Annotated in this window: 87 protein-coding genes, 1 tRNA gene and 1 pseudogene (2 of these 89 cut by a window edge); 31 read left to right on the plus strand and 58 right to left on the minus strand. The window is 53.7% G+C overall.

Features of this window, described 5'->3' with window-relative positions; translation table 11 throughout:
* The 5 genes from ACJJH9_RS18155 to ACJJH9_RS18175 form a co-directional block, all read right to left on the minus strand.
* A protein-coding gene (locus ACJJH9_RS18155) for a DUF6515 family protein (protein ID WP_444887887.1) crosses the window boundary here: on the minus strand, positions 1 to 522 show its 5' portion. 114 nt of this gene lie to the left of the window's left edge; the window shows 522 of its 636 coding nt (coding positions 1-522); its start codon is at positions 520 to 522; the stop codon falls past the left edge of the window.
* 92 nt (positions 523 to 614) lie between these two features.
* On the minus strand, positions 615 to 1,742 hold the full coding sequence (locus ACJJH9_RS18160) for an efflux RND transporter periplasmic adaptor subunit (RefSeq protein WP_444883605.1): 1,128 nt from the start codon (positions 1,740 to 1,742) through the stop codon (positions 615 to 617).
* Positions 1,739 to 4,834 carry an efflux RND transporter permease subunit gene (locus ACJJH9_RS18165; protein WP_444923596.1) on the minus strand — a complete coding sequence of 1,032 codons (3,096 nt, stop codon included), beginning with the start codon at positions 4,832 to 4,834 and terminating at the stop codon, positions 1,739 to 1,741. Before ACJJH9_RS18165 ends, ACJJH9_RS18160 begins: the two co-directional genes overlap by 4 nt.
* Positions 4,835 to 5,212: 378 nt before the next feature.
* Complete coding sequence (locus tag ACJJH9_RS18170) at positions 5,213 to 6,028, minus strand: LytR/AlgR family response regulator transcription factor (RefSeq protein ID WP_252084319.1); 816 nt, start codon at positions 6,026 to 6,028, stop codon at positions 5,213 to 5,215.
* A gap of 4 nt (positions 6,029 to 6,032) precedes the next feature.
* On the minus strand, positions 6,033 to 7,121 hold the full coding sequence (locus tag ACJJH9_RS18175) for a sensor histidine kinase (RefSeq protein ID WP_444887884.1): 1,089 nt from the start codon (positions 7,119 to 7,121) through the stop codon (positions 6,033 to 6,035).
* 120 nt (positions 7,122 to 7,241) lie between these two features.
* Here ACJJH9_RS18175 and ACJJH9_RS18180 point away from each other — a divergent pair, with 120 nt between their 5' ends.
* A complete protein-coding gene (locus tag ACJJH9_RS18180) occupies positions 7,242 to 7,703 on the plus strand; it encodes an EVE domain-containing protein (RefSeq protein ID WP_444923597.1) in 462 nt (153 codons plus the stop codon).
* A 61-nt stretch (positions 7,704 to 7,764) separates the two neighbouring features.
* On the opposite strand, the gene creD is transcribed toward ACJJH9_RS18180, so the two are convergent.
* The 7 genes from creD to bioD all read right to left on the minus strand — a co-directional run bounded on the left by creD (position 7,765) and on the right by bioD (position 15,008).
* A complete protein-coding gene (gene creD, locus ACJJH9_RS18185) occupies positions 7,765 to 9,138 on the minus strand; it encodes a cell envelope integrity protein CreD (RefSeq protein ID WP_444923598.1) in 1,374 nt (457 codons plus the stop codon).
* A 124-nt stretch (positions 9,139 to 9,262) separates the two neighbouring features.
* Positions 9,263 to 10,687: a two-component system sensor histidine kinase CreC gene (gene creC / locus ACJJH9_RS18190; RefSeq protein WP_444899200.1), complete on the minus strand. Its 1,425-nt coding sequence runs from the start codon at positions 10,685 to 10,687 to the stop codon at positions 9,263 to 9,265.
* 1 nt (position 10,688) lies between these two features.
* Positions 10,689 to 11,375, minus strand: coding sequence for a two-component system response regulator CreB (gene creB / locus ACJJH9_RS18195; RefSeq protein ID WP_444923599.1), 687 nt, complete (start codon positions 11,373 to 11,375; stop codon positions 10,689 to 10,691).
* Between the two features lie 59 nt (positions 11,376 to 11,434).
* Positions 11,435 to 12,103 carry a nitroreductase family protein gene (locus ACJJH9_RS18200; RefSeq protein ID WP_444923600.1) on the minus strand — a complete coding sequence of 223 codons (669 nt, stop codon included), beginning with the start codon at positions 12,101 to 12,103 and terminating at the stop codon, positions 11,435 to 11,437.
* Positions 12,104 to 12,113: 10 nt separating this feature from the next.
* The gene (locus tag ACJJH9_RS18205) at positions 12,114 to 12,305 is read right to left on the minus strand and encodes a DUF3094 family protein (RefSeq protein ID WP_252084312.1); all 192 of its coding nucleotides are present in this window, start codon (positions 12,303 to 12,305) and stop codon (positions 12,114 to 12,116) included.
* A 111-nt stretch (positions 12,306 to 12,416) separates the two neighbouring features.
* Complete coding sequence (locus ACJJH9_RS18210) at positions 12,417 to 14,198, minus strand: acyl-CoA dehydrogenase C-terminal domain-containing protein (RefSeq protein WP_444923601.1); 1,782 nt, start codon at positions 14,196 to 14,198, stop codon at positions 12,417 to 12,419.
* 117 nt (positions 14,199 to 14,315) lie between these two features.
* A complete protein-coding gene (bioD, locus tag ACJJH9_RS18215) occupies positions 14,316 to 15,008 on the minus strand; it encodes a dethiobiotin synthase (protein WP_444923602.1) in 693 nt (230 codons plus the stop codon).
* A gap of 228 nt (positions 15,009 to 15,236) precedes the next feature.
* Here bioD and ACJJH9_RS18220 point away from each other — a divergent pair, with 228 nt between their 5' ends.
* Positions 15,237 to 15,725 (plus strand): L,D-transpeptidase family protein, encoded by a 489-nt coding sequence (locus ACJJH9_RS18220; RefSeq protein ID WP_444923603.1) that lies wholly within the window; start codon positions 15,237 to 15,239, stop codon positions 15,723 to 15,725.
* On the opposite strand, the gene bioC is transcribed toward ACJJH9_RS18220, so the two are convergent.
* The 3 genes from bioC to bioB are packed head-to-tail and all read right to left on the minus strand — an operon-like array spanning position 15,716 to position 19,499.
* Positions 15,716 to 17,263 carry a malonyl-ACP O-methyltransferase BioC gene (gene bioC / locus ACJJH9_RS18225; RefSeq protein ID WP_444923604.1) on the minus strand — a complete coding sequence of 516 codons (1,548 nt, stop codon included), beginning with the start codon at positions 17,261 to 17,263 and terminating at the stop codon, positions 15,716 to 15,718. The two genes, ACJJH9_RS18220 and bioC, sit on opposite strands and share 10 nt — an antisense overlap.
* A complete protein-coding gene (gene bioF / locus ACJJH9_RS18230; RefSeq protein ID WP_444923605.1) occupies positions 17,260 to 18,453 on the minus strand; it encodes an 8-amino-7-oxononanoate synthase in 1,194 nt (397 codons plus the stop codon). Before bioF ends, bioC begins: the two co-directional genes overlap by 4 nt.
* Positions 18,450 to 19,499: a biotin synthase BioB gene (gene bioB, locus ACJJH9_RS18235; RefSeq protein ID WP_444888898.1), complete on the minus strand. Its 1,050-nt coding sequence runs from the start codon at positions 19,497 to 19,499 to the stop codon at positions 18,450 to 18,452. The genes bioF and bioB overlap by 4 nt, the downstream gene beginning before the upstream one ends.
* Before the next feature lie 164 nt (positions 19,500 to 19,663).
* On the opposite strand from bioB, the gene ACJJH9_RS18240 reads away from it, so the two are divergent.
* Positions 19,664 to 20,353, plus strand: a complete 690-nt coding sequence (locus tag ACJJH9_RS18240; protein WP_444923606.1) for a ComF family protein — start codon at positions 19,664 to 19,666, stop codon at positions 20,351 to 20,353.
* 166 nt (positions 20,354 to 20,519) lie between these two features.
* Entirely contained in the window at positions 20,520 to 21,665 is a 1,146-nt protein-coding gene (locus tag ACJJH9_RS18245) for a beta-ketoacyl-ACP synthase III (protein ID WP_444891486.1), read from the plus strand.
* A 60-nt stretch (positions 21,666 to 21,725) separates the two neighbouring features.
* Here the strand turns inward: ACJJH9_RS18245 and ACJJH9_RS18250 are convergent, their stop codons facing one another.
* Positions 21,726 to 22,277, minus strand: a complete 552-nt coding sequence (locus ACJJH9_RS18250; protein ID WP_444887871.1) for a PadR family transcriptional regulator — start codon at positions 22,275 to 22,277, stop codon at positions 21,726 to 21,728.
* 242 nt (positions 22,278 to 22,519) lie between these two features.
* On the opposite strand from ACJJH9_RS18250, the gene alaE reads away from it, so the two are divergent.
* The 6 genes from alaE to ACJJH9_RS18280 all read left to right on the plus strand — a co-directional run bounded on the left by alaE (position 22,520) and on the right by ACJJH9_RS18280 (position 30,668).
* Positions 22,520 to 23,014, plus strand: coding sequence for an L-alanine exporter AlaE (gene alaE / locus ACJJH9_RS18255; protein WP_444923607.1), 495 nt, complete (start codon positions 22,520 to 22,522; stop codon positions 23,012 to 23,014).
* Between the two features lie 39 nt (positions 23,015 to 23,053).
* Positions 23,054 to 23,755, plus strand: coding sequence for an aspartate/glutamate racemase family protein (locus ACJJH9_RS18260; protein WP_252084303.1), 702 nt, complete (start codon positions 23,054 to 23,056; stop codon positions 23,753 to 23,755).
* Between the two features lie 385 nt (positions 23,756 to 24,140).
* On the plus strand, positions 24,141 to 25,514 hold the full coding sequence (locus ACJJH9_RS18265) for an ATP-binding response regulator (RefSeq protein ID WP_444923608.1): 1,374 nt from the start codon (positions 24,141 to 24,143) through the stop codon (positions 25,512 to 25,514).
* Between the two features lie 128 nt (positions 25,515 to 25,642).
* Positions 25,643 to 26,005, plus strand: coding sequence for a DUF4870 family protein (locus ACJJH9_RS18270; RefSeq protein WP_252084301.1), 363 nt, complete (start codon positions 25,643 to 25,645; stop codon positions 26,003 to 26,005).
* 395 nt (positions 26,006 to 26,400) lie between these two features.
* Positions 26,401 to 29,064, plus strand: a complete 2,664-nt coding sequence (gene ppc, locus ACJJH9_RS18275; protein ID WP_444923609.1) for a phosphoenolpyruvate carboxylase — start codon at positions 26,401 to 26,403, stop codon at positions 29,062 to 29,064.
* Positions 29,065 to 29,459: 395 nt separating this feature from the next.
* Complete coding sequence (locus tag ACJJH9_RS18280) at positions 29,460 to 30,668, plus strand: nitroreductase family protein (protein ID WP_444923610.1); 1,209 nt, start codon at positions 29,460 to 29,462, stop codon at positions 30,666 to 30,668.
* A 152-nt stretch (positions 30,669 to 30,820) separates the two neighbouring features.
* Here ACJJH9_RS18280 and ACJJH9_RS18285 read toward each other — a convergent pair whose 3' ends face one another.
* Positions 30,821 to 32,068: a DUF945 family protein gene (locus tag ACJJH9_RS18285; RefSeq protein ID WP_444923611.1), complete on the minus strand. Its 1,248-nt coding sequence runs from the start codon at positions 32,066 to 32,068 to the stop codon at positions 30,821 to 30,823.
* Between the two features lie 964 nt (positions 32,069 to 33,032).
* Here ACJJH9_RS18285 and ACJJH9_RS18290 point away from each other — a divergent pair.
* Complete coding sequence (locus ACJJH9_RS18290) at positions 33,033 to 34,094, plus strand: hypothetical protein (protein ID WP_444923612.1); 1,062 nt, start codon at positions 33,033 to 33,035, stop codon at positions 34,092 to 34,094.
* Between the two features lie 693 nt (positions 34,095 to 34,787).
* A pseudogene (locus ACJJH9_RS18295) lies at positions 34,788 to 35,357 on the plus strand (DUF1287 domain-containing protein).
* Between the two features lie 27 nt (positions 35,358 to 35,384).
* On the opposite strand, the gene ACJJH9_RS18300 reads toward ACJJH9_RS18295, so the two are convergent.
* From ACJJH9_RS18300 to ACJJH9_RS18310, 3 genes are all read right to left on the minus strand, one after another.
* Positions 35,385 to 36,239 (minus strand): AraC family transcriptional regulator, encoded by an 855-nt coding sequence (locus tag ACJJH9_RS18300; protein WP_444923613.1) that lies wholly within the window; start codon positions 36,237 to 36,239, stop codon positions 35,385 to 35,387.
* A gap of 80 nt (positions 36,240 to 36,319) precedes the next feature.
* Positions 36,320 to 36,622: a DUF1330 domain-containing protein gene (locus ACJJH9_RS18305; protein ID WP_444887862.1), complete on the minus strand. Its 303-nt coding sequence runs from the start codon at positions 36,620 to 36,622 to the stop codon at positions 36,320 to 36,322.
* 58 nt (positions 36,623 to 36,680) lie between these two features.
* Positions 36,681 to 37,112: a DUF4345 domain-containing protein gene (locus ACJJH9_RS18310; RefSeq protein WP_444923614.1), complete on the minus strand. Its 432-nt coding sequence runs from the start codon at positions 37,110 to 37,112 to the stop codon at positions 36,681 to 36,683.
* Positions 37,113 to 37,321: 209 nt separating this feature from the next.
* On the opposite strand from ACJJH9_RS18310, the gene ACJJH9_RS18315 reads away from it, so the two are divergent.
* The 3 genes from ACJJH9_RS18315 (at position 37,322) to ACJJH9_RS18325 (ending at position 41,074) form a co-directional block, all read left to right on the plus strand.
* Complete coding sequence (locus tag ACJJH9_RS18315) at positions 37,322 to 38,236, plus strand: SDR family NAD(P)-dependent oxidoreductase (protein WP_444923615.1); 915 nt, start codon at positions 37,322 to 37,324, stop codon at positions 38,234 to 38,236.
* A gap of 117 nt (positions 38,237 to 38,353) precedes the next feature.
* Positions 38,354 to 40,264, plus strand: a complete 1,911-nt coding sequence (locus tag ACJJH9_RS18320; protein ID WP_444923616.1) for a multicopper oxidase family protein — start codon at positions 38,354 to 38,356, stop codon at positions 40,262 to 40,264.
* A 441-nt stretch (positions 40,265 to 40,705) separates the two neighbouring features.
* Positions 40,706 to 41,074: a hypothetical protein gene (locus ACJJH9_RS18325; RefSeq protein WP_444923617.1), complete on the plus strand. Its 369-nt coding sequence runs from the start codon at positions 40,706 to 40,708 to the stop codon at positions 41,072 to 41,074.
* A 50-nt stretch (positions 41,075 to 41,124) separates the two neighbouring features.
* Here ACJJH9_RS18325 and ACJJH9_RS18330 read toward each other — a convergent pair whose 3' ends face one another.
* From ACJJH9_RS18330 to ACJJH9_RS18360, 7 genes are all read right to left on the minus strand, one after another.
* Positions 41,125 to 42,024 (minus strand): hydroxymethylglutaryl-CoA lyase, encoded by a 900-nt coding sequence (locus tag ACJJH9_RS18330; RefSeq protein WP_444923618.1) that lies wholly within the window; start codon positions 42,022 to 42,024, stop codon positions 41,125 to 41,127.
* A complete protein-coding gene (locus ACJJH9_RS18335) occupies positions 42,024 to 44,024 on the minus strand; it encodes an acetyl/propionyl/methylcrotonyl-CoA carboxylase subunit alpha (RefSeq protein WP_444923619.1) in 2,001 nt (666 codons plus the stop codon). The genes ACJJH9_RS18330 and ACJJH9_RS18335 overlap by 1 nt, the downstream gene beginning before the upstream one ends.
* Positions 44,025 to 44,029: 5 nt before the next feature.
* Positions 44,030 to 44,827 carry an enoyl-CoA hydratase/isomerase family protein gene (locus ACJJH9_RS18340; RefSeq protein WP_444923620.1) on the minus strand — a complete coding sequence of 266 codons (798 nt, stop codon included), beginning with the start codon at positions 44,825 to 44,827 and terminating at the stop codon, positions 44,030 to 44,032.
* Between the two features lie 72 nt (positions 44,828 to 44,899).
* Positions 44,900 to 46,507: a carboxyl transferase domain-containing protein gene (locus ACJJH9_RS18345; RefSeq protein WP_444918863.1), complete on the minus strand. Its 1,608-nt coding sequence runs from the start codon at positions 46,505 to 46,507 to the stop codon at positions 44,900 to 44,902.
* A 118-nt stretch (positions 46,508 to 46,625) separates the two neighbouring features.
* Positions 46,626 to 47,795 (minus strand): isovaleryl-CoA dehydrogenase, encoded by a 1,170-nt coding sequence (locus ACJJH9_RS18350; protein WP_444923621.1) that lies wholly within the window; start codon positions 47,793 to 47,795, stop codon positions 46,626 to 46,628.
* Positions 47,796 to 47,929: 134 nt separating this feature from the next.
* Positions 47,930 to 48,346, minus strand: coding sequence for a MerR family transcriptional regulator (locus ACJJH9_RS18355; protein ID WP_444887854.1), 417 nt, complete (start codon positions 48,344 to 48,346; stop codon positions 47,930 to 47,932).
* A gap of 128 nt (positions 48,347 to 48,474) precedes the next feature.
* A complete protein-coding gene (locus ACJJH9_RS18360; protein WP_444923622.1) occupies positions 48,475 to 49,557 on the minus strand; it encodes a hypothetical protein in 1,083 nt (360 codons plus the stop codon).
* 238 nt (positions 49,558 to 49,795) lie between these two features.
* On the opposite strand from ACJJH9_RS18360, the gene serB reads away from it, so the two are divergent.
* A complete protein-coding gene (gene serB, locus ACJJH9_RS18365; protein ID WP_444923623.1) occupies positions 49,796 to 50,950 on the plus strand; it encodes a phosphoserine phosphatase SerB in 1,155 nt (384 codons plus the stop codon).
* Between the two features lie 125 nt (positions 50,951 to 51,075).
* On the opposite strand, the gene ACJJH9_RS18370 is transcribed toward serB, so the two are convergent.
* The 3 genes from ACJJH9_RS18370 to ACJJH9_RS18380 form a co-directional block, all read right to left on the minus strand.
* Positions 51,076 to 51,315, minus strand: a complete 240-nt coding sequence (locus tag ACJJH9_RS18370) for a hypothetical protein (protein ID WP_444883572.1) — start codon at positions 51,313 to 51,315, stop codon at positions 51,076 to 51,078.
* Between the two features lie 144 nt (positions 51,316 to 51,459).
* Positions 51,460 to 53,403 (minus strand): M1 family metallopeptidase, encoded by a 1,944-nt coding sequence (locus ACJJH9_RS18375; protein WP_444923624.1) that lies wholly within the window; start codon positions 53,401 to 53,403, stop codon positions 51,460 to 51,462.
* 17 nt (positions 53,404 to 53,420) lie between these two features.
* Positions 53,421 to 53,570: a hypothetical protein gene (locus tag ACJJH9_RS18380; protein WP_444883570.1), complete on the minus strand. Its 150-nt coding sequence runs from the start codon at positions 53,568 to 53,570 to the stop codon at positions 53,421 to 53,423.
* A gap of 143 nt (positions 53,571 to 53,713) precedes the next feature.
* Here ACJJH9_RS18380 and ACJJH9_RS18385 point away from each other — a divergent pair, with 143 nt between their 5' ends.
* Positions 53,714 to 55,375 carry an alkaline phosphatase D family protein gene (locus tag ACJJH9_RS18385; RefSeq protein WP_444923625.1) on the plus strand — a complete coding sequence of 554 codons (1,662 nt, stop codon included), beginning with the start codon at positions 53,714 to 53,716 and terminating at the stop codon, positions 55,373 to 55,375.
* A 65-nt stretch (positions 55,376 to 55,440) separates the two neighbouring features.
* Here the strand turns inward: ACJJH9_RS18385 and ACJJH9_RS18390 are convergent, their stop codons facing one another.
* Both ACJJH9_RS18390 and epmB read right to left on the minus strand, forming a co-directional pair.
* A complete protein-coding gene (locus ACJJH9_RS18390; protein WP_444923626.1) occupies positions 55,441 to 57,528 on the minus strand; it encodes an EAL domain-containing protein in 2,088 nt (695 codons plus the stop codon).
* A gap of 311 nt (positions 57,529 to 57,839) precedes the next feature.
* Positions 57,840 to 58,892, minus strand: coding sequence for an EF-P beta-lysylation protein EpmB (epmB, locus tag ACJJH9_RS18395; protein WP_444923627.1), 1,053 nt, complete (start codon positions 58,890 to 58,892; stop codon positions 57,840 to 57,842).
* 692 nt (positions 58,893 to 59,584) lie between these two features.
* On the opposite strand from epmB, the gene ACJJH9_RS18400 reads away from it, so the two are divergent.
* The 4 genes from ACJJH9_RS18400 to epmA all read left to right on the plus strand — a co-directional run bounded on the left by ACJJH9_RS18400 (position 59,585) and on the right by epmA (position 63,174).
* On the plus strand, positions 59,585 to 60,295 hold the full coding sequence (locus ACJJH9_RS18400; RefSeq protein ID WP_444923628.1) for an iron-containing redox enzyme family protein: 711 nt from the start codon (positions 59,585 to 59,587) through the stop codon (positions 60,293 to 60,295).
* 173 nt (positions 60,296 to 60,468) lie between these two features.
* Positions 60,469 to 61,263 (plus strand): aldolase, encoded by a 795-nt coding sequence (locus ACJJH9_RS18405; RefSeq protein WP_444923629.1) that lies wholly within the window; start codon positions 60,469 to 60,471, stop codon positions 61,261 to 61,263.
* 332 nt (positions 61,264 to 61,595) lie between these two features.
* Positions 61,596 to 62,168 carry an elongation factor P gene (efp, locus tag ACJJH9_RS18410; RefSeq protein ID WP_252084272.1) on the plus strand — a complete coding sequence of 191 codons (573 nt, stop codon included), beginning with the start codon at positions 61,596 to 61,598 and terminating at the stop codon, positions 62,166 to 62,168.
* Between the two features lie 52 nt (positions 62,169 to 62,220).
* Positions 62,221 to 63,174: an EF-P lysine aminoacylase EpmA gene (epmA, locus tag ACJJH9_RS18415; RefSeq protein ID WP_444923630.1), complete on the plus strand. Its 954-nt coding sequence runs from the start codon at positions 62,221 to 62,223 to the stop codon at positions 63,172 to 63,174.
* Between the two features lie 41 nt (positions 63,175 to 63,215).
* Here the strand turns inward: epmA and ACJJH9_RS18420 are convergent, their stop codons facing one another.
* The 11 genes from ACJJH9_RS18420 to ACJJH9_RS18470 form a co-directional block, all read right to left on the minus strand.
* Positions 63,216 to 64,010, minus strand: a complete 795-nt coding sequence (locus ACJJH9_RS18420) for a GNAT family N-acetyltransferase (protein WP_444923631.1) — start codon at positions 64,008 to 64,010, stop codon at positions 63,216 to 63,218.
* A 73-nt stretch (positions 64,011 to 64,083) separates the two neighbouring features.
* On the minus strand, positions 64,084 to 64,911 hold the full coding sequence (cysE, locus tag ACJJH9_RS18425) for a serine O-acetyltransferase (RefSeq protein WP_444887845.1): 828 nt from the start codon (positions 64,909 to 64,911) through the stop codon (positions 64,084 to 64,086).
* A gap of 1 nt (position 64,912) precedes the next feature.
* Positions 64,913 to 65,899, minus strand: coding sequence for an SrkA family protein kinase (locus ACJJH9_RS18430; protein ID WP_444887844.1), 987 nt, complete (start codon positions 65,897 to 65,899; stop codon positions 64,913 to 64,915).
* A gap of 160 nt (positions 65,900 to 66,059) precedes the next feature.
* Positions 66,060 to 66,542, minus strand: coding sequence for an ankyrin repeat domain-containing protein (locus ACJJH9_RS18435; protein ID WP_444883560.1), 483 nt, complete (start codon positions 66,540 to 66,542; stop codon positions 66,060 to 66,062).
* Between the two features lie 55 nt (positions 66,543 to 66,597).
* Positions 66,598 to 68,097 carry a catalase gene (locus ACJJH9_RS18440; RefSeq protein WP_444923632.1) on the minus strand — a complete coding sequence of 500 codons (1,500 nt, stop codon included), beginning with the start codon at positions 68,095 to 68,097 and terminating at the stop codon, positions 66,598 to 66,600.
* A gap of 134 nt (positions 68,098 to 68,231) precedes the next feature.
* Positions 68,232 to 68,630: a DUF6632 domain-containing protein gene (locus tag ACJJH9_RS18445; RefSeq protein WP_444903686.1), complete on the minus strand. Its 399-nt coding sequence runs from the start codon at positions 68,628 to 68,630 to the stop codon at positions 68,232 to 68,234.
* Between the two features lie 39 nt (positions 68,631 to 68,669).
* On the minus strand, positions 68,670 to 69,047 hold the full coding sequence (locus tag ACJJH9_RS18450) for a VOC family protein (RefSeq protein ID WP_444887842.1): 378 nt from the start codon (positions 69,045 to 69,047) through the stop codon (positions 68,670 to 68,672).
* 193 nt (positions 69,048 to 69,240) lie between these two features.
* A complete protein-coding gene (locus ACJJH9_RS18455; RefSeq protein WP_252084263.1) occupies positions 69,241 to 69,657 on the minus strand; it encodes a RipA family octameric membrane protein in 417 nt (138 codons plus the stop codon).
* Positions 69,658 to 69,800: 143 nt separating this feature from the next.
* Entirely contained in the window at positions 69,801 to 71,738 is a 1,938-nt protein-coding gene (gene acs, locus ACJJH9_RS18460) for an acetate--CoA ligase (protein ID WP_444905281.1), read from the minus strand.
* Between the two features lie 260 nt (positions 71,739 to 71,998).
* Positions 71,999 to 72,364, minus strand: a complete 366-nt coding sequence (locus tag ACJJH9_RS18465) for a cupin domain-containing protein (protein WP_252084261.1) — start codon at positions 72,362 to 72,364, stop codon at positions 71,999 to 72,001.
* 45 nt (positions 72,365 to 72,409) lie between these two features.
* On the minus strand, positions 72,410 to 72,904 hold the full coding sequence (locus ACJJH9_RS18470) for a 2-thiouracil desulfurase family protein (protein WP_444903684.1): 495 nt from the start codon (positions 72,902 to 72,904) through the stop codon (positions 72,410 to 72,412).
* A 173-nt stretch (positions 72,905 to 73,077) separates the two neighbouring features.
* Here ACJJH9_RS18470 and ACJJH9_RS18475 point away from each other — a divergent pair, with 173 nt between their 5' ends.
* On the plus strand, positions 73,078 to 73,995 hold the full coding sequence (locus ACJJH9_RS18475) for a polysaccharide deacetylase family protein (protein ID WP_444903683.1): 918 nt from the start codon (positions 73,078 to 73,080) through the stop codon (positions 73,993 to 73,995).
* 44 nt (positions 73,996 to 74,039) lie between these two features.
* On the opposite strand, the gene panD is transcribed toward ACJJH9_RS18475, so the two are convergent.
* Entirely contained in the window at positions 74,040 to 74,426 is a 387-nt protein-coding gene (panD, locus tag ACJJH9_RS18480; RefSeq protein ID WP_444903682.1) for an aspartate 1-decarboxylase, read from the minus strand.
* Between the two features lie 13 nt (positions 74,427 to 74,439).
* A complete protein-coding gene (panC, locus tag ACJJH9_RS18485; RefSeq protein ID WP_444905280.1) occupies positions 74,440 to 75,288 on the minus strand; it encodes a pantoate--beta-alanine ligase in 849 nt (282 codons plus the stop codon).
* Between the two features lie 305 nt (positions 75,289 to 75,593).
* Between panC and ACJJH9_RS18490 the strand changes: the two genes are divergently transcribed.
* From ACJJH9_RS18490 to ACJJH9_RS18515, 6 genes are all read left to right on the plus strand, one after another.
* Positions 75,594 to 76,280, plus strand: coding sequence for a DUF6515 family protein (locus ACJJH9_RS18490; RefSeq protein ID WP_252084258.1), 687 nt, complete (start codon positions 75,594 to 75,596; stop codon positions 76,278 to 76,280).
* A gap of 232 nt (positions 76,281 to 76,512) precedes the next feature.
* Positions 76,513 to 78,435, plus strand: coding sequence for a biosynthetic arginine decarboxylase (speA, locus tag ACJJH9_RS18495; RefSeq protein ID WP_444885946.1), 1,923 nt, complete (start codon positions 76,513 to 76,515; stop codon positions 78,433 to 78,435).
* A 70-nt stretch (positions 78,436 to 78,505) separates the two neighbouring features.
* Positions 78,506 to 79,699, plus strand: a complete 1,194-nt coding sequence (locus ACJJH9_RS18500; protein ID WP_444883553.1) for a saccharopine dehydrogenase family protein — start codon at positions 78,506 to 78,508, stop codon at positions 79,697 to 79,699.
* Between the two features lie 72 nt (positions 79,700 to 79,771).
* Positions 79,772 to 80,965, plus strand: coding sequence for a carboxynorspermidine decarboxylase (gene nspC / locus ACJJH9_RS18505; protein ID WP_444899240.1), 1,194 nt, complete (start codon positions 79,772 to 79,774; stop codon positions 80,963 to 80,965).
* Between the two features lie 62 nt (positions 80,966 to 81,027).
* Positions 81,028 to 81,900 (plus strand): agmatinase, encoded by an 873-nt coding sequence (gene speB / locus ACJJH9_RS18510; RefSeq protein WP_444923633.1) that lies wholly within the window; start codon positions 81,028 to 81,030, stop codon positions 81,898 to 81,900.
* Positions 81,901 to 82,009: 109 nt separating this feature from the next.
* Positions 82,010 to 82,714 carry a DUF6515 family protein gene (locus ACJJH9_RS18515; RefSeq protein WP_444903680.1) on the plus strand — a complete coding sequence of 235 codons (705 nt, stop codon included), beginning with the start codon at positions 82,010 to 82,012 and terminating at the stop codon, positions 82,712 to 82,714.
* Here the strand turns inward: ACJJH9_RS18515 and ACJJH9_RS18520 are convergent.
* The 6 genes from ACJJH9_RS18520 to rpsF all read right to left on the minus strand — a co-directional run bounded on the left by ACJJH9_RS18520 (position 82,704) and on the right by rpsF (position 87,472).
* Positions 82,704 to 83,795 (minus strand): winged helix-turn-helix domain-containing protein, encoded by a 1,092-nt coding sequence (locus ACJJH9_RS18520; RefSeq protein ID WP_444923634.1) that lies wholly within the window; start codon positions 83,793 to 83,795, stop codon positions 82,704 to 82,706. The two genes, ACJJH9_RS18515 and ACJJH9_RS18520, sit on opposite strands and share 11 nt — an antisense overlap.
* A 69-nt stretch (positions 83,796 to 83,864) precedes the next feature.
* A complete protein-coding gene (gene dnaB / locus ACJJH9_RS18525; protein WP_252084252.1) occupies positions 83,865 to 85,307 on the minus strand; it encodes a replicative DNA helicase in 1,443 nt (480 codons plus the stop codon).
* 108 nt (positions 85,308 to 85,415) lie between these two features.
* Entirely contained in the window at positions 85,416 to 85,862 is a 447-nt protein-coding gene (gene rplI, locus ACJJH9_RS18530) for a 50S ribosomal protein L9 (RefSeq protein ID WP_152450807.1), read from the minus strand.
* A gap of 37 nt (positions 85,863 to 85,899) precedes the next feature.
* The gene (locus ACJJH9_RS18535) at positions 85,900 to 86,742 is read right to left on the minus strand and encodes a hypothetical protein (RefSeq protein WP_444903678.1); all 843 of its coding nucleotides are present in this window, start codon (positions 86,740 to 86,742) and stop codon (positions 85,900 to 85,902) included.
* 43 nt (positions 86,743 to 86,785) lie between these two features.
* Positions 86,786 to 87,016, minus strand: coding sequence for a 30S ribosomal protein S18 (gene rpsR / locus ACJJH9_RS18540; RefSeq protein WP_108731487.1), 231 nt, complete (start codon positions 87,014 to 87,016; stop codon positions 86,786 to 86,788).
* Positions 87,017 to 87,028: 12 nt separating this feature from the next.
* Positions 87,029 to 87,472: a 30S ribosomal protein S6 gene (rpsF, locus tag ACJJH9_RS18545; RefSeq protein WP_252084250.1), complete on the minus strand. Its 444-nt coding sequence runs from the start codon at positions 87,470 to 87,472 to the stop codon at positions 87,029 to 87,031.
* Positions 87,473 to 87,810: 338 nt separating this feature from the next.
* Here rpsF and ACJJH9_RS18550 point away from each other — a divergent pair, with 338 nt between their 5' ends.
* Both ACJJH9_RS18550 and ACJJH9_RS18555 read left to right on the plus strand, forming a co-directional pair.
* Positions 87,811 to 88,641 (plus strand): alpha/beta fold hydrolase, encoded by an 831-nt coding sequence (locus tag ACJJH9_RS18550; RefSeq protein ID WP_444903677.1) that lies wholly within the window; start codon positions 87,811 to 87,813, stop codon positions 88,639 to 88,641.
* A 230-nt stretch (positions 88,642 to 88,871) separates the two neighbouring features.
* The gene (locus tag ACJJH9_RS18555) at positions 88,872 to 89,678 is read left to right on the plus strand and encodes an isocitrate lyase/PEP mutase family protein (protein ID WP_444923635.1); all 807 of its coding nucleotides are present in this window, start codon (positions 88,872 to 88,874) and stop codon (positions 89,676 to 89,678) included.
* A gap of 114 nt (positions 89,679 to 89,792) precedes the next feature.
* Here the strand turns inward: ACJJH9_RS18555 and ACJJH9_RS18560 are convergent, their stop codons facing one another.
* From ACJJH9_RS18560 to rnr, 6 genes are all read right to left on the minus strand, one after another.
* On the minus strand, positions 89,793 to 91,103 hold the full coding sequence (locus ACJJH9_RS18560) for a tetratricopeptide repeat protein (protein ID WP_444923636.1): 1,311 nt from the start codon (positions 91,101 to 91,103) through the stop codon (positions 89,793 to 89,795).
* Positions 91,104 to 91,154: 51 nt separating this feature from the next.
* Entirely contained in the window at positions 91,155 to 91,700 is a 546-nt protein-coding gene (locus ACJJH9_RS18565) for a hypothetical protein (protein WP_444883543.1), read from the minus strand.
* A gap of 60 nt (positions 91,701 to 91,760) precedes the next feature.
* Positions 91,761 to 92,333: a hypothetical protein gene (locus tag ACJJH9_RS18570; RefSeq protein ID WP_444903674.1), complete on the minus strand. Its 573-nt coding sequence runs from the start codon at positions 92,331 to 92,333 to the stop codon at positions 91,761 to 91,763.
* Positions 92,334 to 92,351: 18 nt separating this feature from the next.
* Positions 92,352 to 92,906 (minus strand): RNA polymerase sigma factor, encoded by a 555-nt coding sequence (locus ACJJH9_RS18575; protein WP_444923637.1) that lies wholly within the window; start codon positions 92,904 to 92,906, stop codon positions 92,352 to 92,354.
* 227 nt (positions 92,907 to 93,133) lie between these two features.
* Complete coding sequence (gene rlmB, locus ACJJH9_RS18580; protein WP_444923638.1) at positions 93,134 to 93,889, minus strand: 23S rRNA (guanosine(2251)-2'-O)-methyltransferase RlmB; 756 nt, start codon at positions 93,887 to 93,889, stop codon at positions 93,134 to 93,136.
* Between the two features lie 12 nt (positions 93,890 to 93,901).
* On the minus strand, positions 93,902 to 96,631 hold the full coding sequence (gene rnr / locus ACJJH9_RS18585) for a ribonuclease R (RefSeq protein ID WP_444923639.1): 2,730 nt from the start codon (positions 96,629 to 96,631) through the stop codon (positions 93,902 to 93,904).
* A 242-nt stretch (positions 96,632 to 96,873) separates the two neighbouring features.
* On the opposite strand from rnr, the gene ACJJH9_RS18590 reads away from it, so the two are divergent.
* A tRNA-Leu gene (locus ACJJH9_RS18590) sits at positions 96,874 to 96,960 on the plus strand.
* Between the two features lie 156 nt (positions 96,961 to 97,116).
* Here ACJJH9_RS18590 and ACJJH9_RS18595 read toward each other — a convergent pair.
* A protein-coding gene (locus tag ACJJH9_RS18595) for a filamentous hemagglutinin N-terminal domain-containing protein (RefSeq protein WP_444923640.1) crosses the window boundary here: on the minus strand, positions 97,117 to 115,343 show its 3' portion. It continues 5,716 nt past the right edge of the window; the window shows 18,227 of its 23,943 coding nt (coding positions 5,717-23,943); the start codon falls outside the window, past its right edge; the stop codon is at positions 97,117 to 97,119.

A 115,343-nucleotide genomic window follows, 5' to 3' on the forward strand; every position in this document is an offset into this window, starting at 1 on the left:
TGCTCTGGCCTTGCAAAACACTTCCCTACGGCCGAGATTTCTGTCAGGGCGGCGGACATTTCTCGAATGACGTAGCTGGCTGACATTGCGGGAGGATTCGTATTTAGGAGGATAGGCTCGGGTAGATTCGTAATTGGGCGGATAGGCACGCGGGTAAATTCTTACTTCGGGTGCTAGGGGATTGCGATTGTAATTGCGCCAATTGGCCGGAGGGGTAACCACCACAAATTGGTTGTCTTTAGGGTCAAACTCGAAGAAAGTGCCATTCCCCGCTCGCCGGTAATCCTTGCCACCGAGGTAAAAGGATGTGCCTGTTGGCACTTCCGGCACTCTAGCCCCGAGTGGTGGCTCCACACGGGTGTAACCATCCGGTCCCTGCCGGTAGAAATATCCATCTGCATAGAAATAAATTTCATTGTTGGCTTCGATAAGGCGCGCCCCGTCCAGAAGGGGCACCACCTGCGTCTCCGCGAGAGGTGCTGAGGCAATCGTCAGTAACAGCAGCGCAAGCAGGAAACGCATAAGACACCTCGACGAGCAAGTAAATGTCGCAGAAGTGTATTGTCATGGAACTCTGTTCCCCAATTTAATTAAAAGAGACTGGTGTCAATAATTCAGTCAGCCACCGCCAGAACACTGCTGTCATCTTTATCGCGCACCACCTCTGATAATATCTTCACCTCCTGCCCCGGCTGCAGGCGCTCGGCACCGCGCACGATAACCCGGTCGCCATCAGCGAGTTCACCGTAAACGGCTATCCACTCTCCATCACCGCTGCCAACACGAACCGACAAACGCTCCGCTTTATCCTCTTTATCCACACGGTAAACAAAGGTTTCGCCATTGCGTAACACCAAGGCGTCACGCGGAACTGCCATGGTGTCGCGGGCCTCAGACAGGGGGACTGCCACCTGTACCGGCATGCCCACTACCCAGTCCCACTGCTGTGAAGCCTTGCCGGGCAGCTGCACCATCAGCTTAACTCTGCGAGAGTTTTCGCTGGCCACAGGTACATACTGGCGCACATGACCGCTGATAATCCGTGCTTTGGCGCGCTCACTCTCGGAGAGGGACAAGGCATCGCTTCGCACCGAAATACTGTCGCCGGCACCAATCAGGGGCAGAGCAGCCAACGGAATATCTGCCTCCACCTCCAGCTGGGACATATCCAGCGCGCGCAACAGCTCGGAGCCGGTGCGGACATATTCCCCCGCCTGCAACTCGCGACTCACCACCAGGGTATCGAAGGGGGCGTCAATGTTGGTCTTACCAAGTTCATAGGCGCGCCTGTCCCGCTCAATCTGTGCGGCTAACAGATCCTGGGCCATCGCCTCGCGCTCGGCCTGCTGTTCCTCCAGCGCTGCACGGGAGGTGCTGTTGGTTTCCGCCAGTTTACTCAGTCGATGCAGCTGCGCGTCCAGGTAGGTGAGACGCGCCTTCAGCTGGGCAATACGACTTTCACTATTGCGCAACTGCAGGCGCCAATGGGTTCCATCCAACTGCGCCAGGCGCTCACCTTTTTTTACCAAGCTACCGGGCTCAGCAACAAACTCCAACACGCCATCCAGTTCAGAGGAAATACGTATATCGCGACGGCTCACCACCTCCCCGGCGGACCACTGGCTAGCTGCCATCTGGCGGGTCTCAGCCCGATCCACAGTGACCGCCACGGCGCCACTCTGGGCCAAAACCTGTCCCACAGAGGTGAGGGACAGGACAACTCCGGCAAGTAACTTTTTCATTGGGAACTCCTCAGGGCCAGTCTTTGACGCAAGCCGGTAAATTGCGGCACAGGCAGGCGACCGGTCTGTAACAGCGCCGGTAATAAAATCAAGGTAAACAGAGTACTGACCGCCATTCCACCGACAATCACGGCAGCCAGACCGCGGTAGATCACACTTCCTTCGCCCGGAGCTACCAACAGGGGCAACATGCCGAATACGCTGGTCAAGGTACTCATAAAGATCGGCCGCAGGCGCAGGCGCAACGCCTGCTCCACCGCCTCTACCCGACTGGCGCCCGCGCCTTCCGCTGAGCGGGTCTGGTGTACTAACAAGATGGCGTTATTCACTACCAACCCCAGCAGAATAACGAAACCTATCATGGTGAGAAGATCGAGGGGCTGGAAGCTGATCAGATTCAGCAACTGCAGTGCCAAGACCCCGCCGACAGTAGCCAGCGGTACGGTTAACAGCACCAGCCCAGCATCGCGCAGTGAGCGAAACAAAGCGCTCATCAGCAGGAACAGAATCAACAGCGCCAACAGGAAGTTCTGTGAAAGAGATACCAGAGCTTTATCCAAATCACTAGCGTTCCCTCCCACCAGAATACTGCCATCCTCGGGCAGAGCCTCGCGAATTTTCGGCAGCACCTCTTCCTCAAGCTGGGCACGTACTTCCTCTAGAGAGATGTCATCCGGTGGCACAATATTCAGGGTAATAGTGCGACGGCCATCTACTCTACGCAGATTGCCCGGGCCCACGGTGCGCTCCACACTCGCCAACTGGCTCAGCGATACCACCTCTCCACGGGGAGTGACCAACGGCGTATTCTGCAACTGTTCCGGTGTACTCCAAGGCTTGGCCTTGAAAATCATATCCAGGCGTTTTTCCCCGTCGAAGTATTCGCCCACATAGAGACCATTGCCGAGGGTGCGAATCAGCCCCCCCATATCCTGGCGGTTCCAACCCTGCTCCAGCATGGCGCGGTCGTTAGGGCGCACCGTCAGCTCTGGTTCAGACAGAGACAGACCCGGGTTAGTCTGCACTGGGGTGCCAGGCATCACCTCTTCCACCACTTCAACACCGCGGGCAGCCGCGCGCATTAATCCATCAGCATCGCGGGATTGCAGGTGCAGGGCGATATTGCGATCTCCACCAAAGCGGCTAAACAGGTTGCCCCTTGCGGCGAAGCCTTGAAAGTCGGGAATATCTACCAGGATCTCCTCACGCAACAGCGTCTCCATCTCCTTGGCCTGATCCATATCCTTAACACGCACGCCCATATTGCCGCCGCTGGGCCAGGTAATGATGTAGTAGTTTTTGAGAGCCGGCTCGCGCTCACCACTCATAAAGGGTGCCATGCGCCGGTCAAGTTCGTTGACGATATCCTTTTCGATAGTTTTGGTATTTGTAGCCGCGGGGAAATTCATCCATACATCCACCGCATCCCTTTTTACCGGCGGTAAATAATCGAGATTGGGTAATAGGAAATAAGTTGCGGCAATAGGCACCAGCAGAAAGCCACCGATCACCTGCCAGCGACGCGCACGGGTACCGGTCAGTGCCATAACCCGAGTGGCGATTTTCTCCCACACATGAGCCAGGCGATCCTCACTGGAAATCGAGGGCAGCCACAGTTTTGCCGCCAGTGGCACTATGGCAATAGCCGCCAACAGGGAAAATACCACTGCCACTGCAATCGTCAGAGCCAGATCACCAAAGACCTGTCCCTCGACACTGTTGAGGAAAAATACCGGCAGGAAGATCGCTACGGTAGTGGCAGTACTCGCCAGCAATGCACCCCAAACCTGACCGGCGCCCTGTTCCGAGGCCTCCTCTGGATTGCTGCCTTTTTCCCGCAGACGCACAATATTCTCCAACACCACAATTGCCGCATCGAGCACCATACCGGTAGCGAAAGCAAGGCCAGCAAGGGAAATCACATTGACACTGCGCCCAGCGGCGGACATGACAACGAAGGTGGATAAAAGGGAAATGGGAATAGCGGCTGCCACAATCAAAGTAGCGCGCATACGCCGCATAAACCACCAGAGCACCCCCACCGCCAGCAATATGCCCAAAATCATATTACCGCCAAGTAAATTGAGGGCGCGGTAAACGAATACCGAGGCATCGAAGGACTGCACCAGTACCAGCTGTTCGTTTTTCAGCTTGGTCTCATTCAGTTCCTCAACCTTCTGTTTTACCAGCTCCAGAGTGGCAAGCATATTGGCATCGTTTGCGCGGTTGATGCGCATAGAGACAGCCGGATTGCCATTTTGTGTAGCCACTCCGCGGGGCTCAGAGGGCCCTACACGCACCTCGGCAATATCACCGAGGCGCACCGGCTGGCCATCGCGCCACTCTAGCACCAGCTCGGATAAATCCGTCGGCTTGTACTCACCGACAAAACGCAGTGTGTAACGGCGACGCCCGACATCGGTAAAACCACCAGAAACATCTCTTGCCGAGGCCAACTGACGGCTGATCGCCGGCAACTGAATACCTAAATCGGCCGCTTTCCAAGGGTCGAAAATAACCTGCAGTTCCTCTTGCGCGGCACGACCGGATTGGGCCTCCACACTTGCCACACCCGGCACAGACTCCAGCTCCGGCCGCAAAACATCCTCAATCAGGCCGGTAAAGTCGTCGAGGTGGTTGGGATTTTCAGGCAGCTTCTGCAAAAAGAAATAAGTAAGTGCATTGGTACCACCGCCCCAACCACCTAGCATTACCCGCGGCGGTTCCGCATCTCGCGGCAGAGGCGGCAAGCTGCTCATACGGCTGATCACATCGATCAGCACCTTGTCCATGTCGGTGCCCATACTGAATTCGAGATTTACCCAAGCACCGCCACGGCCAGCATTGACCTCCATGGTTTCCAGGCCGGTGAGGCCCTGCAGAACCGATTCAATCGGCTCAACAATTTCTGCCTCCACCTCTTTCGGTGCGGCAGCACGCCAGCCCGCCTGGATAACAATACGCGGGCTTTCGATATCGGGGAAAAGCTGTACTGGTAAGCGGCTGGCAAGAAAAGCCCCCAGCAAGACGGCGAACACCACTACCACGCCGGCGGCAGCAGGATTTTTCAGTGCGGCTTTTGTCAGTGCCATTCCATAGGCCCTTAATTATATATTTACGGTTAGTGTGGCAGTGACCCAGACAAGTCCTGATCTATTTCACTGTCTCTGAAAAAACACTGGTGCAGAGATCGTAAACCTGCAGTTAGTATGTCGGTTCGCACCCGGTTTATTTTCTTGGAAAAAATACCATTTTTCTGGGAGTCATAGGCATTATTCCAGACACTCTAGCTCTGGGCCAATAACCGCACTTCCTGTGCCGTGCGATATGCCCGCGGCTGGAGAACAGCGGGCTAGGGAAAGGAAGATTAATGCAATAGGAGTTGCAAACAAGGCCGTTGCGACAAAGTGTCGGGAATATTCGATCAGGTTACTGAGTGAATTTTTATTTCCACTAGGCGCAAAAATACCTCAAAGAAAATGCTGCACTTTACTCTTATAGCTGCGGCTCATTTTCAGGCACTCGCCACTGTCCAACACCAGGTGATATTCACCATTAATATGCGCGCGAATTTCCCGTACACGGCTTAAATTTACGATAGTGGAGCGGTGAATACGCTGGAATAATTTTGGATCCAGCTGTTGCTCCAATTCCTTCATGGTAATGCGCATCACATGGGTTTCGCCCTGGGCGTGTACACACATATAGTCCCCGGCAGCGTCAATCCAATCGATTTCCCGTGCCGGTACAAGGGTGATCTTACCAGAGTCCTTCACGGCGATTTTGTCCGGGTAGGCGCTGCCGGCAAACTGGCCGCTGACCAGTTTCTGCTCCAGTGCCTCCGGAGATTCCTTGGTCAAATCCGCAACCGCCTCCAACAGCTGCTCGCGCTGTATAGCGATATCTGCCGTGGCCATTTTTTCCCGTGCGCGAGTCAGAGCCAGTTGCAGCCGCTCCTCTTCGATAGGTTTCAATACGTAATCTACCGCGTTGACCTCGAAGGCCTCCACCGCATACTGATCATAAGCCGTTACGAACACCACCTGGGGCAGTTTTTCCAGGGGTATTTGCTGCACCAGCTGCAGACCATTGACGCCTGGCATCTGAATATCCACAAACGCCACATCCGGGTTTAGCTGCAGAATAATTTCCAGAGCCTCGCGGCCGTTGCCGCACTCAGCGACTACATCGACACCGGACATATGCTCCAGGCGCAGGCGCAGGCCGCGACGTGCCAGGGGTTCATCATCGACAATTACTGCGGTCAGGTTTTCAACTGCACTCATCTCGTTATTCCTGTTCATAGGGAATGCGGATATTCACCGACAGCCCACCCTGTGGACGGTTGTGGAAACGCACTCTCTGATCATCGCCATACAGAGCACGCAAGCGCTCACAGGTATTGCGAATACCAACACCGTAACCTTTGCCTATCAGGCGCAACTCCTCTTCCGGCATACCCGGACCATTGTCGCTCACTTCGAGCAGTAACTCCCCTGCGAACACTCGCGCCTTGATATTGATCTCGCCACCGCTCTCCAGTTGAGAGATACCGTATTTAATTGCATTTTCCACCAGAGGTTGCAGTAGTAGGCTGGGCACCAATGCCTGGGGCGAATCGCCCTGCAGATCCAGCCGTACTCCAAGGCGATCGGCAAAGCGTACTTTCTCGATATCCAAATACAACATCAGGGCCTCCACTTCCTTGGCCAGGGTAACCTTTTGCATGGGATCATTATCGAGGGAATGACGCAAAAACTGAGACAAGCGTGTGACCATATTGTTGGCGGTGCGCCCATCGTTATCCAAGATCAGAGTGGAGATAGCGTTTAGCGTATTGAAGAGAAAGTGGGGATTCAGCTGGTAGCGCAGCATCTTTAACTGGGCCTGATGCGCCATGGATTCCGCACGTAGAGCCTTGGCCCGCTGGGTCTGTGAAGACCGATAATACTTGATGCCGTAATACAGTGCCGCCCAGGTGGTGAGAATCAGGAAGGAATAGGAAAACCAGTACATGGCCAGCACGGCCGGATGCTCATCGCTGTCCTTACCGTACAACCACAGGGAACCGCCAAACTTGATTGCCGCCCACACAGCGGCTGCACCAATCACAAGCAGTTGTGAACCAAAGAATCGAGTCGCCGGAGGCTTGTTCCAGAGGCGCTGAAAGCCGAAACGCATGGCTTCACTGAGAAATATCCCCGCGACAGTAGCTACAGCGATATAACCCGAGTGGATCCAGTGGTCCTTCACCCAGAAAAAGCTCCCGACAAAAGTCAGCAGTGTGTAGCCGGCCCAACCACTGATTTGCAGGGCCCAGTACTGGGACCTGTGGCTCGACAGGCGCTCTGAAAGCCACTGAAATGCTTTGTTTCCCATAATCTCCCGCTAGAGGCGTAAAAAAATAACGCCGATTTGACACTTTTGTATGGCTTCATACTAAATGGCGCCGATCGCCGGCGAAACACCAACCGGCGCAGCACAGGGACAAACTGCCGCATGACACACTGGTTATTCAAATCCGAACCCGATGAGTACAGCCTGCAAAACCTCGCCGCCGAAGCCAATGGCAGCGGTCGCTGGGATGGTATTCGAAATTACCAGGCGCGCAACTTCTTGCGCGATCAGGTCGCCGTGGGCGATGGGGTGCTGTTCTATCACAGCGCCTGCAAGCTGCCGGCGGTGGTGGGCACCGCCGAGGTAGTGCGCGCCGCCTATGCGGACCCGGCGCAATTCGACCCCGAGAGCAAGTACTTCGACCCCAAGGCCAGCGCCGATAGTCCGCGCTGGTTCTGTGTGGACCTGGCATGGCGCAGCGAATTCAAACGCCCGATACCCCTGGCAGAAATCAAGAAGGATCCACAGCTGGCGGAAATGGTACTGGTCAGGCAGGGGCGCTTGTCGATACAGCCGGTGCGCCAGGAAGAGTGGGATTACATCGTGAAATTGGGCGGGCAATAAAACCGGAAGCGAAAACTAGAACGGGGCGGTTACATACCACCCCGAAGTGATTTATCCCAGCTTACGATTGTTCGTCTCCACCGGGCTCGCCGCCCCTCTGGGTAGGGCTGCGCCCGACGTTGTACCAGTCCAGTTGACGAGTCAGTACCATAGTGCAGCCAAGCACCCCGAACACTAACAGCGAGCCCATCAACAGAGCGTAGTCCTCAGCGCTGAGCAAACCATACAAGAGTGCATATAGGGCGGCCAACAACCCGGCGAAACCCAGACCGCGCTGCCAACTGCGCAACACCGCGCTGGCATAAAAACCAATTAGGCCCACACAGGCTGCAGCGGAAATTATGTAGGCTTTGACGAAAGCGATATGCTCCGCCAGAGACAACAGCAGCAGGTAAAACAACGCCAATGCCAAGCCCACCAAGGCATACTGCACCGGATGCACTGCCAGGCGCTTGAGTATTTCAAATAGGAAGAAGGTGGCAAAGGTCAGGGTGATAAACAGCAATGCATATTTGATCGCGCGATCTGTTTTTAGGTACTGATCCACCGGATCGAGGAAGCTCACACCAAAGCGGCTGTTAATCAAGTTATTACAATGATCACTGCCCATACAGCGCTGCAGTATCTCCTCCAAGTTGGTGGCGAAAAAGCTGGTCTGCCATTCCGCAGTAAAGCCTTGATCATTTAAATCTCTACTACTCGGCAGGAAGTTGCCAAAGAAGCTCGGATGCGGCCAATCGGCCCTCATCATGACACGACTGTCACGACCCACCGGTACCAGGCTGAAGTGCTCGGTACCCTGTAGTTTGAGATCGAAGGAAAACGCCAGGGTTTGGCCGCCTTCCGAGTCCAACATTGGCAGCATAGCGTGCACACCATCACCGAGAATCGGTGCACGACTGCCCGGGGCAAATTCCAATGTCTGGTTGTTCAAGCGCAATTTCAGATCGTTGCGGATACCGCGAATATCGTTGATACCTACCGATAAGTAAGGCGTGCTAAAGCGGTACTGATCCAAATTCGCTCCCAAGCCCAGTTTCTCCGGCACTCGGAACAAGCCACTGACCTTGCTATCGCTGTGGTACAGAAGCGCCTCATAGATACCCCGAGCACGCCGCTCAGTTGTCAGGTCGGCATCGAAGACAAAGCGCTCGGGAAGGAAATACAAGTGGCCGCGCTCTTCCCGCTGCTCCTTGTGCCTCTCACCGGTTTTTTCATTGGTTATCCACTTCCAGTATTTCTTGACGTAGGGCACCACTAAAATAGGGCCGATAATTTGCTGGTTAAAGCTGGAACTGCGGGCAATATCCTTTAACACATCACTCTGGTAACGCTTTCGCTCACTGATCAGGCCATCGATCATGGTCAGTGGAATAAGAAGCAACAAAATCAAAACAGCAATAGCGCCCAATTTAAAAGCCAGGGCTCGGTTCATGGTTCAGACCTCGGTATCCAATTTCGATAACCTCAGTCTGATCTGCGAGTATGGATTGCCGATGGAGGCAATATGGAGAGTCTGGGGAGATTGTGTGGGGGCCAGTGGAAAGTAACCTTACCCATCAGGCTGCGGGCAAATTCAGACTGACCTCAACGCCACCAGGCACATTGCGGATCGACAGAGTACCGCCGTGTAACTCCGCCACCTCCTCAACAAAATTGAGTCCCAGTCCAGTACTCTTACGCCCGCCCCCAGGGCGCGGCAGCGAATAGAAGCGCTCAGTAAGGCGCCCTAGGGCATATTCCGGGATTGCCTCGCCCCGATTGAACAAGCACACCTTGACCCATTCTCCACAGCATTCGGCTTTGACGCGAATCAGGCCGCCATCCGGGGTAAAATCCAGCGCGTTGTCCAGTAGGTTGGCCAGGGCCTGCCGCAGCAGAAAGCGCTCACCGTACAGCTGCAGTGCCGGTGCCAGCTCTTGCTCCACATGCAGTTGGGCGGCACTGATACGAACTCGCTGAGCCTCGATTAGCTCCTCAACGAGCGGCGCCAGCGGTATCGCCACTCGCTCCTCCAGCCCCTGACGCTGCTCCACCTGGGCCAGATGCAGCAGCCGTTCGCTTAACTGCTGCAATCGCTCGGCCTCCCGCTGGATGTTGCCCACAAAACGCTGGTGCTGTTCGGTCGGCATATCACTATCGAGCAGTTCGGCGGCACCGCGAATGGCCGCCAATGGGCTCTTCAGTTCATGAGTCAGGGTGTGTACATAGCGCTCCACATAGTCCCTGCCCTCTAGTTCACTGCGCATCTGCTCTACCGCCACAGCCAACTGCCCCAACTCTCCACTGGGTAACTGCGGCGGTTTTACCCTGTGGCCCGCACTGGCAGCCTGGGCATAATCGGTTAGTTTCCCCAGAGCACGACTGAGCCACCAGGACAGAAGGGCGCCTACCAACAAGCCGAGCACAACCAGCCCCGCACCCTGCCAGATCAAACGATGCTGCGAACGCTCGATATAGGGCTGCAAGGTTTGATTGGGCTTGGCTACCGAAACCACGCCGATAATCTGTTCGCCATCGCGGATTGGCGCCGCCACATACATGACGGAAGAATCTGGATTATTGGGGTCTTCGCGGGTGGATCGGGCACCGTAATCGCCACGCAAGGTCAGATAAACATCGTTCCAACGGGAGTAGTCCCGCCCCACCGCGAGGCCACTGGAGTCAAGTAATACTGTACCGTTGGCATCGGTGACATAGATGCGGTGATTGACCTGGCTCTTGGTATACCCCCAGATACTCGCCTCCGGGCGGCGACGACCATAGGCTTTAAGCACTTCGGGTAAATGACTTTGAGCCAAGTTACCGGCGATCACCGGGTCGCGCAGGATTTCCGCCAATAGATTAGCGGTATCCACCAGGGTTTCCTCAGTGGACTGGCGCACGCCGGGGCGAATCTCATCCATCACCGTGCCCAATACAAACCAACCGGCCAGCCCTACAAACAGGAAATAGACGGCAAAAATGCGTATCCCGAGCGGCATATTATTGCTCCGGGCAACAACTATATCCGAGGCCGCGATGGGTTTGGATTGGCTTGGAGTCTGGCGCTATCTCGCGAATTTTTGCCCGCAGCCCTTTGATATGGCTGTCGACATTGCGCTCATACCCCACTTCCAAAGCCACCCCCAAAGCATCGAGCAATTGTGCACGGGAAAACACCCTTCCGGGCTGGGCCAGCAGGGTTTCCAATAGGCGGTACTCGTGGCGGGTCAGGGGCAATAACTGTTCGTGGAAGAGGATTTGGTAACTCGCCGAATCGATACGGAAAGGGCCTTTAGCCTCAGATAGCTTTACTCTCTCTGGGCGTGGCGCCACCCTTTTGAGGATGGCCTTGACCCGCGCTGCCACCTCGCGCGGGCTGAAAGGTTTCACTACATAATCATCAGCGCCAATTTCAAGCCCTACAACCCTGTCTATTTCCCCGTTGCGCGCAGTGAGAAAAATCACCGGCACTTCGGAGAAGCGTCGCAATTGTTTACAGGCTTCGAAGCCACTGATATCCGGCAGTCCCACATCCAGAATCACCAAGTCGAAAGACTCACTCTTCAGCAGTGCTAATGCCTCGCCGGCAAGCGCCAGCCAGTGAGTGGTAAAACCCTCGGCCTGCAGCGCATAAATCAGGGTATCGGCTATTGCGCCTTCGTCCTCGACGATCAATATTCTTGGCATGGAACCCTAAGCTCAAATTCCACCAGTGTATCTATTTTTGCCGCGCGGAAAGCGGTAACTCAAATAAAATCAGTAATTTCATCCAAGGGTTTTCTGCCGATAGCTGGCACCTGAGCACCTTCAGCGGGCAACCCAGCCACCAGAATCATATAGGGTTTTTCCTGTATAGGGCGACCAAGAATTTCATTGAGAAATTTCATTGGACTGGGGGTGTGCGTCAGGGTCGCCACACCGGCATTATGCAGGGCAGCAATCAATATGCCTGTGGCGATACCTACCGATTCTGCGGTGTAATAGTTTTTTAATCGCTCACCATTTTCCGCACTGGAAAACTTCTTCAGAAAAATTGCAATCAGGTAGGGCGCCGTTTCAAGAAAAGGCTTGTGCGCATCTGTGCCCAGGGGTTCCAATGCGTTGAGCCATTCCTCTGAGGCACGGCGCTGGTAAAACTCGCGCTCTTCCTCTTCCGCGGCCAGGCGAATACGTCGTTTAACCTCGGCATTTTCAACGACGACAAAATGCCACGGCTGCATATTGGCCCCGCTGGGAGCGCTACCGGCGGCACGCACGGCGTCTTCGATAACCTCGCGGGGCACAGGTTTAACTGAGAATTCCCTCACCGAGCGGCGCCGGCGCATCAAACGGAAAAAGTCCCCTGCGCGACGGCGCATCTCGTCATCGTCAAGGCAAGTAAAATCCAATGGCTGAAAGTTTTTATCGGGCTCCATAGCAAGCCCCTCACACCACGCCTTTGGTCTGCGCGATCAACACGCTGATCAACGACAGCAGGGTCAGCACCACCAGGAGCATGACGAACAACAACCAGGGGCGGAAGGGCTTGCGCTCCACTTGGTTGACCGCGCTTTGCAGATACTGATCGACCCGGGCCTGATCTTCCTCGGAGAGTCTCTTCTGGGAGATATTGGTCATTGGCTGTTTCGCTCTTTATTGTTTTCTCCCGAGTGTAGGAGAAAGCGAAAAGCGACTCCATAAAAAAAGCCCCGCAAGGCGAGGCTTTTTTAGAATCTACCGAGAGGGCTGTTAGAACAGTTCCTCTTCCAGATCCATCAGGGTGGCGCTACCGGCATTGACGCTGCTGGCGAGTGCCTGGGTGCGCGGCAGTAAGCGCGCAAAATAGAAGCGTGCAGTTTTCACTTGGCCCTTGTAGAAGCTGTCCGCCTCCTGCTTGTCCAGCGCTACTGCAACCACCTTGGCCCACATAAAGGCGTAAGCCACATAGCCAAACAGGTGCAGGTATTCCACCGAAGCCGCACCCGGCGCGTGGGGGTCTTCCTTGGTGGCTGCGATCATCTTCTCGGTGGCCTCGCGCAGGCGCTGCAACTCGACTGCCAGCGGCTGTACAAACTCCGCCATCGCCTCGCGATCAACCTGGCTTTCGATAAACTTCTGTACGTCCGCGGCAAATAGCTCGAACAGGGCGCCACCGCTGGCGACGGTTTTGCGGCCCACCAGGTCCAGTGCCTGAATACCGTTGGTGCCCTCGTAAATCTGAGTGATACGCACATCGCGCACCAGCTGCTCCTGGCCCCACTCGCGGATATAGCCGTGGCCGCCGAAGACCTGCTGGCCGATTACGGTGCAGTCGAGGCCCATATCGGTGGTGAAGGCTTTGGCCACAGGAGTCAGCAACGCTACCAGCGCCTCGGCGTTTTTCTTCTCTTCACCTTCGCCGAACTTGGAAATATCCAGCCACTGTGCCACGTAGGTGGATAGGGCGCGACCGCCGCCGACCAACGCTTTCTGGGTAAGCAGCATACGGCGCACATCGGGGTGCACGATAATCGGGTCAGCCGCTTTTTCCGGCTGCTGGGCACCAGCGGGAGAGCGGCTCTGGATACGATCACGGGCGTATTCCAGGGCGTTCTGGTAGGAGCGATCAGAAGCGCCTAGGCCCTGGATACCCACACCCAGGCGCTCGTAGTTCATCATGGTAAACATAGCGGCGAGGCCCTTGTTCTCCTCACCCACCAGCCAACCCTGAGCACCGTCGAAATTCATCGCACAAGTAGCGGAGGCTTTAATGCCCATCTTGTGTTCAATGGAACCACAATTAACGTTATTGTTCTCGCCGATGCTGCCGTCTTCGTTCACCTTGTACTTCGGCACCAGGAACAGGGAAATGCCTTTAGGGCCCTTGGGTGCGTCCGGCAACTTGGCCAGTACCAGGTGAATTATATTTTCGGACAAGTCCTGGTCACCGCCGGTGATAAAGATCTTGCTGCCGCTAATGCTGTAACTGCCGTCTTCGCGGGGCTCGGCCTTGGTGCGGATAATACCCAGGTCGGTGCCGGCGTGGGGCTCGGTCAGGTCCATGGCCCCGGCCCAGGTGCCCTCGTACATCTTGGGCAGGAATTTCTGTTTCAGCGCTTCACTGGCATGAGCATCGATCGCCAGACAGGCACCGTTGGTCAGTACCGGGTAGAGAGCGAAGGAGATATTGGAGGCGTTAATCATTTCCTCGACCTGAGCGCCCAGCATCTTCGGCATACCCATACCGCCGTACTCTGGGTTGCCCAACAGCGCGCCCCAGCCACCCTCACAGAAAGTGGCGTAGGCTTCTTTGAAGCCCGCAGGGGTAGTCACAACACCATCGTTCCAATCACAGCCCTCTTCGTCACCGCTGCGGTTAATCGGATCCAGGGTGTTGGAAGCCAACTTGGCCATCTCTTCGAGAATCGCATCTGCGGTCTCGCGATCCACAGCTCCGGCCAACCCGGGCAGTTCCGCCCAGAGTTTTTCCGCAGCAAATACTTCGTGCAGCAGGAAGTTCATCTCCCGCAGTGGCGCCTTGTAGTCGGCCATGCTCCCGGTCCTCATTCAGGTGTTTCAAACGCTTGTTTGAATCTAGGGCCGAAGGCGTACAAAGTCAACCGATTTGGGCCCTCTCGGGCCCGACTGAGAATGCTTTGATGAGGTGCTTTAGCTGGGTATCAGCGGGCGGATATCCAGGTGTTGCGCCGCTTCTCGGTAATCCCGCGTCTCGCTGTGGGGCAGCACACCGAGCAACGGGGCCGGCAGCAGGGCCTCAAGGGTGGCCAGGTTTTCCTCGGCCCGCGCCATGCCCGGACGGACGAAGTTGGCCACCCAACCTGCCAGAGGCAGCCCATCATGGCGAATCGCCTCAGCGGTCAGCAGTGCGTGGTTGATACAGCCGAGCTGCATACCCACCACCAGAATCACCGGGGTATTCAACTCCCGCGGCAGTTGCGAAAGAAAGGCTCTGGGACCCAGGGGTGTGCGCCAGCCGCCAGCCCCCTCGATTAACACCAGATCAGCGCCGGCACACATCACACCGCGGCAGACTCCAGCCATGCGCGATACGTTGAGCTGCTTACCCGCCTCTATGGCGGCGATATGGGGGGCGATTGCCGGTTCCAGTGCAAAAGGGTTCACCTGCTGGTAAGGCAGCTGCAGAGTCATGGCCTCCTGTAACAGCAAGGCATCCTCATTGCGCAGCCCATATTCAGTTTGCTCACAACCGGAGGCCACCGGTTTTACCGCTGCGGTTTGCAATCCCACATTCACGGCCGCTGTGAGTAGGGCCGCACTGACAAAGGTCTTGCCCACTTCGGTATCGGTACCGGCTACAAAATAACTTCTGCCCAAGACCAAGGCCTCCCCTATTCAAAAAGTTCAAATTTTTTCTTGTGGTGACTTTTCACGCCAGCCACTTGATGATAATTTAGTCGTGTAGCGCAGATTTTGAACAAATCAAGCCAAGCACTGATAACAAAGGCACGGGGCCGCGCTCACAAAATAATTCCCTCAAAAGGGGAAACTGCTCTGCAGGGACGCGGGAAATCTCGAAATAACTGAAAACATTCAAGCAGCTTAGAGACCATGCGATACCTGACTCTTGCCCTGTTGCTGGCGATGCCTCTGCTCGCCTCAGCAAAAGTAACTCCTGTCGATCATGTTGTTGTGTACAAGTCGAAGAAGCTGATGCAGCTGATTCGCGACGGCCGGGTAGTGAAAAGCTACACCGTCTCCTTCGGCGATAATCCCAGAGGACACAAGGTCCGCGAGGGAGATGAACGCACCCCCGAAGGGCGCTATACCCTCGACTGGAAAAACCCTAAAAGTCGCTTCTACCGCTCCATTCATGTGTCCTATCCAAATAAACAGGACCGTGCGCGGGCAGCCAAAATGGGGGTCAGCCCTGGCGGCGATATCATGATCCACGGCATCAAGCCCGAGTGGTCCTATATGGAGAGACACCTGCGCCGCAATAACTGGACCGATGGCTGTATCGCGGTGGCCTCCAACCGGGAAATGGACGAGATCTGGGCACTGGTGAAAACCCCGATCCCCATCGATATCTACCCCTGATCGAGTCCACAGGCCAGCTTCATATAGATGACCTCGTAGCTTACCGGCAGCCCTCTGGGCTGCCTGAGGCCTTCATAGGCTTCGGCCAGTTTCTGTAACCTGGCGCGCCCAGTCATCCCCCGCTTAGCGGCACGATTAATATTGTGTGCTCCCACACCTTTTAATTCCTTCATCAGCTGGCGCAGGCTATCGAAATACAACAGGCGCTGCTCATCGAGCACCTCACCATTCAGTTGCGACTGCACCGCCGCTTCACGCCACTTTGCCAGGGGAAGGAAACGATTGACGTGTATATCGCCATCCACCTGGGCCCAGCTATTACGCAACTCTGCCAGCGTGCCCGGCCCCAGTGTCGCCACCAGGCAGAATCCCTCTGGAGAGAGGACCCGACGCAACTCGGTAAACAGCTGTGGCAAGCGATAGCACCACTGCAGCGCCATACTGGAAAACACCAGATCCACGCTGTCATCTGCTAGGGGCAGCTGTTCCGCATCCGCAACAATATAATCATCAGCCTGGGGGCGCTCTATGCGGGCGTAGCGCAACATATCTTCCGCCAGATCCAAGGCGATAATCCGTGCCTCGGGAAAATGTTGGCGCAGCAATTCACTACCAAAGCCAGTGCCGCTACCAAGGTCAACAATCGTGCGTGGCGTCCAGTGACGATCTGCCATTTTCATCAACTGCCGGCACACCGCCCTCTGTATATGGGCGCAGTCGTCATAACTGGCGGCGGCGCGACCAAAAGAACGCGCCACTGCAGATTTATCGAAGGGCTCGGAAGTACCGCTATCAGAGGGAGACAGGCTCTCGACAAAATGCCGCAATCGCTCTGCCACTTGACGCGGCTGAGATAAATGCGGTTTATGACCACACCCCTCAATCACCTCTACCGCTGCACCACAGCCCTGGATCTCCTCTACGGCAGCTTGGGGCACCAGGGCATCCCGCTTGCCAAACAGGTGCAGAGAGGGGACTTTGAGTGTCTGCAGTAAATGGCGATTATCCAAACCCGCCAGGCAGTCCAGGGCCCGCTTCCAGGCTTCGGCATTGATATTGGGCCGGCGCTCTTTCAGCTGTTTGAGCAGGTCGCGCATGGCACTGTCACCATGGGACTGCAGGGCACAAAAGCGCTCCCAGATTGCGTAGGGGTCCTGCACAAAGGCCCTGCGAAATCTCTCAAAAACACGCCGCTGCATACCCGGCCAGTTGTCCCGCTCCACAAAACAGGCATTGGCAGAGATGGTGACAACACCGAGGATTTTTTTCTGTCCCGGTCTGGCCGCCAACTGCAGGGCCAACATGCCTCCGAGAGAGTGCCCAACCAAAACACAGTTATTAGGCAGTTCGTTATACAGCCGTTGTAAAAGTGACTCTAATTGTGGCCAGGGCTCGCCGCTACGCTCCCCACACCCCGGTAATTCGATACAAGTCAAAGGTTGTGCCAGTTGTTCACGCACCGCTTCGAGTAGGGGCAGCCAGGGCCCTTTATCTCCCCCCCAACCGTGCAGGAATACCAGGTTCTCTATCTCAATCACAAAGGCACCGCTATTTTTTCCTGAAGCACAGCTACGAGGGCATCTACCAAAGTATCAATTTGGCTGTGGTTATGGGAGGCACTCAGGGTGATTCTCAGGCGAGCGGTACCTCTGGGCACGGTAGGTGGGCGAATAGCGCCCACTAGAAAGCCACGTTGCTCCAACTTTTTGGACACAGTCATCACAGTTTCTTCACAGCCCAACAGGAGTGGTTGAATCGCACTGGATGAATCCGTCAGAGGTAAATTCGCTTGCGCCGCACGCCGGCGGAAGTAAGTGATATTCGCCTGCAGACGCTGGTTCAACTCGGGCGCATTGCGCATCAGTTCAATTGCGGCAATACAACCTGCCGCCACTGCCGGCGGCATACCGGTGGTATAAATATAAGGCCGTGCAAACTGCACCAAAAAATCGATCAACATACGCGAGCCGGCCACAAAGGCACCTGCATTGCCGGCGGCCTTTCCCAGCGTACCCATCAGTACCGGCACTTCATCCTGGCCGAGACCGGCGGCCGCGCAGCTGCCGGCAAGGGGCAGCTGTTCACTCCCCATCACTCCAAAGCCGTGGGCTTCATCCACCATCAGCCAGGCATCAAATTCCCAACACAGGGCAGCAATCTCCGCCAATTGAACCCTGTCGCCGTCCATACTGTAGACCCCATCTACCGCCACCAGAGTATTGCCACCGCGTGCGGCCGCCCTTTGCAGCTGGCGGCGCAGGGCAACTGGATCGTTGTGGGCAAAACGTAAACTGTTGGCGCCACACAAGCGCGCGCCGTCTATCAGGGAGGCGTGGTTGAGCTTGTCGGAAATAACATTGTCCGCGCGGCCCAGCAACGCACAGAGTGTCCCCACATTGGCCATATAACCACTGGAAAAAACCAGTGCGGCCTCGCGTCCGGTGACTTCGGCAAGGCTCTGTTGCAATTGTTGATGGACTTGAAGGTGGCCGTTAACCAAATGGGAAGCGGTGGCACCGGCGCCCAGCTCAGCACCGGCCTGCTGGGCACGGATAACTTCTGAGTGGCTTGCCAGTCCCAGGTAATCGTTACTACTAAAGGTCAGCAGCTTTCGCCCATCCACTACAGCGATGGGGCTGGGCGCCGCTTCCAGAGTTTTAATCTGGCGATAAAGATTGTCCCGATGCCGCTCATCGAGACGCTGGCGCAGGGTTTTATCCAGGGTCATTTGGCCGCATCGTAAAAGAAAGCGTCGTTTTGCTGCTCGGTAATCTGTGCATTCAGCTCCGCTTCCACTGCGCTCTCATCGGCGTACTGCTGATACTCCTCCGGCTGGATACCCAGGCGGGAGAACAGCTGCATATCCTTGTTGGCCTCGGGGTTGGCGGTGGTCAGCAGCTTCTCGCCGTAGAAGATGGAGTTGGCGCCGGCGAGGAAAGCCATAGACTGCATCTCATCGCTCATCTGTTCGCGCCCGGCGGACAGGCGCACATGGGACTTGGGCATCATAATGCGCGCTACGGCGATGCAGCGAATAAATTCGAAGGGATCTAAGTCCTTTTCCTGCTCCAGCGGAGTACCAGCTACTTTTACCAACATATTGATGGGCACCGACTCGGGGTGTTCAGGCAGGTTGGCCAGTTGCATCAGCAGGCCGGCGCGGTCCTTGTCGCCCTCGCCCATACCGACGATACCGCCGGCGCAGACTTTCATACCGGCGGCACGCACGCGCCCCAGTGTCTGCAGCCGATCCTGGTAGGTGCGGGTGGTAATAATCTCGCCGTAATACTCCGGTGAGGTATCCAGATTGTGGTTGTAGTAATCGAGCCCGGCATCAGCTAATTCCTGCGCCTGGTCATCATTCAACATCCCCAAGGTCATACAGGTTTCCATACCCAGTGCTTTCACTTCGCGCACCATCTGGGTAACGTAAGGCATATCTTTTTTCTTGGGTGAGCGCCAGGCAGCTCCCATACAGAAGCGAGTGGCGCCGCCAGCCTTGGCCGCGCGAGCTTCTTCCAACACCTTCTCCACTTTCATCAATTTTTCCCGCTCCAGCCCAGTATCGTAACGGGCGCTCTGCGGGCAGTAGGCGCAATCTTCCGGGCAGGCGCCGGTCTTAATGGAACAGAGGGTGCTGACCTGGACCCGATTGGGATCGAAGTGTGTCCGGTGAACCTGCTGCGCGGTAAACATCAGATCGCTAAATGGCATAGCGAAGAGATCCAGAACCTGCTGACGGGTCCAGTCGTGGCGGATATCGGCGGCGGGCATAGTCTGGGCTGCAGTCACAAGCTTACTCTCTCTGTTACTGGAGTTGGGGTGCTGTTTTTATGTATTCGGGCGGGGTGACTGCAGAAGACAGCAGTGGCAAACTCGACCAAACAGACTGGCCAGTTTAGCCAGGCCCCACCTGCTGTCAACTCAGAAGCTCTCTTATGGTTTACAGCCTGATTTCAGCTCGACTCTCCCGCTACCTGACGCAGTGCTTGCTGTGCGGTGATAGAGCCGGTGACTTTGGTATCTGTGCCAGCTGTATCCGAGACCTGCCCTATCTGGGCCAGGCTTGTGAAAGCTGTGCGCTGCCGTTGGCCTCCAGCGCACGCCTGTGCCCCAGTTGTTTGCGCCAGCCGCCGCACTGCCAGAGGGTTCAGGCCGCCTGGCAGTATGCCTTTCCGGTGAACCAGCTAATCCAGCGCTTCAAGTACCAACGCGACCTGGCCGCCGGCCATAGCCTGGCGCAACTTGCCGCCACTTCAATAGTCCCACACAACGAGCCCCCCGACTTACTCGCCCCCATTCCTCTCCACTGGCAGCGCTACTGGCAACGCGGATACAATCAAGCGCAACTGATCGCGAGCGAGTTGGGAAAGCAATGGCATTTGCCGGTGCAAGCGCGACTGTTGCGCAAAACTAGCGCCACCCGCACCCAGTCGCAGCTGCGCCGGCAACAACGCCTACGCAACCTACTGCAAAGTTTTGCCCTGCGTGAATCCGTTGAAGGAATGCATATCGGGCTGGTGGACGATGTCCTGACTACCGGAGCCACCCTGGAGGCGGCGGCACAGATACTCCTGAAAGCTGGTGCACACAAGGTCAGTGCGTTCGTTTTGGCCAGAACGCCATGACTCTTCGGCGCGACCGCAGATAGACCGGCAGTCACAGAGACGTCACAATAACTTGCCTTGCCGTTCTGGCAGATAAATCCCAAACAAGCCGGCACCGCTAAAGGCTAAGGTTTTAATCAGTGACTAATTGCTCGCAGGTGTTTTGCTGCGAGCCAGGGATTCAGCGATGAGTGAACACAAGTTGCCACGGGGCATTGTCATCAGCGGCACCGGCCTGTGGACCCCACCGGAAGCGATCAGCAACGAAGAGCTGGTAGACGCCTACAATAGCTACGCCAAGCAGTACAACCTGGAGCACGCTCAAGCAATTGAATCCGGCGAACTGCAGCCCAAGCCACAATCCTCTGCGGAATTTATCGAAAAGGCCTCCGGTATCAAGAGCCGCTATGTGGTGACCCGTGAAGGAATTCTCGATCCCGCGCGCATGCGCCCCTTTATTCCCGAGCGCAATGACGACGACCTGTGTGTTCAGGCGGAGATGGGGCTAAAAGCCGCCAAACTGGCGCTTGAGAAAGCCAATAAACAGGCCTCCGATGTCGACATGGTGATTGTTGGCGCCTCCTATATGCAACGCGCCTATCCCGCCATTGCCATCGAAATTCAGGGCGCCCTCGGCATCGATGGATTCGCTTTCGATATGGAAGTCGCCTGCTCCTCGGCAACATTTTCTCTACAGCGCGCGGTAGATGCCATCTGTTCCGGCGCCGCACGCACCGTACTGGTGATCAATTCTGAATTGGCCTCACCGCAAGTGGACTTTACCGATCGCGACAGTCATTTCATCTTCGGAGATGTGGCGGTCGCCAGTGTGATCGAGCGCCGCGAGACCTGCAGCGTAGACACTGCCTGGGAAATCCTCGGCACCAAGGCCAAGACCGTCTACTCCAACAATATCCGCTCCAACTTCGGCTATGCTGCGCGCGCTGCCGATGTGGACCCTTTCGGCCCCGGCAAGTTGTTCCGCCAGAACGGCCGCAAGGTATTCAAGGAAGTCTGCCCCATGGCCGCCGCCCATATTGAGGAGCACCTAGGGGAGAGCGGCACAGATCCCCGCGAAGTAAGCCGCTACTGGTTACACCAGGCCAACATCAACATGAATAATCTGATCGCCAAGAAACTGATGGGTGATGAAGCCAGCGCAGAACGCGCCCCGGTAGTGCTGGACCGCTACGCGAATACCGCTAGCGCCGGTTCTGTCATCGCCTTCAATCTGCACAGCGATGACCTGCAAGTAGGTGAGCGCGGAATTATCTGTTCCTTTGGCGCAGGCTACTCTATCGGCAGCCTGGTAGTGGAGAAAGTCGCTTTATAATTTAGCGCTCGACTTATTTCCGCACCATAGACACAAAAAACCGGGCATCGCCCGGTTTTTTTAACTGCTCTCTTCACATTTTTGTTCCAGTTGCTGCAGCATATTTTCCGCCCAGTTGATCCAGGTTTTCTCCGCCTCTATGCCTAACAGCAGCGTCTGGTGGGCCAGCCAATAGCGCTCCTGCAGGGCGGGGTCACTCTTAAGCACCCGCTCATTTTGTTCCCGATAATTCTCCAACAGCCCTCGGTGCCTGTGCAGCTGATCATTGAGAGCCGAGCGCAACTCCTCTTGGCTCAAATGGTGGCCGGCAAACATACGCACTAAAAAGGGTTCGCGAATCTTCTGTGGTGCCGCTGGCTGAATTACCCAATCGCGCAGCTCCGCACGCCCCTTGTCGGTGAGGCTGTAGACCTTTTTGTCCGGTTTGCCCTCCTGCGGTTGCTCCTCGCAATCCAGCAATCCTTCGTCGTGCAACTTGTGCAGCTCCCGATACATCTGCTGGTGGCTGGCGCTCCAGAAATGGGAAACACTGCGCTCGAAGCGGCGCTTTAGGTCGTAGCCACTGCCGGGCTCTATATCCAGCAGGGTGAGTACGGCATAGCGCAGGGACATGGCGGCTCCGATTCGTCTTATGCAAAGAGTTGCATATTAACCTCTGCGGCGCCATCGTGACCAGGAGGCGCGTCAGGCCAATAAGATAATTAGATTAATTTTCTAATAATTAGTAGGACGTTTATCTCGGCAGACCTCACCAGTCGAGATGCAAGGCTAGCATTTACGCAATTTGGAGATATAATCGCCGGCCTGCCGCCATCTTGATATGGCGGCTCGAGGTTCAAGAGGTTGTCTGCTCCATGTCCGCGCCCGCATTAACACCATCCGGCCCCGACGCCGAACCAGCCGCACCCAACTCGCGACGCTGGGATTTCCTGCTCGATATCTTCGCCATGAACAGTTTTTCCTGGGCCGTGGCGATCCCCATCGAGCTGGTGTTGGCAGGTATGAGCTGGAGTGAGCACCTGAAAGTGCGTCTGATGGCTCTGGTGTTCAATACATTGATCGCTCGCCCTTTCAGCAGGTACCGCAGCTGGATTGTGAACCGCTTTGGTGGCGGCGGTTTTGTAAATGCTTACTTGGTAGACACCTTTGTCTTCCTCAGCTTCCAGTTTCCCCTATATATGGCCAATATGCGCCTAGGCGGTGCCAGCTGGGACGAAATTGCCACAGCCAGTATCACTTTTATGCTGATCGCAGGCGCCTTGGGGCGGCCTTATGGAATTTATCTCGACTGGGTGCGCCGAGTGTGGATTAATACGCTGGTTCCCCTGCTGGGCAGACGCGCCATCTAAGGGGCACCAATACTCGATTGAGCATTACGAGAGAGGAGCATGACTGTGTTGACCGATAACGCCATTGAAAAAAGTTCTATGACCATTGGCGTGGTCGCCGGCACCCCCACAGACACCCGCTTTGGCCTGGATTTCCTCGCCGCGCGTCAGCTGCGTGGCGTCGGTATGTCTCTGTCAACATCGCCCCAGGCACAGACACAACTGCAAGCGCTAGAGCGAGGCGCTCTCACCCAGCAGCTGATCGAAGCGATTGAACAGCTGCATCAGGCCGGCGCCGAAGCCGCCATGATCTACTGCAATTCCCTTTCCGGTGCGGTGGATATGGAAGCGGTCAAATCCACCTCGCCAATTGAGGTGGTTTCTCCCCTTGAGGTATACGCCGAACTCACCCAGCGCTACCGCAACTTTGGCCTGCTCGCCGCCAACTGCCAAAGTTGCGCCAATATTGAGCGTGAAATTCTCGAGCGCAACACAACCGCCAAGGTGATCGGTATCGGCAATCTGCAGATCGTCGAAGATATTGAGGATGGCCTCGCCGCCGAGATGATCGTGCGTCAGCACGCTTTGGATGATCTGGTCGCGGCTCTGGTGAAAAGCGGCGTACAGATACTGATTCTGGGCTGCACACATTTCGATTATTTTTATCAGGAATTGCTCGCCCATTGTGATGGAATTCGCCTGTTTCTACCTTCTGAGCGCATGTTGCAGTTATTGCAGGAACGCCTACCTCAGGCCGCTTGAATCAACCCTGATATTTTTATTTTTTTGCGTATTTTATCGAGGAACGCTGTGCCACCGATCTCGGTAAAATACGCCAACCTCGTGCAAAACCTCTCGCTATATAAGCCTATGTAATAGCGTGCAATTCTTCAGCATCAAGCCCCCCCAAAAAAACCATACTCTGTTTTTGGCGCAATAACTCTTGGCTAATGGCGATAGCGTTCATGCCTCTGACCGGATTATCCACCCGTTAGCCTGCCAGTCCTATAAAAATATCTCTTGTACGCCGTGCCATATTGCAGTATCAAACGCTCTGATCTTTTCGGGAGTATCGATCAAAACCTACCGCGAAAATCACACTGCGGACTGCAGGATTTAGTCCGCCCTAACACAAGTGGTTATAAGGATGATAAAAGCCATTTCTTCTGGGGGATTGCCCTCTCGTCGTGTTTTTTTTCACGCTCTGCTAGCCGGAGCACTACTGTGCGGCTCAGTATTAATCTCCACCACCGCACAAGCCATTGAATTAAATGCTCTGCAGCAACAAATTCCTATTTACTGGTTGATCGCGGCGCTGATTTTAACTGTGCTAATTTGTGCTTTTACACTCAATAGACAATTGAGCCTGCGCAAATTACGTAAAGAGAGTGCAGAGCGTGTCGATAATATCAGCGCTGAAAACAGTAATTTGTTTCAGCAGGTGCATAGCCGCAACAGTGAATTTCTCGCCCTAGAGAAGCAACTCGAAGAAACTCGTGAAAGCCTCGAATTACTGCGCCTGGAAAAATCCGATCTGCTCACAATAGTACGTCACCAGTTGCACCACCCCCTGGATACATTGATGGGCACCCTCAACCTGATTGGACGCAGCGAGGACAACAATATCAAAGCGCTGGTTGAAATCGGCAAGCGCCAGTTAAACGCCGCTCTCAAATCTCTGGACGATTTACGTCAGATCGGCAAGGTGGAAACCGTAGAGCTGAAACTTCCCAAGGAAGTGCTCGGCAATACTGGCAGCGGCCTCGCCATCCTGTTGGTGGAAAATAATAAACACGAATCCCTGCAAGCGCCGCTGGAAGCCATGGGCCACCATGTACAAAGGGAGTGTAACGGTATCGACGGCAGCAGCGCCGCCCTCCAAAAAAACTTTGACTTAATCCTGACCGACACCCATCTACCACTGATGGATGGCGTGGAGGCAGTACGAGAAATTCGCCGCGAGCGGGGCAACGATTTACCCATTTTCGCCCTGCTGCAATCTGCCAAAACCGGCGATAAAGAGCGCTATCAGGCCCGAGGTTTTACCGGCGTACTTACCCACCCAATTGCCGATCGCCAGCTAATGCAACTGATGCAATGGGCTTCACGGCGCACGCAGGGGACGTCACCACAACAAAAAAACCGCCCCACCCAGCTGCTCAACACCAGTGCTCTTTTACGCCAGCAGGACACTCTCGATCACCTGACCTTCGCCGAGCTACTCAGTGACCGCAGCGCCACCCTACCCAAACGAATCACTGCGCTCACCAGCGCCCTCACCGGCCGCCACTGGTTGGATGCAGAAAAACAGGCGCAGGACGTCGCCCGGGCAGCGGCAGAGGTGGGGCTCGATAGCGTAGCCAGTCGTCTGCGCAGTCTCGCCGCCAACCTCTCCATCGACAGCGAACGCGAACACTGCCGTCAGCAGCGTACAGAATTACTGCAACTGATGCGGGAATCGGTGCGACAGCTGAAGGCATGGCGCGAGCGCAATGTGCACACCGAGTGGGCACTAAAATAACATGGGACGTTACGACACCCTGGGCTCTTCACCGACTGTCGTGTAAAAATACCATTCCAACGCAGTCAAGTTGAATTGCGCATTGGGGACCACACTATATTTTTCAGAGTCCACAAGAGAATAAAGTTATGTCAGAGCAGTACCCCACACGCTCCCAAGAGGCCCGCGAACAGAGTGGTCGAGATCTGGCCATCATGGTCTACCTGATCCAGGCCATCAGCCTATTTACCGCGGTTCCGTTTTTTGTTGGCGTACTGATTAACTATTTCAAGCGCAGCGATGTACGCGGCACCCTGGCGGAGTCCCATTTCCGCTGGCAGATCCGCACTTTCTGGTTCTGGTTGCTGTGGACTGTGGTTGGTTCTTTGACTTTTTGGGTTTTCGGTCTCGGCTATGTGATTCTCGCCGTAAACTGGATTTGGGTTATTTACCGGGTTATTCGCGGCTGGCTGCGCCTAGTCGATCGCCGCCCCGCCTATGACTACTACTAAAACCCGGCCCGCGTGAAAATCTCGCGCGGGCGCTTCTGCCCTACGCAAATAGGGGATATTTAAAAATCCCCTATAAATTTCACGCCTTCCTTACCAAGTTACTCTTCGCTTTTTCCAATTTAATTCCCCTCCTGATGACCTCCCTCCTAAAAAAATCTGGTCGAGAGCTCTCTCTAATAGTCGATAAAATACCTAGCATGATATTTATACCTGCTGGATTATAAATTTTCTAAAAACCAACCTTTATCGTAAGACCTTTCCTTTATTTATCATTATTTAAGTAAATTTATTACTGAAAAAATCTTTTATTTTGGCAGCACAGCCTCCTTGCGAAAAAATTATGCGAAGATAAAGCCCGGTACTTTCACCGGATATCGTTAGGGAGAAAAAGGCTTGTGAGTCAGGATCAAAACACCCCGTTGCGGGAGGACGTCCGCCTACTCGGCGAGGAGCTCGGTTCGGTATTGCGCGAGCAAGCCGGTGATTCGCTATTTAATACTGTGGAAACCATCCGCCAGGCCGCAGTGGAAAGCCGCAGTAGCGGAGAGATGCAGGTGGATCGCTTACACCAGCTGCTGGACCCTCTCGACGACGATACATTGTTGGAAGTGGCGCGCGCCTTTAGCCAGTTTTTGAATCTCGCCAATATCGCCGAGCAACGCCATCGCGAACGCCTGCACCGGCAGCATCAGCGTTTTTCTGGCGACCCAGATACAGACCGCGGCCTGCGCCAGGTATTGGCGGAGCTAAAGAACATCAATCGCTCAACCGACGATATACACACCGCACTCAGGGATCTCTCCGTGGAGCTGGTCCTCACCGCCCATCCCACCGAGGTCACCCGTCGCACCCTGATCCGCAAGTACGACCACGTCGCCGATCTCCTCGCCGCATTGGACCGACCAGACCTTACCCAGGAAGAGAGCCGCGAGCTGCGACGTCATCTGCACGAGCAAATACTCTCTGCCTGGAGCACCGATGAAATCCGCCGTGAGAGGCCCACGCCGGTAGACGAAGCCAAGTGGGGCTTCGCCACCATTGAACAGTCCCTATGGCAGGCAGTACCCCAGACTATGCGCGCCATCGAGGAGGAACTAGCCCTAGCGGGATTACCGCCACTGCCGGATAACTGGGTACCCATACGCTTCGCCTCCTGGATGGGTGGCGACCGCGACGGCAACCCCAATGTTACCGCAGCGGTAACCCGCAAGGTATTACTGCTGGCGCGCTGGATGGCCGCCGACCTTCTCTTGCGCGATGTGGAAAACCTCCTGGCCGATCTATCCATGCACAAGGCCAGCGAGGAATTACTGGCACAAACAGGCCCAAGCCATGAGCCCTACCGACTCATACTCCGCCGGGTGCGCTACCGCTTGCGCAATACTCGCGCGCAACTGGAGGCCCGCATTAACGAGCAGCAGGAACTAGCGGGTGCAGTATTTCACAGCGGTCAACAACTGCTCACTGAGCTGAACCTGATCGACCGCTCTCTGCGCGCGGTGGGGCTCTCGGCCATCGCCGATGGCCAGCTCAAAGACACCCTGCGCCGGCTCAATTGCTTCGGTATCACCCTGTTGCGCCTGGATATTCGTCAAGAATCCACCCGCCATATGGATGCCATCGACGCTATCACACGCTATCTGGGGCTGGGGAATTACGCCACCTGGGATGAGCAGAGCAAACTGGACTTCCTCCTGGCGGAGCTGGATAACCGCCGGCCATTAATCGATGAGGATTTCTACCATACGGATTTCTGCGATGGGGATGTGCGCGAGGTATTAGAAACCTGCAAGGTGGTTGCTGAGCAGGGCCACGAGGGGCTTGGTGCCTATGTGATTTCCATGGCGAAAAAGCCCTCCGATGTGTTGGCGGTCATGTTGCTGCAGAAAATTGCCGGGGTAAACCAACCTATGCGCGTGGTGCCACTGTTTGAAACCTTGGACGACCTCAATAATGCTGCCGACACCATGAGTACCCTGCTCAATATTCCCCAGTACAAACAGCGCGTGCTGGAGGGCCAGGAAGTAATGATCGGCTACTCAGACTCGGCCAAGGATGCCGGCTTCCTCGGCGCGGCCTGGGCACAGTTCAGTACTCAGGAAGCGCTCACCCAAATTTTCCGCAATCACGGCATTCCCCTAACCCTGTTCCACGGCCGTGGCGGCTCCATTTCCCGCGGCGGCTCTCCAACGCGCATGGCACTGTTATCTCAACCACCGGGCTCGGTGGCTGGGCGTATCCGCGTTACCGAGCAGGGAGAGATGATCCGCTTCAAATACGGCCGCCCCTCCGTTGCCGCCTACAATCTGGAGCAGTATGTGGCCGCCACACTGGAGGCTACCCTGATGCCACCGGCCCAGCCTCGTCCCGAGTGGCGCAATCAGATGGAACGCCTCACGGAAATCTCGGTGCAGAGTTACCGCGAAGTGGTGCGTGACGACCCAGCTCTGGTGGCCTACCTGCGCACCGTCACCCCGGAGACGGAACTCCGCCGTCTGGCTCTCGGTAGTCGACCGGCGAAGCGCAAGCCCGGTGGCGGCGTAGAAACACTACGCGCCATTCCCTGGGTGTTCGCCTGGACCCAGATGCGCCTGATGCTACCCGCCTGGCTCGGCACCGGCACCGCACTCGAACAAGCCCTAAAACAGGCAGACGAAGCCGACACCCTGGGAGAAATGAGTCGTGAGTGGCCCTTCTTCCAGGGCGTGGTGGATATGCTGGAGATGGTTTTGGCGAAATCCGATACCCGTGTCGCCTCCTGGTATGAGGAACGCCTCACCGACAACAAGGAGCTGATAGAGCTGGGGGAAAGCCTGCGCGAACGCCTGGCTCATACAGTGAGTGCTTTGCAGCAACTCACCGGTCGCGAAAGTCTGTTGGACAATAACCCAGTGATGCGTTGGTCCATCCGCGTGCGCGATCCCTATACCGATCCACTGCATTTGCTTCAGGCCGAATTAATGGCGCGACTGCGCGAGCGGGAGAATGACGCTGTGTTGGAGAGTGCCCTAATGGTAACGATCGCCGGTATCGCCGCAGGCATGCGCAATACCGGATAACCGTTTGCGGGCAGAGTCCCCCACTCTGCTCGCCTATACCCTCGCCCCCATACAATCGATAAGTGTCCATTTACTCTTCTGCTAGAACCCGTAGATCGGTATTCAGATCTCCCGAAATACAGAATAACTCCAACGGGGTATCAGCCAGCTGATGATCTATCGCCCGTGTGAATAAATCAGTTTTACCGCCAAAACCGCCGGAACAGCATCGCCTTATTAACACCTGCGATACTGGCCATGTCCCTAGTTGTACAGCACCCATATCCATGAGCCATCCATTCGCTGATAACTACTTTAAACAGCTTGGCTTCATCAATGGTGCACTGCATAGAATCTCCTTTTCGATATAAACTGGCGCATAATGCAAGTGGTCATTTGCATTACAGGAGATGCCAATGAGCGACCCTGAAACCACGGCTAGAACCCGCAAGTCAAAAGTCATTTACGCCAGCTTTGGACCCAACGAGCGGGCCATGGTCGACAAAGTGCATCTCCTTTGGCTTCGCCGCCTGTTTATTCGTCTTTTGGGTATAAAGTTGCAACTTCAATTTACTGGTTGGCTGCAGTACCTAATGCCTGTCCCAATCACTCTGGGCCTCTTCCTGTTGGTGGGACTCATATATCTAGTAGGTTTAACTGGACTGGCCAATGTGTTGATCTGGCTACCCTTGATACTAACGGCCATTATTCTTTTTGATATTGTGACTTGCCGTTTTTGTATCCGTTTGCCGGAACCGCTACCCAAAGCCCGCAGCCGAGAAGATATTTTCGCGCTGATCCGTGACCGTAGATCGTGCCGCGCCTATCAAACCCGTCCCTTAATCCCCATCCATGAGCAAGCACTAAAAGCTCGTATTGCAATTCACCTACAGCAACCACGTCTCGGCAATGCACCGATACGTCTGGAGTGGGTCAAAGCACCCATCACTGTTTGGCCGGTGGTCAATGCCAGATATTTCCTCGTTGCAATAGCCCCAGCGGAATACAATCGAACGGCCATTCTTGATATCGGCAGAACCCTGCAAAAGATTGTTTTAGACGCTACGCGAATGGGTTTAGGGACTTGCTGGATTGGTCCCGGAGCAGATCACCGCAGTGTCAAAACCCACCTCCGCGAGCGCTTTGATAAGAAAAAGGATTCTATTATTTGTCTCTGCGCTGTGGGTTACGAAAGCTGGTACGCACCATTGTTTATCCGTTTTTTTAACACTCAGTTTCATAAGCGTCTGCCGCTGTCCGACCTGTTTTTCGTAGATAACGCCATGAAAGAAGCATTAAAAATAGATAAATCGCCCTGGGAGGCGTTTAATCGATGTTTTGAAAGTTGCCGGTGGGCACCGTCTTCCTATAACGGTCAAACCACACGCTGTATTGCCCACAAGAAAGACTCTCAAGTGCGCCTTGATTTTTATGCGACAACATCTTCTAGATACTATGCCGCAGTGGCTACTGGTATCTGGTGCGCTAACTGGGAGATGGGGTGTGAAGCTCTAGGAATACAAGGAGAGTTTCTAAAGTTGCCCCCACAGGAAAGAAAAAACCTGCCGGACGATGTACTGCCACCTCACTATGATATTAGCTGGCTCAGTGCCCCTTTAATCTAACAGCAAGAGGATTTTTGCATTGTCCGTTCGATATAAATTAGGACGCAATGAGTCCCCAAGATACCGACTTGTTAAAAAATGGATTTACCGGAAAGAGAAAGGAACGATCACATCACTCCTTTCTCCAATCTAACCGTTAAACCAATCAGATTTTAAAATTGTCCGGTCAGCGCCATTAGGAACAAATCTGGTGGCAACTGCTGGCCATTCACTTCCAGGCGCCCGCGATTCACCTCCAGGTGCATCTGCAGTTCATCGTTTTGCTCAATCAGCAAACCGTATTGTCGCAACATCATTGCCTGGCCTACCAGAGGCGACTGCAGCAACGCCGATTCCGCCGCACTCAGGGTCAGGTTGCCCACCAGGGGATTCAGCCATTGATTTAAAGCGCTGCCGTTGCGATGGCGCGGAGGGCGCTTCATTCCTTTCCAGTCAATATCCGCATCCACCAGAACCGGACCATTGCGAGATTCCACTACCAGCTGTTGTTGCAGGCGCAGGGGTGGACGCATATCACTCGCCCAATTGCGCTCCGCCACCGGCAGTAGTACACGTAAATAGTGACCCAGATCGGCAGCCTTGATCTTAGGCAGGGTCATCTGTTGGCGCACAGAAGTAATAGGGGTGGCAGACTGCACACTGGGTAGCTGCAGATCACTCACCACTTTGAGGGTCTGCGCAGCGAGCATTTCTATATCCAGTTCCAGGCTAATATCCCGCAGTTCCGCCGGCCCCGAATCACGCTCGGCGCGCAACAGTGACAGATATAGCTGTGCCTTACCGCCACGGCGGGGCTCTAACTGAAACTCTCCTTTAAGCGGTTCGGTAAATAATACTTCCACGCCATCGCGCATCTGGGTCAGGCTACCCAGATCGATTACCCCATCCAACACCGCGCCGCTGTAATCTGTCGACACTGCAATCTCACCACCTGTAAATGCCAGCTGGCCAAAATCACCTGAACTTTTAAAGGGTTCCAGGCGCAGGGTATTGAGTACCCGGTTATCCGCTAAAACCAGGGTTTCCAAAACCAGGGGGCTGCTCTGCAAGCGGCCATAGATTCCCTCAAGTTGAGCGCGTAGCTGCGGGTTTAATTGCTCTAGATCTAGGCGGGTCTCGCTATAGATAACCCCCAGACGGGGCCCACCAGAAGTTAACAGCAATGGGCCATGATGAATTTCAGTATGCAGCTCAGTGGTGCCATTCTGTAGCGCCACCTCAGTATTGGTTTCAGCTCCAAACCAACCGCGTTGATAACCGGTAGTGCTTCCCCCCTGCATCCTGCTCAGCTGCTGCTTCCAGACCTCCTCCACCTTAGGACCAATGAAACCTGGCGCCGCCAGGGCTGAAATTACCAGTAGAGCCAGTAGGATTAACAGAAGCCAACGCAAGAGTTTCATAAGAGTCGATCTAACAGCAGGATTTGCGCTGATGGTAGCAGATTATGGAGTTATTAGTGCGACAGCAGTAACAGGGCTGAACCTCTTTGCCTATTCCATAGCCCCAATGGGCGATTCCCTTTAGCAGGGGCCACGCTAAACAACCAGACATAACGGATTGCCAGGCTTGATAAAAATACCCCCTGAATCTTAGGGTTAATGATAATAGAGCACGAGTGTTCGCTATAAAAAATTAAAAGCTAAAAATATTCTCCCCTTTGATAAGTGCAATAACTCCCACAGATTCCAGTAGCTAACTAACCCTCTATAACCCCAATATCTAGAGTACTTTGGCGCAGTCCTGCCGTATAATGGTATTCAAAGTTGTACCAATCAGAGAGATCTAATTTTGAAACCCGAGGTAACGTTACTAACCGTTAACGCTATAATCATCTGCGCCGCCTATCTCTATATCCACCCAAGGCATGCAGGCGCTGACCTTAACAAGATCATAATTAATGACCTCCTGGCAACTGGTATCGCACTACTGATCGCCGGCGCTCTCTTTTGGGAGTCCGGATACAATTTTAATATGCTGCTATTTGCTGCTAACTGGTTTGGCTTTTCTCTAATCAGCTTTTTACTAGTTGAATTACCGTTCTTTAAATGGTACTGGGATAAATACAGCGTTAGCTTGAGATAAGTTAGCCAGGTAAACAGCCATGAAATGGATAAATAAAGAAAATACAGAGAAAAAGGAATGAGTTCGAATTAAACCTATTTAAAGGCACGACTGTGCTGGGACGACTTATGTTTCACCTACTTAATGACTTTACAGTTTTCTAGAATAGAACTTGTATGAAATGACCCCACCTATCATCACAACTCTCATTAATACCTGATTGAAAATGGTTTTCTGGCTAATTTTGCATACCAATTAAACACTTAACACTGATTTCAATATTTCAAAAGCAAGGATAAAATCATGAAAATGAAATTAATTGTACTGCTAATAGCAGTAGTTTCAGTTAATGCATTTGGAGGAGAAAAACTGGATATTCTATGGAATGATGGGCCTAAAAATAGATGCTTTAGGCACGTCCAACAAAATCATGATGTTGCTGACATGGAAACGGAATACTTACAAAATGATGATTGCCCTATAATTTCCAGGCGCCAAACTTCAAGCAGGTGCGATTCGTTCGGTAATAACGGGTACTGCCCATTATGGAATGTTATAACATACGGATGGGATATTTCAGATAAAGACAGGTCTCCCGGGTGGTCTCTATGGAATATTTCTGGAGGCTGGGGAAGTCCACTTGAAATCGCTCTCATTAATAATACACAAGGTTTACCTGACCCATGCAAATTGCGAGAAGTCAGTTTTAGCTGGGAGTGGCCTGATCTATCATTAAAAAGAACCAATGAAGGAAAACCAATAACCTTAGGAGATATAACTTCTCTTGAGGTGGAGTTCAAAGCAAAAGTCGCCAACAAAAGTAAACCACTGTGTACTTATCCTTCTACACTATATGTATCACAGGATGTTGTGGTACGTTTCCCAAATGACATTTCTTATTCAATAGGAGTACTGGTATTCAATTTCGGAAATATTGATATGAATAGCATCCACTGCAAAGACGAAAACTCCACTGATAAAGAATGCGAAGCAAAAAGAAATGACGAAATTTTCTTCACAAACTACGATGAATTAGATCCAAACAAATGTTTTCAAGAGAAAAAATGTCAAACTATCCTACATGGAGATAAATTGTCATCCAACGCTAGGTATCTAGACGAGCTCTATCAGGAAAATAAATTTGAATTTTTGAGCCTCTTTAAGAATGAGAAATATCTTCCAAAGCCTCCCGCTCCTTACACCTGGAATGATGCGACTATTACTCATATACAACTGGTTAATCATTCCAGAGGAGGAAATTTAAGAGTTGACGTAAAAGATCAGCATGTGAATTCATTGCCATCAAATAGCATTAAGTCAATTAAATGCGATGGTGTTAGATGCTTTTTTTCAAGTGCTGACTAATTGCTAATATAAATAGCAAATCTATCGATCCGAGGCCTCCACCTTCTTGGACGCCGCTACGCGGCGTCCATCATATCTACGTTATGAGAGACCAATGACAAGAATAAATCTACTGGCTTTTAAGATTTTTACTATGCCAGTGGATTTAGGCAATGGATTTATCCATTAGTTTCAGATAATAAGTACAATTAGTAAGGAGGCAGCGGGTAGAATTAACACCCGCCCCGATCAAGACAAAGACACTCATCAGTCATTGCCAAATGAATGAAATCGATTAATAGATTTAAAAAAGCCCATAGGTCATTAAGTTTACACTCTCTAGCTAATAATTAGCAGGAAACATGGAAGGAGTTTTTGTAAGTATAATTAGATTTTTCTTTCACATTTTATTTTATGTGATAACCAGGTTAATTTTCTAGATTTCCTTCAACTTTCCCAGATACCATATCAGCAATCTCCCTCCTTAAAAAAGAGGAACCAAGCTTTGGGTAGATATTTTTCTCCAGCATCTTCTTTTGGTTTGTTGCCGGCCTATTCAGTTATGCCATTTACTCGAGCTTTTCAGACAGCGCTATTTCATAAAAAAATCGATTTGATATGACCAAATGGAATTAAGGCTGACACCATATATGGAAAAGTAAATCCATCCACTTAAAATAAAAAAGGAAGCTTAAAGTGAGGAGATTAATTTTCTTGTTCGACATTATTTCATCCAATTGCTACGCAAAAAATACTCCCCTGGCCGAAGCTGCTCTGGAGCGAACCTATCATAAAGTACGCTACAATCCTGCTTATGTAGCTATCCTCTATCCAAATGGAGATGTGCCGGTTGATACCGGTGTTTGTACCGACGTAGTGATTCGATCAAATAGGAAGCTGGGGATCGATTTGCAAAAAGAAGTTCACGAGGATATATCGGGTCATTTTCAAGCCTACCCATCTAAACGCATTTAGAGGCCAGATAAAAATATTGATCACCGGCGAGCACCCAATCTACAGGCTTTTTTTACTCGCAAAGGGCAATCACTCTCAATAAGTGACAAGGCAGAGGATTATCTACCAGGGGACATCGTTACCTGGATGCTGCCCGGTAATTTACCACATATCAGTATTGTGACTGCGAAACGCTCTCTAAAGACCAACCGGTACTTGGTCGCACACAATATCGGGGCTGGACCCGTGCTGGAAGATATGCTGTTTTCCTTTAAAATTACCGGGCACTACCGATACAACGCAGGCCAGGCAACCAAAAAGATTGAGTAGCGAAAAAACTACGCTATTGCCAAGCGATTACGGCGTTTCTTTGACCGGGATATGGAGAAACATTTCCGCTGTCGGGCTAGTAACCTGATATCTGGGTGGGTACAGCTCAAAGTCTGGCCTCTCAATATAGTCGTAATTGGACTTTGGCAACCAGCTTCCCCAAATATACTTCAATGTCTGTTCCAGGGTGGTAATAGATCCGCGGTGAACAAATTTTGCATATAGCTGCTCCGGTAGTTCCCGCGCCACCATACCCTCGGGTACCTGAGTCAGGTCGGCAACCGGCGCACAGCAGACATACTTAAACTGAATTTCATCACCCGCTTCCTCATAACACTCATAGATACCAAAAGATTCATCGCTGATTCGATTGGGGATTTTATCCCTGTAGGGCTGAAATGCAGACCAGAGCTTTGGCAAGCTGAGATTTTCATGATCGTATTCCTGCGCTACCCCCACCAATTGCATCGCTGGGCGCGAAATAATTTGTGGCTCCATGGACAGCTCATTTTTCAAGAAGTGCAGCATATGGGGGCTAAATTGATCCTTATACAACAGCCGAAAAGGATCCTGCTGCTTTCGATACTGCGCCGGGGTTACATTAAATAAAGCTTTAAAAGCGCGAGTAAACGCTTCTTGGGAATCAAATTGGCACTCCATGGCAAGCTCAAGAATACCAATATCTTCACTCAATAACCTCTTTGCGGCGACGGTCAATCGGCGCTTACGCAAATACTCTTTCGGTGAGTCCCCCACTAATGCCTTAAAAATACGGCTGAAGTGGTAGGTGGAGTAATGAGAGGCAGCGGCAATTTCATGAACAGAAATTTTGTCGTATAGATGCTGCTCTACGAAGTTGATACTTTTAAAAAATCGCTGCATATGAGGCTCCTTTCCTACCTGTTTACATTGGGATGGTGAGATTTTTGAGCAATACCTTCCCGGTTTAGCATGCCTTTAAATTAAATTCGTTCACTAGTGATAAAAAAGCGTAAATGGGAAAATGCCTTGTCCCTCAAAGGAATAATCGCCTGGTAGGCTGGATCATTGAAGAATGCATAGATCGCCTCCCGATCTGGAAAAGATACCACAACAAATGCCTTTGGTGATCGACCTCCGTCCAAGGCCTCTTCCACATCATAAGAGGCAATAGGCACCCCTCCATACTGTTGCATTAATTGCAGAGCCAAACCTATATACTGCTGAAGAGCCTGCGATTCCTGTAAGTTTGGTGAAGACTCTATATGTAAAAATACTGGTAACATAGTAATAGCCTCTTAAGCATAAATAATTTTGAGCTACCTATCCAAGAGCCTCTAATGACTAACGTTGAGAGGCCACTCGCCTATACCAAAAAACCAGAAGTGGAACTATCGCAAGCTCAATAATCGTAGGCGGTAAGACCTGATCATCCACCAATCCAAATTCCAGAATATTGCTTAAGCGGCCCAGACCGCCAATGAAGAGGGATAAAGCTACGAAGTAAAACAATACTTTATGTTTTTCGATATTGCTCAGGAAATACAATAGAACCAACCCCTGGGCAAAGAAAACACCAAAGGCAAATCGATATTGATTATCCCCAAATCCTCTCAAGGGGCTATCCGTGCCAAAAATCATAGCACCACCACTCAGGGCAGCACTGCCATTCAGCCCTCCAAATGCGCTGATACCCCCGGGTACAAAACAGATCACCGCCAACGCTACCACTAGCAATTGAAAAATTTTTCTTTCTATCGAACTCGCCTGATTCATAGTGTCACCTTAGTTTGCCGTATTTGAAGAGATGACCTAATCATATTGGCCAGTAAGGCCCTATTTTTGATATTTCTTGCGGTCTTGGTATCCCACTAAGACAGCAAGAAATGTCAAAAGGCGAGGCGCTTAACCGCTTATCTTTCTCTCCAACAGCCGGGTATATCCATATCCGGGCACCAGTTCCCAATATCCACAGAGACAGAAAGATGATTAAGAGTGTTTTGATTACCGGAGCGAATGCAGGCTTAGGCAGGGAATGCGCCAAGCAACTGGCGGAATACCAGCAGATTAACAAGATCTATCTCGGCTGCCGCAATCTCCACAAAGCCAAGGAAGCCCAAGCCGATCTGGTGTCGGAAACAGGCAGGAATATCTTCGAAGTATTGCTGATCGATGTCGCGGATCAACAATCTGTGAAAGAGGCAGTTAACAACCTGGACTCCCCAGTTGATGCGCTGGTTATGAATGCTGGCGGTACCGGGGGGAAAGAGTTTTACAACAAGACCCCCGAAGGAGTCACACAAATTTTCGCCGTCAACCTGCTTGGGCATGCTCTACTGACTAACGAGTTACTGAAAGCCAATAAATTAACCCAGACTGCTATCTATGCCGGCTCCGAGGCCGCTCGCGGTGTAAAAGAGATGGGTATGAAGCGACCAGAGCTGAAAAGCGCCTCTGTGGAGGAGTTTATGCAGATCTGCGAAGGAGAGCTCTATGCGAGTACCAAAGACGCTACGGTACCCTATGGTCCGATAAAGTATATGGGCGCCCTATGGATGTCTTCCATGGCGCGAGAATTCCCCCATATCCGCTTCGTAACCATAAGTCCAGGGGCTACTGTAGGCACAGAGGGCTTCAATACACTGTCGTTATTCAAGCAATATATGATGAAGGGCATGATGCGGATTATGCTGCTATTGGGCAAAGTCCACAAAGTAGAAATAGGCGCCAAGCGCTATATCGATGCCCTACTGGATACAAGATCCTTCCGCACAGGTATTTTTTACGGCAGTGAACGCGGATTGACTGGATCTCTTGGTGAACAGCGGAAGCTTTTCCCGGACCTGGACAACCCTACCTATCAAGACAATGCCAAAACGGCGATCAATCGCTTTATCTAATGAAGGGTCGCATCAGGGAAGGGCCCTGTACCCCCTTCCCTGCCCCCAAGTTAACGCCACCGAAACCGCTTGTTTACCTATACTTGACTGTTAAATACTTACTGCTAAAAACAGCCAATGTTTCGGGTAATCTTTTTCCTGCTGTTGTTAATTCCCCTTGCCCTGACTGCTGCTGCTGAAGATGTAGCTAAAGCAACTCCCCTGCGGCTGCTGGATCCAGCAACTGTGGATAAGTTTGTCAATGAACTGCCAATACCCGTAGAAATCCACCCTCAGGGCTCAGCCCCGCTTAAACTACCCGCCCGCCCCACTGAAGTTTGGATGGGGCTACGGGATAAGAAAGGCAAACGTTTAATGACAAAGGCCTGGGGTTTTGAATATGCAGGTCGCATCCACTCTCCTGGCCCTACTATTCGCGCCCGAGAAGGCCAACCGGTATTTGTACACTGGGCGAATGAGCTACCGGGTCCGCATCTATTTCCTGTGGATCGATCCATTCACCTCGCCGACGTAAAAGATCCAAAAGCTGTACCTATGGTTATCCACCTTCACGGCGGGCATACAGAATGGAAAAGTGACGGTAACCCCCTCGCTTGGTACACCCGCAATTATCGTGAGACGGGACCATTATTTGAGAAAAGGATTTACGAATACGACAACTCCCAGGATGCCGCCACTATCTGGTATCACGACCACACCCTGGGCATGACGCGCCTTAATGTTTACGCAGGTCTATTCGGTTTTTACCTGGTTGGCGATGACAATGAAGACCGTCTGATACAGGAGAAACTGCTCCCTGCAGAAGAGCGCACTTTTGTAGCCGCTATTACAGACAGCTTGTTTAGCTCCGATGGGCAGCTGTATTTTCCTGGCTGGAGGGACCAGCCTCCATCACCGGTTTCCCATGAGGTGGTTAAGGCCAATTGGCCCAATCCGTCCCATCTCGACGAATTTTTTGGCAATATTATTCTGGTAAACGGCATGACCTGGCCCAAAGTCAGTGTCACTCCACACGTCTATCGATTTCGGTTACTCAACGCATCTGATACCCGCACACTGATACTCAGGATCGATGAAAATACACCCTTTGTACAAGTCGGCGGTGACGGCGGATTTCTCGATTACCCTGTAAAATTGAACGAGTTGATATTGGCACCCGCAGAGCGAGCAGATGTTTTAGTAGATTTCAGTGGTTATGAAGAGCGTGAACTGACACTGCGGAACTTTGGGCCGGATGTCCCTTTTAAAGGATTTGTAGAGGCCAATGATCCAAAGAGTTCAATTCCACTTGTCTATAACCCGAATGGTAAACACGTATTAAGCGATGGGCGCGGCGGCATCACACCAGCTACCGATCCAAATACTACAGGCCAGATCCTACAATTCCATATTGCTTCAACACCGATAAAGACCCCTTCTAATAAGCAGAAATCAGAGATTAAAAATTCCATTGGAGATTTAAAACTCACCCTAAATACTCCTTTGCGCGCACCACTTAATAGGCTTAACCAAGCCAGTCGTACACGACAACTTGCCACCTACCGGTTGGATGATCCCTACGGCCGCAATCTGCTCATGTTAGGTCCAGTAAAGGAGGGCTCCCTGTTTTTTGAAGACCCTACTACAGAAATAATCCAGCACAACGCCATTGAGATCTGGGAAATATATAACCCTACAGTATCGGCTCATCCAATCCATATTCATCTGGTGGAATTTCAGGTACTGGATCGCCAGCCTTTTAAAGGAAAACTAATTGCCAAGCCGCAGAAATTTATGCACACCGGTGAAGTATTTCAGGGAGCACGGCTGGAGATAGAATCTCTACAGGGGAAACCCCTTCCACCACAACCAGAAGAAAGCGGCCCCAAAGATACCGTGATCGCTCTTCCCGGCCAAGTGACCCGGGTAATTGCACGCTTTGACCGCGAGGGACTCTATGTATGGCACTGCCATCTACTCTCCCATGAGGATTACGATATGATGCGGCCATTTAGGGTTTTAGCGCCCAAATCTAAAAATAATTACTAAATTGGTAACCTTTAACCTTATACCCAAATCGGAATATTGAATCGCTATAATTATTCAACAACTCAAATTCAAAAAGACAATAAGAAGCAAATACAGCAATTTCTAGCTATCAGCTTAAAACAACCAACCAACCAACAAAAATTTACTGAAATAGAAATAAAAAAGCTTACCACCTGCGACAATTAACCCCATATTGAAAACCAAAAAATCCAGGTTAAAAATTATTATTCACGCCTACTCTTTCCTTTTTTAGGCGCAGCACGGGAACTTCTAGCAATAACTATCACTTGCAAATATGGCGGTTAATTCCAATTAAACGAGGGGTACGAAATAACATTAAATCGATTTCAATTTTTCTTAATTAACCATAAAATGGTCGAACTAAAAAATTGACAGATGATTTTCATTATACTTTAAGTGGTAAAATTTTTTAATTATATTATGAAAATGAAAAATTTATCCTCCGGACTACTAGTCGCGCTACTATCCAGCACCAGTTTTGCATCAAGTACCATTGAGCCTAATAAAACTATCGAAGGCATTACTACCTATAAATACTATGCAGTAATTAAATTCTCACCAAATGCTAGCGGCGACGAATTAGGGGAAGACTGCTCATCTGGGTCAAGTAACCATGTAGTCATAGAGTTCGATCACAATGATGGAACAGACAATAATGACACTAAAGAGCAATTTTCATCACTTCTGGCTGCATATTTTGCTAAATCTAATACCGTAGGTTTTGGAGTAGGGGGTTGCAGGGAGGGTAACGGAAATAACCACCCTCTGATTTATCGGGTAGATATCTGATCTTCAAGTTTGTAGTTTCAGGGCGGTGTTCTAACCGCCCCAGAAATTCCTCAACAGGGCGCCAAAGCCTTAGCCACACGGGAGTTAGTCTCCCGCCCCAGCTGTTCAGAAATAAAATTCCCTGCCTCTGCCAGCAACTGTAAATCCACACCAGTTTCAATACCCATGCCATTGAGCATATAAAGTACATCCTCACTGGCAACATTACCGGAAGCGCCACGGGCATAGGGGCAACCGCCCAGGCCGGCTACGGCGGAATCTACTACTGCGACACCCATTTGTAAGGCTGCGTAGATATTGGCCAGTGCCTGGCCGTAGGTATCGTGGAAATGTACTGCAAGTTTTTCCACAGGTACACGGGCCATCACCTGCTCCAGCATACGCTTGGCGGCTTCCGGGGTGCCGACACCGATGGTGTCGCCTAGGGAAATTTCGTAGCAACCCATTTCCAATAGAGCGGCACTAACCTCTGCCACTTTGGCCGGGTCAATATCGCCTTCATAGGGGCAACCAAGTACGCAGGATACGTAACCGCGCACGGGTATTCCGTCTTGCTTGGCTTTTTCCACCAGCGGGCGGAAGCGCTCAAGACTCTCAGCGATACTGCAATTAATGTTTTTCTGGGTGAAGGCTTCCGAGGCCGCGCCAAATACGGCGACCTCATCCGCTTTGGCTTCCACTGCACGCTCATAGCCTTTTAAGTTTGGCGTGAGTGCGCTGTAGATAACACTATCTTTGCGCTGGATACCCGCCAGCACTTCCTCGCTGGCGGCCATTTGCGGTACCCACTTGGGGCTGACAAAACTGCCGGCTTCAATTACCGATAGCCCGCTGGCACTGAGCTTGTCCACCAGAGCAATACGGGTCTCCACAGAGATAGGCTGCTTTTCATTTTGCAGCCCATCGCGGGGGCCCACTTCGACGATTTTGACTTGCTTGGGCAAAGTCATTACTGCTCCTCCCCGGCAAAATCCACCAGCAGGCTACCGCCATCCACCAGCTCACCTTCAGCACAGAAGAACTGCTGCACGGTACCAGCGGCTGGAGCCCGCAGGGTGTGTTCCATTTTCATGGCTTCCATTACCAGTAGCGGCTGGTCTTTTTCTACCGTAGAGCCGGGCTCAACCAGCAGCGAAATTATGGTGCCGTTCATGGGGGCATCGAGGCCGTGGGCCTGGTCATTGCTCTCACCGATATCCGGTGGCAGCAACTTAAATTCCACCTGGGTGCCATCGATAAATACAGCACCGCCATCGCGGGTATCCACGGCGGAGAAACTCATGCGGCGGCCATCCACCAGCATCAAGTCGCGTCCCGGCAGCAGGCGAATGTCACCGCTATTTTGTTCTTCAGGCAAGGCATCGCATGTCCAGCGCAGGCTATCGCCCTCCGCCACAAAGCGAATTTGAGCGTGCTGGCCACGGTAGTCCACCGTTTGGGTGCGACTGCCAGCCAGAGCATTGCGCCAGTTATCACCATTATGCCAAGGGGAGAAAGGATCTCGCTGCGGTGCGCTGTTGCGCAGATCGCGCTCTTCACGCTGCTGTAAATAACCGGCAATAGCAGCGCATTTCAGCGGCGTCAGTGTCTGCTCCTGATGCAGCACTTCCGCCTCGTAGTCCTCGATAAAGTGCGTCGAAATACAACCGCTGGCAAACGCCTGGTGATTGATCACACGGCGCAGGAATTCGATATTGTGGCGCACACCGGCAATCTGATAATCACGCAGTGCGCGATCCAGTTTGGCCAGGGCTTCTTTGCGGGTGCGGCCGTGGCAGATCAATTTGGCGATCATCGGGTCGTAATGCACACTGATTTCATCGCCAGTCTGCACACCAGTATCCACCCGCACACCCTCGCCCTCCGCCGGGGGCTGGTGGCGTACCAACACGCCTGTTGCCGGCAGGAAATCATTGTCCGGGTCTTCGGCGTAGATGCGCACTTCCATGGCGTGGCCGTTGATCTGCAGCTCATCCTGGCTCATGGGCAGGGTATCGCCAGCGGCAACTGACAACTGCCAGGCCACCAGGTCCTGGTCAGTAATCATTTCCGTCACCGGGTGCTCCACCTGCAGGCGGGTATTCATTTCCATAAAGTAGAAGGCACCGCTGGCATCCAGCAGGAATTCCACCGTGCCGGCACCCACGTAACCAATCGCGTGGGCCGCGCGCAGGGCCGCTTCACCCATGCGGGCGCGCAGCTCCGGAGTCATGCCCGGCGCAGGAGCTTCTTCCACTACTTTTTGGTGGCGGCGCTGCACCGAGCAATCCCGTTCAAACAGGTAGACGCCATTGCCCTGCTGATCACAGAACACCTGGATTTCCACATGGCGGGGACTCACCACATAGCGCTCTAGCAACATAATGTCGTCGCCAAAGGCATTCATGGCCTCACGCTTGGCAGCGGCCAGAGCTTCGTGGAATTCATCGGCACTGTCGACACGGCGCATGCCCTTACCACCACCGCCGGCAGCGGCTTTCAGCAATACCGGATATCCGATGCGGTTGGCATGGCCTTCCAGCAGCTCTTCATTTTGGTTGGTGCCGTGATAACCGGGCACCAGGGGCACATTGGCCTCTTCCATAATACGTTTGGCGGCGGACTTGGAGCCCATCGCCTCAATCGCGCCAGTGGGCGGGCCGACAAAAATAATGCCGGCGCTATCGCAGGCACGGCAAAACTCGGCATTTTCCGACAGGAAGCCATAACCCGGATGGATGGCATCGGCACCAGTCTGCTTGGCAGCACCCAATACTTTGTCGATATCCAGATACGAATCCCTGGCCGGGGCCGGACCTAAGTGCACCGCTTCGTCCGCCATCTGCACATGCAGGGCGTCGGCATCCGCATCGGAATAAACGGCGACAGTGGCCACCCCCAAGCGGCGTGCGGTCTTGATAATGCGACAGGCAATTTCGCCGCGATTAGCTATTAACAGTTTGCGAATCATAAAAATTACCCTTCGCCGCCATTCATCCATTTGGGTGCGCGCTTATCTAAAAACGCACTCAACCCTTCCTGTCCTTCCGGCGATACACGCACGGCAGCGATCAACGCGCTGGTCTGGCCCTGCAATTCATCGTTGATAACCCGGTTGGACATGGACATAGCCAGTTGCTTGGCCATGGCGACTGCCTTGGGGCCATTGTCGGCAATGGCATTCACTAATTTCTGCACATGCAGGTCCAGATCAGCCTCGGCACAGACTTCGGATACCAAACCGATCTGTTCCGCGCGCTCGGCGGGGAAACGTTCCGCTGTGACAAAGTAACGACGCGCATGGCGAGTGCCGATAGCATTGATGACATAGGGACTGATGGTGGCGGGCAGCAACCCGATTTTGACTTCGGACAAACAGAAGCTGGCGCGCTCAGAGGCCACGGCCATATCGCAGCAGCTCACCAGGCCCACGGCCCCGCCATAAGCGGCGCCCTGTACTCGCGCAATAGTGGGAGCAGGAAAAGTGTCGAGCTTGTACAGCATGGCGGCGAGCGCAGCTGCGTCGCGGCGGTTTTCCTCTTCTGAATAAGTCGCCATGCGCTTCATCCAGTTGAGGTCGGCTCCGGCAGAAAAGCTCTTGCCATTGGAGGCCAGTACCAACACACGTACAGCGGGGTTTTGCGCCAGGGTGTCAAAGGTGGTGGCCAGCTCGTGGATCAGTTCATCATCAAAAGCGTTGTGGATTTCCGGCCGGTTCAGGGTGACCGTGGCCACGCCCTCGCTATCCACTTCGCACAGCAATTTATCGCTCATTGTAATTCCTCGATTGGGGCGTCTATCAAAAGCGGCACCGGAACATTTCGCTGGCGCCGCAACCACGGTTCCTTACATGCGGAACACGCCGAACTTGGTCTCTTCCGGTTCCTTGTGGCTGGCCGCCGCCAGGCACAGACCGAGCACGCGGCGGGTATCCGCCGGATCGATAACGCCGTCATCCCACAAGCGTGCGGAGGCGTAGTATGGGTGCCCCTGGTGTTCGTAGTTATCCACAATCGGCTGCTTAAACTGGCGCTCTTCCTCTTCGCTCCAGGATTCACCCCGGGCGGCCATCTGGTCGCGCTTCACCTGGGCCAATACGCCAGCAGCTTGTTCACCCCCCATAACCGAAATGCGCGCATTGGGCCACATAAACAGGAAGTTAGGATCGTAGGCGCGGCCACACATACCGTAGTTACCGGCGCCGAAAGAGCCGCCGATAAGGATGGTAATTTTGGGCACCTTGGCGGTAGCGACAGCGGTCACCATCTTGGCGCCGTGTTTGGCGATACCGCCCGCCTCGTACTGTTTGCCCACCATGAAACCAGTGATATTTTGCAGGAAAACCAATGGAATCTTGCGCTGCGCGCACAACTCAATAAAGTGCGCGCCCTTCTGCGCACTCTCCGCAAACAGGATGCCGTTATTGGCAACAATTCCCACCGGGTAGCCCTGGATACGGGCAAAACCGGTTACCAGGGTGGTGCCGTACAACGCTTTAAATTCATCGAACTCAGATCCGTCCACAACCCGCGCGATAATCTCGCGCACGTCAAACGGCTGGCGCGAATCTTTGGGCACCACGCCGTAAATGTCTTCCGGTGGATAAATCGGCTCCACAGGCTTTTGGATATCCAGGCCAGGATTTTTGATACGGTTCAGGCGAGCTACAGAGCGGCGCGCTAACTGCAACGCATGTACGTCGTTATTGGCGTAGTGATCGGAAACCCCGGAAGTGCGACAGTGCACCTCGGCACCGCCGAGTTCCTCGGCGGAAACTTCTTCACCGGTGGCCGCTTTCACCAGGGGCGGGCCCGCCAGGAAGATGGTGGCCTGCTCTTTCACCATAATGGATTCGTCTGCCATGGCCGGCACATAGGCTCCACCGGCGGTGCAGCTACCCATAACCACCGCGATCTGCGGAATATTCTGTGCAGAGAGATTGGCTTGGTTAAAGAAGATGCGACCGAAGTGCTCACGGTCTGGGAAAACGTCGTCCTGGCGCGGCAAATTAGCACCACCGGAATCCACCAGGTAAATGCACGGCAGATTGTTCTGCTCGGCGATGGTCTGCGCGCGCAGGTGTTTTTTTACTGTGAGGGGATAATAGGTTCCACCTTTTACAGTGGCATCGTTAGCCACTATCACACAGGGCTGACCGGAGACGGTGCCGATGCCGGTAATGATACCCGCAGCCGGAACATCCTCACCGTAAACCTCGTGAGCGGCCAGCTGGGAAAATTCCATAAAAGGGCTACCCGGATCGAGCAGCGCATCGATACGGTCCCGTGGCAATAATTTTCCTCGCGCCAGGTGTTTTTCCCTTGCGCGCTCGCCGCCGCCCTGGGCGATGGCTTCCACTTTCTCGCGCAGGTCTGCCACCAGCGCCTGCATCTGCTCGCGGTTTTCGCCAAAGGCGGTATCGCGCGTGTTTATTTTGCTCTGCAACTGATTCATAAAGTCCGATTCACTTTCCCGGAGAAAAGACCTCCACAGGGCGCAGCTTATTGCCGCAGTGCCCGGCTGGAGACAGCTGCCGCCGGCAGGCGCCGGCGGCGAGAAGAAATGCCCAGCCTTAGCGGGTCTCTTTAAACAGCTCGCGACCAATCAGCATACGGCGCACTTCAGATGTGCCCGCGCCGATTTCGTAGAGCTTGGCATCGCGCAGCAGACGACCAGTGGCGTACTCGTTGATGTAGCCATTGCCGCCCAGTGTCTGGATAGCCTGCAGGGCCATCTGTGTTGCGCGCTCCGCAGTAAACAGGATTACAGCGGCGGCGTCCTTGCGCGAGTCCTCACCGCGATCACAAGCCCGGGCCACAGCGTACAGGTAAGAGCGGCTGGCATTCAGGTCAGCGTACATATCGGCGATCTTACCCTGCATCAGCTGGAACTCACCGATGGCCTTGCCGAACTGCTTGCGCTCGTGAATATAGGGAACCACCACATCCAGGCAGGCCTGCATAATACCGACAGGGCCTCCGGAGAGAATCGTGCGCTCGTAGTCGAGACCGCTCATCAATACGCGTACACCGCCGTTCAGTTCACCGAGGATATTTTCTTCCGGCACTTCACAGTCTTCGAACACCAGCTCACAGGTGTTGGAACCGCGCATGCCCAGCTTGTCGAGCTTTTGCGCCTGGGAGAAGCCGGCGAAACCGCGCTCAACGATAAATGCAGTGATACCACCGGAGCTGATGCCCGGCTCAGTGCGAGCGTAGATCACATAGGTATCGGCATCGGGACCGTTGGTGATCCACATTTTATTGCCGTTCAAAATAAAGCGATCACCGCGCTTCTCGGCGCGCAGTTGCAGACTTACCACGTCGGAACCGGAGTTGGGTTCACTCATGGCCAAGGCGCCTACATGTTCACCGGAACACAGCTTGGGCAGGTACTTGAGCTTCTGCTCGCGGGTACCATTTTTACGGATCTGGTTTACGCACAGGTTGGAGTGGGCACCGTAGGACAAGCCCACAGAAGCAGAGGCGCGGGAAATCTCTTCCATGGCCACAGCGTGTGCCAGGTAACCCATATTGGAACCGCCGAACTCCTCTTCCACGGTCATGCCCAGCAGACCCAGCTCGCCAAACTTTTTCCACATATCCGCTGGAAACAGGTTCTCTTCATCGATCTGCGCCGCGCGCGGGGCCAGCTCCGCCTGGCAGAACTTGTAAACCATGTCACGGAGCATATCGATGTCTTCACCGAGACCGAAATTCAGGGTTGGGTAGGAGGTGTTCATAGTGACTCCAATAATTATTCAATAAGTCTTTTAAACTGACGGCACCTGCAACCACTCGATACATCGGGTGACACGCTAAACCTCTGCGGGTCACAGGCTTTCGCAGGCGCCTGTCGAAATTTTTAACCGGTGAACTAGGGGCTTTCCTCGTTGCGGCTCTTTACCAAAGCCGCTTGTGCACGGGCTTCGGCTTCACCGAGTTCCCCCATCAGGCTCTCAATATCCCGCAGCTGCTGCTGCAACTGTGCCCGCTTCTGCGCTATACGCTCCAGCAGGCGCTGTAACTGCTCTACATTGCCATGAGCGGGGTCGTACATATCGATAATCTCGCGGCTCTCATCGAGGGAAAAACCCAGGCGCTTGCCGCGCAAAATCAGCTTCAGCCGTACACGTTCTTCAGGGCTATAGACACGGGTCTGACCATGCCGCTCCGGTTTGAGCAGGCCCTTGTCCTCATAGAAACGGATGGCGCGGGTGGTTATCTCAAACTCCCGCGCCAGCTCCGAAATACTGTAACTCTGGGGCTCTACGATGCTGGCTTTGGCTTTCATAAGTACTTCCTCGAGACGCAACAGAGCCTAACAAGAGTTTACGTTGACGTAAACGTAAAGCAAACGCCAAAAATAACTGCGAGGGGCTATTCAGTCATTAACCCATCGCAGTAATCGGAAGGGAGAGATCAGACGCCCAACAGCTGTTGCAACTGATTGTCGAGCAACTTTTGATAGGAGGGTGTAAGGCCTGTGATTTCCAGAGCCCAGCCAGCACCGTGGTGCTCAATACGCCCAGCCAGAGAGCTATCCTCCAGCAACTCAGGATGTAAAAACAAACCACGCGATTGGTTTAGTAGCTGTTCAGCAGAAAAATCTGGCGTGCTTGGCTCACAAGGCGCCACCGCCAGGGCCAACTTCAAACCGGTAGCGCGGCTGACACTCTGCATCTCCCGCAGCAACAGGCCACAGCAGACCGCACGAAACGCCGAATCGGCTCCGGAAAACCCCAAACCAACTTGTGGCCCTGCACAACTCAATGGATGGGCACCGTAGATCCGACGCAGCAACTGCATACGCCCATCCAATTCCCGCTGAATTCCTTCAAGCGCACTGCGACTCAATTGGTTGGTCAATTGAGCCCAATTCAATGGCCGCAGGTACAGGCCTATAGAGTCTTGCTTTTGCTCGGGAAGATCCGCAGAGGAAAGAGGCTCTTCCGCTGGCAAACTGCGCTGCGCGGAAAAACCCCCTGTCATCAGTGCCGCCACTGCACTAAATGGCAGGGCAAATACCAGCGTCAGCAATAAGCTGGCCCAGGGAAAGCTGACGTCCGCACCAGGAATCAGGACTACGGTAACATTGCCGGCGATACTGTCATGCAGCACTACTGGCACACTGATGGTCTCGCCACTCTTCAGATCACCAACTTCCGCCAGGCTATTGGATTCCACATCCTCAACAGCAACACCGCTGATAGCGGGCAATTCCAGCAGCTGCCTGGCCAACAGCTGCATACTGATACGATCATCGGCAACAATACGCTCCAGGCTCTGCCCGGCGAGAAAACTGGCCGCAACCTGCGCAGAGGCCCGGTCTCTCTCCACCGCATCGGCATGGCGCTGCGCATAGTAATGACCGAGAGCCACGCTGCAGAACAGCGCCAGTATCAGCCAGATCATCGCAGCCAGCAGACGCTGGCGGGTACGTTTAGATAAACGCGCAAACTGCTCTGGCAACCTGCGCAGAAGGGAAATCATCGATACAGACATAAATACGGCTTTAATACCTTGCCTTGTTTTTTATTACCTTGCGTTTTTGGAACTCTCCACGGCCAAGGCCCTGGCGCAATTTTATCCTCACAAAGCGCAAATAATACGCAGTGTAATTTCCTGTGCCGTTGGTCGATCCCGCAACAAAATAGTTCCACACGGGATTTTTTAATTTGTAATAAATAAGCGGGCCCAACCTGCGGCGCTGATTTTAACGAAGATTCCCGCTAGAGCTATAATGCGTCGCTTATTGAATAAATTGGGGACCTTCGCTATGGGCGTCGAGACTAAAGCACAAGAATTTCATCTGCCCCTGGCGCAAATTACCCAGTCACACTTCGACTGTTCTGTGCGCTACCTCACCTATAGCGGCGGCCATGCACTGCTGGGGTTGGAATACGACAATGCAGCCCCCTTTTCGGACGCCGCCAGTTGCCAATTGAATTTACCCAGCGCGATACCATCAGACGTGCAATCGCCCTGGTGCCTGACCTTCCTAAGCCCAGCAGCCACCCTGTCACAACTGCAGCGCCTGCTGGATTTTTGTGCTGAACAACACTGGCATATCGATGTCATCGACACCCTAGCCCACCGGCACGAGTGCACGGTCATCCGCTTTCAGTTCAGCGCTGAACTGGAGTTTTCCCCGGCACGTTTTGCCTGCCTACAACTGGCCGAAGCAATCGGAGCCGATCTGGTCTTGCAGGAGGGCACCAGTCAGAGAGTACCGGCACTGGCTGGCTTCGATATGGATTCCACTCTGATCGATGCAGAGGTGATCGACGAGCTAGCCAAGATTACCGGAATCGGCGACCAGGTGGCGGCCATCACTGCGGCCGCCATGCGCGGCGAATTGGATTTTCGCGATAGTTTCAAAAAACGTATGGCGTTGCTAAAAGGTTTTTCCGAACAGCGCCTGGCAGAAATTGCCACGCAACTGCCACTAAAAGATGGGGCGCAAAACCTGTTGCACTGCCTACGCAAACTCGGCTGCAAAACTGTCATTTTGTCCGGCGGTTTTACCTACTTCGCCAATTTCCTACAAAGGGAACGCCTGGCTGTTGACCTGATATACGCCAATGAACTGGAGTTCGCCGAGGGCACGCTCACCGGTGAAGTGATAGAGCCTATCGTGGACGGAATGCGCAAGCGGTTATTGCTGGGGGAAACTGCAAAGGAGATGGGCGTGCCGCTGGAAAAAGTGGTTGCCGTTGGGGATGGGGCAAACGATATCCCCATGTTGAACCTGGGTGCCCTGGGTATCGCCATACACCCGAAACCCAAAGTCCGCAGGGAGGCGCCGCAAGCTATCACTCTATTTGGACTAGATGCGGCGCTTTACCTGTTCGGTCTCAACGACCAGCAAATTGCCGAATTGGGACAGCCTTCTTAAAGGTGTCCCAAAAAAGGTTTATATCACCGCGTGTGGGAAGGGAAATGAGCGCGGCTTAGTGTTATCCGAGCAGGCACTGGGTTCATACTCACAGCCTGCTGCCAAAAGGCTGAGAAAAGCCAATATTAAAATCCGCCTGTACATAGGTACCTCCCTTTGCCTAAATGGATTTTTATTCGAGCAGCAGGGTACGCAATGGGTTCCGTTTTGAACAGCAGTTTAATGATTTTTATGCCAGAAAATTGACGTAAAATTCTTTCTTTTGTACCAGTTTGTTCAGCTTTGCTACACAACCGATTACACAGGCCTTTTTTAGCATTGCGCGCCAGCCAAACCCAATCCGAAACCAGCTTTAGCAGATTCATTAAGTTAATCTTGGTAAGAGGAAAAACGGGCAGATAAAGCGAGGGAAAGCTCGTAGGTGGCCAGTGTTGCGCTGGCAACAACCAGTATGGAGAGTGGCGATTCTGGTGCACAGCACCAAAATCGCACAAGTATTGAAGACCGAGCTAGCCTTCTTTTTTACCGTAGATTACCAGGCTGTTCACTTTTACCGTCAGCGGGTGATACCCCACCTTGGCGCGTTCAAAAATACGCGCTGCCACATCCTGTTTGCCGGTTTCAACCATATTGCGGTATAGCGGGCGCAGGAACTTGTTGCGGCCGATGCTGGTGAGGAAGTTCTCCAGGCGCTCGAAGGCCGGCTCATAGTCGTTGCGCACGGCAATCATCAGCCAGCTAAAGGCCACTTCGTTATTGCGGGATTGGGTCAGGCCAAAGGCGCTGTCCAGTTCCTTCAATTGCGTTTCAGTCAACTTTTCCGGCATACCGTCGAGGAAATACTTCCACTGGTGGAAGGTCCAGCCCTTGGTGTCGATATCCTTCGCTGCCAATTTGCCGTCCAACCACTGTTGACGCACTGGGTCCAACTTGCTGAAGGCATCGGACTGCGGGTGCGGCGCACCTTCAGGAATACCCGGCTCGAAAATCCACTGGTGAATGCGCTCTCGATCCAACTTATCGGCGTGCTCAACCAACAAGGTCTTGTCGAGGTACTTAACGAAATCCTCGGTGGTAATGCTCTGGAAGGAGAAGTGGTTGAAGTACTCCATCAGGAAGCGGTCGAAAGCTTCGCGGCCCACTTTCTGCTCCAGCTCATACAGGAACAGGGAACCTTTCTCGTAAGGAATATTGGAGAAGACTTCATCGGGATCGCGGCCGCGTAGGTCGATCGCCATAATCTCATCGCGGGGCTCTTTATCGGCCAGGTCCGCCTGCAGGTCGTCATAGCCCAGGGCCATTTCCATCTGATAGCGCTCATCACCGTAGACGAACTGCATGATGCGGTTGGTCAGGTAGGTGGTGAAGCCTTCATTCAGCCACAAGTCGCGCCAGCTGGCATTGGTCACCAGGTTGCCGGACCAGGAGTGGGCCAATTCGTGGGCAATCAGGGCTACCAAGCTCTTATCGCCGGCGATCACCGTCGGAGTGATAAAGCTCAGGCGCGGGTTTTCCATACCGCCGAAGGGGAAGCTGGGCGGCAGAATCAGCAGGTCGTAACGATCCCAGTGGTAGGGGCCATACGCCTTTTCGGTCACTTCCAGCATGGATTCGGTATCGGCAAACTCCGCCGCTGCAGATTCCAGCATGGACGGCTCGGCGTAAACACCGGTGCGCTCACCCATGGGCTTAAACTGCAGGTCGCCTACTGCCAGGGCAATCAGGTAAGAGGGAATGCGCTGGGGCATTTCAAATTCGTAAACGCCATCTTTGGCCGCCTGCGGATCGTTGTTCGCACTCATTACCGCGCGCAGTTCTTTCGGGGTGCGAACGGTAGCGTTGTAGGTGATACGAACTTTCGGGGAATCCTGCAGCGGGATAAAGCTGCGCGCGTGAATCGCCTGGGCCTGGGTAAACAGGAACGGATGCTTCTTGCCCGCGGTCTGCTGCGGTTCCAGCCACTGAACGCCAGAGGCGCCCGGCGCTGTGCGGTAGCGGATAGTAATGCTGTCGGCAGCTTCCGGCAGCTCGATATTCAGCGGAGTGCCCAGGTGGCTGTCTTTCTCACCCATGGAGAACTTCACCGGCGCGCCATTAGCCGATACAGAAACCACTTCCAGCTCGCGGGTATCGAGCACCATCGGCAGGTTCTTATCGTTGAGGCGTTTGAAGTCCAGCTTGGCTTCGCCCTCGAGTACCTTGCGGGAGAAGTCGACAGTCAGGTCCAGATCCAGGTGCTGCACCTGGTAGTCATTGCTATTGGCGAAGGAGTGATAATCCACACCGGATTGCGGCGCCTTTTCTGCAACGCTTTTCTTCTCGATCACCGCAGCCGCTTTTACCGACGTATCGGCGCTGTCAGCTTCGACCTTGGTCGGTTCATTCTTGGAACAACCTGAGGCTACGGCGAGGCCGCCGACGATCAGGCTGGTGCATAGTAAACGGGGCAACATGGGTCTACTCCCTGGGTTCAGCTTTTCAATTTGCGCCACAGGATACCCGAGAGTAAGCGCTTGCGGAACGACAGCGGGAAAGACCGCTGCTGGATACCGGTCACAATGAAGGTGTACAGAGTCTCGCCAGCGGCGATCGTGCTCTCAGGGGCAATAAAAATAGACATATGTCTCAACTTATCGGTTGGCGGACGAATTTGCCGACTAATCCGCACCTACAACACAAAAATCCCCCCATCAATTAACAAAGCCTTCACTTTCCCTATTCAGACTGCGGGCCCTCTAAAACAAGCACATAAAGGAGAGTCCCATGCCACTATCCCGGAGGCGGTTTCTACAATTTTCCGGCGCCGGCCTGGCATCGCTGCCACTGCTGAAAGCCTATGGTGCTGGCCTGCAGCCATTCCAGCACGGCGTAGCCAGCGGAGATCCCCTAGCGGATCGCGTTATTCTCTGGACCAGGATCACCCCCTCCGATGATCCCGCCTTCCAGTCCATGGTGCCCTATAGCTGGCAGATCGCACTGGACCCGGAAATGGCCATGGTGGTTAACAGCGGCAGCGGGCTGACCGGCCCAGAAGTGGATTACACCATCAAGGTGGACGCATCAGGACTGCAGGCAGGCACTAGTTACTACTACCGTTTCTACTCCAACGGTATCGATTCACCGATCGGCCGCACCCGCACCCTGCCCACCGGCCATGTAGAGCGCCTGCGCTTCGCCGTTACCAGCTGCTCCAACTACCCGATGGGCTACTTCAATGTGTATCGCGAGATCGCCCTGCGCGCAGATCTGGATGTGGTACTGCACCTGGGAGACTACATCTATGAATATGGTCCCGGTGGTTTTGGCACCGGTAGTGGCCTCGGACGCGAGCCAATTCCCGCCAAGGAAATGGTGGATATTCAGGACTATCGCCAGCGCTACGCACAATATCGCTCAGACCCCGATCTACAGGAAGTCCACCGCCAGCACCCGTTTATTTGCGTATGGGACGATCACGAAACCACCAACAATGCCTGGGCCGGTGGTGCGGAGAACCACAACCCCCAAGACGGCGAAGGCGACTGGGCGGTGCGCCGCTCTGTGGCAAACCAGGCCTACTTTGAATGGATGCCAATCCGCGATAACGGCATCCTCGACTTATTTGGTGACAAGGCCATTTATCGCAGCTTCCGCTTTGGCAACCTGATGGATTTGATGATGCTGGATACGCGAATTGCCGCGCGTGACGAGCAGGCCAATTGGTTCGACCAGAAGACCGCCGATAATCCCGATCGCAGTATCCTCGGCGCACAACAGGAGCAGTGGCTGCACAGCGGATTGACGCAATCCCAAGCGGACGGTGTGCGCTGGCGGGTACTGGGGCAGCAAGTGATGATGGCGCAACTGACCCTAGCCAAAGATCTGTCGATTAATATGGACCAATGGGATGGTTACACCGCCTCCCGCGAGCGCCTCTTCGATCACATCAGCAACCACAATATCGACAATTTTGTCGTGCTCACCGGAGATATCCACAGCTCCTGGGCCTGGGACCTGGCCAGTAATCCATTCAATATTCTCGAGTACGGCCGCCTAACCGGCCGCGGTGCCCTGGGCGGCGAGTTTGTCACCCCGGGTGTGACCTCCAGCTTCCTGGACAAGTCCCATTTAACTGATGTAGCCGCCATCGCCATGGATGGACTGATTCCTCATCTGAAGTGGGTTGACGTAACCCAGCGCGGCTACCTGCTGATGGATGTATCCCACTCTCGCACCAAAGCCCACTGGTACCATGTGGATACTGTCACCAGTAAGAGTTACAACACCAACCTGGCGCGAATCTATAAGCAAAAGGCCGGCGCCAACCACATACAAAGAGCCTGGAGTGAGAGTAGTGCTCCCGCTGAAGTGCCTGCACCGGCTCCAGGCTATGCCACTCTGGCGCGCAACGCCATTGCTGCCCTGCGCAGCCGCTATCAGGTTTAAGCGGCATAAAAAAACCGCGCGGCCCATCGAGTCGCGCGGTTTTCTCTCGCCAATTAAGAGCCGGATCAATCCAGGCTAAAGTCGAAATTCATCTCATCTGCCGGAGCCTGCACATAGTAACCCTGGATATAGTCAGTGCCGGTTTGCCAAAGAGTGGGCAACATGCTGGCCTGCTCGATATGGGGCACGATCACCTTGGTATTCGCCTCACCCAGGCGCTGTACCAACCCTGCAAGGGTATCACTGCTCTCGCCCTCGTCCTGCACTTCGCGCACAAATGACGGGTCGATCTTGGCGATATCCACCTTCACATGTTCCAGCGCCTTAAACGGGTTCAGGCCGGTACCGAAGTGACAGACTGAAACACGACAGCCGATCTGCTGTACCTGGGTAGTGAAGTCCCGCGCAGCGTGTAAATTGCTGGTGATATCCTCCTGGCGCAACTGAAATACCACCGAAGCGGGTATCAACTTGGCGGCCTTGAAGGCCACCCCCAACCAGGCCGGCAGGCTGTTGTCGAGTAGTGAGGCGGTAGTGAGGTGCAGCAACAGCGAAACTTCCTTGCCCCCGGCCCTGGCGGCGGCCGCGGCCTTGATCGCGGTAAGGATCACCCAACGATCCATCTTTGCCGACAGCCCCGCATCACCCAGTTCCTGCAGAAAAGCCAGCGGCGCCAGTTCCTCTTTTTCATCAAGCATACGTACTAAAACCTCGTACATCTGCTCGCCGGTGCCCTGCAGACTCAGGATCGGCTGGTACAGTAGCTTGAGGTTGCCCGCTTCCAGCGCCTGCACCACTCGGGCGCGGTGATAGGTACCGGCATCGGCACTGTTTTCGGTATCCGGCTCATAAAGGGCAAAAGCACCGCCCTGAGCGTCTTCGCCGAGGGCCTGTTTATGGGCCGTTTGTGCCTGCTCCAGCACTTGCTGGGAGCCACTGGAAGCCTCGCTCAGTAATGAAATCCCAATCGAGGCGGTCACCTGCTGGGTCTTGCCGGCGGCATCGAAGATAGTGTCTGCAATTCGTTTGAGTATGTCTTTAGCGCGCAGCTCAATACTATCCGGCGTGGTATCGGAGCTCAGCAGGCAGAAACTGTCATCACTGTAACGTGCCAGGGTGTCGCCGCTGCGCTGGCAGCCCTGTAATAATTCGGCCATGGCTTTCTGCAGTGCGTCGGCACCAGCCACACCCACAACTTTTTGCACCTCCTCAGCAAAGCGATCCACCTGAATAAACATTAAGCCACCGGTGCGATGTGAATCCGCCGAAGCCTTGATTGTGGAGTCCAGTAGCTGCAAAAAATGCTGGCGGTTATATAGGCCAGTGAGAGGGTCGCGATTTTTAATATCGCTGAGCTGAGCTTCCAGCTGTTCGGTATCGCCGCGACGACTGGCAATGCGCACTTGCAAGCAGCGCTCATCCTCGTAAGTCGTACTGAGTACCTCTGCACGGGTGGGCAGTGGATCACCGCTCACAGTTCTGGCAGTAAACTGCCACTCCTTGGCTTCAACTTCATTGTTGTCGATAGCGCAGCGCTTGAGAAATTCCCGTGCGCCCTCCTGCTCATTTTCCGCCAACATATCGATCAGCGGTTGGTATTCGATATCCTCACCAGTTTCATAGCCGAAACGCTCGGCAAAGGAATCGTTGGCATATACCAGTAGGCCGTCGGAGACATAGGCTATGGCATCTTTGGAGCTGTCGAGTAATTCTTTAGCCCGCTTGAGTGTGGCGTGATAGCGACGGTCGTGTAGCCGCGCCTGGCGGCGGTTTTCGAGAGCCGACATCTCGCGCTGGATCACCAACAATAGGTGTTGATCTTCATCCACCGTCACCACGTCCCTGGCGCCCAGTTTTAGCCCTTCAACCACCGGCTGAGAGCCACTGCGCTCACTCAGCAGAATCACCGGAATATCTTTTTGCAGCTTACTGATAGTGCGTAGAGTTACTGCTGGAGGAACCTGAGTACTACCTTCTGAGGCAATCACTAGGTCCCAGGTTTTATCTTGCAGCAAGCGGGTAAAAACCGCTTCATTAGCGACATGCTGGGCACGATTGGGCCTGCCTGCATTATGCAACATGCTCACCAGGCGCTGTGCCTCTGAAGGCATATCGTGAATCAGAAGGAGTCGGATAGTGTCGTTGCTATTCATTATTTGCTCTATTTATTCAGGGCAGCGCACCGCAACCCCATGCGGTAGTTTAGGGGGCCCCTGTGGTGGCATACAAGAGCACATCTGGGTGGTACGCGTGATTCAAGTCACACTATTCTTCCTGCCAAAAACACGCCCGAGAGTATTTTTTTGCGAATAAGTAATCACTGAGCAGGCCGGCAGCTGCTTTTCTGGCCCGCGGGCTGTGCGGCGCAATTAATCGGCAGCCACTATACAGATAGGCTCTGCCGTGTATTTAGCACAGATCAATTTGACGCCATTTTTCTAACCTCTGCCCCTCAGGATTTTTATTAATCGACTTTAGAAGGTTTGACGCAAGCCTCTATTGGCGACTTGGAAGCGACACCCGGCACTTCTCGCACCAGCTTCGGCACCAAATAACCCGGTAAGCGCCGGCGCAATTGCTCAACGATTTCCACTGCCACGCTATCACTCACTTCGAAGTGGGCCGCACCGTTGACCCTGTCCAACTGATGCAGGTAATAGGGCAACACACCCGCATCAAACAGGGTTTCGCTGAGGGCCTCCAGGGCTTCGCAGCTATCATTGACGCCGCGCAGCAACACCGCTTGATTTAGCAGAGTCACTCCCGCTTCGCGTAACCTGAGCAGGGCCCCACGCACCTCAGCATCAATTTCGTTAGCGTGATTGCAGTGCAAAACCAGCACTGGCTTCAGGCGCGACTGGCTGAACCAGGACAGCATCTCATCAGTAATGCGGCTAGGCGCCACAATGGGTACACGACTGTGCACGCGCAATTTATTTAGATGGGGGATCTGTGCCATCTCACCGGCGAGCCAACCGAGTTGGCGATCATTCATTACCAGTGGATCACCACCGCTCAAAATCACCTCGCGCAACTCTGTGTGTGCGCGCACATAATCAAGCGCTGCAGACCACTGTTTGCGATTCAAATGGTTATCGCCATAGGGAAATTCCCGGCGAAAGCAGTAACGACAATTTACCGCGCACTGTCCCGCCGCAATAAACAGCAGGCGACCGTGATATTTATGTACCACCCCCGGCAGTGGATTCGCCTCAGCTTCTTTTAGCGGGTCTGCACTATAACCCGCTACTACTTCCAACTCTGCAGCGCCGGGCAAAACCTGCAACAACAGCGGATCATTTGGGTCGGCAGGGCGTATACGGCGGAGAAACGGGCGCGGTACCCGCAAGGCAAACTTTTCATTGGCCCGTTGCGCCCAAGGCAGCTGCGCCGGGTCGAGCTGCAGCAACCGGATCAACTCTTCGGGATCAGTGATCAGGTCTGAAAGTTCATCCTGCCAGCGGCGGGCTTCGGAGATGTCGATCATTTCGCTGTCGACGGCTGGGGATTTCGCCATAGGAATACGCACGGAAGGGAGCAACACTAAAGAAGCCATTGTACCAGAAGCTGCCCCCAGCACAGACGCTCCAGGTATTCGGCCTACCAAGCCTGATAGCGGTACCCAAAAGGCGGAAAACTGCCGATCAAAGTTACCGAGCCAAAACCAGTAAAACCACACAGTCACAATGGTTTTAAAGCCAATTAATATCGGGTTCAGTCAGGCCCACACCCTGACTTTCAGTAACAAGGAGTGTAAACCAAGCCTGTACCAAAAATTTTTTCTCTCACAATTATTCAACTTTGTCACATAAACAACGAAAAAAAATCGACAAAAAAATAAACGCCACACTGACCTTGAGATTAGAAAATCTCAATATCGCCCTTTCAACATAGGCGCACAGCCTGCGCTACAAGCGAAGTAACGACTTCACTACCACCAAAGTAAAAAATCACTCCGAATCAATAAAAGTTGTTACTAACAAAAAAATAACTACCAGCATAAAAATATTACTACTCATACAAATTTCCTTAGGAAAATCTTCACAATTCCCCCATTCACAACAGGGTTAATACGGTGTTAATTTAACCAAAGACAAAGCGATAATAACCTTGTCTTTCTTGAATTCAGTGCACTCGAATTTCAATAAAAAAATAAACCGGACATCTTCCTCGTCCAATAAAAATGGAATTACATAAAGGAATAATTCGATGGAAATGCAGCTTGAATTACTTGAGGCAAATAAAGATTTACTGATTGAGCAAACTCGTGCTCACCCATTCCTCAAGCGCTGCCGCGATGGCTCTATAACCATGGAAGAGCTGAAAATTTTCCTGGTCCAACAGGGAATTTACAGCAGCTACTTCGTGCGTTACCTGTGTGCGATGATGGCCAACCTCCCCAGTAATCAAGAAGTACATGAGCTGGCTGAAAACCTGATGGAAGAACTGGGTTTGGAACCCGACAGCCCCAAGCCCCACGCTGAGATTTACCGCGAGACTCTCGAGCATTTTGGTCTGAGCTTAGAAAATGCAGAAATTCTGCCGGGCACCCAGCACCTGATCGACACTATGTTCCAACACTGCCGCGACCTGCGTGCCAGCTCGGGACTGGGCGCACTATGCCTGGGCGCAGAGGCACTGGTACCGGACCTTTATAGCGATATCGTCGCCGGCTTCCGCGCCCGCGGCGTGGCAGACGAACAGTTAACTTTCTTTCTGCTGCATATCGAATGCGACGACGGCCATGCTGAAACCATCCGCGATATTATGGTCGATATCGGCAGTAAAGATGCCTCCCAGCTTGATGTCATGCTCGATGCGGGACGCCGTCTGGTGCAGGCCCGCCAACAGTTCTTCGATTCTATCGAAACGGCCTACCGCACCTCGAAACAGAGTCAGCCCCAAGCGATCTCCGCCTAAGCCGTGTTTGCCCGGCCATTTATTGTGGCTGGGCACAATACAGGGATGTATTTACCACAGTGAAATCACTGTGCTTGCTGCAAAAAATTAAAAAGATTGAACGGCACTTTCCCAGAGTTCCACCGCGCACGGCAACCGGTAAACATTCTGTGCCGTAAATATTGGAGTTAAAAATGGCTGAAACACTATCAATGAATAAAAACGAGCTGATTGAGCGCGCCAGCGAATCCATGAAGCAGCATCTGGGCGTGCCCGATTGGACTCTGCGTGAAAAACTTGCGCTCACCTGCCGTATTCTTTTTGCCCACGGACACGACTCCGGTCTGGCCGGACAGATCACCGCCCGAGCAGAAACACCAGGAAATTATTACACCCAGCGCCTGGGCCTGGGTTTTGATGAAATTACCGCGTCCAATTTGCTGGAAGTGAACGAAGATCTCGAAGTCCTTTCCGGCGACGGCATGGCCAACCCTGCCAACCGCTTCCATACTTGGATTTACCGTGCACGTCCGGATGTTAAGTGCATAGTGCACAGCCATCCAATTCATATCTCTGCACTGTCCATGCTGGAGCGCCCACTGAAAATTTCCCACATGGACGCCTGCATGCTGTACGACGACATCGCCTTCCTCAAGGAGTGGCCAGGCGTGCCGGTGGGCAACAGCGAGGGCGAGTTGATTGCTGAAGCGATCGGTGACAAGCGCGCTATTCTGCTCGCCCACCACGGCCTGATCATTGCCTGTCGCTCCGTCGAGGAAGCCTGCTCCATGGCCCTCCAGTGCGAACGCGCCGCCCAGTTGCAAATGCTGGCGGAGTCCTCTGGCACCATTCAGGATATAAAACCGGAACTCGGCCGCGAAGCCCACGACTGGATCCTGCAGGAAAAACGCAGTCAGGCTACCTTCGCTTACTATGCCAGACGCCTGCTGCGGGAAATCGACAAAAGCAACGATAATCCGCTTGGCTAATACACAGCCACCGCTACTTTTTTCAGTCCGCGGGCCCAAACCTGCGGGCTCGCAAGCAGCTCCAGCCAAGATCTGTACAAGCGGCCATAACAACTCTTCAAATCGCCGCACGGAGTCGTTCAAGCCGCCGCCCTCCTGTATAATCTCGCCCCAACATTTCAGGGCCGCAGGTAAAGTCTCTGCGCCGCGGCCTAACGAGTCGCCTGCAGCTACCATTTATGGCGGGAGCGCACGGGATTCCCAGGGCTGGAGCGGGCCGCGGCCGGGCTTTTGTGAGGGAAAAACTCGTTAAAAATCATAGAGATACATGACTTATAAGGGCTCTAATTGCTATGGCTAATTACTCTACCAACGAATTCAAGGGCGGCCTCAAGGTAATGCTCGACGGCGATCCCTGCTCGATTGTAGAAAACGAGTTCGTCAAACCTGGCAAGGGCCAGGCATTCAACCGCGTTAAACTGCGCAACCTGAAAACCGGCCGAGTTTGGGAGCGCACCTTCCGCTCCGGCGAAAGCTTGGAAGGCGCAGATGTTATGGACCGCGAGATGGAATACCTCTACAACGATGGAGAGTTCTTCCACTTTATGGAGCCCGAAACCTTCGAACAGCACCAGGCCAGCACCGACGCAGTGGGCGACGCATCCAAATGGCTGAAAGAGCAGGATATCTGCACTGTAACCCTGTACAACGGTTCTCCGCTGGCAGTCACTCCGCCCAACCACGTCATTCTGGAAATCACTGACACCGATCCCGGCCTGCGCGGCGATACCGCCCAGGGCGGCACCAAGCCTGCTACCCTGGCTACCGGCGCTGTGGTTAAAGTGCCGTTGTTCCTGGAAATCGGCGAGACCATCAAAGTAGATACCCGCACCGGTGAATACCTGGGCCGCGCTAAAGAAGATTAATTTCCCACCTCTCGCGGGCGGCCACCGGCCGTCCGCCGCCTGAGCCAATCCCATGACCTCTAACCTCTGGCGTCCTAGCGCCACCATTGAAGCCCTGCGCTATCGCGCCGCGTTACTGGCTGAAATTCGTCAATTTTTTACTGTGCGCAAGGTGCTGGAAACCGAAGTGCCAGTGCTTTCACGCCGCGCTACCAGCGACCCGCATATCGATTCCATTCCCACTCAATGCGGTGGTGACAACGCCTACCTGGCCACCAGTCCAGAATTTGGGCTGAAGCGCTTGCTGGCCGCCGGTTTCGGCGACTGCTACTACCTGGGCAAGGCGTTTCGCCAAGGTGAAGCAGGCAGCCGCCACAACCCGGAATTCACCATGTTGGAATGGTATCGCTGCGGCTGGGATGATCGACGCCTGATGGACGAAGTGGCCGATCTACTGAGCGAGGTACTAGAAATCCAACAAGTGCAGTTACTCAGCTATCGGGAGTTGTTCCAGCGTGAATTACAGCTGGACCCCCATAACGCCAGCGATAGTGACTTACACCGCTGTGTCGAGAAGGAGATGGACCTGGCCTTCAGCCCCGCTGATCGCAGCGAATGTCTGGACTTGCTGATGAGCCATCGCCTGGAGCCCACCATGGGTAAGGGTATTACGCTGCTGTACGACTTCCCCGCAGACCAAGCGGCGCTTGCCAAGGTGCTTCCCGACGAAAGTGGCACCCCAGTGGCAAGGCGCTTCGAAGCCTATGTGGGCGGACTGGAGCTAGCCAACGGTTATTGGGAATTGACCGATAGTGCGGAACAGCTGCGCCGTTTCCAAGCGGACCATGCCTATCGCCAAAAGCACGGCCTCAATCTCTATCCCTACGAGGAGCGATTAGTGGAGGCATTGCGGGCGGGGATGCCGGAGTGTGCCGGTGTGGCACTTGGTGTGGATCGTTTATTGATGTTGGCCGGTGGTTACAAAACCATCGAAGAGGTGATCGCCTTTCCTATTGAACGCGCTTGACCCTCGTTAGACTCTACAGAACAACAAACTGATCAGCCCCCTCAAGGCGTGTAAACATAGCGCGCCACCTCGCCCACAGCAAAAAAGCCGCAATTCAATGGCAACTGCTGGCGTTCCGCAGGTACCAGCGCCACTAGACTGCGGTGATGACTGCTCTGAGCCTGCTCCAGCAGATAGTGAAACAGAGCCCGACCAATCCCCTGCCCTCGGTAGTCTTGCAGAGTCACCAGATCGTAGAGTCCCAGAGCATCGGCGGAGGCAAACAGGCAGCCCGCCGCCACCGGAGTACCCTGCAACCGTGCCAAAAAGAACCTGAGCCGCGCTCGGCGCTGTTCGGGAATCTCCGCCAGTGCCGTGTAAAATTTTTTTAGCTCCGCGGCTTCCAGGGCACTGCCGCACTCCGCCGCCTGTACTTCTGCATATTCGGGCAGAGCCTCTTTTTTTACCGGGGACAACACCAACCCATCCACTTTCTGTGCGGCCCCCTGCACTGCCAGGCGTTCAATCTCTGCGGCCATCGCCACCTGCGATTGCTTGCGCTGTAATCCCAGCTGCGCCAGAGCCTCGTCATCGAGAGGCTTGGAGGCGCTGTGCCACAAGGTAAATGCGCTGTGGCGCTCGGCAAAATAGTCCAGCGCGAAGCGCTGCAGTATGCGTGGCTGCATCACTGTATTGGAAACCGCCTGGTTGAGACGGCCCGATAAAAGACCAGTATCACTGCGCACAATACCGGTGATCTCTTTGGTGTGATTGGGATTGAGCAGAGCCGCACAATAACTGGCGTGAGCCTCTAGATTGCGGCAGACAAGGTTTTTGGCGCTGAGACTGTATTTCATGGGTACAAGGATAGTTCCGTTTATCCAACTCCCTAAAGAACGAAAAACCCCACACAAGGTGGGGTCGCGATCACTACTTTTCCACTTGCGAAAGCGCGCACTGATCCATAGACATTGCCGGCTGGGCACAAGTCGCCGGCCCCACCACTTTGGCCGGCACACCGGCCACCAGGGTTTTTGCCGGTACCGGCTTTAAGACCACACTGCCAGAGGCCACCTGGGCGCATTCGCCCACTTCAATATTGCCCAGTACCTTGCTGCCGGCGCCAATCAAAACCCCGCAGCGAATCTTGGGGTGGCGGTCGCCACTCTCCTTACCGGTCCCCCCCAGGGTTACCGACTGCATGATGGAAACATTGTCCTCCACTACCGCAGTCTCACCAATCACAATACCGGTAGCGTGGTCCAACAGGATACCCTCCCCTACTTTTGCCGCGGGGTGAATATCCACACTGAACACCACCGAGACCCGGTGCTGTAAAAACATGGCCAGCGAACGGCGCTGCTGCCGCCACAACCAATGCGCCACCCGGTGCACCTGCAGGGCGTGAAACCCTTTGAAGTAGAGGAACGGTTCGTGCATGGAATTGCATGCAGAGTCCCGTAGGTAAGTGGCATTCAGATCTGCGCGCGCCGCACGACCTATTTCCGGGTCGGCCGCCAGGGCTTCATCGATCACCTCGCGGATCAGCAGTGCCGGCGCCACAGCATTGTCCAACTTGTTGGCCAGGTGAAAGCTGAGGGCCGCCTCCAAGGAGCTGTGATTGAGAATAGTGGCGTGCAGAAAACTGGCCAGGATCGGTTCGCGTTCGACCTGCTGTGCCACTTCGATGCGAATTCGCTCCCACAGTAAATCCGAATTTGTCTCGGTGCATGAGGCATTCACAGTGGACTCTTCCATATCAAACCGCTCCCAGTGTCAGAGGTGGCTCCAGTAGTGCCGATTGCTGCTCGCGCAGTGCCAGTATATGTTCCGCCCAATAACGAGGCGTGTTAAACCAGGGAAATGCCTGGGGAAAAGCCGGATCCTGCCAGCGGCGCGCCAGCCAGGCAGCGTGGTGCATCTGGCGCAAACAGCGCAATGGTTCCACCAGCTGCAACTGCTGGGGATCAAAACTATAGAAGGTTTCATAACCTTCGAGTACCGCATCAAGGTAGGCGGTTTGCTCGGCGCGATTGCCAGAGATCAGCATCCAGATATCCTGGATGGCCGGGCCCATCAGGCAGTCATCCAGATCCACAAACCAGGGCGTCTCATCGCGCCACAGGAAGTTACCACTGTGACAGTCACCGTGCAGACGCAGTAAGTCCCAATCGCGCTCAAACAACGGGGCGACCTGTTCAATAATATGCCCGGTTACCGAGGCGTAGGCCTCACGGTTTTCCCGCGGTAAAAAATCACCGCCCAGGATAAATTCGCGGCTATCAACGGCAAAGTGCTTTAGAGTCAGAGTCGGGCGATGAATAAAGGGCTTGGCGCCACCCACTGCGTGGATGCGCCCGAGCATAGTGCCCACCTGCTCCAGATGATCGAAGTTATCCAGCTCCAGCTGGCGCCCCCCGCGGCGGGGAAACAAGGCAAAGCGAAAGCCTGCCGACTCCAGCAGGGTATGCCCATCAAACTGCATCGGCGCCACCACCGGAATCTCCGCTTCGGCCAATTCCAGGGTGAAACGATGCTCTTCCTGAATCTGCTCATCACTCCAGCGGCCGGGGCGGTAAAATTTGGCGATCAATGGCTCCGCACCCTCAATGCCCACTTGGTAGACCCGGTTTTCATAACTGTTTAAGGGGAAAATACGCGCATCGGAAATCAGCCCGGTGCTCTCGACACAGTCAATCACCACGTCCGGCGTAAGGGCTTCATAGGGATGGTGGCTCTGGGTCATAGCGGGTACCAACTGAATATCGGTTGGCTATGCTAACGCGCTCGCGGGGGCGGGGACAAACACAGAATAACCCCGCAGCTTTAGCGACACCCAAAGAGGTTGTAGAAGGGGAAGTGGCGTGTAATAGCACTAACCAGAACCACTCCCTGAATTACAGTGACTAGCCGCCACTTGACCGCTGTTGCTGCAATAGCTGAACCATTTGGTCACGACCAAAGACCTCGGCGAAATCCTCTGCCGAATGGCCGGCCCTATTGACCTGTTGCGAATCACAGTCCTGCTTTAACAGGGTTCTTGCCAAGGCAAACTCACCACGAAAAATTGCCGCCATCAACGCAGTATTGCCGCGGCGATCCTGTGCACAGGCGTCCGCCCCCCTTTGCAACAAATAATCCACAGCTTCCCTGCGGCCGTTATAGGTGGCAATCATCAGTGCCGTATAGCCTTTTGAATTGCGGGTATTTAGGGGAAATCCGGCTTGCGAGAATTCACGCAGCACCTCGGTATCACCAATCCTGGCAGCGGCAAAAAAATACTGGGAGAGTTCGGTAAAGTCAGAGTCATTTTTTTCCGGCTCCACTGCCTGAGCCATTAGAGTTAGCCCCTGGGCGAGAAAGACGATTGCAAATAGAATTGATCTCATGAGTTCACCTAAACATTTTGGTGGGCGGCAACTGCCGCCCACCAATGGGTCAATATTACTGGGCCAGTTTTTTCACTCGGCTCAGGTTGCCACCAACCGCTTTGGTCAGGCGCTGGCCATAGTCTTTATCGGCGTGGTAGAAATAGCTCAGCATAATATGTTTGGTGTTGTCATCGCGCACCTTACCCAGATCACCAGCTAGGTTTTCGATCAGGTTCTGACGCTCTTTCAAACTCAAGCTGCGATAGAAAACACCGGCCTGGGCAAATGGCAGTTTCTTCTCAATCGCCTTTTGCTGGGTACTGCCAGTGAGCAGCTTATTGCTGTACAGGCCTTTGGGATCTTCGCTGCGGGCATCAATACGGCTCGGCTGATAGTTCACATCGGAAGTCTGCTGCCCGTAATTTGCGGCTCCATCTTGGTTCCAGTTATTCACTACTGCGCGGGGACGATTGATCGGCAGCTGTTGATGATTCGCACCCAAGCGATACATTTGAGTATCGGAGTAGGAGAAAACACGGCCCTGCAGCAGACGGTCTTCAGACGGTTCAATGCCGGGCACAATATTGGCTGGTGCAAATGCGGCTTGCTCAGTTTCCTGGAAGAAATTAGTGGGCACACGGTTGAGCGTCATGGTGCCGACTTTGGTTTCCTCCACATCCAGCCACATTTTAGTCGCGTCGAGTGGGTTGTAATTAAAGCCATCAAGCTGAGAAGGTTTCAGTACCTTGATATACAAATCCCACTGGGGGTATTCGCCTTTCTCAATGGCCGCGTACATATCTCGCGTCGCATGACTGAAATCTTTCGACTGGATTTCCGCCGCTTCCTCCGCACTTAGGTTTTTAATACCCTGGCGGGTTTTCCAGTGGAATTTCACATAATGTACTTCGCCCTTATCATTGATAAGTTTATAGGCGTGCACACCCCAACCATCCATTTGACGCAAGTTTGCCGGGGTGCCGTAGTCAGAATAAACCCAGCTGAGCATATGGGTGGCTTCTGGTACATGGCTAAAGAAATCGAAAAAGCGATTCGGATCCTGCTGATTAGTTACCGGAGAGGGTTTCAGGGAATGCACCATATCCGGAAATTTAATCGCATCGCGAATAAAAAATACCGGCAGATTATTGCCTACGAGATCCCAGTTGCCCTCATCGGTATAAAACTTGGTGGCGAAGCCACGGGGATCGCGCAGAGTTTCCGGCGAGCCTTTGGAATGAATTACGGTTGAGAAGCGCACGAAAACTGGTGTCTTGCTACCGGGCTCAAATACCACCGCTCGGGTCAGGTCACCAATATCCTTTGTAGCGACAAATTCACCGTGTACTCCTGTGCCGCGCGCATGTACAACCCGCTCTGGAATACGCTCGCGGGCAAAGCGCTGTAATTTCTGGATCAGGTGCACATCCTGCAGCAAATTCCCACCATTTTCTCCCGCAGTTTGTGAGTTCTGATTGTCACCTATCGGTGCGCCATTATCGCGAGTTAATGTCTCAGCATTGGCACCGCCTATCAGGCCGATAGTTAATGCAAATAAAGGAAGATATTTCATCGGCAAGTCCGTCCCTAAAATTGTTTCTATTACAGGGACAGAGCTTATAAGCGAGTATATTTAGTGGGAAATTAGACCTTATTATCGTTCTTATAGTTGGGATTAATAAGCTGCACTGACTATAAAATTCCCCCTCAAGTTTTATCACTTTTTTTAAAGTGACGCTTTGGCATCAGATACCAAAGCACAATTGCCACAAAAAAAAGCGCAGGAATATCTCCCAACAAATTCGCTCGCTCAGTGCGATCGTACAGTGCCTGAAACAGCATAATCGTAGCATGCACCAGGCTGGACCAAACGGTAAACCAAATTAGGCTGGCATTGGCTGCGGGATCTTTTGCCGCGCGAATTAGAAAAACACCCAAAGTTGCATAGATTCCCATAATCATCTGCTCATATTCCGGCTGCCGTGGGGTCCACCCCCACCCAGATGGCCAAACCCACATCATCATCGGATAAATAGCAAATATAAAGATCAGACCTACAACTACCAGTGCAATAGGTAGGTACTTGGCGCGGACTGCATCATCCATAACAGAGTCTCTAATTTATTAGATAAGCAACTACCTGAATTATTCCTGCAAATCGCCGGGCAAATGACAAACCACCTCAAGATTGTTGCCATCCGGGTCTAATACATAGGCTGCGTAGTAATCCGGGTGATACTCTTCATAGATATCCGGTACACCATTATCGGTACCACCCGCTGCCAATGCGGCTCGATAGAAATCACGCACCACCTCACGTTCCTCGGCCCGAAAGGCAATATGAAGCTGAGAGCTGCTGACTTCCTCGCCGCGAATCCAAAATTCCGGCTTATCCGCCCAACCAAAACCAGCTGAATTATCAAACTCCATCACCAGTTCATACCCCAAACACGCCAGGGCCTGGCGATAAAATTCACGGGAGCGAGTAAAATCTTCGACCGGTATTCTGATGTGATCCAACATGGATTTACTTTCCCTTTCTTAGGCTGGCTTCACCGCCAATCTGCAAGATAGTCCAGGGAAGGGAGTTAGACCTTGCTTGGAATGGAATCGTGACGGGCTTTACTGCGTGAAAAGAACCATTACAGTGTCGAGGCTGATGACAACCCAGCAAATTCTGTCGCCAAGTTGCCATGCCAAAATTTGAGGGGTCGGGTTAAGGAGTGATATACCAGTGATACAACCCATATGCTGCCACACCAAATCCAAAGATAAGCTGGCCGACCAAAAGTACTCGATAGGCAAAGGTGTAACGCGCAATTTCCCCACGGCGGATAGCGTCATTGGAAAAAATTCTGGCCTCTTCGGGATACTGTTGCTCGAGATTTTGCAGGGCGGGTACCGCTAACCTAAGTAGCTCGCGGCTGCGTACATCCATCAACCAAAATACCGTTACCAGGATCATCACAAAACCACCGAGCAGGGCCAATATAAGCGGGTGAAAATTTTTCTCCACCGCAGTAAAAATCCCACCCTCCACAAACATGGTCAGTACAACAAAAAAATTAAAAACCTTGAGGCGCTGGTCAGCTGCAAAGCGATAGTGCTCACAAAGGTACTTTACCTGCTCCAAACTCTTTCTCCTTGAGTCAATTTACTGGCCTTGAACCACCGCGCGATGGCACTGATAAGAGCAAAAAAGCCGGGCGATGCCCGGCTTTTCTACAGTCCCCAACAGCCGCGCCGCCAGGGAATAGTACTTGCGCTAAATTCAGGTCAGCGATTTTCGCGATGTGCCAGTAGATCGTCAACTACTGCAGGGTCCGCCAGGGTGGAGGTATCTCCAAGGTTATCCAACTCATTACAGGCTATCTTACGCAGAATACGCCGCATAATTTTTCCCGAGCGGGTTTTAGGCAGGCCCGGCGCCCATTGAATAACATCCGGCTTGGCAATAGGCCCTATCTCCGTGGAGCAGAGCTCAATTAACGCCTGCCGCAAGGCTTCACTGGGTTCCCGCCCTGATTTCAGAGTAACAAACGCATAGATACCCTGCCCCTTAATATCATGCGGATAACCTACCACCGCGGCCTCTGCGGTGTCCGGGTGCAACACCAGGGCACTCTCGATCTCAGCGGTGCCTAGGCGGTGGCCGGAAACATTCAACACATCGTCGATACGCCCAGTGATCCAGTAGTAACCATCCACATCCCTGCGCGCACCATCGCCAGTAAAGTAATAACCGGGATAAGTGGAAAAGTAGGTATCGATCATACGTTGACGATCGCCATATACTCCGCGAATCATTGAGGGCCAGCTTTTTTTAATCGCCAGAGCGCCTTCTCCCGCACCTTCGATTTCTTTGCCGTCCCCATCCAACAACACCGGCTGCACACCAAAGAAAGGCTTTGTGGCGGAACCCGGTTTAAGCGCCATAGCACCGGGTAGCGGTGTGATCATATGAGCGCCGGTTTCCGTCTGCCACCAGGTATCCACAATAGGACAGCGCTCATCACCGACCACCTTGTAATACCACTCCCAGGCCTCTGGATTAATTGGCTCACCCACTGTCCCCAATAGTCGCAGGGAGCTGCGTTCTGTACTGGTGACAAATGCATCCCCCGCTCCCATTAGTGCACGGATCGCTGTAGGCGCAGTGTAAAAGCTGTTGACCTGATGTTTATCCACAACCTGCCAAAAACGTGAGGCATCCGGATAGGTGGGCACGCCTTCAAACATTAACGTGGTGGCTCCTGCAGCCAGGGGACCGTAAACGATATAGCTGTGTCCGGTAATCCAACCGACATCCGCGGTGCACCAGAAAACCTCACCCTCCCGGTAATCAAATACATATTTGAAAGTCATGCTGGCCATCAGCAAATAACCAGCGGTGGTATGTAGCACCCCTTTTGGTTTGCCGGTGGAACCGGAGGTATAGAGGATGAACAGCGGATCTTCAGCGCTGACGACTTCTGGTGCACAGTCGCCATCCATTTCTGCGATGGCATCCGCATACCAGATATCCCGTTTACTATCCCAGTCCACTGGGGCGCCGATATGCTTTACCACAATGGCCGTATGTACGCTGGGGCACTCAGACAGGGCCTGATCTACATTAGCCTTGAGGGGAATATGCTTACCCCCTCGAATCGCTTCATCAGCGGTAATCACCAAGCGACAATCAGAGTCGAGTATGCGATCCCTTAGCGAAACCGGCGAGAAACCGCCAAACACCACCGAGTGCACCGCACCAATACGGGCACAGGCGAGCATGGCGTAGGCCGCCTCGGGAATCATGGGCATATAAATGCAAACCCGATCCCCTTTCTTCACTCCACGAGATTTCAACAGGTTCGCCAAGCGGCACACATTGTCATACAGAGTGCGATAGGTAATCGCCACACTATCCGCCGGGTCGTCTCCCTCCCACAAAATGGCGGTTTGCTCACTGCGGCTAGCTAAGTGTCTGTCGATGCAATTCACCGTGACATTGAGTTGACCATCGGCAAACCAAGCCGTATGCCCTCGGTGCATATCCTCCTCCAGCACCTGGGTAAAAGATTTTTCCCACTGCAGAAAATCCTTGGCCTGCTGAGCCCAGAATGCCTCTGGATCTTGCACCGATTGTCGATACATTTTTTCGTAGTCTTCAGCGCCAATCAGAGCATTGGCAGCAAACTTTGCAGGTATGGGGCGGGTATGCACATCTGACATCATCTTCTCCCTTATTATTAGCCTGGCACTTTGGCATAGAGAAATCTGAATTTATTGGGTCTTATTCGGCTCACTTTATAGCATTGCCTGGGTGAAACAATCCCCCCACCGCTGGCAGAGCTGAAAAGTAGGAAACATTCACACGGTACAAGATAATTCGTCCATTCCTCACCCACTGGGGACGGCTAAAACAACAAGGGGCCAGAAGGTTGACTAACAACAGAAAATTATCGATTAAGCCCTGGGCAATTTACCGGATATTAAATCCAGATATTATTATCCGCGGTCAGTTCACCTCCGGCATCACCAGTATTCACAACGCCTCTGGGCTCAACCAGTAAAATCTCGCACTCCTGTTCAGCCCTTGGCTTGTGCTCCACGCCTTTGGGCACCACAGCCATCTCCCCAGGACCCAAACAGATAGTATTATCGCGAAACTCAATTTCCATTTGTCCTGAGACAACGATAAAAACCTCATCCGTATCGGGATGATCATGCCAGGTAAACTCTCCTTGTATCTTTACCAGCTTGAACTGGTAATCATTCATCTCCGCGATGACCTTAGGAGACCAATGGTCCGAGAACTTTGCTAGCTTTTCTCTAAAATTAATGACTTTATAGCGCATTTCTAATCCTTTCCTCCTAAGCAAGAAAGCACTTATTAATTAAAACTATATCGAACGTGAGGTCTCAACTAAGTCTCTAAGGCTTCCAACAGTATGCTGACTAAAAACCAACACCCCCGATTCACTTAGACGGGCAGCCACTATTCCAATTCCTTTTTTCTTCACTCCTGAAAAACTGCCATCGTAAATAAAATTCGAACCACAGGATGGGCTGTTTTCTGTAAGCACCGCAAACTTGATATCCTGATTTCGACACAAGCGCAGGGCTACGTCCGCTCCCCATATAAATTGATCTGTCAGATCCTTATGATCAATTCCTATAACTCTGGCCGTGCCCGCTAAAACCTCAGCACCACTACCGCCGAAAATCTCTGCCGGAGCCCTGGGTATAGGCAATCCGGCTGCAACTTCCGGACACAGAGGAACGACATCCTGGGTTTCTATAAGCCAATCAAAATCGCTGTTATGGACCTCAACATCACTACCGTTATAACGCACGGCACACCCCAGGAGACAAGAACTCACTAGTATTTTGGTCATATACACCTTCGGTCAAAATGGACACAATAGAAAATAATGCTTAAAGGTCACTTAGATTACACGAGCATAAAGGTTGCCCAGCAAGTAAATTAAGACAGAAAGTCGGAAAAGTAAGACAAATAAATCCAGGTTAAGCAAAGGCCCCCCAAACAAATCCATTAGAGAAATAAATCATGCTGCGCTCTATACTGATTTTGACTATCAGCCTGTTAACAATCCCTGTAGCTAATGCCAAACAATTGGCGATTACGCTTGACGATGCCCCCCGCAAAGCCGATGGCTACTTTGACGGACCAACTCGAGCAAAAACACTAATTGAGAACCTGGAAAAGCACAAAATTGGACAAGTAGCCTTCTTTGCCACCACGCAGTCACTGAATCAGGAAGGGCTAGAGAGAATAGGCACATACAACAAGGCTGGGCATACTATTGGCAATCACACCCATAGCCATCCCAACTTTCTTGAGACAGAGCTATCCGTCTATCAGTCGGATTTTTTACAAGCCCATCATATACTGCAACAATTTGACAATTTTAAACCCTATTTCCGCTTTCCCTACCTGCGCGAGGGAGAAACTATCGAAAAACGGGATGGCATGCGAAATCTATTACAGAAAAATAATTACCAAAATGCCTATATCACCTTAAATAATTACGACTGGTATATCGAAGAGCTTTTTCAAGCGGCAGTGAAAGTCGGGAAACCGGTTGATATGGAGAGACTCTCAAAGTTTTATGTCGACGTTCTTATGGCGAGTATTAATTACTACGAAGATATGGCGAGCAAATATCTTGGGCGTTCACCCAAGCACGTCCTACTGTTACACGAAATGGACATTACGGCGTTGTTTATTGGCGATTTAGCTCGTCGCCTGCAGCGGGAAGGCTGGGAAATAATTTCTTTGCAGGAGGCCTATCAAGATCCCATCGCCAAATACCAACTCGACCAACCGATTAAATACAATCCTGGCAGAATCGGCGAAATCGCCCTTGCTAAAGGGCAAAAGAAAAATCTCTGGCATTACACCCTGGATGAGTCCTACCTGGAAAAGAGGTTCAATCAGGAAGTGTTATTGATGTCTGATCACTAAATGGCAGGGATGCTACAGGGCACAAAGCCCTGTAACGGAGAGAATCAGGCTTCAACGAGCTGAACCGGAATGGTATTAGTGCTGCGCTCTACCTTGTTGCTTTCATCCAGGTAGACCAGCTTGGGCTTGTGGCTATCGGCCTCTGCCTCTGTCATCTGGGCATAGGAAGCGATAATAATACGATCGCCAACTTGTACACGGCGGGCAGCGGCACCATTCATGGAGATAATACCGGAGCCGCGCTCGGCCAGAATCACATAGGTGTGAAAGCGCTCACCGTTGCTCACGTTGTAAATATCGATTTTTTCGAATTCGCGCAGACCGGCCAGCTCTACCAGATCTTCATCAATTGCGCAGGAGCCGTCATACCAGAGTTCGGCCTGGGTCACCGCGGCCATATGCAGTTTGCACTTCAACATTTCAATTTGCATGGTTGGATGCCCCTCAGAGTTCCAGGGATACGTTGTCGATCAGGCGCGCGGCACTGGTATACATCGCCCCCAGAATCGTAATTTGTTTATCGTCATCAGCTGCCGGCTGTAAGTCCTTGCTGTAACAGATGGAGAAATAGTCGACGCGGAAGCCAGTGTCTTCGATACGCTGGCGCGCCTCTTTTTCCAGGTCGGCAAAGTCCCGGCGCCCACCCACGATTTCATCTTTAACCCAATTCAGCGACTGGTTGAGCACCGCCACTTTGGGGCGCTCATCGGCAGTGATATAGCCATTGCGCGAGCTCAGAGCCAGACCGTCGCTCTCGCGGTGTACCGGCGCAGCAATGATTTCCACCGGAATACACAGGTCCTCGGCCATACGGCGAATCACCGCCAATTGCTGGAAGTCCTTGATGCCAAATACGGCCTTGTCCGGCTGCACAATATTAAACAGCTTGGAGACTACCGTCGTCACCCCTTCAAAGTGACCGGGGCGACTCGCGCCACAAAGCACATCGGTCATGGCCGGGCAAACCACGCGGGTCTGCTGGTCCATACCGTTGGGATAAATCTCGTTCTCATCCGGGTGGAACAGGAAATCGCACTCGGCTTCGCGCAACCGGGCCATATCCCGCTCCATAGTGCGCGGATATTTGTCCCAATCCTCATTCAGGCCAAACTGCAGGCGGTTGACGAAGATCGATACCACTACTAGGTCGCAGTGCTGCTGGGCCAACTTGACCAGCTCGATATGGGCGTCGTGCAGATTGCCCATGGTGGGCACGAAGCCCACGGTCTTGCCGTCTGCTCGGGCTTGGGCCAGCGCCTCGCGCAGGCTGGCTACGTGGTGGAAGACTTGCATCTCTCTACCGCTCACTATGTATCAGCGCGGCATCATACTCGCTGAGACGAGGCGTCTCAACTTAGCAAAAGTGCCGCTATCCCCAGGTTTTTCCCACGACATCTCTGATAGCTCACAGACCACTGTCTAGGTCATATCAGCCGGATTCCAAGTCACTTACAAATTATCCACCACACCTCTCCCCCACCTCAGGTTATCGCGCAGAGTTCAGGAAGTGTTCATACCCGCCAAGGCAAACTGCCCGCCAAGATCCACAAACGACTTTAAACAACATCAAAGAGCCATCCATGCTCGGGAGCGCTGCCATGAGACACCTCACTACTGCCATCGCCGCCGCGGGCCTATTGCTCCTGGCAACCCCTGCCATATCCGAAGTACATAGGGGACACCAGCGGGCAATGGACCACGATCACCACGGACAGGGAAGAGCCCATCGCGAGCAGCGTCACATGGAACGCGACAGACATCATAATCGCAAGCACGAGAGAGAACATCGTAGAGAAGAGCGCAGACAGCGCAAGGAAGCACGCAGAGAGCGTAGAGAGGAGCGCAGACATCGCCGAGAAGTCCGCCACGCTTACAAAGATGGTTACTCCGATGGCTATAGCCGCGGCCACCGCACAGGCCACCGGCACGAGCACCGCGCGGTGCACAGACCCCATTATCGCCGTGGCCACCATGGGCATCGTCCTCGCTGGCGCCCAGCACATTACGGCTACGGCTACAGCTGGCGCCACCTACCGCAAAATTTTGTCAGTGTCAGCATCGGCGCCACCGGCTTCTACTATAGCGAAGGTATTTTCTACCGCCCGGCTTCTCACGGCTATGTGGTAACCCGTCCGCCCCACGGCGCCATCGTGCATAGCTTACCGGCCTCAGCCCTGACAGTGGTTGTCGGTGGCTACAACTACTACGTAGCCTACGACACCTATTACCGCTGGGATGACCGACGACGCGGCTACCGCGTTGTGCCCAATCCCGGACTGTTTTAACCGCCCTATTCCATCCCCCCAAGCTTCAGCGGTCTTCGGACCGCTTTTTTATTTCGCGGCTAAATTTCCACAAGAATTCCTCATCGTAAAGCGCGCTGAAGCCAGAAAAAAACCGAATAAATATTTAGTTTTTTACAGGGAAAAAAATCAACGTTTTTTTATCTATAGTTATTGCTTTCCAGCACTGCTGGGCCCAAGATTCGCGCCCGCCACAGATCAACGGAAAGGCGCCATGAAACAGCAACAAGTAAAAAACTGGACCTGCGACGATTCTGCCGAACTTTACGGCATCCGCAACTGGGGCGCCGGCTATTTCGATTTAAATGAAGACGGTGAAGTTTCGGTCCTGGTCGAGGGTCCCAACGGGGAATCCCAAAGTGTCTCTCTGATGGAGATCGCCCGCGGCGCCACCGAGCGCGGCCTGGGCATGCCCTTACTACTGCGCATTGAAAATCTGCTCGATGCACAGATCGCCCGCATTAATGAATCCTTTGCCCGCGCCATCGAAGATTGCGGCTACGGCAATGTTTTTCGCGGGGTCTTCCCGATCAAAGTCAACCAGCAATGCCAGGTGATCGAGGAGATCGCCAGCGCCGGCCGCCGTTTTAACCACGGCCTGGAGGCTGGCAGCAAGGCGGAGCTGATCGCTGCACTGTCCATTTTGGACAACACCGAATCTCTGATCATCTGTAACGGCTACAAGGACGAGGAATTTATCAACCTCGGCCTGCAGGCGCAGCGCCTGGGTGTACAGATTTTCTTCGTGGTAGAAACGCCCTCGGAAGTGGAAACCATCATCCGCTGCGCAGAGCGCGAGCAGGTGCGCCCCAATATCGGCGCGCGGGTGAAACTCGCCTCCAAGGTGGGCGGCTACTGGAACGCCACCAGTGGCGACCGTAGCATTTTCGGCCTGGGCAGTAACGACCTGATTGCCATGGTCGACCAGCTGCGCAGCCACAATATGCTCGACTGCCTCAAGCTGCTGCACTACCACCTGGGCTCACAGGTACCGAATATTCGCGATATTCGCACCGGAGTGTTGGAAGCTTGCCGCTATTACGCCGATCTGGTGGAAGAAGGCGCTCCCATGGGCTATCTGGACTTGGGCGGTGGCTTGGCGGTGGACTACGACGGCACCAAGACCAACTACACCCACTCCAAGAACTATTCCCTCGACGAGTATTGCGTGGATGTCGTGGAAGCCATTATGGGGACTCTCGACAGTGAAGGGGTTGCCCACCCGGTGATTATCACCGAGTCCGGCCGCGCTACCGTGGCCTACTCCTCCGTGCTTTTGTTCGATGTGCTCGACACCACCCGCTTCGAACCGGTGGAACTGGAGCACACCAAGATCAGCGATGGCGACCACCAGATGTTGCTCAATCTGCAGGATGCGGTGAGTAGTATCACCCCCAAAAACCTGCAGGAGAGCTACAACGACGCCCTTTATTATCGCGACGAAGTGCGCTCCCTGTACCTGCACGGCCAGGTGAGCCTGCGCGAGCGCGCCAATGCGGAGAACCTGTTCCTGCAGGGTGCCCAGGAGATTCGCGCACTCCTCGACGAAGCCGAAGTAATACCCGCTGACCTGCAGGCCCTGCCAGAGGTGCTGTCGGATATCTACTACGCCAATGTGAGCGTCTTCCAGTCGATCCCGGATATGTGGGCCATCGACCAGGTATTCCCGCTACTGCCGATCCATCGCCTGGATGAGGCGCCGACCCGCTCGGGTATCATCGCCGACATCACTTGCGACTGCGACGGTAAGATCGACCGCTTTATCGGTCGCGAGAAGGAGCAGAAAACCCTGCCCCTGCACGAACTGAAAGACGGCGAGGACTATATCCTCGGCACCTTCCTGGTGGGGGCCTACCAGGAAACTCTGGGCGATTTGCACAACCTGTTTGGCGATACCAACGTGGTGAGTGTGCGTATCCAGGAGGACGGCAGTATCGACTTCAGCCATGAGATTCACGGCGACAGTATTTCCGACGTGCTGAGTTACGTAGAATATCAACCCAAAGAACTGTTCGAGCGTTTCCGCCGCCTGGCGGAGCGCGCTGTGAAACAGGGGTTGATCACCGCAGCCCAGCGCAAGCAGATTCTGCATACCTATACCGCCAGCATGAGCGGTTACACCTACTTCGAAAAGTAAGTTTAAAAAATAAGGCGGTAAGCCTTTAAGAAGATAGCGGCGGCCAACGTCGCAGACTAAGGAGATCTTTATGGCCAACGTACTGATCATCGGCGCCGGCGGCGTCGGCCAGGTAGTTGCGCACAAGTGCGCACAAGTTCCTGAAGTATTTGAAAACATCACCCTCGCCAGTCGCACCAAGAGCAAGTGCGACAAGATCGCGGAGATGTTGCCACGGAAAATTGATACCGCCGAAGTCGATGCGGATAACGTACCCGAACTGGTCAAGCTGATCGAAAAAGTGAAGCCGGACATGATCATCAATGTGGCCCTGCCCTACCAGGACCTGCACATCATGGATGCCTGCCTGGAAACCGGCGTGCACTACCTGGACACCGCCAATTACGAGCCGCCGGAAGAGGCCAAGTTCGAGTACAAGTGGCAGTGGGCCTACCAGGAGAAGTTCGAGAAAGCCGGTCTGATGGCCCTGCTGGGCAGCGGTTTTGACCCCGGTGTGACCAGCGTATTTACCGCCTACGCCAAGAAGCATCACTTCGATCGTATCCACACCTTGGATATTCTCGACTGCAACGCCGGCGACCACGGCCTGCCTTTCGCCACCAACTTCAACCCGGAAATCAATATCCGCGAGATTACCGCCAACGGCCGCTATTGGGAAAATGGCCAGTGGATAACCACCAAGCCGATGGAAGAGAAGCGTGTCTTCAATTTCCCCGAAGGCATCGGCGACAAAGACATCTACCTGCTGTACCACGAAGAGCTGGAATCCCTGTCCAAGCACTTCCCGGAAATCGAGCGCGCGCGCTTCTGGATGACTTTTGGTGAAAGCTACCTGAAGCATCTCGAAGTACTGCAAAACGTCGGTATGACCGGCATCGAACCGGTGCAATTCCAAGGCCAGGAAATTGTGCCCATTCAGTTCCTCAAGGCGATGCTGCCGGACCCCGCCAGCCTGGGCCCGCTGACCAAAGGCAAGACCTGCATCGGCAACATTATCCGCGGCAGCAAAGACGGCGAAGAGAAGATCTACTACGTCTACAACACCTGCGATCACCAGGATTGCTACAAAGAGGTACAGTCCCAGGCCATCTCCTACACCACTGGAGTACCGGCAATGATCGGCGCCAAGATGATGCTGGAAGGTAAGTGGATGAAGCCCGGCGTGTGGAACATGGAGCAGATGGACCCGGACCCCTTTATGGACGACCTGAACAAGTACGGCCTGCCCTGGCAGGAAACCTGGCTGGATAAGCCCTTCCAGTAATTCCGCACTTTTCCATACCCTTCGGGATGGGCCCAGGCGCCCATCCCGCGCAGCAGGATAAAGAAGCTCCCTATGGATCTCACTCCCCGCCTAGACTACTTCGGACACTTTGACCCCTACCGTGTACCCTCTCCCTGTTTCGTGGTCGATGAAATCGCCTTGCGCGACAACCTGGCACTACTGGCCGATGTGCAGAAACGCAGTGGCGCCAAAGTATTGGCCGCATTGAAAGCGTTCTCCATGTTCAGCACCGGTCCAATTGTTGCTGAATACCTGTCGGGCACCTGTGCCAGTGGCCTGTTTGAGGCGAAACTCGGCTTTGAAGAGTACGGCGGGCGCGACCAGGGCAAGGAAGTCCATGTTTTCAGTGCCGGCTATAAAGAAGATGAACTACGCGAAATTCTGCAGTTCGCCCACCACGTGATCTTCAACTCCTTTTCCCAGTGGAAACGCTACCGGGAACTGTGCCTGGATATGCAGAAGCAGCGCCCGGAACTGCGCTTTGGCCTGCGTATTAACCCAGAGCACTCCGAAGGCCACACCGACCTCTACGACCCCTGTGCGCCCTGCTCACGGCTCGGTATCGTGCGTTCACTGTTTGACGATGAGTCGCTGGAGGGCATTAGCGGCCTGCACTTCCACACCTTGTGCGAACAGGACTTTAAACCGCTGGAGCGCACCATCGCTGCCGTGGAAGAGAAATTTGGCGACCTAATCCCGCAGATGGAGTGGATCAATTTTGGCGGTGGCCACCATATCACCCGCCGCGATTACCAGGTCGACGAGCTGATTGCCGCCGTGCGCAATTTTTCTGAAAAATATGATGTGCAGGTTTACCTGGAGCCCGGTGAGGCCATTTCCCTGTTCGCTGGTATCCTGGTGACAGAAGTGGTGGATACCGCCTGGAATGGTCAGAACCAGGCCATACTCGACGCCTCCGCCACCTGCCATATGCCGGATGTTCTGGAAATGCCCTACCGCCCGGGAATCACCGGTGCCGCTCGCCCCGGCGAGCTGCCCCACACCTACCGCCTGGGCGGGCAGAGCTGTCTGGCCGGGGACAGCATTGGCGAATACAGCTTCCACAACCCCCTCAAGGTAGGGGAGCGCTTGGTATTCGAGGAGATGGCCTACTACACCATGGTGAAAACCAACACCTTCAATGGCATCCCCCTGCCCTCCATCGCCCTGTGGAACTCAGAGACCGACGACCTGAAAATCATCAAGAGCTTCGGTTACGACGACTTCAAAGAGCGCCTCTCCTGATAGCCCCAACAAGATAGTGATGCGGCGGGCAGTACAATCCCCCGCCTCCAGAGGACACGTAGATGCAGCCAGAAAACGATTACCCCATCTTCCTGGGCTCCGAAATTGAGCAACCCAAGCCCGAGGACGCCTTCTTTCATATCATCCCCATCCCCTATGAGGAGACTGTTTCCTACGGTGGCGGCACTGGCAAGGGCCCGGCCTCCATCCTCGAGGCCTCCTGGCAGCTGGAAACTTTCGACAACTTCTCCTCACCCTGCGAGCTAGGTATCTACACCCGCCCGCCGGTTGAAATGGGTGGTGCCGCAGAACAGGTAATGGACAATATCGCCGCAGCCACCAAAGAGGTGCTGGCACTGAGTAAGATGCCCGTGGGCATCGGCGGCGAACACTCGGTGACCTGGGGCATTATCAAAGGCCTGCTGGATGCCGGTGAAACCGACTTCGGTGTGGTTCAGATCGACGCCCATGCCGACCTGCGCGACCGCTATGAAGGCCACAAGCACAGTCACGCCAGTGTGATGCGCCTGGTGGTAGAGGCCGGTGTGCCCCTGTTCCAGCTGGGGATTCGCGCCTACTGCGAAGAAGAGATGCAAGCGCGCAAGGATTACAACGTCGGCTATCTGGACGCCCATCAGCTAGTGCCCAACAACGTGCAGGAATTCCAGCTGCCGGAAAACTTCCCCAAGAAAGTCTTCTTTACTCTGGATGTGGATGGCATGGACCCTTCGGTGTTTCCCTCTACCGGCACTCCAGTACCCGGCGGTCTGGGCTGGTACCAGACCCTCAACCTGTTCGAATCCGTGGCGCGTCAACGCCAGATTATCGGTTTTGACGTACTGGAATTCGCGCCGATTGACGGCTTCCACGCCTATGATTTCGCCGCTGCCCAGCTGATGTACAAACTGATGGGGATTATTCAGCGCAACCGCTGAGGCAGCCTCGCTTTCCAGCACTTTGACAATTCTTAACCAATTAACCTGTCATTGCTGTCAGATTAAGGGTTAGTATGTCGATGTGAGTAATCACTTCGCTGGAGAGACCGTGAATAAGCTGAATATCGTTCTTGGCGCCAGTGCCTTCATTGCACTGGCGGCTTTTGCCTTTAGTCCATCTGCAGACGCCCGTGGCTACGATCGCTGGGGGGAGCACCGCCATCATCATCGCCACGGTCACTACCATGGCGGCAGCCGCATTTCCATTGGCTTTGTCGCCCCGATACTACCCACCAATCATGTACGGGTTGCCGTTGGCGGGCGTCCCTATTACTACCACGGCGGACACTTCTACCGTCATGGCCCAAGGGGTTACGTCGTCGTGAATGCGCCGCTGGGCGCTTCAGTGGTAACACTGCCAAGCCGAGCCGTGCCGGTACAAGTGGGCGGTGTCACTTACTACCAGTATGCCGATGCCTATTACCAGTGGGTACCGGCTACCCGCACTTATGTGGTAGTAGCGCCTCCAGCACCGGTAGCGGTCGTTCCAGCTCCGGCACCAGTGGTTACGGTTCCAGCACCAGTCGCTGCAACTCCGGCGCCTGCACAAGCTCCAACCACGGCACCGGCGACAGTCCCCGCAACACCAGATCCTGGCCCAGAAGGTTTCCAGCCCGGTCAGGTCTTAGAGACGCTGCCCAAAGGCTACGCGGCTGAAGTGATCAATGGTATCCAGTACTACCGCTATGGCGGCAACTACTTCATGCCGACCCAACGCGATGGCCAGGAAGTCTATGTGGTGGTCAAGCTGTAAGCGCCGCCGCACTTTCCAGCCCGTGAAAGCGGGCAAACTGACCCAAGGCCCGGTGAAAGCTCGCCTCCAGCGAGACACCGGGCTTTTCCAACCAGTGCAGAGTCTCGATACGCAGTGCTCCCGCATCCCGATCGGCCTTCAAGTCCACCAACCCCACAAAACGATCGCCGTATAAAATCGGCAGACAGAAGTAGCCATAGCGGCGCTTGGCTGCAGGGACATAGCACTCCAACTGGTATTCAAGTTCAAATAGCCGGCTCAGGCGCTTGCGCTGTAGTATCAGTGGATCGAAAGGCGATAACAGCCGCATCTTGCGCGCTGGCCGCGCCGGACTCTGCTCCAGCTGCTCTGTCAGCATCAACTCTTTGCCATGAGAAGTCAGCTCACCAGTGGCAAGCATATTTTCGATGGCCCGTTGAATCAGGGGCTTGTCTTCACGACGTAGATAGGCGACTTCCTCAGGGCGGCCAATGCCCTGGCAACCGAGAAAAGTGCGTACCAGGTGACTGCCGTATTCCAGTTCGGTAGCGGCGCTGATCGACGTATTTGCCGGCAATACCCGCTCGGGGAGATCAAAGACCTTTTGAAAACCCACTCGGTGGCTGACCATCAGCTCACCCTCGTGAAATAGCTGCTCCAGCGCTTTCTTTTCATCGGACCACTCCCACCAACCGCTTTTGGTGCGTACGAAATCACTGGCCCGCAATGGTCCCTCAGCGCCTACCCGATCCAGCACATAGCGGCACAGTTTGGCATTCTTCTCATACCAGTGGCGTTGCCCAGCGCGGATACGATCCATACGCACCCGAGCATAGGGGTAGTGTTCCATCGACATATAGGCGGCAGCGTGGGACCAGTATTCAAAAATTTCGCGGCGCTGTTCTGCTTCGGCTAAGTCTGGCTCACGGTAACGGGGCAGACGGTTGTACAGCTGGTGGTGGTGCGCACGGGTAATGCGCTGGATGGCATCCAGTTGCAGCGCGCCGAGATGGGCTATTAAGGCGGGGAGCCCCTCCTTCCAGGGACTGTGGATAAACTGACGCTCCAGCACCAGTGCGCGGACCTGTTGCTCTGACAGCATGGTGTCACCCTCCTTGTATTTGCTGAGCAGCAGTTACCAGTCAGGTTTCAGAGACTGGCACCTAGCGATCTACTCGCCCTGATAATATTCCGGTGCCAGGTTATCGAAGCGCGTATATTTGCCGATAAATGCCGCGCGACAGGTGCCTATCTCACCGTTACGCTGTTTGCCAATAATCAGCTCTGCCAGCCCCTTGTCTGGGCTGTCCTCGTTGTAGTACTCATCGCGATAGATAAACAAAATCACATCGGCATCCTGCTCGATCGCCCCGGATTCCCGCAGGTCCGAGTTCATCGGCCGCTTATTGGGGCGCTGCTCCACACCGCGGTTGAGCTGCGACAGGGCGACTACCGGGCAGTCGTACTCTTTCGCCAATGCCTTGAGAGAGCGCGAGATTTCGGAAATTTCCTGGGTGCGGCCCTCGGTAGAGCCCTTCACCTGCATCAGCTGCAGGTAGTCCACCATAATCATCGCCGGCAGGCTTTTGGCCTCGGCATCCTCGCGACTCATACGAGGATTTTCGCGCATCAACTTATTGGTGTGATCGCGCACGGTGCGCTTGGTGCGCGCGCGCACCTCACTGGGGCTGAGCGCAGGCGTATCGTCGATATACAGGGCTTTGCCCTTCATTTTTTGTACGGCGCTGGAAAGTTTGGGCCAATCCTCTTCCTGCAGCTTGCCGTTGCGGATACGGCCCTGGTCGATACGACCGATTGAAGACAACATCCGCATTACCAGGCTGTCAGACGGCATTTCCATACTGAAGACCAGGGTCGGGCGCTCTTGGCTGAGCATGGCACTCTCGATAAAATTCAGTGCCAGCGCGGTCTTGCCCATGGAAGGACGTGCTGCAAGGATTACCAGCTCGCCCGGCTGCCAGCCGGAGGTGCGCTGATCCAATTCGGTCAGGCCGGTACTGAGGCCGGTGATATCGCCTTCAGTTTTAAACAGCTCATCGATACGCTCGACGGTTTTCTTCAGCAGGCTATCCACACCGACGAAACCGCCCTCTTTGGCGCGTCCCTCGGCAATTTCCGCCACACGGCGCTCAGCCATCTGCAGCAGATCGGCGGAGGCCAGGCCACCGGGATTGAAACTGGTACGGCTGATTTCACCGGCGGCGGCAATCAGCTGGCGCAACATGGAGCGCTCGCGCACTATCTTGGCATAGGCGACAATATTCGCCGCGGAGGGAGTGTTCTCGGCCAGTTCCGCCAGATAGGCCGGACCGCCCACCTCGCCAAGGAGGTCGCGACTGGCGAGGCCTTCGGCGAGAGTAACGATATCCAGCGGCTGCTCACCATTGCTCAGCTCGCCCATTACCGCGAAGATCTTGCGGTGGCTGGCGGTAAAGAAGTCCTCTTCACTCAGCTGCTCGGCAACCGCATCGATGCGGCCCGGATCCAACATCAGGCCCCCCAGCACCGATTGCTCCGCCTCTACCGAGTGTGGCAGCGGTGAACTCTCTTCACTGTGGATTTCTTCTTCGGGGGTAGCGTATTCGTCGATCATGGGACTTTACTGGATACCAGAAACAAAACAGGCGCTGACCCGGTAGGGTGCAGCGCCCGATTGTAGCGCGGCTGGCGCCTGTGGCACCAACTGCTTGTCGGCAAAACCTTACTCGGCTTCGATAACGACTTTAACTACAGCAGTCACGTCGGAGTGCAGCTGTACGTCTACTTCGTACTCGCCCACTTCGCGCAGAGCGCCTTCCGGCAGCTTCACTTCAGCCTTGGCTACTTCAACACCGCCAGCAGTAATTGCGTCTGCGATATCGCGAGTGCCGATAGAACCGAACAACTTGCCTTCGTCACCAGCGTTGGCAGCAATGGTTACAACCAGGTCGGCCAGCTTGGTAGCGCGGCTCTCAGCTTCTGCCATTTTGGCAGCTGCAGCGGCTTCCAGTTCAGCGCGCTTGGCTTCGAACTCAGCAACATTGGCTGCGGTAGCCGGAATTGCCTTACCAGTCGGCAGCAGGAAGTTGCGGCCGAAACCGGCTTTAACTTCAACGCGATCACCCACGTTGCCCAGTTTGCCTACTTTATCGAGCAGAATAACTTCCATCTCGGTTTCCTCAATTTCTGTATTGTGCAGAGCGCGCCTACTTTGCGGAGCGCCCGCGAATATCTATCCAGCTATCTACCAGAGCCAAACCACACAGGAATCCAGCCAGGGGCAAGCCACCAATCACCAGCATCACGTACATCGCCACCAGGGGACCAATCCCCCAACCGCGACTGGCGACCAGCCAGTGAATAAGGGCGATACCTGCAACCACCATGGGGAAGGCGATTACTGCACCCCAGAAGGCGTAACCCGGGGTCACCAGGCTCACCACCCACAGCAGCATACTCAGTGCCGCCAGCCATACCGGCATACGCAACTGATGAAACTCCTGGCGGAAACCGCCGGGGTTATACAGTAGCGCCTGCCAGTAGCGCCCCAGAACCAAAGCCAGTGTGGCGCTCATCGCCGATATCAGGCTCAGATATCCAGTGATCTGCAATTCGCCTGAGAACACCTGCTTCAGTTCTTCCATCGGAACCGTATTGGGCTGCTCTGCCGCTCTTTCGAGCGCTTGCATAAAGCCCTGGAGCAAACCGCCGCTGAAGGCAGAGGTGAGCAAAATACCCACCGCCGAGGCCGCTGTTACAGTGAACAATGCGGCGACCCATGAACGGCTACTGCGCAGTGCCACGGCGCCGCAGAACACTGCGGCAAAGTGGCCGGCGGAAATACCGGTCACCAGTGGTAGTACATGACCGCTCATGCCCATAACAACGATCGGCAACAGTGCCCAGGCCAAAACCATCAGGCCTTCACTGCTGCCGCGGCGCAAACTCACTAGAGCGAGGATTGCCGGGCTTATCAGCGGTATCCCCACCATGGTGAGGATCACCGCCCGCACGCGCCCGCGCATAATAAACTCAGCTACGGCGCGCATAGTTAGATAGCTTCTCTATTAATGAGTCTAAGCAAACTGCGGCTTAGGCTTCGTGGCTGTCCGTGTACGGCAGCAGGGCCAGGTAACGCGCGCGCTTGACCGCAGAGGCCAGCTGACGCTGATACTTGGCTTTGGTACCGGTGATACGGCTTGGAACAATCTTGCCAGTCTCAGAGATGTAGGCTTTCAGGGTATCGAGATCTTTGTAGTCGATACGCTTAACACCTTCGGCGGTGAAACGGCAGAACTTGCGACGACGGAAAAAACGTGCCATCTGATAATCCCCTTACTCTTCGCTTTCAGCGTTATCGGAAGAAGCTTCTGCGGCGTCAGAAGAGGACTGCTCTTCTTCGGCGCGCTCGCGACGCTCGGTGCGCTCTGCACGGGCAGCTTTGCGCTCACGGCTTTCTTTTTCCGCTTTCATGATCGGGCTCTCGTCGGTGATCGCCTCGTCTTCACGGATTACCAGATTACGGATAACCGCATCGTTGTAACGGAAGTTGGTGGTCAGCTCTTCCAGAGCTTCTTCGGTGCACTCAACATTCATCAGAATGTAGTGGGCTTTGTGGATCTTGTTGATCGGGTAAGCCAGACGGCGACGGCCCCAGTCTTCCAGACGGTGTACTTCACCGCCAGTGTCCTTGATGGCAGCGGTATAACGCTCCACCATGCCGGGTACCTGCTCGCTCTGGTCCGGGTGAACCAGGAATACAATTTCGTAATGACGCATTTTAGCTCCTTACGGGTTAATCAGCCTTCCGGACAGTCCGGTAAGGCAAGGAGTACAACGGGCGCGGATAGACCGAGCCCATTGCGGGCGGCGTATTCTAGGCAGTTGCGGGATTGCTTGCAAGTTGATCAATTATTTGTGGGCTGTGTCTTCTCCAGCGCGGGGACAAGTGAACTAATTATTCCAACTGCTCCCTCAGAGACCACCCGTTCCACCCTGGGCCTTAGCCCAGCGAAACCCTGTCTTTGTGTAGATTCAGCCACTGAACTGCGCGTTCTGGTCATGGGTTTGTGGCGGCGAGCTGGCATATAGTGCCTCCCTCTGTAGGGAGAAGTACCATGCCCCAAGAAACGCACAACCTTAGTTTTGGCGCCTTCCAGGTGCCCGTCACCACCGTTCACAACGGCGAAGGCCCACTAGTCCTGGTGATTCCCGCCATGGGCGTTCCCGCCAATCGCTACCATCTTTTGTTGAAGGAATTACAGCGACTCGGCTACAGCACCGCCATCACCGAACTGCCGGGAACCGGCGAAAGCCTGCCGAGACCTAACCGCAATGCCGACTACGGCTACGATGACCTGGTATTTGCCTTTATCCCGCAACTACTGGCACTGCTGGAAGAGTCCTTCCCCGCAGGCCCGGCCCTGATTCTCGGCCACAGTATCGGCGGCCAAACTAGCACTCTCGCGGCCCGTGCCGGCCTGACCGGCAATGCCAGGGTTGTCACCATCGCCTCCGGCCATGTAGACCACCGCAGCTGGAGCGGACTGCACAGGTACGCCATTTTACTTTTTGCCTCAATAGTGAGTGTCACGTCGAGTCTGCTTGGCTATTTCCCTGGCGCACGCATGGGTTTTGGCTGGCGTGAAGCGCGCAAACTGATGAAAGACTGGGCCCGTTCTATTTTCAGTGGGCGCTTCGCTCCAGAAAAACGCTTTGGAAAACACAAGCCCAACAACCAACCCACTCTTCATATCGCCCTGGCCGGAGATCCCTTTGCACCAGTAAAGGCTGCGCGCAAACTGGCTGCTATCGTAGATGGCGAGACCCGTGAGATGGCCGCTACCTATCCGAAAGGCAACCCCCACCTAAGCTGGATCAAAAATCCACGCCCGATTATCGCCGAAGTGGACAGCTGGTTGACTCAACACCAAGCCGGCTCTTACTGAGGGGATACAGGTCTTGGCGCCATCCAAAGTGTGGCGCCGAGGCAGCTGAACTCTTCAGGTATTCAACCCCCAGTTTTTTCGACTCTTTCTTATTTTCCAGCGCAGTACTCCCCCCATACACAGTAACGCCTTCTCTGTTCACTTCCGTTTTTGACCAGAACTTAGAAAAGGCTCGAAGTAATTTTCTACCCCAGTTACTCGATGAATAAATCATCTCATGGGGAAATTTGATGGCTATTAATTACTTCGAACAATTCAACGCTTTACATGAAGGCAGCCAACTCTTAGTCCTTCCGAATATCTGGGATGCCGCTAGCGCACAGCTCTGCCAAGCAGCCGGCGCTCCCGCCTTAGCTACCAGTAGCGCCGCTGTGGCTTGGTCACTGGGTTATGCCGATGGCAGCAGCATGCCAATATCGGAACACCTGAGCGCAGTTAAGCGCATTTTGCGGGTTTCCCGCGTCCCGATATCCATTGATATTGAGGATGGCTACAGCTCTGATCCCAGTCAAGTCGCCGAGCTAGTTAAAACTTTATGTGATCTTGGCATAGTCGGTATCAATATCGAAGATGGCAGGGAAAGCCCACAACTACTGTGTGAAAAAATCCTGGCTATTCGCTCCACGTTAAAGGCGCGACCCTTTTTTATTAATGCGCGAACCGATATTTACCTAAACAGTACGGAGAACAGCCAGGATTCACTGAAACAGGTGATGCAAAGGTTGTCCGATTATCAGGATGCCGGTGCCAGCGGAGGATTTATTCCTGGTTTAACCTCTCTGGCGGACGCACAAAAGCTAACACAAGAAATCAGTATGCCACTCAATTTAATGCTGCTAGCCCGTATGGAAGAGCCCGCCCATTTCTGGAGAGCCGGAATTCGTAGGCTAAGCTGGGGACCTGCTTTATTTCAATCGAGTTATGCGCTTTATAGCAACATGGCCAATAAGTTATTCCAAGGAAAACATCCAAAACAAATCTTTGAACACAGTCTGGACTATAACTATCTAAATAACCTGGGCGCCAATATCCAATAAAAAAGATCAATAATCTCGAAAAGGAATAACTTAAACTTCTCAATACTCATTATAAATTTACAGATGCGCTTGGGGGAGCCATCCTTGCCCCCAAGCGATTTAATAGTTCAGCTATCAAAAACTATAACCAACCCCTAAACTATATTCACTTTTGTCGTAAGTATAGAATTCCCGATTCTCCTCATTTTCAATATATTGGTACTTCCCATTAACATGGAGATTAGGGGTAATACGAAGCTTTGCTCCTAACCAGGATCTCATTCGATCAGATTCTCTAAAATAGAGATCCACATCACCTTGGCTATCGGTAATACGATTGCTCTCGTTATAGAGGCTACTGCGATACTCCACCCCTGTGGATATATTCCACCTTGGTGAAGGTATCCAAACCAGGGTGCCTCCAAGAGTATGACGAGCGGGTGAGTAGCTATAGTAATCCCCCTCTGCTTTCTCCTGCCCTTCACGATCGTTGTAATCGAATCGATAAAACAACTTCGCCTCGGTCGAAAATAATGAACGCTGCCAACTCAAGTCAAAGTACTGACGCCAGCCATCCAAATAAGCATAATCCTCGCCACCAAAGTAGTAACCTGGGCTATAGGAAAAAACAATTCTGGAGCGCCCCCAATTCCCTGAAACTTTACCCAACAGCCGTGCTTGCTGTGTGACAGGCTCCCCCCCCAAGGTCACCATTTCGACGGCAAATCCCATCTCTGCAGTCCAACCAAACAGGCGGCGATCATGGAATAATCCCGCCCTGGCGCTGGCTAGATCGAGATTGTCATATTCCTTGTATTTGCGCCCAAATCCGTAACCTTGCACCCGCCAGCCACTCCCAGCAGTTCCCTTGAGGCGGTATTGACCCCAGGCAAACAACTCGGCGTAATTGTCATCCCCAATCGAGGCTTCTTCCAGTAGTTCATTTTGCAACGCATAGGCATTGTCATCATTGCCCACCGTCAGGCTGACAGTGGCCAGCCAGGGTTTCTCACGCTCGCCGCGATGATCCTCTGCCAATAAGCGCAGACGGCGCGCAGCCATGTCCCGCAGCTTTTCTGTAGCCGCCCCTGCTCGCACAATACGGTAATGTTTAAGTGCGACCAATTCTCGATCACTTCGCTCTGCGGCAATGGCCAAGTTATAACGGGCCAAATCCTTCCAGCGGGCATTATTCAGGAGGCCGAGAAAATATATCGTGGCCTCCGAATAACGCTCTAGTTTCATCAAGGTAACGCCAATGTTATACCTGAGCTTTGCAGAGTTATTGCCAGACTCACGCTCAATTTCAAAGTACTTAAGCGCCCTACGGTATTTTCCCTGCTTGAAAGCCTCCGTAGCCTCACTGAAGAACTCTGCAGCTATTGATACTGGTGATATCAACACCAACAGCGTAATTAGCACTATTCCGATTCGCCCATTTCGCACTGTGGATTACCTCTAAACATTCCCTGTCATAAATTTTGCAATGCCAATTAATTAGGCATCTGGCCCATCGGGTAAATTGTCCTGAGCCTGCTCAAACATTCCATCAAGCTCCATAGAAATCTGGTCGCGAATATCCGCAGGTAGACTAGAAAGAATATCCTGCATCACTTGCTCGATAACGCCTTGTATATCTGCACCGTTCATCGCACTCTTAACGGCCTCTTCGATACTTTCCCTGGCTACTTCAGCGGTGCGCAGAGCTTCCTCCCTGGCCGCTTCTGCTGAGAGACGCGCATTGGCAATCAACTCCTGGTGGCGTGTGAGGGCCTCACGCATCCTTGCTTCAATTTCCTCATTATGTTCAGCGCCCTGCCCAGTAGCCGCTACTGCTTCCATTACCGCCGCGATGGTTTCCTCAGCCACCTCCTGCATATCCGGCGGAAGCTCTATGTTGTTCACCACATCTTGCGCATCCTGCCCCTCCTCAACCACAGTGAGAGTGACATCCAGGTCTTCTGGTGCCTCCTGCGCCAATAAAGGGCCGCTATACATAACTGCTGCAGCGACACCCGCCGCCAATAATCCCTGTTTCCACATCGCTTGGTTACCTCTAGGTTGTGACAAAAATTGCTATCGAACCCTACATTGCGGCCGGCTTCACAAGTGCGTTAATCGTTGACGCAGTCGCTTGCTCACCCCACCGTATTCCACTTCGATCAATATCTCCCCCGTGCTATTTTCACCGAGGATTTTCACCGGCAACGACAAGCGATTACTTCCTGCAGCAATATCCGTTTGCCACTGCAACACCTGACTGCTCGCATAACCATCAAGTTGCATATTTTCCGGTAAGACGACCCTGATTAGTGCCCCCGGCATCCGGCGACTGCTGTGCAGTAAAAGGTGCACTGGCCGCCTGATAGTGCCTTCGACATCTTGCTGCGTATAACCAGCCCCAACATCCATCGGGGTATCTTTTAAGAATGTCAGTATCACTCCCAATGTCACGACCACGAAGAAACCCGCAGCTACAGCCAACTGTCCCACTCGCCGATATTCGTCAAAAAATAATTTTGATAAAGAAGACGATTGACTGCTTTCCTGCCCAGCGAAGACAGACTTTAAGATACGCTCTTCCAAGTCATCGCCAGGGTTCTCAACCGGCAGGGCGCGGAGCTGGTGACGTAACAACATCTCACTGGAAAAATCTTCAGCGTCATATTTCAGCATTGGCTTTTCCTCTAATTACTAACACGGATGACCCTCGCTAATAGTTCCCTCACTGAGCAATTTTTTTAATTTTTTATGGGCGCGATGTAGGCGTGATTTCACCGTGCCCACACTTATGCCCAAAATATCTGCCACCTCTAGTAGGGAGTACCCCTCTACATCGTGCAGCAATACCGTATCGCGCCAGTTGACCTCTAGTTTCGATAGCGTCTGCAGTAAAATGCGCTGCATTTCCACCTGAGAAGAAAGTCCCTTCTCTGGCGTGCCGCTTGCCACCGTCTCCCAATCAACCTCTTCATCAATGGGGGAGCTTCGGCGTCGGCGGTAAAGATCCACATAGCGGTGATAGAGCACCTTGATTAACCAGGGACCTAAGCGCTGAATTTTTTCCAGTGCTACAGATCGCGTCAGCAGGCTTGCCAAAACATCCTGTACCAGGTCCTCAGCCTCCTCGCGATTCCCTGTCCAGCGAAAGGCCATACGATAAAGTTGGCGAATATGTGGATGTATCAACTCAGCAAAACGAGCATTACGCGATCGTCGTCGCAGTAATTTTTGGGGCCAGGCGTACAAACCGCTACTCCCGGATATCAAAGGAAAGTTACCCGCAAATTTTTCACCCGCGGCATGAAATAGAAAGCTGCACAGTAAAAATGCTGTGTGGCAGTGGAAAAAATCTAGCAGTGAATAGTGGAAATAGAGGGGAAAAAGAGGTTTGCGTGTGAAGTGCTACGCCGAGATACTGCAAGTCCCGGCATCAGTAATCACCAGGACTTACAGATCAAAAAAAAAGGAATAAATCAGGCGCTGCGCTGACGCACCGCTTCAAATAGACAAACACCGGTGGCAACAGACACATTCAGGCTGCTGACTTCACCGGCCATCGGAATTTTAATTAAATGATCACAGTGCTCCCGGGTTAATCGGCGCAGGCCACTGCCTTCGGCACCCATCACTAAAGCCATAGGACCCGTCAACTGAGACTGGTAGACATCCTGAGCAGCCTCTCCTGCCGCACCAAAAATCCACACTCCAGCCTGCTGTAACTGCTGTAGGGTACGCGCGAGGTTGGTCACCGTAACAAAGGGTAAAACCTCAGCCGCACCACAGGCCACCTTGCGGGCTGTCGGGGTCAAACCTGCGGATTTATCCTTGGGCGCAATCACCGCGTGCACACCGGCAGCCTCCGCTGAGCGCAAGCAGGCACCCAAATTATGGGGATCGGTCACGCCATCCAGGACCAAGAGAAATGGCGCCTCACCTTTCTGGTCCAGCTTTTCGAGCATGCCAAATAGAAATTTCTCATCCAGAACCTGGGTTTTACTCGCACAAAGAGCAATTACCCCCTGGTGATTAGCGCCCTCTTCCACCTTATCATCCAAAGTGCGACGGTCGACAAAACGCAGTGCGATATCATTTTTTTCCGCCTGCTGAATAATTTTTTGCAAGCGCTGGTCTTTGCGCCCACGCAATAGCATCAACTCCTGCACATTTTGTGGGGAACCCTTTAACAAAGCCTGCACCGCGTGCAGGCCATATACCAATTCTTGGCTCAACTTATGCCTCGATTACTTTTTCTTTTTACTGGTAGAAGAAGCTTTCTTCTTCTTTTTAACTTTGCCGCTACGCGTTTTGGCCTTTTCTGCTTTCTGTGCAGCCTTGCGCGCAGCTACCGCTGGGCGTTTACCGCCTTTGCGCGTGGGAGTGCGCTTGCTTCCGCGACGCTTTGCCGGCGCCTCAGTTTTTTGCTTGTCGGCATCCTCGCTTGATTTTTTCTTGCTCGTACTGGGCTTATCCTCCGTCAGCTCTCCCACAGGTACCGCTTCTTTGGAGCCGACCTTACGTTTGCGAATAGGCGCTACTTCCGCTGAGGTTTCTGCGCGCTTTCCCCAGGGGCTGGCATGTGATTTACGGCTGCTGTCTTTTTTCTGCTTGCTGCGTCGCTCCCGCTCCAATTGATGCTCTACAGCCATTTCCATCGCGCGGGCACTGACCTTAGTCGTTTCTTTCTTAGCACGGGAGGCCTTTTGACGCGGCACCAATTCCTCGAGAATAAAGTCTACTTTGCGCTCTTCAAGATCGACCCGCGCCACCTGAACGCTAACTGAGTCACCTAGATGGTAGCGTTTGCCACTGCGTTCGCCGATTAAACGCTGGTGCGCCTGCTCAAAGCGGTAATAATCTTTTGGCAGCGCGGTCACGTGGATCAACCCCTCAACAAAAAGATCATTGAGCTCGACAAATAAGCCAAACCCCGTTACCGCACTAATTACGCCGGAATAAACTTCACCCACATGATCCTGCAAATATTCGCACTTGAGCCAGCTAACCACATCGCGGGTAGCATCGTCTGCACGGCGTTCAGTCATGGAACACTGTTCGCCGAGCTGTAACATCGCCGGCATATCGTAGGGCAGTATCTGCTGTCGATCGATGGGCCTGGCACCCGGCACGCTGTATACCTTCTGCACCACTGCCGCTTCATTGGCACTACCATTGCGAATTAGCCAGCGCAGGGCACGGTGCAACAGCAAATCGGGATAGCGGCGAATGGGTGAGGTGAAATGGGCATAAGCGCGATAATCCAAGCCAAAGTGGCCGCGATTTTCCGGTTGATAGACCGCCTGATTCATGGAACGCAGTAACATCACTTGAATTATATGGGCATCCGCACGGCCCTCGACCTGCTCCAGTAACGCCTGAAAATCCGCAGGCTGTGGCTCGGAGCCACCGGGCAGTCGCAATCCCAGCTCAGCGAGGTACTCGCGCAAGTTGCTGAGTTTTTCTTCTTTCGGGGCATCGTGCACGCGATAGAGAGCCGGTAATTCCGACAGTTCCATTAAATCCGCCGCACAAACATTGGCCGCCAACATACACTCTTCGATCAGTTTGTGCGCATCATTGCGGGTAACCGGCACTATGCGCTCAATTTTGCGTTCGCTGTCAAACAGAATACGAGTTTCGGTGGTTTCAAAATCTATCGCCCCACGCCGATCCCGGGCACTGCGCAACGCCAGGTACAAATCGTGCAAATTATCCAGATGTGGAACCAGTGCGGCGAACTGCTTACGCAAACCACTATCGCGATTGTCCCGTTCTTCTAATACCTGCCCTACCTGGGTATAAGTCAGACGCGCATGACTGCGCATCAAACCTTCAAAGAAACGGTAATCGGTAATTTCACCGCTGCGATCAATGTGCATCTCGCACACCATACACAAGCGGTCTACCTCCGGATTTAATGAGCAGAGCCCATTAGACAATTTCTCCGGCAGCATAGGCACGACAAAGTCGGGAAAATAAACCGAGTTGCCACGGCTGTGAGCCTCCTCATCAAGCACCGAGCCGGGGCGCACATAGTGAGACACATCGGCAATGGCTACCAGCAGCTTCCAACTGTTGTCAGGCAAAAGCTCACAGTAAACTGCATCATCAAAATCGCGGGCATCCTCACCATCAATAGTGACCAGGGGTAATTGGCGCAAGTCAACCCGCGCTTTTTTATCCTCTTCCAGCACTTCATTGGCAATGGCATCCACTTCCTCCTGTAAGGCGGCGGGCCAGATATGGGGGATGCCATAGTTACGGATCGCGACATCGATCTCCATGCCCGGTGCCAAATGGTCGCCGAGCACTTCCAGCACTTCCCCCTGGGGTACGCGGTCACGCCCAGGTTGTGTGACAATTTTTACCACGACATATTGGCCGTGTTCGGCACCGGCGGCATCTTCTGCCGCTACCATCACATCGAGGTTCACGCGGGGGTTATCGGGCCGCACAAAACAGATACCATTTTCCCGGTAAAGGCGCCCAGCCAGCTGTTCGGTATTGTGCTTGATTACCCGAACCACGGCACCTTCACGCTTGCCGCGAAAGCCGCCGGGAGTCTCCCGCACCAGCACCTCATCGCCATCAAAGACTTTGCGCATTTGTCGATGGGACAAAAATAAATCGCCGTCACCATCCGTGGGCACAACGAAACCAAAACCGTCGCGGTGGCCAATAACACGGCCACGAACCAGGCTCATTTTGTCCAGCACACCAAAATCACCGGAGCGATTGCTGGCAATCTGGCCATCTCGGGACATGGCGATTAGGCGTCGGCGCACCCCTTCACGCCGGTCTTCATCCTCTAATTCAAGAAGGTTGGCAACAAATTCCCAGGGCACCGGTTCCGCCTGCTGCTCCAAAAGTTGCAACAAATATTCTCGGCTGGGGATAGGCTTTTCATATTTTTCCGCCTCTCGCTGGGCATGAGGGTCAGCGTTGAGGGGGCCTGAAGTATTTTTGTGTGTCAAAACAGCATCCGTTGTTGAGATAACCGCCCATTGAGGCGGCTTCCGGAGGTTATCCGGTCAAAGGCAGGCGGCGGAGGTAGAGAGTTGTTGTTCAATGTTTCGCCGCTGTTGAACGCATTATAAGCGATTTCAGCACATTTCCAGACCTTTGGGTAAAATGTTGAAATAAGCGCTAAGAAACCGTTGACACTCCCCCTGCAGATCTCTATAGTTCGCGTCCTCAACGGAGCACACGTTGATTTGCCCAGGTGGCGGAATTGGTAGACGCGCTAGCTTCAGGTGCTAGTGACCTAACGGTCGTGGAGGTTCAAGTCCTCTCCTGGGCACCAATTCCAAAAAGGCTGACTCGAAAGAGTCGGCCTTTTTTCGTTTCGGCTTATGTAAATCTTACCCACGAAAAGTCCCCGAGATATTTCCAATACAAACGCCCATAAAAAAACCGGCCACTGGGGCCGGTTCGGTATTTTAAAGTCTTCTAGAGACCATCAGCCCCCTGAATTAATGGAGGCCAAGGTCTCCTGCTCACGGTAGTCGACAGTAACATCCTGGCTCTCTTCCAGCCTGGCATCGAATTCCGGATCTTCCTCATCGGTTCCAGAAAGTCCCGCTGCAGGTAACAACTCACCGGATCTCAAACGCATTTCCGGGGAATTTACCGCATCCACACCACTACTGTAAGGTTTCACCGCACTGAAAATCGCCGGGTCAACCTGGGTGAAGTCCTCAACACCGTTTTGGATTGCGGAGCGCAATCCCTGGGATGCCTGAGCACCAGCGATAGACTGCAGCTCGTCACCCTTACTAGTGAAGTTCGGTACCTGCCCAATAAATTCAGGCTCGTAGTAGGAGACAGAAACAATTGCCACATTGGTAAGCGCATCCATACGCAGCGGCACCAACTCGCTACCGATAATACTCCAGAGCTGAGTATCGGTACCCAGAGTGATATTGCCCGCTGTGATATGGGTATCGCCGTAGGTTTCAGCAGTGAGCATACCAAAGCCCTCACTCGCCAGCTGAACGTTACCCCGACCCGCATTGATTTCATCAATCAGTAGGTTGTCTTTCGCCAGCACCGTAATATCGACATCCGGCCCGGAAGTAGAGATAGCAAGGACATCAACATCGGACTCAATGTTGACATCGCCGCTGACCACCAAATCTGCACGCTTAGCTTTGAGGCTACCGCCAATAGTACCTGTGGCACTGCTAAGCACATTAATATCCCCTGATCCATCGTAGCCGAGACGCATACCACTGCCAGCAAATCGCAAACCTACGCCGCTTTTGTTGAAGCTGCCGGAATTAACACCGCCATTTTCAAAATCAAAAGCAAAGTCTGTTTCCAAAGTAAGATTACTGGAAGTGTTATCAAGGAACTCAAAGTCAGAGAAGCTAAAGTTGCCTACTTTGTTGCCAGAGGATTTCACCTGCCAGGTATCACCAGCAAGGTTGTACTGGAAGGAATCACTTCCGCTGCCACCAGAGAGTGCTACTGTGTCAGAGCTATTCTCATTCACTTCCACGTAGTCATCCCCCTCTCCCAGGGAAATACTATCGATGGTGGTTGCAGAGAGTATGACCGTGTCATTACCTGCACCGGTATCTATTGAAGCAAGCTCACCGCCATTTAAATTAAAAGTATCCTGGCCACTACCCGCATTTATCGCTTCAATACCGCTAAACACAAGCTTTTTGTTATTGCCGCTTACGGTACTCTGTGCATCGTTGATATCCCAAACCGCATCGATATTGGCCCCCTGGATAGTATCGTTTCCACTACCCGCACTCAGGCTCTCCAGATCCGCAAAAGTGACCCCAGCAACTTCCATGCTGTTGAGGCTATCGAAGACATAGTTACTGCCGATATCCTGGCCAATATATGTACCCACTCCCTGAACCATCTCAAGGTTATCAAACAGAACAGTAAGGCCATTCACCCTGGCTTGAGCCGCTCCGTTTTCTAGGGAGCTGCCATTACTGGAAGATGTCCAGCTAGCGCCACTGCCGGCTGCATTAACTGTGTCCTCACCCTCACCAGTATCCACACTTTCAAGCCCGGTAAAGAGAATACCCGCAGCAGTAATATCACCATTGGAATCCAGGGCAAATGTATCATTGCCTGAAGTACCTATTAACTGGTCAGTCCCTCCCCCGCTGCTGACTTTAGTGATACCTGTAAACGCTATTCCGGCCGTGGAAATACCAGATCCGGCTAGGGTTAAAACATCATCTGCGTCCGTACCATTCAGCTGTGCATTGTTAGCTTCTACGCTATCAATACCACTGAACTGAACACCATTTACCTCGAGCGCATTTGCGGTACCGGTTAACTGCCAAGTACCAGCATCACTCTGTAGGCTGTCCGCACCCGTACCGCCCTTCAGTGCACTGAGGTCATAGAACGCCATGCCAGCGGCACCTACATAGACCTCCAACTCGTTGTCAGTCGCCATGGTGTATTCAGTGCCAGTAGCACTACCGACCAGAATGCCGCTGCCGCCCTTCAGCTTGTCCACGTTGGAAATACTGAGGCCGTTGTGCGTCACAACCGCGCTGGTGTTGTCAGTCAGCAGCCAGTCAGCCGCCAGATTACTCTCCAGGCTGTCCGCACCCGTACCGCCCTTCAGTGCACTGAGGTCATAGAACGCCATGCCAGCGGCACCTACATAGACCTCCAACTCGTTGTCAGTCGCCATGGTGTATTCAGTGCCGGTAGCACTACCGACCAGAATGCCGCTGCCGCCCTTCAGCTTGTCCACGTTGGAAATACTGAGGCCGTTGTGCGTCACAACCGCGCTGGTGTTGTCAGTCAGCAGCCAGTCAGCCGCCAGATTACTCTCCAGGCTGTCCGCACCCGTACCGCCCTTCAGTGCACTGAGGTCATAGAACGCCATGCCAGCAGCACCTACATAGACCTCCAACTCGTTGTCAGTCGCCATGGTGTATTCAGTGCCGGTAGCACTACCGACCAGAATGCCGCTGCCGCCCTTCAGCTTGTCCACGTTGGAAATACTGAGGCCGTTGTGCGTCACAACCGCGCTGGTGTTGTCAGTCAGCAGCCAGTCAGCCGCCAGATTACTCTCCAGGCTGTCCGCACCCGTACCGCCCTTCAGTGCACTGAGGTCATAGAACGCCATGCCAGCGGCACCTACATAGACCTCCAACTCGTTGTCAGTCGCCATGGTGTATTCAGTGCCGGTAGCACTACCGACCAGAATGCCGCTGCCGCCCTTCAGCTTGTCCACGTTGGAAATACTGAGGCCGTTGTGCGTCACAACCGCGCTGGTGTTGTCAGTCAGCAGCCAGTCAGCCGCCAGATTACTCTCCAGGCTGTCCGCACCCGTACCGCCCTTCAGTGCACTGAGGTCATAGAACGCCATGCCAGCGGCACCTACATAGACCTCCAACTCGTTGTCAGTCGCCATGGTGTATTCAGTGCCGGTAGCACTACCGACCAGAATGCCGCTGCCGCCCTTCAGCTTGTCCACGTTGGAAATACTGAGGCCGTTGTGCGTCACAACCGCGCTGGTGTTGTCAGTCAGCAGCCAGTCAGCCGCCAGATTACTCTCCAGGCTGTCCGCACCCGTACCGCCCTTCAGTGCACTGAGGTCATAGAACGCCATGCCAGCGGCACCTACATAGACCTCCAACTCGTTGTCAGTCGCCATGGTGTATTCAGTGCCGGTAGCACTACCGACCAGAATGCCGCTGCCGCCCTTCAGCTTGTCCACGTTGGAAATACTGAGGCCGTTGTGCGTCACAACCGCGCTGGTGTTGTCAGTCAGCAGCCAGTCAGCCGCCAGATTACTCTCCAGGCTGTCCGCACCCGTACCGCCCTTCAGTGCACTGAGGTCATAGAACGCCATGCCAGCAGCACCTACATAGACCTCCAACTCGTTGTCAGTCGCCATGGTGTATTCAGTGCCAGTAGCACTACCGACCAGAATGCCGCTGCCGCCCTTCAGCTTGTCCACGTTGGAAATACTGAGGCCGTTGTGCGTCACAACCGCGCTGGTGTTGTCAGTCAGCAGCCAGTCAGCCGCCAGATTACTCTCCAGGCTGTCCGCACCCGTACCGCCCTTCAGTGCACTGAGGTCATAGAACGCCATGCCAGCGGCACCTACATAGACCTCCAACTCGTTGTCAGTCGCCATGGTGTATTCAGTGCCGGTAGCACTACCGACCAGAATGCCGCTGCCGCCCTTCAGCTTGTCCACGTTGGAAATGGTGAGGCCGTTGTGCGTCACAACCGCGCTGGTGTTGTCAGTCAGCAGCCAGTCAGCCGCCAGATTACTCTCCAGGCTGTCCGCACCCGTACCGCCCTTCAGTGCACTGAGGTCATAGAACGCCATGCCAGCAGCACCTACATAGACCTCCAACTCGTTGTCAGTCGCCATGGTGTATTCAGTGCCGGTAGCACTACCGACCAGAATGCCGCTGCCGCCCTTCAGCTTGTCCACGTTGGAAATACTGAGGCCGTTGTGCGTCACAACCGCGCTGGTGTTGTCAGTCAGCAGCCAGTCAGCCGCCAGATTACTCTCCAGGCTGTCCGCACCCGTACCGCCCTTCAGTGCACTGAGGTCATAGAACGCCATGCCAGCAGCACCTACATAGACCTCCAACTCGTTGTCAGTCGCCATGGTGTATTCAGTGCCGGTAGCACTACCGACCAGAATGCCGCTGCCGCCCTTCAGCTTGTCCACGTTGGAAATGGTGAGGCCGTTGTGCGTCACAACCGCGCTGGTGTTGTCAGTCAGCAGCCAGTCAGCCGCCAGATTACTCTCCAGGCTGTCCGCACCCGTACCGCCCTTCAGTGCACTGAGGTCATAGAACGCCATGCCAGCGGCACCTACATAGACCTCCAACTCGTTGTCAGTCGCCATGGTGTATTCAGTGCCGGTAGCACTACCGACCAGAATGCCGCTGCCGCCCTTCAGCTTGTCCACGTTGGAAATACTGAGGTCGTTGTGCGTCACAACCGCGCTGGTGTTGTCAGTCAGCAGCCAGTCAGCCGCCAGATTACTCTCCAGGCTGTCCGCACCCGTACCGCCCTTCAGTGCACTGAGGTCATAGAACGCCATGCCAGCGGCACCTACATAGACCTCCAACTCGTTGTCAGTCGCCATGGTGTATTCAGTGCCGGTAGCACTACCGACCAGAATGCCGCTGCCGCCCTTCAGCTTGTCCACGTTGGAAATACTGAGGCCGTTGTGCGTCACAACCGCGCTGGTGTTGTCAGTCAGCAGCCAGTCAGCCGCCAGATTACTCTCCAGGCTGTCCGCACCCGTACCGCCCTTCAGTGCACTGAGGTCATAGAACGCCATACCAGCAGCACCTACATAGACCTCCAACTCGTTGTCAGTCGCCATGGTGTATTCAGTGCCGGTAGCACTACCGACCAGAATGCCGCTGCCGCCCTTCAGCTTGTCCACGTTGGAAATGGTGAGGCCGTTGTGCGTCACAACCGCGCTGGTGTTGTCAGTCAGCAGCCAGTCAGCCGCCAGATTACTCTCCAGGCTGTCCGCACCCGTACCGCCCTTCAGTGCACTGAGGTCATAGAACGCCATGCCAGCAGCACCTACATAGACCTCCAACTCGTTGTCAGTCGCCATGGTGTATTCAGTGCCAGTAGCACTACCGACCAGAATGCCGCTGCCGCCCTTCAGCTTGTCCACGTTGGAAATACTGAGGCCGTTGTGCGTCACAACCGCGCTGGTGTTGTCAGTCAGCAGCCAGTCAGCCGCCAGATTACTCTCCAGGCTGTCCGCACCCGTACCGCCCTTCAGTGCACTGAGGTCATAGAACGCCATGCCAGCGGCACCTACATAGACCTCCAACTCGTTGTCAGTCGCCATGGTGTATTCAGTGCCGGTAGCACTACCGACCAGAATGCCGCTGCCGCCCTTCAGCTTGTCCACGTTGGAAATACTGAGGCCGTTGTGCGTCACAACCGCGCTGGTGTTGTCAGTCAGCAGCCAGTCAGCCGCCAGATTACTCTCCAGGCTGTCCGCACCCGTACCGCCCTTCAGTGCACTGAGGTCATAGAACGCCATGCCAGCAGCACCTACATAGACCTCCAACTCGTTGTCAGTCGCCATGGTGTATTCAGTGCCGGTAGCACTACCGACCAGAATGCCGCTGCCGCCCTTCAGCTTGTCCACGTTGGAAATACTGAGGCCGTTGTGCGTCACAACCGCGCTGGTGTTGTCAGTCAGCAGCCAGTCAGCCGCCAGATTACTCTCCAGGCTGTCCGCACCCGTACCGCCCTTCAGTGCACTGAGGTCATAGAACGCCATGCCAGCAGCACCTACATAGACCTCCAACTCGTTGTCAGTCGCCATGGTGTATTCAGTGCCGGTAGCACTACCGACCAGAATGCCGCTGCCGCCCTTCAGCTTGTCCACGTTGGAAATACTGAGGCCGTTGTGCGTCACAACCGCGCTGGTGTTGTCAGTCAGCAGCCAGTCAGCCGCCAGATTACTCTCCAGGCTGTCCGCACCCGTACCGCCCTTCAGTGCACTGAGGTCATAGAACGCCATGCCAGCGGCACCTACATAGACCTCCAACTCGTTGTCAGTCGCCATGGTGTATTCAGTGCCGGTAGCACTACCGACCAGAATGCCGCTGCCGCCCTTCAGCTTGTCCACGTTGGAAATACTGAGGCCGTTGTGCGTCACAACCGCGCTGGTGTTGTCAGTCAGCAGCCAGTCAGCCGCCAGATTACTCTCCAGGCTGTCCGCACCCGTACCGCCCTTCAGTGCACTGAGGTCATAGAACGCCATGCCAGCGGCACCTACATAGACCTCCAACTCGTTGTCAGTCGCCATGGTGTATTCAGTGCCGGTAGCACTACCGACCAGAATGCCGCTGCCGCCCTTCAGCTTGTCCACGTTGGAAATACTGAGGCCGTTGTGCGTCACAACCGCGCTGGTGTTGTCAGTCAGCAGCCAGTCAGCCGCCAGATTACTCTCCAGGCTGTCCGCACCCGTACCGCCCTTCAGTGCACTGAGGTCATAGAACGCCATGCCAGCGGCACCTACATAGACCTCCAACTCGTTGTCAGTCGCCATGGTGTATTCAGTGCCGGTAGCACTACCGACCAGAATGCCGCTGCCGCCCTTCAGCTTGTCCACGTTGGAAATACTGAGGCCGTTGTGCGTCACAACCGCGCTGGTGTTGTCAGTCAGCAGCCAGTCAGCCGCCAGATTACTCTCCAGGCTGTCCGCACCCGTACCGCCCTTCAGTGCACTGAGGTCATAGAACGCCATACCAGCAGCACCTACATAGACCTCCAACTCGTTGTCAGTCGCCATGGTGTATTCAGTGCCGGTAGCACTACCGACCAGAATGCCGCTGCCGCCCTTCAGCTTGTCCACGTTGGAAATGGTGAGGCCGTTGTGCGTCACAACCGCGCTGGTGTTGTCAGTCAGCAGCCAGTCAGCCGCCAGATTACTCTCCAGGCTGTCCGCACCCGTACCGCCCTTCAGTGCACTGAGGTCATAGAACGCCATGCCAGCAGCACCTACATAGACCTCCAACTCGTTGTCAGTCGCCATGGTGTATTCAGTGCCGGTAGCACTACCGACCAGAATGCCGCTGCCGCCCTTCAGCTTGTCCACGTTGGAAATGGTGAGGCCGTTGTGCGTCACAACCGCGCTGGTGTTGTCAGTCAGCAGCCAGTCAGCCGCCAGATTACTCTCCAGGCTGTCCGCACCCGTACCGCCCTTCAGTGCACTGAGGTCATAGAACGCCATACCAGCGGCACCTACATAGACTTCCAACTCGTTGTCAGTCGCCATGGTGTATTCAGTGCCGGTAGCACTACCGACCAGAATGCCGCTTCCGCCCTTCAGCTTGTCCACGTTGGAGATAGTGATACCCCCGTGCTGCACTTCCCAGTCGCCGCCTGTCAGTTGCCAGCTGTCAAACACTGAACTAATAATGGAGTCATTCCCCGCCGTCTCACTCCCCTTCAGGTGGGCAAGATCATGAAATTCCATCCCCTCCACGGAAACTACAGTCTTCTCGTTAATAGTGCTAAAAAGGTAGTCAGAACCCTCGGATTTACCGATTAAGCCTCCATTATTAGCAATAAGATTATTTACACCATGGAAACTAACACCGTGGTTCTTCGCACTGTTTTCCCCCAAAACTATCCAATTAGCGCCAGAGTAACCTGTTACGCTATCGGCAAAACCCTGGGTATAAACATTTTTAACGCCGGTAAACTTAAATTCATTAGCACTATTATTATTTATATCTGTATAAGAAATCACATAGGTATCGTAAATATAAAAATCACCTTTTTGATTTTCACTAATAGTTACAGTGCTAGAGGCAATATCTCCTAAATTCAGGAAAGTAATTCCATTGATTTTATTCCCATCAAGTATTGCATCTTCAACTGACAGAGTATCCTCACCTGCAAGCCCATCGACACTATCAAGCTCAGAAAAAGTCATCCCAGAGGCTGTTAAAATAGGATTGCTGCTATCATCATTCAGTGAGAATTGATCAATATTATCGGTACCATAGAGCTTGCCTACAGTAACCTGTTTAATCTGCTTAAAGACCAAGGGGTCAACACTATTAAATAGTTTTACCTCACCAGACTCACCTGTAAGTTGAAGCCCCGCGCCATAGGCGATCGCATTAATGGTGTTATCCCCAGAGCCTGCATCAACGCTGCTTAAATCTCTAAACTCCAGACCACTGATAGTAATGTGGCCATCAATATCAACTGTAAAATCATCGTTATTAGAGCCCACACTGAGAAGCTCTGCGTTACTGCCAGAGAATTGTTCAACACTAGTAAATTGAATACCGTCGTGACTTACCGCACCAGAGTTAATTTCATATCCAATACCATTTCTACTTACTACAGAATCAACGCTACCCCCTGCATCCAGAGTTTTTAATTCTGAGATGGTCATTCCATAAATTGAAACAGTTCCAGAATCCACCATTGTGAAAACATCGACAAGATTAGTACCAAACAGACTCTCTGTTTCAACCAATTCAAACCCAGAAAAATCGATAGCGGAGCTTGCAAATTTCTGGGCGTTTCCGGAAAGATTAACATCAACCCCTAGGGCAATAGCCTTATCACTCTCACCTTTGTCGCCAGTCGCGGCATCCGCTGCTACGACATCAACATTGGTGAAGGTAATACCTTCTACTGCTACCTGATTCGCAGCGGAGCCTACCGTAAATTCATCGGCCGCATCGGTGCCGGTCAAGGTAATGGCGCTGTCGGAGTTCACCTTATTAAAACCGGAGAACAGCATCTTGCTGCTATCAAAGTCACCAGCGGTACTGGAGTTGTTCAGGCTGACATCGGCGGCAACTTTTAAGGTATTGCTGCCCCCACCGTTTACTTCTTCCAGACTGGTGAAATTAATACTGGCGATATCGAGGGCATTATCTCCAGCCACAATCGCAACATCACCGCTGGCGGAGACGTCCAAAATTTGGGTTTGCGCTTGGCCGATGCCGCTAAAGACAAAATTGGTGTCTGGCGTCGTCAACAGCTTCACTTCTTTGACGTTGCCAGTCAGCGCGAGGCCGGCGCTATACAGGGTGGCATCGACAATATCGTCCAGGCCAGTGAGGCCATCCGCATGCGCGCTGACACCACTAAGCGCGGCGAAGTTGACCCCGTTAACGGTAATGCTACCGTTATCCTGAACCGCGTAGGTCTCTTGCTGGGCGGTGCCCACCAGTTGGCTGCTGCCTGTCGCAGTGACGTTTTCCAGGTTGACGAAGTCGATCGCGCTGTGGCTAAAGCCACCGCTGTTATCGCTCAGGGTAAAGTCGGTATCGGCCAGGCCGGTTAATGCATCGCCGTTGTCGGTGGGGTTATCACCACCATCGACCTTGCTGACGCCGTAAAAGTCGATGTTCTGGCTCTGCACGACGATGTCGCCACTGAGATCCACCACGGCAAAACTGTCCGCGCCGCTGGTGCCGGTAATCTCGCCGGTGTCGGTAACCTTTTCGATACCTTCAACGATAATCGTGCTGGTCGTGCCGTTAGTGACGGCAGCGCTAAACGATTGGCTGCCCAGCAGGCTGATGCCGGATACACCGCCGGCCTCTACGGTATCGCTACCACCGGCGGCAACGATTTTTTCCATCGCGGCGAAGGTCATCCTGTCGACAGTGACATCGCCATTGCTGGCGAGGGTATAGCTATCATTGCTATCGCTGTCAGCATCTCCGTTGAGTGTGGCCAGACCACCGCTGAGACTTTCAATTCCGGTAATGGTAATGCCGCTATGGGTTACCTGGTTATCGGTTGCGGTCAGGCTCCAGTCGCTGCTGCTCAAATTGCTGACCAGGCTATCTGCCGGGTCGGTATCTGATCCGTTGTCGGTAATACGGTCGATACCGGTAAAGGTCATTTCATTGACCGCTACCTCAATACCGCTGTTATCCTCCAGGGTAAATTCTTCTTTGCGACCGGCAACACCCACTAAGTTGGCATTTTGTGCGGCGAGGGTGTCGGCGTTGGAGAAGGTAATACCGCTGCTAATTACCTGTTTATTTGTCGCGGTCAACTGCCAGTCGGCACCATCCACTCCGGTCACGCTACCGCCACCGGCGCCAAGGTCTAATTCACTAATCCCGGTGAAGCCCATGGCATTAGCGGTAATCTCATTCGCAGCGAGAATAGTGATGCTGTCGCTTTTTGTCGCGGAGCCAAATAAGCGTTTATCAGTGACATTCCCGGTTTCAATTTCTTTGAAGAGCATGCCGTTGGTGGACAACTCTTTATCATTGCCGGTCAGATACACATCAATAGCCGTTGCGTTAACGATATCACTCTCACCTTTGTCACCAGTCGCGGCATCCGCTGCTACGACATCAACATTGGTGAAGGTAATACCTTCTACTGCTACCTGATTCGCAGCGGAGCCTACCGTAAATTCATCGGCCGCATCGGTGCCGGTCAAGGTAATGGCGCTGTCGGAGTTCACCTTATTAAAACCGGAGAACAGCATCTTGCTGCTATCAAAGTCACCAGCGGTACTGGAGTTGTTCAGGCTGACATCGGCGGCAACTTTTAAGGTATTGCTGCCCCCACCGTTTACTTCTTCCAGACTGGTGAAATTAATACTGGCGATATCGAGGGCATTATCTCCAGCCACAATCGCAACATCACCGCTGGCGGAGACGTCCAAAATTTGGGTTTGCGCTTGGCCGATGCCGCTAAAGACAAAATTGGTGTCTGGCGTCGTCAACAGCTTCACTTCTTTGACGTTGCCAGTCAGCGCGAGGCCGGCGCTATACAGGGTGGCATCGACAATATCGTCCAGGCCAGTGAGGCCATCCGCATGCGCGCTGACACCACTAAGCGCGGCGAAGTTGACCCCGTTAACGGTAATGCTACCGTTATCCTGAACCGCGTAGGTCTCTTGCTGGGCGGTGCCCACCAGTTGGCTGCTGCCTGTCGCAGTGACGTTTTCCAGGTTGACGAAGTCGATCGCGCTGTGGCTAAAGCCACCGCTGTTATCGCTCAGGGTAAAGTCGGTATCGGCCAGGCCGGTTAATGCATCGCCGTTGTCGGTGGGGTTATCACCACCATCGACCTTGCTGACGCCGTAAAAGTCGATGTTCTGGCTCTGCACGACGATGTCGCCACTGAGATCCACCACGGCAAAACTGTCCGCGCCGCTGGTGCCGGTAATCTCGCCGGTGTCGGTAACCTTTTCGATACCTTCAACGATAATCGTGCTGGTCGTGCCGTTAGTGACGGCAGCGCTAAACGATTGGCTGCCCAGCAGGCTGATGCCGGATACACCGCCGGCCTCTACGGTATCGCTACCACCGGCGGCAACGATTTTTTCCATCGCGGCGAAGGTCATCCTGTCGACAGTGACATCGCCATTGCTGGCGAGGGTATAGCTATCATTGCTATCGCTGTCAGCATCTCCGTTGAGTGTGGCCAGACCACCGCTGAGACTTTCAATTCCGGTAATGGTAATGCCGCTATGGGTTACCTGGTTATCGGTTGCGGTCAGGCTCCAGTCGCTGCTGCTCAAATTGCTGACCAGGCTATCTGCCGGGTCGGTATCTGATCCGTTGTCGGTAATACGGTCGATACCGGTAAAGGTCATTTCATTGACCGCTACCTCAATACCGCTGTTATCCTCCAGGGTAAATTCTTCTTTGCGACCGGCAACACCCACTAAGTTGGCATTTTGTGCGGCGAGGGTGTCGGCGTTGGAGAAGGTAATACCGCTGCTAATTACCTGTTTATTTGTCGCGGTCAACTGCCAGTCGGCACCATCCACTCCGGTCACGCTACCGCCACCGGCGCCAAGGTCTAATTCACTAATCCCGGTGAAGCCCATGGCATTAGCGGTAATCTCATTCGCAGCGAGAATAGTGATGCTGTCGCTTTTTGTCGCGGAGCCAAATAAGCGTTTATCAGTGACATTCCCGGTTTCAATTTCTTTGAAGAGCATGCCGTTGGTGGACAACTCTTTATCATTGCCGGTCAGATACACATCAATAGCCGTTGCGTTAACGATATCACTCTCACCTTTGTCACCAGTCGCGGCATCCGCTGCTACGACATCAACATTGGTGAAGGTAATACCTTCTACTGCTACCTGATTCGCAGCGGAGCCTACCGTAAATTCATCGGCCGCATCGGTGCCGGTCAAGGTAATGGCGCTGTCGGAGTTCACCTTATTAAAACCGGAGAACAGCATCTTGCTGCTATCAAAGTCACCAGCGGTACTGGAGTTGTTCAGGCTGACATCGGCGGCAACTTTTAAGGTATTGCTGCCCCCACCGTTTACTTCTTCCAGACTGGTGAAATTAATACTGGCGATATCGAGGGCATTATCTCCAGCCACAATCGCAACATCACCGCTGGCGGAGACGTCCAAAATTTGGGTTTGCGCTTGGCCGATGCCGCTAAAGACAAAATTGGTGTCTGGCGTCGTCAACAGCTTCACTTCTTTGACGTTGCCAGTCAGCGCGAGGCCGGCGCTATACAGGGTGGCATCGACAATATCGTCCAGGCCAGTGAGGCCATCCGCATGCGCGCTGACACCACTAAGCGCGGCGAAGTTGACCCCGTTAACGGTAATGCTACCGTTATCCTGAACCGCGTAGGTCTCTTGCTGGGCGGTGCCCACCAGTTGGCTGCTGCCTGTCGCAGTGACGTTTTCCAGGTTGACGAAGTCGATCGCGCTGTGGCTAAAGCCACCGCTGTTATCGCTCAGGGTAAAGTCGGTATCGGCCAGGCCGGTTAATGCATCGCCGTTGTCGGTGGGGTTATCACCACCATCGACCTTGCTGACGCCGTAAAAGTCGATGTTCTGGCTCTGCACGACGATGTCGCCACTGAGATCCACCACGGCAAAACTGTCCGCGCCGCTGGTGCCGGTAATCTCGCCGGTGTCGGTAACCTTTTCGATACCTTCAACGATAATCGTGCTGGTCGTGCCGTTAGTGACGGCAGCGCTAAACGATTGGCTGCCCAACAGGCTGATGCCGGATACACCGCCGGCCTCTACGGTATCGCTACCACCGGCGGCAACGATTTTTTCCATCGCGGCGAAGGTCATCCTGTCGACAGTGACATCGCCATTGCTGGCGAGGGTATAGCTATCATTGCTATCGCTGTCAGCATCTCCGTTGAGTGTGGCCAGACCACCGCTGAGACTTTCAATTCCGGTAATGGTAATGCCGCTATGGGTTACCTGGTTATCGGTTGCGGTCAGGCTCCAGTCGCTGCTGCTCAAATTGCTGACCAGGCTATCTGCCGGGTCGGTATCTGATCCGTTGTCGGTAATACGGTCGATACCGGTAAAGGTCATTTCATTGACCGCTACCTCAATACCGCTGTTATCCTCCAGGGTAAATTCTTCTTTGCGACCGGCAACACCCACTAAGTTGGCATTTTGTGCGGCGAGGGTGTCGGCGTTGGAGAAGGTAATACCGCTGCTAATTACCTGTTTATTTGTCGCGGTCAACTGCCAGTCGGCACCATCCACTCCGGTCACGCTACCGCCACCGGCGCCAAGGTCTAATTCACTAATCCCGGTGAAGCCCATGGCATTAGCGGTAATCTCATTCGCAGCGAGAATAGTGATGCTGTCGCTTTTTGTCGCGGAGCCAAATAAGCGTTTATCAGTGACATTCCCGGTTTCAATTTCTTTGAAGAGCATGCCGTTGGTGGACAACTCTTTATCATTGCCGGTCAGATACACATCAATAGCCGTTGCGTTAACGATATCACTCTCACCTTTGTCACCAGTCGCGGCATCCGCTGCTACGACATCAACATTGGTGAAGGTAATACCTTCTACTGCTACCTGATTCGCAGCGGAGCCTACCGTAAATTCATCGGCCGCATCGGTGCCGGTCAAGGTAATGGCGCTGTCGGAGTTCACCTTATTAAAACCGGAGAACAGCATCTTGCTGCTATCAAAGTCACCAGCGGTACTGGAGTTGTTCAGGCTGACATCGGCGGCAACTTTTAAGGTATTGCTGCCCCCACCGTTTACTTCTTCCAGACTGGTGAAATTAATACTGGCGATATCGAGGGCATTATCTCCAGCCACAATCGCAACATCACCGCTGGCGGAGACGTCCAAAATTTGGGTTTGCGCTTGGCCGATGCCGCTAAAGACAAAATTGGTGTCTGGCGTCGTCAACAGCTTCACTTCTTTGACGTTGCCAGTCAGCGCGAGGCCGGCGCTATACAGGGTGGCATCGACAATATCGTCCAGGCCAGTGAGGCCATCCGCATGCGCGCTGACACCACTAAGCGCGGCGAAGTTGACCCCGTTAACGGTAATGCTACCGTTATCCTGAACCGCGTAGGTCTCTTGCTGGGCGGTGCCCACCAGTTGGCTGCTGCCTGTCGCAGTGACGTTTTCCAGGTTGACGAAGTCGATCGCGCTGTGGCTAAAGCCACCGCTGTTATCGCTCAGGGTAAAGTCGGTATCGGCCAGGCCGGTTAATGCATCGCCGTTGTCGGTGGGGTTATCACCACCATCGACCTTGCTGACGCCGTAAAAGTCGATGTTCTGGCTCTGCACGACGATGTCGCCACTGAGATCCACCACGGCAAAACTGTCCGCGCCGCTGGTGCCGGTAATCTCGCCGGTGTCGGTAACCTTTTCGATACCTTCAACGATAATCGTGCTGGTCGTGCCGTTAGTGACGGCAGCGCTAAACGATTGGCTGCCCAGCAGGCTGATGCCGGATACACCGCCGGCCTCTACGGTATCGCTACCACCGGCGGCAACGATTTTTTCCATCGCGGCGAAGGTCATCCTGTCGACAGTGACATCGCCATTGCTGGCGAGGGTATAGCTATCATTGCTATCGCTGTCAGCATCTCCGTTGAGTGTGGCCAGACCACCGCTGAGACTTTCAATTCCGGTAATGGTAATGCCGCTATGGGTTACCTGGTTATCGGTTGCGGTCAGGCTCCAGTCGCTGCTGCTCAAATTGCTGACCAGGCTATCTGCCGGGTCGGTATCTGATCCGTTGTCGGTAATACGGTCGATACCGGTAAAGGTCATTTCATTGACCGCTACCTCAATACCGCTGTTATCCTCCAGGGTAAATTCTTCTTTGCGACCGGTAACACCCACTAAGTTGGCATTTTGTGCGGCGAGGGTGTCGGCGTTGGAGAAGGTAATACCGCTGCTAATTACCTGTTTATTTGTCGCGGTCAACTGCCAGTCGGCACCATCCACTCCGGTCACGCTACCGCCACCGGCGCCAAGGTCTAATTCACTAATCCCGGTGAAGCCCATGGCATTAGCGGTAATCTCATTCGCAGCGAGAATAGTGATGCTGTCGCTTTTTGTCGCGGAGCCAAATAAGCGTTTATCAGTGACATTCCCGGTTTCAATTTCTTTGAAGAGCATGCCGTTGGTGGACAACTCTTTATCATTGCCGGTCAGATACACATCAATAGCCGTTGCGTTAACGATATCACTCTCACCTTTGTCACCAGTCGCGGCATCCGCTGCTACGACATCAACATTGGTGAAGGTAATACCTTCTACTGCTACCTGATTCGCAGCGGAGCCTACCGTAAATTCATCGGCCGCATCGGTGCCGGTCAAGGTAATGGCGCTGTCGGAGTTCACCTTATTAAAACCGGAGAACAGCATCTTGCTGCTATCAAAGTCACCAGCGGTACTGGAGTTGTTCAGGCTGACATCGGCGGCAACTTTTAAGGTATTGCTGCCCCCACCGTTTACTTCTTCCAGACTGGTGAAATTAATACTGGCGATATCGAGGGCATTATCTCCAGCCACAATCGCAACATCACCGCTGGCGGAGACGTCCAAAATTTGGGTTTGCGCTTGGCCGATGCCGCTAAAGACAAAATTGGTGTCTGGCGTCGTCAACAGCTTCACTTCTTTGACGTTGCCAGTCAGCGCGAGGCCGGCGCTATACAGGGTGGCATCGACAATATCGTCCAGGCCAGTGAGGCCATCCGCATGCGCGCTGACACCACTAAGCGCGGCGAAGTTGACCCCGTTAACGGTAATGCTACCGTTATCCTGAACCGCGTAGGTCTCTTGCTGGGCGGTGCCCACCAGTTGGCTGCTGCCTGTCGCAGTGACGTTTTCCAGGTTGACGAAGTCGATCGCGCTGTGGCTAAAGCCACCGCTGTTATCGCTCAGGGTAAAGTCGGTATCGGCCAGGCCGGTTAATGCATCGCCGTTGTCGGTGGGGTTATCACCACCATCGACCTTGCTGACGCCGTAAAAGTCGATGTTCTGGCTCTGCACGACGATGTCGCCACTGAGATCCACCACGGCAAAACTGTCCGCGCCGCTGGTGCCGGTAATCTCGCCGGTGTCGGTAACCTTTTCGATACCTTCAACGATAATCGTGCTGGTCGTGCCGTTAGTGACGGCAGCGCTAAACGATTGGCTGCCCAGCAGGCTGATGCCGGATACACCGCCGGCCTCTACGGTATCGCTACCACCGGCGGCAACGATTTTTTCCATCGCGGCGAAGGTCATCCTGTCGACAGTGACATCGCCATTGCTGGCGAGGGTATAGCTATCATTGCTATCGCTGTCAGCATCTCCGTTGAGTGTGGCCAGACCACCGCTGAGACTTTCAATTCCGGTAATGGTAATGCCGCTATGGGTTACCTGGTTATCGGTTGCGGTCAGGCTCCAGTCGCTGCTGCTCAAATTGCTGACCAGGCTATCTGCCGGGTCGGTATCTGATCCGTTGTCGGTAATACGGTCGATACCGGTAAAGGTCATTTCATTGACCGCTACCTCAATACCGCTGTTATCCTCCAGGGTAAATTCTTCTTTGCGACCGGCAACACCCACTAAGTTGGCATTTTGTGCGGCGAGGGTGTCGGCGTTGGAGAAGGTAATACCGCTGCTAATTACCTGTTTATTTGTCGCGGTCAACTGCCAGTCGGCACCATCCACTCCGGTCACGCTACCGCCACCGGCGCCAAGGTCTAATTCACTAATCCCGGTGAAGCCCATGGCATTAGCGGTAATCTCATTCGCAGCGAGAATAGTGATGCTGTCGCTTTTTGTCGCGGAGCCAAATAAGCGTTTATCAGTGACATTCCCGGTTTCAATTTCTTTGAAGAGCATGCCGTTGGTGGACAACTCTTTATCATTGCCGGTCAGATACACATCAATAGCCGTTGCGTTAACGATATCACTCTCACCTTTGTCACCAGTCGCGGCATCCGCTGCTACGACATCAACATTGGTGAAGGTAATACCTTCTACTGCTACCTGATTCGCAGCGGAGCCTACCGTAAATTCATCGGCCGCATCGGTGCCGGTCAAGGTAATGGCGCTGTCGGAGTTCACCTTATTAAAACCGGAGAACAGCATCTTGCTGCTATCAAAGTCACCAGCGGTACTGGAGTTGTTCAGGCTGACATCGGCGGCAACTTTTAAGGTATTGCTGCCCCCACCGTTTACTTCTTCCAGACTGGTGAAATTAATACTGGCGATATCGAGGGCATTATCTCCAGCCACAATCGCAACATCACCGCTGGCGGAGACGTCCAAAATTTGGGTTTGCGCTTGGCCGATGCCGCTAAAGACAAAATTGGTGTCTGGCGTCGTCAACAGCTTCACTTCTTTGACGTTGCCAGTCAGCGCGAGGCCGGCGCTATACAGGGTGGCATCGACAATATCGTCCAGGCCAGTGAGGCCATCCGCATGCGCGCTGACACCACTAAGCGCGGCGAAGTTGACCCCGTTAACGGTAATGCTACCGTTATCCTGAACCGCGTAGGTCTCTTGCTGGGCGGTGCCCACCAGTTGGCTGCTGCCTGTCGCAGTGACGTTTTCCAGGTTGACGAAGTCGATCGCGCTGTGGCTAAAGCCACCGCTGTTATCGCTCAGGGTAAAGTCGGTATCGGCCAGGCCGGTTAATGCATCGCCGTTGTCGGTGGGGTTATCACCACCATCGACCTTGCTGACGCCGTAAAAGTCGATGTTCTGGCTCTGCACGACGATGTCGCCACTGAGATCCACCACGGCAAAACTGTCCGCGCCGCTGGTGCCGGTAATCTCGCCGGTGTCGGTAACCTTTTCGATACCTTCAACGATAATCGTGCTGGTCGTGCCGTTAGTGACGGCAGCGCTAAACGATTGGCTGCCCAGCAGGCTGATGCCGGATACACCGCCGGCCTCTACGGTATCGCTACCACCGGCGGCAACGATTT

This window comes from Microbulbifer mixtoriginis (SeqCode) (genome assembly GCF_052466715.1).

Coding starts and splice junctions, on each gene's coding strand:
- ACJJH9_RS18500 (WP_444883553.1), top strand. CDS start 78,506: ATGGCCAACGTACTGATCATCGGCGCCGGCGGCGTCGGCCAGGTAGTT.
- ACJJH9_RS18450 (WP_444887842.1), bottom strand. CDS start 69,047: ATGTTGGATCACATCAGAATACCGGTCGAAGATTTTACTCGCTCCCGT.
- creB (WP_444923599.1), bottom strand. CDS start 11,375: ATGCCAAGAATATTGATCGTCGAGGACGAAGGCGCAATAGCCGATACC.
- epmA (WP_444923630.1), top strand. CDS start 62,221: ATGACCTCTAACCTCTGGCGTCCTAGCGCCACCATTGAAGCCCTGCGC.
- ACJJH9_RS18375 (WP_444923624.1), bottom strand. CDS start 53,403: ATGTTGCCCCGTTTACTATGCACCAGCCTGATCGTCGGCGGCCTCGCC.
- ACJJH9_RS18570 (WP_444903674.1), bottom strand. CDS start 92,333: ATGCTGAAATATGACGCTGAAGATTTTTCCAGTGAGATGTTGTTACGT.
- ACJJH9_RS18200 (WP_444923600.1), bottom strand. CDS start 12,103: ATGGAGCCCGATAAAAACTTTCAGCCATTGGATTTTACTTGCCTTGAC.
- ACJJH9_RS18475 (WP_444903683.1), top strand. CDS start 73,078: ATGCTGCGCTCTATACTGATTTTGACTATCAGCCTGTTAACAATCCCT.
- bioF (WP_444923605.1), bottom strand. CDS start 18,453: ATGACCCTGGATAAAACCCTGCGCCAGCGTCTCGATGAGCGGCATCGG.
- ACJJH9_RS18280 (WP_444923610.1), top strand. CDS start 29,460: ATGAGCGACCCTGAAACCACGGCTAGAACCCGCAAGTCAAAAGTCATT.
- ACJJH9_RS18435 (WP_444883560.1), bottom strand. CDS start 66,542: ATGAGATCAATTCTATTTGCAATCGTCTTTCTCGCCCAGGGGCTAACT.
- ACJJH9_RS18550 (WP_444903677.1), top strand. CDS start 87,811: ATGCCCCAAGAAACGCACAACCTTAGTTTTGGCGCCTTCCAGGTGCCC.
- ACJJH9_RS18345 (WP_444918863.1), bottom strand. CDS start 46,507: ATGAATCAGTTGCAGAGCAAAATAAACACGCGCGATACCGCCTTTGGC.
- ACJJH9_RS18350 (WP_444923621.1), bottom strand. CDS start 47,795: ATGAACACCTCCTACCCAACCCTGAATTTCGGTCTCGGTGAAGACATC.
- nspC (WP_444899240.1), top strand. CDS start 79,772: ATGGATCTCACTCCCCGCCTAGACTACTTCGGACACTTTGACCCCTAC.
- ACJJH9_RS18490 (WP_252084258.1), top strand. CDS start 75,594: ATGAGACACCTCACTACTGCCATCGCCGCCGCGGGCCTATTGCTCCTG.
- creD (WP_444923598.1), bottom strand. CDS start 9,138: ATGAACCGAGCCCTGGCTTTTAAATTGGGCGCTATTGCTGTTTTGATT.
- ACJJH9_RS18320 (WP_444923616.1), top strand. CDS start 38,354: ATGTTTCGGGTAATCTTTTTCCTGCTGTTGTTAATTCCCCTTGCCCTG.
- rplI (WP_152450807.1), bottom strand. CDS start 85,862: ATGGAAGTTATTCTGCTCGATAAAGTAGGCAAACTGGGCAACGTGGGT.
- ACJJH9_RS18355 (WP_444887854.1), bottom strand. CDS start 48,346: ATGAAAGCCAAAGCCAGCATCGTAGAGCCCCAGAGTTACAGTATTTCG.
- ACJJH9_RS18360 (WP_444923622.1), bottom strand. CDS start 49,557: ATGTCTGTATCGATGATTTCCCTTCTGCGCAGGTTGCCAGAGCAGTTT.
- ACJJH9_RS18325 (WP_444923617.1), top strand. CDS start 40,706: ATGAAAATGAAAAATTTATCCTCCGGACTACTAGTCGCGCTACTATCC.
- epmB (WP_444923627.1), bottom strand. CDS start 58,892: ATGGCGAAATCCCCAGCCGTCGACAGCGAAATGATCGACATCTCCGAA.
- ACJJH9_RS18535 (WP_444903678.1), bottom strand. CDS start 86,742: ATGCGCGCCGTAGCTGAGTTTATTATGCGCGGGCGCGTGCGGGCGGTG.
- bioB (WP_444888898.1), bottom strand. CDS start 19,499: ATGCCCGCCGCCGATATCCGCCACGACTGGACCCGTCAGCAGGTTCTG.
- ACJJH9_RS18440 (WP_444923632.1), bottom strand. CDS start 68,097: ATGAAATATCTTCCTTTATTTGCATTAACTATCGGCCTGATAGGCGGT.
- speA (WP_444885946.1), top strand. CDS start 76,513: ATGAAACAGCAACAAGTAAAAAACTGGACCTGCGACGATTCTGCCGAA.
- ACJJH9_RS18285 (WP_444923611.1), bottom strand. CDS start 32,068: ATGAAACTCTTGCGTTGGCTTCTGTTAATCCTACTGGCTCTACTGGTA.
- dnaB (WP_252084252.1), bottom strand. CDS start 85,307: ATGATCGACGAATACGCTACCCCCGAAGAAGAAATCCACAGTGAAGAG.
- ACJJH9_RS18400 (WP_444923628.1), top strand. CDS start 59,585: ATGGAAATGCAGCTTGAATTACTTGAGGCAAATAAAGATTTACTGATT.
- ACJJH9_RS18520 (WP_444923634.1), bottom strand. CDS start 83,795: ATGCTGTCAGAGCAACAGGTCCGCGCACTGGTGCTGGAGCGTCAGTTT.
- ACJJH9_RS18260 (WP_252084303.1), top strand. CDS start 23,054: ATGACTGTGTTGACCGATAACGCCATTGAAAAAAGTTCTATGACCATT.
- ACJJH9_RS18470 (WP_444903684.1), bottom strand. CDS start 72,904: ATGACCAAAATACTAGTGAGTTCTTGTCTCCTGGGGTGTGCCGTGCGT.
- ACJJH9_RS18300 (WP_444923613.1), bottom strand. CDS start 36,239: ATGCAGCGATTTTTTAAAAGTATCAACTTCGTAGAGCAGCATCTATAC.
- alaE (WP_444923607.1), top strand. CDS start 22,520: ATGTCCGCGCCCGCATTAACACCATCCGGCCCCGACGCCGAACCAGCC.
- ACJJH9_RS18565 (WP_444883543.1), bottom strand. CDS start 91,700: ATGTGGAAACAGGGATTATTGGCGGCGGGTGTCGCTGCAGCAGTTATG.
- ACJJH9_RS18165 (WP_444923596.1), bottom strand. CDS start 4,834: ATGGCACTGACAAAAGCCGCACTGAAAAATCCTGCTGCCGCCGGCGTG.
- efp (WP_252084272.1), top strand. CDS start 61,596: ATGGCTAATTACTCTACCAACGAATTCAAGGGCGGCCTCAAGGTAATG.
- ACJJH9_RS18390 (WP_444923626.1), bottom strand. CDS start 57,528: ATGAATAGCAACGACACTATCCGACTCCTTCTGATTCACGATATGCCT.
- ACJJH9_RS18250 (WP_444887871.1), bottom strand. CDS start 22,277: ATGTCCCTGCGCTATGCCGTACTCACCCTGCTGGATATAGAGCCCGGC.
- ACJJH9_RS18335 (WP_444923619.1), bottom strand. CDS start 44,024: ATGATTCGCAAACTGTTAATAGCTAATCGCGGCGAAATTGCCTGTCGC.
- acs (WP_444905281.1), bottom strand. CDS start 71,738: ATGTCAGATGTGCATACCCGCCCCATACCTGCAAAGTTTGCTGCCAAT.
- panC (WP_444905280.1), bottom strand. CDS start 75,288: ATGCAAGTCTTCCACCACGTAGCCAGCCTGCGCGAGGCGCTGGCCCAA.
- ACJJH9_RS18270 (WP_252084301.1), top strand. CDS start 25,643: ATGTCAGAGCAGTACCCCACACGCTCCCAAGAGGCCCGCGAACAGAGT.
- ACJJH9_RS18420 (WP_444923631.1), bottom strand. CDS start 64,010: ATGAAATACAGTCTCAGCGCCAAAAACCTTGTCTGCCGCAATCTAGAG.
- ACJJH9_RS18430 (WP_444887844.1), bottom strand. CDS start 65,899: ATGACCCAGAGCCACCATCCCTATGAAGCCCTTACGCCGGACGTGGTG.
- ACJJH9_RS18555 (WP_444923635.1), top strand. CDS start 88,872: ATGGCTATTAATTACTTCGAACAATTCAACGCTTTACATGAAGGCAGC.
- ACJJH9_RS18205 (WP_252084312.1), bottom strand. CDS start 12,305: ATGACCAATATCTCCCAGAAGAGACTCTCCGAGGAAGATCAGGCCCGG.
- ACJJH9_RS18240 (WP_444923606.1), top strand. CDS start 19,664: ATGGTTTACAGCCTGATTTCAGCTCGACTCTCCCGCTACCTGACGCAG.
- ACJJH9_RS18445 (WP_444903686.1), bottom strand. CDS start 68,630: ATGGATGATGCAGTCCGCGCCAAGTACCTACCTATTGCACTGGTAGTT.
- ACJJH9_RS18290 (WP_444923612.1), top strand. CDS start 33,033: ATGAAAATGAAATTAATTGTACTGCTAATAGCAGTAGTTTCAGTTAAT.
- cysE (WP_444887845.1), bottom strand. CDS start 64,911: ATGGAAGAGTCCACTGTGAATGCCTCATGCACCGAGACAAATTCGGAT.
- ACJJH9_RS18170 (WP_252084319.1), bottom strand. CDS start 6,028: ATGAGTGCAGTTGAAAACCTGACCGCAGTAATTGTCGATGATGAACCC.
- speB (WP_444923633.1), top strand. CDS start 81,028: ATGCAGCCAGAAAACGATTACCCCATCTTCCTGGGCTCCGAAATTGAG.
- ACJJH9_RS18265 (WP_444923608.1), top strand. CDS start 24,141: ATGATAAAAGCCATTTCTTCTGGGGGATTGCCCTCTCGTCGTGTTTTT.
- ACJJH9_RS18370 (WP_444883572.1), bottom strand. CDS start 51,315: ATGAATCTGCTAAAGCTGGTTTCGGATTGGGTTTGGCTGGCGCGCAAT.
- ACJJH9_RS18210 (WP_444923601.1), bottom strand. CDS start 14,198: ATGGCCGACTACAAGGCGCCACTGCGGGAGATGAACTTCCTGCTGCAC.
- ACJJH9_RS18175 (WP_444887884.1), bottom strand. CDS start 7,121: ATGGGAAACAAAGCATTTCAGTGGCTTTCAGAGCGCCTGTCGAGCCAC.
- ACJJH9_RS18385 (WP_444923625.1), top strand. CDS start 53,714: ATGCCACTATCCCGGAGGCGGTTTCTACAATTTTCCGGCGCCGGCCTG.
- ACJJH9_RS18330 (WP_444923618.1), bottom strand. CDS start 42,024: ATGACTTTGCCCAAGCAAGTCAAAATCGTCGAAGTGGGCCCCCGCGAT.
- ACJJH9_RS18305 (WP_444887862.1), bottom strand. CDS start 36,622: ATGTTACCAGTATTTTTACATATAGAGTCTTCACCAAACTTACAGGAA.
- ACJJH9_RS18180 (WP_444923597.1), top strand. CDS start 7,242: ATGACACACTGGTTATTCAAATCCGAACCCGATGAGTACAGCCTGCAA.
- ACJJH9_RS18160 (WP_444883605.1), bottom strand. CDS start 1,742: ATGAAAAAGTTACTTGCCGGAGTTGTCCTGTCCCTCACCTCTGTGGGA.
- ACJJH9_RS18220 (WP_444923603.1), top strand. CDS start 15,237: ATGCGATACCTGACTCTTGCCCTGTTGCTGGCGATGCCTCTGCTCGCC.
- ACJJH9_RS18245 (WP_444891486.1), top strand. CDS start 20,520: ATGAGTGAACACAAGTTGCCACGGGGCATTGTCATCAGCGGCACCGGC.
- ACJJH9_RS18405 (WP_444923629.1), top strand. CDS start 60,469: ATGGCTGAAACACTATCAATGAATAAAAACGAGCTGATTGAGCGCGCC.
- rpsF (WP_252084250.1), bottom strand. CDS start 87,472: ATGCGTCATTACGAAATTGTATTCCTGGTTCACCCGGACCAGAGCGAG.
- serB (WP_444923623.1), top strand. CDS start 49,796: ATGCGTCGCTTATTGAATAAATTGGGGACCTTCGCTATGGGCGTCGAG.
- ACJJH9_RS18340 (WP_444923620.1), bottom strand. CDS start 44,827: ATGAGCGATAAATTGCTGTGCGAAGTGGATAGCGAGGGCGTGGCCACG.
- creC (WP_444899200.1), bottom strand. CDS start 10,687: ATGCCGCTCGGGATACGCATTTTTGCCGTCTATTTCCTGTTTGTAGGG.
- ACJJH9_RS18380 (WP_444883570.1), bottom strand. CDS start 53,570: ATGTCTATTTTTATTGCCCCTGAGAGCACGATCGCCGCTGGCGAGACT.
- rpsR (WP_108731487.1), bottom strand. CDS start 87,016: ATGGCACGTTTTTTCCGTCGTCGCAAGTTCTGCCGTTTCACCGCCGAA.
- ACJJH9_RS18465 (WP_252084261.1), bottom strand. CDS start 72,364: ATGCGCTATAAAGTCATTAATTTTAGAGAAAAGCTAGCAAAGTTCTCG.
- ACJJH9_RS18310 (WP_444923614.1), bottom strand. CDS start 37,112: ATGAATCAGGCGAGTTCGATAGAAAGAAAAATTTTTCAATTGCTAGTG.
- panD (WP_444903682.1), bottom strand. CDS start 74,426: ATGCAAATTGAAATGTTGAAGTGCAAACTGCATATGGCCGCGGTGACC.
- ACJJH9_RS18315 (WP_444923615.1), top strand. CDS start 37,322: ATGATTAAGAGTGTTTTGATTACCGGAGCGAATGCAGGCTTAGGCAGG.